Raw genomic sequence first — 115343 nt, 5'->3', positions numbered from 1 at the left:
GGTATCGGTATGGGGATTACTGGTACAGAGGTTTCTAAGGGAGCTTCTGATATGGTCCTTGCCGATGATAACTTTGCAACTATTATCGTAGCGGTTGAAGAAGGACGTAAGGTCTTCTCAAATATCCAAAAATCCATCCAATACCTCTTGTCTGCTAATATGGCTGAAGTCTTCACGATTTTCTTCGCAACCCTATTTGGTTGGGATGTGTTGCAACCAGTACATCTCCTCTGGATTAACTTGGTAACAGATACGCTTCCAGCCATCGCTCTTGGTGTAGAACCAGCTGAGCCAGGAGTTATGACCCACAAACCTCGTGGACGTAAGTCAAACTTCTTTGATGGTGGGGTCTTCGGTGCTATCATGTATCAAGGTATCTTCCAAACCATGCTGGTTCTGGGTGTCTATGGTTGGGCGATTCTCTTCCCAGAGCATCAAGTTCAATCTGAAATTCACGCAGATGCCCTTACTATGGCCTTTGCAACTCTTGGTTTGATCCAGTTGCTCCATGCCTTTAACGTCAAGTCTGTTTACCAATCAATCTTTACGGTTGGACTTTTCAAGAATAAGACCTTTAACTGGTCAATCCCAGTTGCCTTCATCCTCTTGATGGCTACGATTGTGGTTCCAGGATTTAACAGCCTCTTCCACGTTTCACATTTGAGTTTGACTCAGTGGATGGCAGTTATTGTAGGTTCGCTCTTAATCGTTGTTCTTGTTGAGATTGTCAAAGCAGTTCAACGTGCACTTGGAAAAGATAAAAATGCTATTTAAGCATTGAAAAGTCATCTTCGGATGGCTTTTTGTTTATGTATAAAGATAAACTACCAAAGATTTTGTGCTATAATCAAGAAGAGATAAAGATGGAGGAAAGAAGATTTGGAAAAGAAAATCGTAAGAGATATGATATTTTTATCGCAGGTATCCCAGCCTGCTAGTCAGGAGGATTTACCTCTAGCAAAGGACTTGCAGGATACCCTACAGGCTAATCGAGAAATTTGTGTTGGACTAGCCGCCAATATGATTGGAGTGCAAAAGCGCGTCATTATTTTTAATATCGGCATGATTCCCATGGTTATGTTTAATCCAGTTCTTCAATCCTTTGAAGGGCCATATGAAACGGAGGAAGGATGTTTGTCTTTGACAGGTGTAAGACCGACAACTAGGTATGAGAAGATTACAGTAAGCTACAGAGATATCCATTGGCAAGAGCAAACCATTAGCCTGACAGGTTTTCCAGCTCAGATTTGTCAGCATGAATTGGATCATTTAGAAGGTCGTATTATTTAGGCTCAAATCCTTGGTGCTCCTAGAAAAATATGCTACACTAAGACTATGAAAATTCTAATCCCAACTGCAAAAGAAATGAATACAAATGTTCCTAGTTTTGAAGCAAATCCCTTGCGTCCTGAAAGTCAGGCTGTAGTGGATGCATTAGCGACATATTCTGTCCAAGAGCTGGAAAGTTTTTACAAAATTTCTGCTGAAAAAGCACAAGAGGAGTATGACTATATCCAGGCCTTGAAAAATGAAACTGCGACAAACTATCCAGCCTTGCACCTCTTTGATGGACTCATGTATCGCAACATCAAACGGAACAATCTAACCAAGGCTGAACAAGCCTATCTGGAGAAACACCTCATGATAACGTCAGCTCTTTACGGTGTGATTCCAGCCTTTGCACCGATTGCACCTCACAGACTAGACTTTTTGATGAAGCTTAAAATTGCTGGGAAAAGCCTGAAAAGTCACTGGCAGTCAGCTTATGAAGAGTCGGTGAAGGGTGAAGAACTAATCTTTTCACTCTTGTCTTCGGAGTTTGAAAATGTCTTTCCAAAATATATCCGTGAAAAAATGGTGACCTTTAAGTTTATGGAAGACAGAGATGGAAAACTTAAAGTTCACTCAACCATTTCAAAAAAAGCCCGAGGAGCCTTTTTAACAGCCCTGATGGAAGGTCAGGTAACTTCGGTAGAAGAGATTAAAAAGCTCAGCTTTGCAGGTTTCCACTATCAAGAAGACTTGTCTAGTGACAAGGAAATGGTCTTTGTAAAATAGATTGAAAATAGCGTCTGCTCTTGATTGAATCAGGGCAGGCTTTTTTATGATTTGATGCTTCTATTTTTAGTTCAGAATGGTAGGAATTTTCTCACAATTTTGGTATAATAGGACTATTAGAAAATTTCAAGGAGACAAACATGTCAGTTAAAATTGCTTTACTTGGATTTGGTACAGTAGCCAGTGGTGTACCATTCTTGCTAAAGGAAAATGGAGAAAAAATTGTTCAAGCAGCACATTCAGAAATTGAAGTAGCCAAAGTTTTGGTCAAAGACGATGAAGAGAAAGCACGCTTGCTTGAAGCAGGAAATGATTTTAATTTTGTAACAAATATTGACGAAATTTTGTCAGATAAAGACATCGCGATTGTTGTTGAGTTGATGGGACGTATCGAACCTGCTAAAACATTTATCACTCGTGCCTTAGAAGCAGGGAAACATGTCGTGACAGCCAACAAGGACCTTTTGGCTGTTCATGGTGCAGAATTGCTTGAGATTGCCAAAGCTCATAATGTTGCTCTTTATTATGAAGCAGCTGTTGCGGGAGGAATTCCAATCCTTCGTACCTTGGTTAACTCACTAGCATCAGACAAAATCACTCGTGTTCTTGGTGTTGTCAATGGAACATCTAACTTCATGATGACCAAAATGGTAGAAGAAGGTTGGTCTTATGAAGATGCTTTGGCAGAAGCCCAACGACTTGGTTTTGCTGAAAGCGACCCTACCAATGACGTTGATGGGATTGATGCAGCCTACAAGATGGTCATCCTTAGCCAGTTTGCATTTGGGATGAATGTCAAATTTGAAGATGTTGCCCATCAAGGAATCCGCAATATCACTCCAGAAGATGTGGCAGTTGCCCAAGATCTTGGGTACGTGGTTAAATTAGTAGGTTCTATTGAAGAAACACCTTCTGGAATCGCTGCCGAGGTTACTCCAACCTTCCTTCCTAAAGCTCATCCACTTGCCAGTGTTAACGGTGTTATGAATGCGGTCTTTGTGGAATCTATCGGTATCGGCGAGTCTATGTACTATGGACCAGGTGCAGGTCAAAAACCAACTGCAACAAGTGTTGTGGCTGATATTGCCCGTATCGTTCGTCGTTTGAATGACGGCACCATTGGCAAAGCCTTTAACGAATACCATCGTGACCTTGTTTTGGCTCAGCCAGAAGATGTCAAAGCCAACTACTATTTCTCAATCCTGGCTCCAGATTCAAAAGGTCAAGTCTTGAAATTGGCTGAACTCTTTAATGCGGAAGATATCTCCTTCAAGCAAATCCTTCAAGATGGTAAGCAAGAAGGCAAAGCTCGTATTGTCATCATTACCCATAAGATTAACAAGGCACAGCTTGAAAATATTACAGATGCTTTGAAGGGTGTAGCTGAATTTGAACTTCTCAACACCTTCAAGGTTTTAGGAGACTAAGATGAAGATTATTGTACCTGCTACAAGTGCCAATGTGGGTCCTGGTTTTGACTCTGTTGGTGTAGCTGTAACTAAGTATCTAGAAATTCAGGTTTGTGAGGAACGTGAAGAATGGATGATTGAGCATCAACTAGGCAAATGGATTCCACGTGACGAGCGTAATCTTTTGCTGAAGATTGCTTTACAAATTGTTCCAGACCTACAACCAAGACGTCTGAAAATGATTAGTGATATTCCACTTGCGCGTGGACTTGGTTCATCGAGCTCTGTCATCGTTGCAGGGATTGAACTGGCAAATCAATTAGGAAATCTTAAATTAAGCGATCATGACAAATTGCAATTGGCGACTAAGATTGAAGGGCATCCTGATAATGTTGCCCCAGCCATCTACGGAAATCTGGTCATTGCAAGCTCAGTCGAAGGTCAGGTTTCAGCTGTTGTGGCGCCTTTCCCAGAGTGTGCTTTCCTAGCTTATATTCCAAACTATGAATTGCGAACTCGCGATAGTCGTGGTGTCTTGCCTAAGAAATTATCATACAAGGAAGCTGTTGCAGCAAGTTCAATAGCCAATGTGGCTATCGCAGCTCTATTGACAGGAGATATGGTCAAAGCTGGTCAAGCTATCGAGAGTGACCTTTTCCACGAGCGTTATCGTCAAGATTTGGTTCGAGAATTTGCGACAATTAAAAAAGTTGCCAAGAGAAACGGTGCTTATGCGACCTACTTGTCTGGCGCTGGGCCTACTGTCATGGTTCTAGCTGATCCTGATAAGATGCCGAAGATTAAGGCAGAGCTTGAAAAACAACCGTTCAAAGGCAAGCTTCATGATTTGCAAGTAGACACACAAGGCGTGCGCGTCGAAGAAAAATAAATATTGCGATAGGATGGGGAAACTCTCTATTAGAGGGCTTCCTATCCTTTTTTTGAAAATGAAAGATGGGATATGAAATGTTTCCCACTTTTGCTGACCGATAGAGGGTCAAGGAGGGTATGAGATGGCAGAAATATATCTAGCAGGTGGTTGCTTTTGGGGCTTAGAGAAATACTTTTCCCGTATTTCTGGAGTGTTGCAAACCAGTGTTGGTTATGCTAATGGTCAGGTAGAAACTACCAATTATCAATTAATCAAAGAAACAGATCATGCAGAGACTGTTCAAGTTATTTATGATGAAAAGGCAGTCTCGCTCCGTGAGATTTTGCTTTATTATTTCCGAGTCATTGATCCATTGTCTGTCAATCAACAAGGAAATGACCGTGGCCGTCAATATCGTACAGGGATTTATTACCAAGACGAAGAGGATTTGCCGACTATCTATGCTCTTGTCCAAGAGCAGGAGCGCATGCTTGGGCGTAAGATAGCAGTGGAAGTAGAGAAACTTCGTCACTATATTCTGGCTGAGGACTATCACCAAGACTACCTCAAGAAAAATCCTGGTGGTTATTGCCATATCGATGTGAGAGATGCAGAGAACCCCTTGATAGATGCCGCCAACTATGAAAAACCTAGTCAGGCAGTTTTAAGAGAAAATTTGTCAGAAGAGTCTTATAGAGTTACCCAAGAAGCTGCGACGGAAGCTCCCTTTAGCAATGCTTATGACCAAACTTTTGAGGAAGGAATTTATGTCGATATCACGACAGGAGAGCCTCTCTTCTTTGCCAAGGATAAGTTTGCCTCAGGCTGTGGTTGGCCAAGTTTTAGTAGACCGATTTCTAAAGAGTTGATCCATTACTATCGTGACTTGAGTCACGGTATGGAGCGTATTGAAGTGCGGTCACGTTCGGGTAATGCTCACTTGGGACATGTCTTTACAGACGGACCTCAGGAACTAGGTGGTTTACGCTATTGTATCAATTCTGCATCCTTACGATTCATTGCTAAGGATGAAATGGAGGAGGCTGGCTATGGCTACCTACTTCCATATTTGAACAAGTAAAAAGATGGTGGGTTTCCACCTTCTTCATTTTGAAAATAGAAGGGACTTATGAAACACTTACTTTCTTACTTTAAACCCTACATCAAGGAGTCTTTCCTAGCACCCTTGTTTAAACTGCTAGAAGCCGTTTTTGAACTCTTAGTTCCCATGGTGATAGCTGGGATTGTCGACCAATCTATCCCTCAAAAAGATCAGGGGCATCTGTGGATGCAAATAGGCCTCCTATTTGTGTTTGCAGTTATTGGTGTTTTGGTAGCTTTGATTGCCCAGTTTTACTCAGCTAAGGCAGCAGTAGGATTTGCCAAGGAGTTAACCAATGATCTCTATCGTCATATTCTTTCCTTGCCCAAGGATAGTAGAGACCGTTTAACGACCTCGAGTTTGGTGACGCGTTTGACTTCAGATACCTATCAGATTCAGACAGGGATCAATCAATTTTTACGTCTATTTTTAAGGGCTCCTATTATTGTTTTTGGTGCCATTTTTATGGCTTATCGTCTCTCGCCTGAATTGACCTTCGGGTTTTTGGTCATGGTTGCCATTTTGTCCTTTGTCATTGTCGTGTTATCACGCTTGATCAATCCTCTCTATAGTATTTTGAGAAAGAAAACAGACCAGCTGGTTCAGGAAACACGCCAACAGATACAAGGTATGCGTGTGATTCGTGCCTTTGGCCAAGAAAAACGAGAAATCGAGAACTTCCAAGTACTCAATCAAGTCTATACTGCTATCCAAATGAAAACAGGACACTGGTCCAGTCTATTGACCCCCTTGACCTATTTGATCGTCAATGGAACTTTGCTGGTGATTATCTGGAATGGTTATATTTCTATCCAGGGAGGCTGGCTCAGTCAAGGTGCCTTGATTGCCTTAATCAACTATCTCCTGCAAATCTTGGTAGAGTTGATAAAACTAGCCATGCTCATTAATTCGCTCAACCAGTCCTATATTTCTGCCAAGCGGATTAAAGAAGTCTTTGCAGAAAAGCCTGAAGATATACTGGCAGAAATTGCTCAAAAAGAAACTTCCTCGAACCAGTCCTTACGAGTTGAACACTTGAGCTTTACCTACCCAGATGCTGCCCAACCATCCTTGCGAAATCTTTCTTTTGCTATGCAACAAGGGGAGATTCTTGGGATTATAGGTGGGACTGGTTCTGGTAAGTCGACCTTGGTACAGGTCCTACTTGGTCTTTATCCGGCAGATAAAGGAAGCATTTCCCTTTATCGAGATGGACGTAGTCCTCGCAATCTTTCTGAATGGCGGTCCTGGATGGCTTATGTTTCTCAAAAAGTTGAACTCTTTAAAGGGACTATTCGTTCCAACTTGACTTTGGGTATCGAAGACCCTATCTCTGACCAAGAACTCTGGCAGGCTTTGGAAATTGCTCAAGCCAAGGACTTTGTCAGTGATAAGGAAGGCCAGCTGGACGCAGAGGTTCAAGCAGGTGGTCGTAATTTCTCAGGTGGGCAAAAGCAACGTTTATCGATTGCCCGGGCAGTCTTGCGTCGAGCACCATTTCTCATCTTGGATGATGCGACTTCGGCTCTTGATACCATTACTGAGTCCAATCTTCTGAAGGCTGTTCAAGATAACCTACCTGACACTAGCTTGATCTTGATTTCCCAACGAACTTCAACCTTGAAGATTGCTGATCAAATTCTCCTTTTAGAGAAAGGGGAGCAATTAGCACTTGGAAATCATGAGGAATTGATGAAGACTAGCCAAGTCTATCGTGAAATCAATGCATCTCAACATGGAAAGGAGGATTAGAATGAAAGGCAAACATACAAGTCAAACCCTTAAACGATTGGCAAAAGACTTAGCTGGCCATCCCGTCCTTCTTTTCCTGGCTTTCTTGGGTACTATTGCTCAGGTAGCCTTATCAATCTATCTACCAATCTTGATAGGACAGGTGATTGACCAAGTCCTAGTCGATGGTTCATCCCAGCTATTTTGGCAGATTTTTCTCCAGATGATTTTGGTGGTCATTGGGAATACGCTGGTACAATGGGCCAATCCTCTCCTCTATAATCGACTGATTTTCTCCTACACCAAAGATTTGCGCGAAAAAATTATTGAAAAGCTCCATCGTCTTCCGATTACCCTTGTAGATAGACAAGGTAGTGGAGAAATGGTCAGCCGTGTAACGACAGATATCGAGCAGTTGGCAGCGGGTCTGAATATGATTTTCAACCAATTTTTCATAGGAGTTTTGATGATTTTGGTCAGCATCCTTGCTATGCTCCAGATCCATCTATTGATGACTCTCTTGGTTCTGCTCTTAACACCTCTATCTATGGTCATTTCACGCTTTATCGCTAAGAAATCCTACCATCTCTTTCAAAAACAGACAGAGACTAGGGGGATTCAAACCCAGTTGATAGAAGAATCGCTCACCCAACAGAACATTATCCAGTCCTTCAATGCTCAGGAAGAATTTATCGAGAGACTTCATGAGGCAAATGACAACTACGCAGGTTATTCTCAGTCGGCTATCTTTTATTCATCAACAGTCAATCCTTCGACACGATTTGTCAATTCCCTTATTTATGCCCTACTAGCTGGTGTTGGAGCCTTGCGCATCATGGCGGGTTCAACTTTGACGGTTGGGCGTTTGGTGACCTTTTTGAACTATGTGCAGCAGTACACCAAGCCTTTTAACGATATTTCATCAGTCTTAGCCGAGTTGCAAAGCGCCTTAGCTTGTGCAGAACGTGTTTATGCTGTTCTAAAAAGTCCAGAGGTTACAGAAACTGGTCTTAAAGAATTGAACAGCGACCAAGTCAAGGGAGCTATTTCCTTTAAACATGTTTCTTTTGGTTACAATCCTGAAAAGATCTTGATTAAGGATTTGTCTATTGACATTCCAGCTGGTAGTAAGGTTGCTATCGTTGGTCCAACGGGTGCTGGAAAGTCTACCCTTATCAATCTCCTCATGCGTTTTTACCCGATTAACTCAGGAGATATTTTGCTAGACGGTCATTCTATTTACGACTATACCCGAGCTTCTCTTCGACAGCAGTTTGGGATGGTGCTCCAAGAAACTTGGCTCAAGCAGGGAACCATTCATGACAATATTGCTTTTGGCAATCCTGATGCTAGCCGAGAGCAGGTCATTGCAGCAGCCAAGGCAGCTAACGCAGACTTCTTTATCCAACAATTGCCACAGGGATATGATACCAAGCTTGAAAATGCAGGGGAATCCTTGTCTGTTGGTCAGGCTCAGCTTTTAACCATTGCCCGTGTCTTTCTAGCCATTCCTAAGATTCTTATCTTAGATGAGGCGACTTCATCCATCGATACCCGTACCGAGGTGCTGGTTCAGGATGCCTTTTCCAAACTCATGAAGGGGCGAACAAGCTTCATCATTGCCCACCGTTTATCGACCATTCAGGATGCTGATTTGATTCTTGTCTTGGTGGATGGAGATATTGTCGAGTATGGCAATCATGAGGAACTCATGACGAGAAAAGGCAAATACTATCAAATGCAGCAAGCAGCAACTTTTATCCCAGAATAAATGGGAAAGCCATTATAATGCCAATGAACAAACAAGAAAAGTTGCCTTCGGGTGACTTTTTTGTTACAATAGCTAGAAAAATTATCTGGTATGAAAGCTAATACTCAATGAAAATCAAAGAGCAAACTAGGAAACTAGCCGCAGGTTGCTCAAAACACTGTTTTGAGGTTGTAGATGGAACTGACGTAGTTAGTATCCTACACATACGGCAAGGCAACGTTGACGCGGTTTGAAGAGATTTTCGAAGAGTATAATTTAGAAAAGGAGCCTAGTATGAAAGTCTTTCAGCATGTAAATATCGTGACTTGTGACCAAGATTTCCATGTCTACCTGGATGGTATCTTGGCTCTTGAAAATTCTCAAATTGTCTATGTTGGTCAGGAAAATCAAGAAATTCTCAAACAAGCAGATCAAATCATAGACTATCAGGGTGCCTGGATTATGCCTGGCTTGGTTAACTGCCATACTCACTCTGCCATGACAGGCTTGAGAGGGATTCGTGACGATAGCAATCTCCACGAATGGCTAGAGGACTATATCTGGCCAGCAGAAGCAGAATTCACACCAGAGATGACTACAAAGGCCGTCAAAGAGGCGCTAACAGAGATGCTCCAGTCAGGAACGACAGCTTTCAATGATATGTACAATCCTAATGGAGTGGATATAGCTGAGATTTATGAGGCAGTCAAGGCATCCAAGATGCGTTGCTATTTCTCTCCGACCCTCTTTTCTTCAGACATGGAGACGACTGATGAGACTATAGCAAGAACACGAGCTGTTATCGAGACAATCAAAGGATATCGGGATCACAATTTCAAGGTGATGGTGGCCCCTCATTCGCCCTACAGTTGTAGTCGAGAATTATTAGAGGCTAGCTTGAACCTAGCAAAAGAAGAAGATATTCCACTTCATATCCACGTTGCAGAAACAAAAGAAGAGTCAGGGATTATCCTGAAACGTTATGGTAAACGTCCAATAGCCTTTCTAGATGAACTTGGGTATTTAGATCATCAGGCTGTATTTGCTCACGGTGTGGAGATAAATGAAGCAGAGATTGCCCGCTTGGCAGATTCGCAAGTCGCTATCGCCCACAATCCTATCAGCAATCTCAAACTAGCCTCAGGGATTGCACCAGTCGTCCAACTTCAAAAGGCGGGAGTGCCAGTCGGGATTGCGACTGACTCAGTTGCTTCTAACAATAACCTCGATATGTTTGAGGAAGGACGCACGGCAGCCCTTTTACAGAAAATGAAGAGTGGTGATGCCAGCCAATTTCCAATTGAAACTGCCCTCAAGGCCCTGACCATTGAAGGAGCTAAGGTGTTGGGAATGGAAGATGAGATTGGTAGTCTAGAAGTTGGCAAGCAAGCAGACTTTCTCGTCATTCAGCCCCAAGGAAAAATCCATCTCCAACCTCAAGAAAACATGCTCTCTCATTTAGTTTATGCTGTTAAATCCAGTGACGTTGATGACGTATACATTGCAGGTGAGCAAGTCGTGAGAGCTGGGAAGGTACTGACAGTAGATTTATAAGTGATACTCTTTCTAATTTTTTTAAAGCTAGGTCGGTGTCGTCTTGACCTCGTTTGCTCTAACAAGTTCATTGAGTGAGTATTTATTGTGTAGGCTGTATAGAAAAAGAGGACTCTGTAAGGTCTTCTTTTTGTTGCATAATATTTAATCTGAACACTTTTGAGAGGGATACAGACCTTTATCCTCTTTTAATCCTTGCACGAACTAGGTCAAGTGCATAATGAAGTGTTTTATCTTTGATAATAAAGAGTGTGATAGCGTAATAGATGCCGCAAGCAACAATTGTGCATAGAACCATGCTAATCATCTTCATCGTAACTTCATAGCTATAAACTTGGAAGAGGATTTTAAAAACATAATAAATTGGGATGAAACCGAGTGACACGATTGTGTAGCGAGCCAAGGTTGTAAAAATCTCTCTCAAATCCAATAGTTTATGCTTCTGAATAAAGCGAATTTCTAGCAGAACTACAATTGATTCAGCTATAATGGTTGTCCCAATGTAGTATGCTGGAGTATAGATATTGTTAAAAAGGAGTAGAGAGTTTAGAATGACATTGACACCGCCACCGATAAAGTAGAAGGCGGTCAAACGATTTTCATGGTCATTAATAAAGATAATCTGTTTTCCAAGGATTAATTCGATAGCCCATATAATGGTACGAAAGGCAAAGACACTCGTTACGATTCCTGCTTCTAGATATTTCTCAGAAGAGTAGATAACTGTAGCATAGGTTCCTAAAACCATAATACCAATACTGGTAGGGACCATGAGGAAGTAAAAGAGTGATGCGCCCTGATTGACCAAATTTTTATAAGAAGTAAAATCTTTTTTTCCTAGATAATAACCAAGTCGTGGGATACTGACGTTGATAGCGCCACTAAGAACACTAGCAATCAGCATAACGATACTGGAGGCGATGGTGTAGTAAGAGATGAAATTCTCATCAGGTCCTTTAGTGATGAACATACGATCCAGCAAGGTATAGAGCATATTAGCATTTGCCAGAAGGAGCATGGTTAAGAGTGGTTTAGATGACTTGAGAAGTTCGATGAACTCAATCTTAACAAAGGAGACCTCTCGTTTAATCCAGAGGAAGCTGAGTAGATAGTTGATGATAGTTGTCGCACTCATGATGCTAGCATAAGGAACGATGTCATCAGGTGTCTTGACGAAGGCAAAGATAGCCACCAACATTCCAATCCGAATAATCAGTGTTTTATAAAGGATAAAGGAATAATTCTCGTAGGCTTCATTCATCCACTCGATATTCAGAAATTGGAAGAGAGCTTGGATGCCAAGGATGTAGTAAAGGATTTTTAGATTGACAATACTGGTATCAAAGTGAATAAAGAGGAAATAGATAGCTGTTGTCAGAATTGAAGTAATCAGGGAAATATAGAATAACTTAGAAAAGACATAATTGATCTTATTCTTATCATCCTTAACCTTACTGATAGCTCGAATCCCATAATTGTAAATCCCAAAGGCAGCAAGTGGAATGACAAAGCTTGCCCAGGTGTTGGCAGTGTTGAAGTAACCGTAATTCGATTTGCTAAGAATCCGTGTTAGATAGGGATTAGTAATCAAAGGAAAAACGATATTCAAGATATTGACCAGCAGGCTAGCCAAAGCGTTAACTTTTATATTTTTCATGAAAACTTTCTTTCTTATATTCTAAAATAGATACTAGTATTATATCACATTCCAACGCCATTTTTTTTGATAAAATTTTTGAAATCTTGTATAATAGATAGAACTGAAAGTATGAGGTTACGAACTATGAAAATGAAACAAATCAGTGATACGACTTTAAAAATCACCATGTCTTTGGAAGATTTGATGGATCGTGGAATGGAAATCGCAGACTTTCTCGTTCCACAAGAGAAAACAGAAGAATTTTTCTACGCAATCTTGGATGAGCTAGAGATGCCAGATAGCTTCTTGGATACGGGTATGCTCAGCTTCCGAGTAACACCTAAGCCAGACAAGGTTGATGTTTTTGTGACAAAATCTAAGATCGACCAGAATTTAGATTTTGACGATTTGGCAGATCTTCCTGATATGGATGAGTTGGCTAAAATGTCTCCAGATGAGTTTTTAAAAACCTTGGAGAAAACTATGGCAGAAAAAACTAAAGATGATATTGAAGCCATTCAATCTTTAGAGCAGGTTGAAAAGGAAGAAGAAGCAGCGCTTGACGAAGCCCTCGAAGTAGAAGAAGGAAAAAGAGAGCCTTATATCTACTATATCTTACGTTTTGACGATTTATCTAGTTTGGTTTCTTTTGCCAAAACGGTTGACTACCAAATGGAAACTTCAGAACTCTACAAGATGAAAGACCAGTACTATCTGACAGTCTTAGTTGATGTAGAAGATCAACCTAGCCTTTATCCAGCTTGGTTGTTGGCACGTATGCGAGAATTTGCGGATGATAGTGATATCAGTCGTTCTGTCCTACAAGAATATGGGCAACTACTCATCAATCATGATGCTGTCCAAGGACTCCAAAAAGTTTAATCTATAAAAAACAGAGAAGCTACCCTTCTCTGTTTTTGTAAAATCTAGTTTTTAAAATTTTGGATTCAGTTTGTATCCAAAAAACTTTCATATTATAATTTGAGGATAAAATTAAAGTTTTAGCATAATTTCATGAAAATTTTCTGAATCATCATCTGAAGCTACAAGTATGAAAAAGTGCCTAAAAAATAAGCAAAGTAGTAGCTTTAATAGAAGAAATGGGGTAGAATGGTAGAAGTTGCTTTTCGGTAGCTTATAATCGAATTGACTGACAAATCTTTTAGGTGTAAATGTTGTTACATCAACGATTTTACTAAACTATTATATTTTTTTTGTTTTCAAAGTATAATTTTATCTTATATTTGAAACTAGATGAATTTGAATCAGTTTTTGAAAAGAGCCCTCATATAGTTTTTGAATCCTAGCAAATGGTATTCCTATGTCTTCCAATCTTGCTAAAATTGATGAAAAACGATATGATAGAATGAAAAAAAGCGAGGTGAAAAATGGACCAAAGACGGATTCAAACAGAAACACAGCAGATACTTGAAGATGTATTAGACAAGGCTTCTTTACAGGAGGGAGCAATATTTGTCTTGGGTTTGTCTTCGAGTGAAGTGCTGGGAGGACACATCGGAAAAGATTCGAGTCAGGAAATCGGTGAACTTATTGTCAAGACTATGTTGGAACTGTTGACGGCTAAGGGAATTCACCTAGCTGTTCAAGGTTGTGAACATGTCAATCGGGCTTTAGTTGTTGAACGAGAAGTAGCTATAAAACATCAGTTGGAGATTGTGAGTGTACTCCCGACCTTACATGCAGGAGGTTCTGGTCAGTTGGCCGCCTTCCGCTATATGAAGGATCCTGTGGAGGTCGAATTTATCAGGGCAGATGCTGGTCTAGACATTGGTGATACAGCTATCGGTATGCATATCAAACATGTTCAGGTACCCATTCGACCAGTCTTAAGAGAGATTGGTCAGGCTCATGTAACGGCACTTGCTAGTCGACCAAAACTCATTGGAGGGGCGCGTGCTCAATATCCAATAGATCATATTAGGAAGATATAAAATGAATACAAGAAAAATGCAGTTTGAGAGAGTCATTAAATACTCTATTCGGAAGTTCTCGGTTGGTGTCGGTTCTGCGGTTATCGGGACATTTCTTTTGGGGGCAAATAACTTTTTAGTTGAAACTGTTTCAGCTAATGAAGTGGCAACACCCAACCAAGTTCATTACCGTTATTTGGCTGAGCAAGAATTGACAGAAGCAGAAAAAGCTTTGATCCATCACGAACTCCCTTCGGATTTAAAGCAAGATGATGTTGTCTATCTTGTTTACAGAAAGAAGGAAGTGAATTCTCAACAATTACCGAACACTGGAAGCAAGGAGTTAGCACTGGCAACTCTTGGATTTGCAACAGCGTCTATGGTTGTTGTGGTGATGTCTAAAAAACACCGCAATAAAATGCTTGGCCTTCTCTTTATTGGAGCTCTAGGTGGTAGTTACTTTATCCCTCAGTCAGCTCAAGCCTTTGAGAATAAAATCTTGGTGTCCTACAATCAAACGATTGCAGCAAGTAGTCAAGAGGACTTGGCAAAAGGTGTTATTCAAATCGAAGGATACGAATACGTCGGTTACTTTAAAGCATCAGACTTCCAAGACCAACCAGAGCAAATGACGACTGCTAAGGGAACTCAAGAAGCAGGCCACGAAGGCGAATCTTTGGTTCAACCAGAATTGCCAGCCTACACCGGCAAGATTACAGCCAAAGGAACCCAAGAAGAGGGTCACGAAGGCGAATCTTTGGTTCAACCAGAGTTGCCAGCCTACACCGGCGAGCTTACAGCTAAAGGCACGCAAGAAGCAGGCCACGAAGGTGAATCTTTGGTTCAACCAGAGTTGCCAGCCTACACCGGCGAGATTAGTGCTAAAGGAACTCAAGAAGAGGGTCATGAAGGCGAATCTTTGGTTCAACCAGAATTGCCAGCCTACACCGGCAAGATTACAGCCAAAGGAACTCAAGAAGAGGGTCATGAAGGCGAATCTTTGGTTCAACCAGAATTGCCAGCCTACACTGGCGAGATTACAGCCAAAGGCACCCAAGAAGCAGGCCATGAAGGCGAATCCCTGGTTCAACCAGAATCCCCAGCCTACACCGGCGAGCTTAGTACCAAAGGCACCCAAGAAGAGGGTCATGAAGGCGAATCTTTGGTTCAACCAGAGTTGCCAGCCTACACCGGCGAGATTACAGCCAAAGGCACGCAAGAAGCAGGTCACCAAGGTGAGTCTTTGGTTCAGCCAGAGTTACCAGCCTACACCGGCGAGCTTAGTACCAAAGGCACCCAAGAAGAGGGTCATGAAGGCGAATCCTTAGTTCAACCAGAAGCTCCAGCTTATACAGGTGAGATTACAGCCAAAGGCACGCAAGAAGAAGGTCATGAAGGCGAATCTTTGGTTCAACCAGAATCCCCAGCTTATACCGGAGAGATTAGTGCCAAAGGCACGCAAGAAGCAGGTCACGAAGGTGAATCCCTAGTTCAGCCAGAATTACCAGAGTATACAGTAGCTGAAGCAACTATCACGGAAACTGAAACTGTAGAAGTTCCATATACAAAGGAGTATGTAGCTGATGATACTCGTTACACTGATGAAGAAACAGTGATTCAAAACGGTCAAGCAGGAAGTCAGCTAATTCACCGCGTTTATAAAACTGTTAATGGTCAAAAAGTTGGGGACCCAATCAGCACAAGTACAGAAACTGTTAAGGCTCCAGTAAACGAAAAAATTAGTCGTGGTACCAAGGCTATTGAAGGTCAAGTTGAAGAAGTTTCGTTTGAAGAAATTCCTTTCGAGACAAGAACAGAAGTAGACAGCACTCTTCCGAAGGGAACAGAAGTTGTTGCTCAAGCTGGTCAGAACGGTAAGAAAAAGATTACCAAAGTCTATAAGACTCTTAAAGGCGTGAAAACTGCAGATGCTCCAACGATTTCAGAGGAAGTTGTTGAAGCAGTTCAAGATCGTATCATCAAGAAAGGTGATCAAATCCTGACTGCGCCAACGTTGACACTTACTCAAATTGATAAAGAAGAGTTAGAGCGTAGTGCCAAGGCTCGTTACCAATTGGTCAAACCAACAGGTGTAACCATTAAATCTCTTGAAGTTGTTTTGAAAGATGGAGACACTAGCCTTCAAACAGTCAATATGTCTGAGGGAGATTTGACCGCTAATCTTACAAACTTGAAGTATTACAAGGACTACAATATTGCGACCAAGATGGTTTACGATCGTGGAAATGGGAACGAAGAAGTAGTTCTTGCGGAAGAACCACTGAGACTTGATTTAAAGAAAATCGAGATTAAAGATATTCTAAGAACGGATTTGATCAAATATGAAAATCAAATCGAAATGGATGAAACTCGACTGACTTCAGTGCCAACCGACTTGTCAAACTATTATCTGAAAGTTACCTCTAATGACCATAAGACCAATCTACTAGCGGTTCAAAAAATCGAAGAGTCAACAATTGATGGAAAACAAGTCTACAAGGTAACAGCAGTAGCGGAGAACTTGGTTCAACGTAATGTCGATAATCGCTTTAATGAAACTTATACCTACTATATTGAAAAACCAAAAGCTAGTCAGGATGGTGTTTTCTACGACTTTGGAGAATTGATCCAAGCCATTCAGGCAAATCCTGCTGGTGAATTTAAACTGGGTCAAAGTATGAGTGCTCGTAACGTTGTTCCTCAAGGTAAATCTTACATTACTTCGGAGTTTACTGGTAAACTATTGAGTGATGGTGACAAACGTTTTGCTATCCATAATTTGGAACATCCCCTCTTCAATGTCATTAATGGTGGGACTATTAAGAACATTAACTTTGAAAATGTAGATATTAATCGTTCTGGTCAAAATCAAATTGCGACGGTTGGATTTAACCTTAAAAATAAAGGTCTGATTGAAGATGTTAAGGTGACTGGTTCGGTTACTGGTAACAATGATGTTGCAGGTATTGTCAATAAGATTGATGAAGATGGTAAGGTTGAAAATGTCGCCTTTATTGGTAAAATCAACTCTGTAGGAAATAACTCGACAGTTGGTGGTATTGCTGGTTCAAACTATATGGGCTTTGTCAATAGAGCCTATGTAGATGCGACTATTACGGCGCAAAATGCAAATGCAAGTATGCTAGTGCCATTTGTCACTTACATGCTAAATAGTTGGAAATCAGGTACAAAAGCAAGATTAACAAATTCTGTTGCCAAGGGTATCCTTGATGTTAAAAATACTAGAAACGTTGGTGGTATTGCCTCTAAAACATGGCCATATGGAGCTGTACAAGATAACGTAACATATGCTAAAGTAATCAAAGGTCATGAAATATTTGGTTCTAACGATGTTAACGATGAAGATGGTGGCCCACATATTAAAGACCTTTTTGGCGTAGTTGGCTATAGCTCAGCTGAGGATGGTACTGGTAAAGATACCAAGAGTCCTAAAAAACTCAAACATTTGACTAAGGAAGAAGCTGATAAGCGTGTTGCTGGTTACAATATTACAGCCGATAAATTCATAAGTGAACCTTATGGATTGAACAAGTTGAACAATGTAAGCACCCGTGAAGCAGCTTATGAGTATATTCAAGACTACAATCCAGACTATAAACTTGCTTATAAGAATATTGAAAAAATACAACCATTCTATAACAAAGATTTTATCGTTAATCAAGCTAATAAACTAGATAAGAACCACAAGTTAAATACTAAAGAAGTTATTTCTGTTACTCCAATGAATGATAATAACTTTGTAACAGATTTAAGTGTTGCAAACAGAATTATTGTTCACTATGCTGATGGAACAAAAGATTACTTCAACCTATCTTCTAGTGATGAGGGCCTAAGTAATGTTAGAGAATACACCGTAACAGACTTAGGTATTAAATATACACCTAATATCGTTCAAAAAGATCATAGTGCTTTAATTAACGGTATCGTAAATATCTTAAACCCTATCGAGCTTCAATCTGATCCAATTTACCAAAAACTTGGCAGAACAGGACCTAATAAAGTAAATGCGATTAAAAATCTATTCTTAGAAGAAAGTTTCGACTATGTAAAAGCTAATCTTAATACATTAGTAACTAAACTAGTTGAAAATGAAGATCACCAACTTAATAATTCTCCCGCAGCTCAACAAATGATTCTTGATAAAGTTGAGAAAAATAAAGCTGCCCTATTATTAGGTTTAACATACTTAAACCGTTACTACGGCGTTAAATTTGGTGATGTTAATATTAAAGAATTAATGTTATTCAAACCTGATTTCTATGGTAAAAACGTTGATGTTCTTGATAGATTAATTGAAATTGGATCTAAAGAGAATAATATCAGTGGTTCAAGAACATACGATGCTTTCGGTGAGGTTCTAGCGAAATACACTAAATCTGGAGATTTAAATGGTTTCTTAGACTACAACAGAGGATTATTCACTAATATCGATAATATGAATGATTGGTTCATTGATGCGACTAAGGATAAGGTCTATGTAGTAGAAAAAGCTTCTCAAAATCCAGGCGTTGGCGAACATAAGTATCGTGCTTATGACAATTTGACTCGTGGTCTTCATAGAAAAATGATTCTACCTTTGTTGAATCTAGATAAGACAGAAATGTTCCTCATTTCTACTTACGATACGATGTCTTATGGTACAGCTAATAAGTACAATACTACTTTGGAAAAACTTAAACCGGAGATTGATTTAGCCGCACAACGTCAGATTAATTATCTTGATTTCTGGCATCGATTGGCCTTGGATAATGTGAAGAATAGATTGTTCAAAGATATCGTCTATCCAGTTTGGGAAGGATTCTATGTTTGGGGTCACGGTTGGCCAGGCTGGCCTGAACGCTATGGCCAATTCAAAAATAGTACGGAAGTATATGCCCCAATCCGTGAAATCTATGGACCTGTAGGAGAATACTACGGTGATAATGGAGCTGTTGCTGGAGCTTATGCAAGTATTTACGATAATCCAAATGATAATCGTGCTAAAGTAACTTTCGTTATGTCTAATATGATTAGCGAATACGGAGCTTCTGCGTTCACACACGAGACTACACACTTAAATGACCGTCTTGTTTACTTCGGTAATTTTGGTCGCCGTGAAGGTACAGATGTTGAAGCCTTTGCCCAAGGTATGCTTCAATCACCTGCTACACAAGGCCACCAAGGTGAATATGGAGCTCTAGGATTAAACATGGCATTTGAAAGACCTAACGATGGTAACCAATGGTATAATACGAATCCAAATGATCTTAAATCACGTGAAGCTATCGATAACTACATGAAAGGTTATAACGATACTTTGATGATGTTAGACAATCTTGAGGCTGATGCAGTTCTTGGACAAAATAGTCAAGAATTGAATAATGCTTGGTTCAAGAAAGTTGATAAGCAAATGAGAGGAAACTCTAAGAACCAATACGACAATGTTCGTGCTCTAAATGATACTGAAAAAGCTATTCAACTTCATTCCGTGAACGACCTAGTAGATAACAACTTTATGACTAACCGTGGACCAGGAAATGGTATCTATAAACCAGATGACTTTAGTTCTGCATATGTCAACGTTCCTATGATGACAGGTATCTATGGTGGTAACACAAGTGAAGGTGCTCCTGGAGGAATGTCATTTAAACATAATACATTCAGATTATGGGGTTACTACGGATATGAAAAAGGCTTCCTAGGCTATGCTACTAATAAGTATAAACAAGAGGCTAAGGCTGCAGGTAAGAACACCCTAGGTGATGACTTTATTATCAACAAGATTTCTGAAGGAAAATTCAACAATCTTGAAGATTGGAAGAAAGCTTACTATAAAGAAGTGAAAGACAAGGCTACAAATGGTTTGACAACCTTTGAAGTAAATGGAACTAGCATTTCATCTTACAATGATCTTCTTCGCTTGTTCAAGGAAGCTGCTGCTAAGGATGCTGCAACCTTAAAAACAGAGAAGAATGGTAATAAGTCTGTGTCAACAAATAATGTAACCAAACTTAAGGAAGCTGTTTATAAGAAACTTCTTCAACAAACAGATAGCTTTAAAACTTCAATCTTTAAATAATCCAAAGCTCTCATCTGCTTAGCAGGTGGGAGTTTTTGTAATCAAGAAGGTTATTGATTTTCCAAACAGATTCTAAGTATTTTTAGCAAGGTAGGTATATAATAGAACTACAAAGCCAATATCTATATTCATATAACAAAAGAGGAAGGTGATGAAGATGAAAAAATGGCAAGCAACTGTATTGGTCTGCACTAGTTTGTTTTGTCTATCAGCTTGTAAAAATCAGACGATGAGCGAGGCTGATAAACAAAATGGAGACAAACAAGCGCAAGTTAGCTCTCAAACTGCAAAAAAAGGAGAAGCAGTTACAGACTTTGAGCTTACGGGAGTTGATGGTAAAACTTATCGCCTATCAGATTATAAAGGCAAAAAGGTCTATCTCAAATTTTGGGCATCTTGGTGCTCTATTTGTCTAGCCAGCCTCCCTGATACCGATGAGCTGGCTAAAGAAGAAAGCGATGACTATGTCATCTTGACAGTGGTTTCTCCTGGTCAAAAAGGTGAGCAAGCAGAAGAAGCCTTCCAAAAATGGTATCAGGGCTTGGACTATAAAAATCTACCTGTCCTTCTAGATTCTTCAGGTAAACTTTTGGAAAGTTACGGAGTTCGTTCTTATCCGACTCAGGCCTTTATTGATAAGGAAGGTAGACTCGTTAAGACCCAGCCAGGCTTTATGGACAAGGAAACTATTTTACAGACGCTAAAAAGCATAGATTAGAGGCTCATCATGAATGATAAATTAAAAATAATTGTATTCATTGGAATCATCATTTGCATTATTATTGGATTTTTATTTCTTTTGGAAAAAAGGAGCGCAAGCTACACAGATACCACTCAAATCGAGAAGGCAGCAGTTAGTCAAGGGCAAAAAGTCACGAAAAAAACTGAGCCAAGTAAAGATGCTGACTTACATGATATCTACCTAGCTGGAGGTTGTTTCTGGGGAGTCGAAGAATATTTTTCTCGAGTGGCAGGTGTGACAGATGCTGTTTCTGGCTATGCGAATGGCAGAGGAGAAACAACCCAGTATGAATTGATCGGCCAAACCGGGCATGCTGAGACTGTTCATGTGACCTACGATGCCAATCAAATTTCTCTAAAAGAAATCTTGCTCCATTATTTCCGCATTATCAATCCAACTAGTAAAAATAAGCAGGGAAATGATGTGGGGACTCAGTACAGAACAGGAGTCTACTATACAGATGAGAAAGATTTAGAAGTCATCAATCAAGTTTTTGAACAAGTTGCTCAGAAGTACGACCAGCCTCTAGCGGTTGAAAAAGAAGCCTTAAGAAATTTTATCGTGGCTGAAGATTACCACCAAGACTATCTCCAGAAAAATCCTAACGGCTATTGCCATATCAATGTCAATCAAGCATCCTATCCGGTCATTGATGCTAGTCAATATCCAAAACCGAGCGACGATGAATTGAAAAAACTCCTGTCACCAGAGGAGTATGCAGTGACTCAAAACAGTCAAACAGAACGGGCCTTTTCAAATCGTTACTGGGATAAATTTGAAGCAGGTCTTTATGTAGATGTAGCGACTGGAGAACCCCTCTTTTCTTCGAAAGATAAATTTGAATCGGGCTGTGGTTGGCCTAGCTTTACCCAGCCTATCAGTCCAGATGTTGCGACCTATAAGGAAGACAAGTCATACAATATGGTCAGAACTGAAGTCAGAAGTCGAACCGGGAATTCTCACCTAGGACATGTCTTTACAGACGGACCTCAGGACAAGGGAGGACTACGCTATTGTATCAATAGTCTATCCATCCGTTTTATTCCTAAGGATCAAATGGAAGAAAAGGGGTATGGTTATTTGTTAGATTATGTTGAGTAATCTTGAGATTATTAAAAAGTGTTTACTAGAAATACATTTTAATTTATAAGAAGTGTAGAATTTGGATTTTAGAAGCGGTATGGCAATTTAATCGAACGTGTAGGTATTACTCCCGCAAATCTTTCAATACTGAAAACAGGTAAGGCCAAAGCTATACGTTTTTCAACGCTAGATGCCATCTACAAAGAACTAGGATGCCAGCCTGGTGATATATTGGAATATGTGCCAGATTAAAAAGTGGTTCAGCCAATGCTGATCCGCTTTTTTATTTAAAAAATATCAATTTATTTCGAAAATATTTTGTAAAAAAATCAACAAAATATTATAATAAGATTATGAAAACGGAATAAAGGAGATGTCTTTAAGGACAAGAACAAAGCTGACATGGAAGATAGAAAAAAGCTACAAAAATTTGCCATTCGTAAACTGAGCATGGGAGTGGGCTCGGTATTGATTGGACTTGCCTTCATTGGAGGAACACTTGAACCGAAACTGGTTCAGGCTGATGAAACCAAGCAAGTTTCCTTTCATTACTTAGCAGAATCGGAGTTGACAGCTGCTGAACGTGAACTCATTCATCATGAATTGCCACAAGATTTGAGCCAAGATAACTATTATTTAGTTTATCGCAAGCAGGGACAAGCCGTCTTACCTCAAACTGGATCTATCAGCTTCCCCTTGGCTGGTGTTGGTCTTTTGACTGCTAGTTTGGTGGTTTTCCTATTTTCAAAGAAAAAACCTTCTAAGATAGTTGGAGTGTTATTGATTGCTTCTGTAGGTAAGAGTTTATTACTACCTTATCAAGTATTTGCTTTTGAACACAAGGACTTGCTAGCTTATGATCAGACTAAAACCCTTGTGTCTGCAGATGGTTTCTCTCAAGGGATTATTGACATTAAAGGCTATGACTATATTGGCTATTTATTAGAGTCGGATTTAAGAGGAACAGGGCAAGATCTAACATCTAGTGAAAATTCAGAAATTCCTGCAAAACCAGTAAATCAAGCAGCTATTCATGAAATTCCTGAATTCATAGGTGGCGTATCCGGCGATTCCTTGGTTGAGCCAACAAAACCAACATTTGAAGGTGGAGTCAATGGCCCAGGTACAGTAGCCGAATCCTTACCAGAGTATACCCCAGAGTTTAGCAGTCAAAGTGGCGTCCCAGAAGTCCATAACAAATCAGACTTTACAGGTGGCGTATCAGGCGACTCCTTGGTTGAGCCAACAAAACCAGCATTTAAAGGTGGAGTCAATGGCCCAGGTGCAGTAGCTGAAGCCTTACCAGAGTATACCCCAGAATTTAGCAGTCAAAGTGGCGTGCCAGAAGTCCACGCCAAACCAGACTTCACAGGCGGTGTATCCGGCGACTCCTTGGTTGAGCCAACAAAACCAACATTTGAAGGTGGAGTTAATGGCCCAGGTACAGTATCCGAAGCCTTACCAGAGTATACCCCAGAGTTTAGCAGTCAAAGTGGCATCCCAGAAGTCCATGACAAAGCAGACTTTACAGGTGGTGTATCCGGCGAATCCTTGGTTGAACCATCTAAACCAACATTTGAAGGAAGCGTCAATGGTCAAGGAGCAGTAGCTGAAAGCTTACCAGATTATGAAGGTGGTGCAGTTCCAGTTGATACTCTGAAACAGGAGATTCCAGAGTTTACAGGTGGCGTATCCGGCGAATCCTTAGTTGAGCCAACAAAACCATCGTTTGAAGGTGGAGTCAATGGCCCAGGTACAGTAGCTGAAGCCTTGCCAGAGTATGAAGGAGGCGCAGTCCCAGTTGATACTCTGAAACAGGAGCACCCAGAGTTCACAGGCAGAGTATCAGGCGAATCCTTAGTTGAGCCAACAAAACCAACATTTGAAGGTGGAGTCAATGGCCCAGGTACAGTAGCCGAAGCCTTACCAGAGTATGAAGGTGGTGCAGTTCCAGTTGATACTCTGAAACAGGAACATACTGAGTTCACAGGCAGTGTATCCGGCGAATCCTTAGTTGAGCCAACAAAACCAACATTTGAAGGTGGAGTCAATGGCCCAGGTACAGTAGCTGAAGCTTTGCCTGAGTATACCCCAGAATTGAGTAGTCAAAGTGGCGTCCCAGAAGTCCATGACAAACCAGAGTTTACAGGTGGGGTATCCGGCGAATCCTTAGTCGAGCCGTCAAAACCAACATTTGAAGGTGGAGTCAATGGCCCAGGTACAGTATCCGAAAGCTTACCAGAGTATGAAGGAGGCGCAGTTCCAGTTGATACTCTGAAACAGGAAATCCCTGAGTATACAGGTGGGGTATCCGGCGACTCCTTGGTTGAGCCGTCAAAACCAACATTTGAAGGTGGAGCCAATGGTCCAGGTACAGTAGTTGAAGTCTTACCAGATTATGAAGGTGGTGCAGTTCCCGTTGATACTTTGAAACAGGAAATCCCTAGCTATAGTGGTGGTGTGAATGCTACTGAAGCGCTGATTCAGGATACAAACCCGACTTTACATATTGAAGTCCGAAAAGAGTTGATTCCTAAACAAACTAGCGAAAAGATTGATCCAGACATGCTTGTCGGTGAAATAAGAATCGAGCAAGTCGGTCAAGATGGTGAGAAAGAGATTGTTACCAGCTATGAGGAAAAAGATGGGAAACGTATTTCAGAGCTCAAAGAAACAACACGGATTTTAAGAGAAGCTAAAGATCAGGTTATCATCCGTGGCAGTAAGGAAAAGGAAGAAATTAAACCTGAACCTGTCCTAACTCTTTCAACTATTACTGGAAATTCGATGGGCCGTTCAGCTCGCTTAAGTTATAACTTGGAGAAGGCAGATGGTGTTACCGTTTCAAAAATTAGTGCCACTATCAAAGCCAAGGGGTTAGAGGATAAGACTCTTGATTTAACGAGTGATCAACTGGAAGCAACAGTTGATAATCTAAAACTCTATACGGATTACACTATATCTACAAAGATGGTCTTTAATCGTGGTAAGGGTGAGGAGAGCACTCTGCTTGAGGACAAGAAGCTCCGTCTAGAGCTTAAAAAGCTAGAAATAAAAGATATCAAGGAAACAAGTCTTGTCAAGGTTGACAATGGCAGAGAGACTGAGATTCAACAATTGGCGGAAGCACCAAGTGATTTGGAAAGCTACTACCTCAAGGTCAGCTCTAAAGATCATAAGACTAGCCGTTTAGCCATCAAGTCTATTCAAACTGAGAGAATAAACGGAAAAGAGTATTACAAGGTGACTGCTGAGGCAACTGATTTGATTCAACGTAATGCTCAGAAAACCTTTGAAGAAGGCTATAGCTACTATCTGGCTAAGTCAAACACTGAATCTCCTACGATTGCTGGTGTAAAAGAATACGCTTATAAGGATATTCAAGATTATGATAGTCGCCATGATCAAGCCTATCGCAACCTTGAAAAATTACAGCCTTTCTACAATAAAGAATGGATCGTTAATCAAGGAAACAAACTGGATCTTGATCACAATCTAGCCAAGAAAGAGGTAGTCTCTGTTATTGCTATGAAGGGACAAGACTTTGTGACGGACCTTTCAGTGGCAGACCATATAATGGTTCATTATGCAGACCAGACCAAGGATGTATTTGCAATCACCTCACAAAATTCTGGCTTGACTGCCATCAAGGAATACAAGATTGCTGACTTGGATGTGCTGTATACTCCAGATATGCTGGTTAAGGACCGTTCAGCCCTAGCCAAGGACCTGACCTCAATCTTGAAAACAGTGGACTTACAGTCTGAAGGAGTTTATCAAGTTCTAGATGATCAAACCACCAGCCTTGATAAGAAGGTTGAGGCCGTGAAAAATTGGTATCTAGAAGAAAGCTTTGCAGAGGTCAAAGCGCAGCTGGGAACTCTGGTTGATAAGTTACTTACAAATCTAGACTACCAGTGGAATGATTCACCTGCTAGTACCGCTGCTCTGAAGCAAAAAGTTCAGGATCATCAGTCTGCTATCATGCTGGGACTTGCTTATCTTAATCGCTATTACGGTATCCGATTTGCCGATTACAATCTGAAAGAACTCATGCTCTTTAAACCAGATTTTTATGGCCAAAATGTGGATGTTTTGGATCGGTTGATTGAACTTGGTTCAAGAGAAAGCAACCTAAAAGGCGACCAGACTCATGAAACTTTTGCCAGAGTCTTAGCCAAGGATACAAAATCTGAAGATTTACATGCCTTCTTAGACTACAACAGACAGTTATTGACGACTGACAAGGATATGAATGACTGGTTTGTGAATGCCACTAAGGGCCATGTGTACATAGCAGAGCGAGCTTCGAAGAATCAAGAAATTGCAAATCGGAAGCATCGGGCTTATGACAATCTGAATAACTGGTTGCATCGCAATATGATTCTGCCTTTGTTGAATGTGAAGAAGGCACAGATGTTCCTGATTTCCAACTACAATACCATTACCTTCGGGTCAGCTGATAAATCTGGCAAAACCATAGACCAGATGAAAGCTGACATTGATCTAGTAGCGGACCGTCAGTTGACTTACTTGGACTTTTGGTATCGTCTTGCCGCTGATGATGTCAAAGACCGTATGGTTAAGAGTGACTTTAATGTAGCTACACCAGTTTGGGAAGGCTATCGCGTTGATGGACGTGGCTGGATAGAGCGTTATGGACATACTAGTGGTATGGCAGACTATGCGCCAATTCGTGAAGTATTTGGGCCAGCAGGTCGCTATTATAAGGACAATAAACTAGGAGCCTATGCCTCTATCTATCCTAAGATCAATGCCAGAGATGCTGTTCACTTTGTGGAAATTGATATGATGAGTGAGTATGGCTTGTCTGTCTACACCCATGAGACAACGCACGTCAACGATCGTATTGTCTATCTGGGTGGCTACAAACATCGTGAAGGAACCTATGTAGAAGCCTATGCTCAGGGCATGCTCCAGTCACCGGCTGAGGAAGGCCATCAGGGTGAATATGGCGCTCTCGGGCTCAACATGGCATACATGCGACCAAATGATGGGGATCAATGGTACAATCCTGATCCGACCAAGTTGCAAACACGCCAGCAGATTGACCACTACATGAAAGGTTATAACGAAGCCTTGATGCTTCTAGATTATCTGGAAGGAGAACGCGTTCTCGCTAAGAATGATCTCGCTTTGAAGAAGGCTTGGTTTAGCAAGATGACCAAGCAAATGCGCTATCAGGACCAGGATAATAAACTCCTTGCTCCTAACCAGTGGGACTATGTCCGTCCATTGACGAATGAGGAAGCCAAGACTCAGCTAAATTCTGTGGACGGCTTAATCAAACATAACATCATCACCAATAGGCATTATCAGGGAACTTACCGACCAGAAGAACTCAAGACAGCTTATGTCAATGTCAAGATGGTGGATGCTATTTATGGTGGGAATACCAGTCAGGGAGCTCCTGGAGCCATCTCCTTCAAGCATAATGCCTTCCGTATGTGGGGTTATTATGGCTACGAAAATGGTTTCCTAGGATACGCTTCTAATAAGTACAAGGATGAGGCGTTAAGCGAGGGACGTGACACCCTTGGGGACGATTTCATTATCCAGAAGGTTTCGAAAGGCAAGTACCAGAACTTAGAAGAATGGAAGAAGGCCTGGTTTGACGCTATTATTGCCAAGGCAAAACGAGGAATCCATAGTTTTGAAATTGATGGTCAGCAAATTGATTCATACGAGAAATTGCAAGATTTGTTTGACCAAGCAGTAGAAACGGATTACCGAAACTTCAAGTATGGAGGCTCAGTTGCCAATTATACAGTAGCTCTGAAGAAAAAAGTCTTCCAAAAACTATTGCAGGTCACAGATGCCTTTTCATCCGAACTCTTTCCCAAAGGATAGATAAAAGTCGATGTGATAAAAGAGAATGCTATGTTCAGATTTTCTTAGGAAGTGACATCTACTTTATTATTCTCAAAGAATAAAATTGCCAGATCTCCTGTTGGGGTCTGGCTTTTATGGTATACTTAGGATATGCATAGAAAAACAGTGATTGATTTTAGGGCTTTGGGTGAGCGATACACCTTTACCCAGCCTATCAAAGAGTTAAAAACCAGAGATTTAGCAGAAGTAACAGACTTGTTAGCTCAAGTGGAAAGCTACCAAGAGCAAGGCTATTATGTAGTTGGTTATGTTAGTTATGAAGCAGCACCTGCTTTTGAGGAGAAGTTGGCGGTTCACGAGGGTCCCTTGTTAGGAGAGTATCTCCTCTATTTCACTATTCATGACAGCGTTGAAAAATCTAGCATTCCTCTGACTTATGAGGAGGTGGCTTTGCCATCAAACTGGCAGGAAGTAACATCTGCAGAGGACTATGAAAAGGCGATTGCGCAAATTCACCATCATTTACGACAAGGGGATACTTATCAGGTCAACTATACTGTTCAACTCAAGCAGGAGTTGTCTGCCAATCCTTTTGCTATCTACAATCGTATGGTTGTAGAGCAGGAAGCGGGATATAATGCTTACGTAGAGCACGACGACATGGCAGTAATTTCCATGAGTCCAGAACTCTTTTTTGAGCAAAATGGGCGTGAGTTGACCACTCGTCCTATGAAGGGGACGACTAAACGTGGTCTGACTGATGCAGAAGACTTGAAAGAGGCAGTTTGGTTAGAACAGGATCCCAAAAATCGCTCAGAGAATATGATGATTGTGGACCTCTTGCGCAATGACATGAATCGTCTGTCTGAGGTGGGAAGTGAGCATGTGGAACGTTTATGTCAGGTGGAACAGTATTCAACGGTTTGGCAGATGACTTCGACCATCAAGAGTCAGTTACAACCGGATGTTGACCTAGTAGAAATCTTCCGTTCTCTCTTTCCATGTGGCTCTATCACAGGGGCTCCCAAGATCGCGACCATGGAAATTATCAAGAACTTGGAACCACAAGCTAGAGGAGTCTACTGTGGAACTGTTGGTCTCTTACTTCCCAATGGACGACGAATTTTCAATGTCGCCATTCGAACCATTCAACTGCATGGAGGGCAAGCCATCTATGGAGTCGGTGGAGGCATTACATGGGATAGCACTTGGGAGTCAGAATACCGCGAAGTCCATCAAAAGGCTACTGTTCTTTACCGAAAACAGCCTCGTTTTCAATTGATTACGACAGGGAAAATTAGCCAGAAAAAAATCCTCTTTGAAAATCAACATCTAGAAAGATTGCAAAAGGCTAGTCGTTACTTTACCTTTCCTTTTGATGCAGAAGACTTGAGACAAAAGATAGAGGAAGAGTGTCAAGCTTGTGACCTCCATCAAGACTATCGTTTGCGAATCAGTCTCAATAAGTCTGGAGAAATAGACATTGATCGACAAGTATTAACACCACTTAGTTATAGCTTCTGTCAGGCTAAACTTTGTCTGCAAGAAGCTGATTTGCAGCAGGCCTTTACCTACTTTAAGACGACACACCGACCACATTTGACAATGGGAGAGCAGGAAATCATCTATTACACTGTTGATGGAAAATTGCTTGAAACCTCTATTGGCAATCTGGTTTTGAAAATGAATGGGAAACTCTATACACCGCCAAGTCAACTAAGTCTTTTACCAGGGATTTATCGTCAACACTTGCTTGAAAGCGGGCAGGTAGAAGAGAGAATCTTGATCATAGAAGATTTGGCACAAGCAGAAGCCATTTATGGCTGTAATGCAGTCAGGGGCTTGTATGAGTTGTCAGTAAAGGAGAACTAAATGAAACTTATATTTTTACATGGCCTAGGTCAGTCAGCAGATAGTTGGAAAGAAGTTCAGGATTTGCTGGCAGATTATCCCTCTGAAGCCATAGAGTTATTTCCTACTGGAGTTGGGACTTATCAAGAAGCCAAAGAGCGCATTTATCAGCACTTATCAGAGGAGACTGAACCTTTTGTCCCAATCGGTTTGTCCTTAGGGGCTGCCCTTGCATTGGAGCTTTCAAGTTATGAGATACCAAATCTTCAGGCCTTGGTTTTGTCAGGATGTCCACTGAAATTAGCAGGTAACATTCCTTTTTACATTCAGTTGCTGATATTCAAATTGCTTCCTAAGAGGATATATGAGAAGCAGGGGGCAGATAAGGCTCTTATGGTTGGAGTTTCTGAGGAATTAAAAACACTTGATTTAAGAGAGATTGCACGGAATTGTCCCTATCCAAGCTTGTTAATTTGTGGTAGTCAGGATAAGCCTAATCTCAGTTCAATGAAAAGTATTCATGAACTGATGCCAGATTCTCAGTTTGAGATCATCTCTGACGGCCCTCATGTCTTGAATAAGGCAAAACCAAAAGAGTTTGCAGAATTAACCAGAAGTTTTCTTGAATTGCAGAAATAAGTTTGATAAAATAATATTGAGATTGATATTATAATTTTAGGAGAAAATCATGAACAAACGTCATTTATTAAAACTAGGCCTAGCTTCTTTACCTGCTCTAGCTTTGTTTTTACATCCAGTTGTGGCAGATGAAAGTATCCATTTTTCAAGCTGTAAGGAAGCTTGGGAGAATGGTTATGCAGATATTCATAAGGGAGAACCAGGGTATTCTGCTACTCTAGATAAGGATCATGATGGGATTGCCTGTGAATCGAAGAATGCGCCTAAGGGTGTTTTAAAAGAGAAAAAGTCGAGTACATCACAAGCTAACACCAATGTAGCACCTACCCCAAGTGTAGCAGCTGAAAGTGGCTGGGTTCGTCAGAATGGGTCTTGGTACTATTTTTCTGAAAATGGGAAACCAGTAACAAATACTTGGCAGGGTGCTTACTACCTCAAGTCAGATGGAAGAATGGCTGAGAATGAGTGGGTATACGATAACTATTACCAAGCCTGGTATTACCTCAAATCAGATGGTTCTTATGCACGCAATACTTGGCAAGGAAGTTACTATCTCAAATCAGATGGTAAGATGGCTCAGGGTGAATGGCTTTATGATTCTTACTACAAAGCTTGGTATTACCTCAAATCAGATGGATCTTATGCGCACAATACTTGGCAAGGTGCATATTACCTCAAGTCAAATGGGAAAATGGCTCAGAGTGAGTGGGTCTATGATTCTTCTTACCAAGCCTGGTATTACTTGAAATCAGATGGATCTTATGCTCGCAATGCATGGCAAGGAAATTACTATCTCAAATCAGATGGTAAAATGGCTAAGAATGAGCAAGTGGATGGCGGACGCTATTATGTAGATGCTTCTGGTTTGTGGAAACCATAGAATAGAAAAAATCTGGAAAGTTAATGCAAACCTTTGCACTGATGGGCAGATTTTGTTATACTAGTACTGTAAGCATTTTCAATTAAGGATAAGGAGAAGACGATGAGTCAAAAGATTATTGGGATTGACCTTGGTGGAACTTCTATCAAGTTCGCTATTTTAACGCAAGAAGGAGAAATCCAAGAAAAATGGTCTATTAAGACAAACATTTTGGATGAAGGAAGCCATATCGTAGACGATATGATTGAAACTATTCAACACCGATTGGGCTTGCTTGGATTGTCTGCTGAAGATTTCCGTGGAATTGGTATGGGGTCACCTGGTGTGGTTGACCGTGAAAAAGGGACTGTTATCGGTGCCTACAACTTGAACTGGAAAACTCTTCAACCAATCAAAGAAAAAATGGAAAAAGCCTTGGGTATTCCATTCTTCATTGACAACGACGCCAACGTGGCAGCTCTTGGTGAGCGTTGGATGGGTGCTGGTGAAAACCAACCAGACGTTGTCTTTATGACACTTGGTACAGGTGTTGGTGGCGGTATCGTGGCAGAAGGAAAATTACTCCACGGTGTTGCTGGTGCTGCTGGTGAACTTGGACACATCACAGTTGACTTTGATCAACCAATCGCATGTACTTGTGGTAAAAAAGGCTGTCTTGAGACAGTAGCTTCAGCAACAGGTATTGTTAACTTGACTCGTCGTTATGCAGATGAGTACGAAGGCGATGCAGAGTTGAAACGCTTGATTGATGACGGAGAAGAAGTAACAGCTAAAACTGTCTTTGATTTGGCAAAAGAAGGGGACGACCTTGCTTTGATCGTTTACCGTAACTTCTCACGTTACTTGGGTATTGCATGTGCTAACATCGGTTCAATCCTAAACCCATCAACAATTGTTATCGGTGGTGGTGTATCAGCTGCGGGAGAATTCCTTCTCCAAGGCGTGCAAAAGATTTATGATGAAAATACCTTCCCACAAGTTCGCACAACAACTAAGTTGGCTCTTGCTACTCTAGGAAATGACGCTGGAGTTATCGGAGCAGCATCACTTGTATTGCAATAAATAAACATAAAAAGGAGAAAATTGCTTTCCGTAAGCGAGTGATTTTCCTCCTTTCTTTTTTTATGCTATACTAGTTAGGACAATGAATGAGGTGAAACGAAATGACAAAAGCAGACACGATTTTTAAAGAAAATATCGAGCGAATCTTGAATGAGGGTGTGTTTTCCGAGCAAGCTCGTCCTAAGTATAAGGATGGAACAGTGGCTAACTCCAAGTACATCACAGGTGCTTTTGCGGAGTATGACTTGTCTAAGGGGGAATTTCCCATCACGACCTTGCGCCCCATCGCAATCAAATCAGCTATCAAGGAAGTACTTTGGATCTACCAAGACCAGACCAATAGTTTGGAAGTACTCAATGACAAGTACAATGTTCACTACTGGAATGATTGGGAAGTGGGAGATACAGGGACAATCGGCGAACGTTATGGGGCTGTTGTTAAGAAACATGATATCATTAACAAGATTCTCAAACAGTTAGAAGCCAATCCTTGGAACCGTCGCAATATCATTTCACTTTGGGATTATCAGGCTTTTGAGGAGACAGATGGACTTCTTCCATGCGCATTTCAGACTATGTTTGATGTCCGTCGAGTAGATGGGGAAATTTATCTGGATGCAACCTTGATCCAGCGTTCTAATGATATGCTAGTAGCTCACCACATCAATGCCATGCAGTATGTGGCGCTTCAGATGATGATTGCTAAACATTTTGGATGGAAGGTTGGGAAATTCTTCTACTTTATCAATAACCTTCACATTTATGACAATCAATTTGAACAAGCTCAGGAATTGCTTCGTCGTGAGCCTTCAAATTGCCAACCACGTTTGGTCTTGAATGTACCAGACAAGACCAACTTCTTTGATATTAAAGCAGAGGATTTTGAGCTGGTTGATTATGATCCAGTCAAGCCACAGTTGAAGTTTGACTTGGCAATTTAATACTCTCTAAAAATCAGGCTAGATTCCTAGTTTCCTATTTGGTTATTATTGAGTATAAATATAGAAAAAAAGAAGTTGAGAAAAAATCTCAACTTCTTTTGTTGCTTAGTGTGATACGCGACGACGCGCTGCTTTCTTACGGTTTTCTTCGATGAAAGCTGCTTTTTGTTCTTCTGGTTCGATCACTTTCTTTTTAACTGCGTATACTGCACCTGCAACTGCAGCGACAGTTCCTGCAATACCTGTTACAAGACCTTTAGCGAATCCTTTAGCCATGAGTATTCCTCCTTTAACTTATAAATCAGCCAGCTACCTCAAGAGGTCGCATTTTTCTGACTGACCTTTTTGTGATATAATAATAGTAACGAAAAAATGGGAATTTTTCAAGGAAAAAAGATGAAAACAAAAATAATTGTGATTGTTGGACCGACTGCAGTTGGAAAAACAGCTCTAGCCATTGAAGTTGCTAAGCATTTTAATGGCGAAGTAGTTAGTGGAGATAGCCAACAAGTCTATCGAGGACTAGATATTGGGACAGCCAAGGCTAGTCCAGAGGAGCAGGCAACTGTCCCTCATCATTTGATTGATGTGAGAGAAGTAACCGAGTCTTACTCGGCTTTTGATTTTGTTTCAGAAGCTAAGGCGGCCATTGAGGATATTCAAAGTCGAGGTAAGCTCGCTATTATTGCAGGTGGGACAGGACTTTATATCCAGAGTCTGCTAGAAGGATATCATTTAGGTGGGGAGACACCTCATGAGGAGATTTTAGCTTATCGTGCTAGTCTAGATCCTTTTTCAGATGAGGAGTTAGCCCATCTTGTAGAGCAAATAGGCCTTGAAATTCCCCAGTTTAATCGTCGTCGTGCCATGCGTGCCTTGGAAATTGCCCATTTTGCTCAAGACTTGGAAAATCAAGAGACCTTGTATGAACCTCTGATTATTTGCTTGGATGATGAGCGTTGTCAATTGTATGAACGGATTAACCACCGTGTGGATTTAATGTTTGAAGCTGGACTATTGGATGAAGCTAAGTGGTTGTTTGACCATTATCCAGATGTGCAGGCTGCTAAAGGGATTGGCTACAAGGAACTCTTTCCTTATTTTCGTGGGGAGCAGAGCCTGGAGGAGGCTAGTGACAGTCTCAAACAGGCGACCCGTCGTTTTGCCAAGCGTCAGCTAACCTGGTTTCGTAATCGTATGCAGGTGACCTTTTATCAAATAGGAGAATCTGGTGTGACAGACCGTATTTTAAACCAGATTGAGGAGTTTTTAAATGATTGAAACGGAGAAAAAAGAGGAGCGGGTCCTGCTGGTTGGTGTTGAACTCCAGGGCATGGATAATTTTGACCTCTCCATGGAAGAGCTGGCTAGTCTGGCTAAGACGGCTGGTGCAGTCGTAGTCGATAGTTACAGACAAAAACGAGAAAAATACGACTCCAAGACCTTTGTCGGAACTGGTAAGTTGGAAGAAATTGCTCAAATGGTGGACGCAGAAGAAATCACGACAGTCATCGTCAATAACCGTCTGACTCCTCGTCAAAATGTCAATTTAGAGGAAGTCTTAGGTGTCAAGGTCATTGACCGTATGCAGTTGATTTTGGATATCTTTGCCATGAGAGCTCGAAGTCATGAAGGCAAACTCCAAGTGCATCTAGCTCAACTCAAATACCTTTTGCCTCGTTTGGTTGGTCAGGGGATTATGCTCAGCCGTCAGGCAGGGGGGATTGGTTCCCGTGGTCCAGGTGAAAGTCAACTGGAGCTGAATCGTCGTAGTGTTCGCAACCAGATTACAGATATCGAATGTCAACTCAAGGTAGTTGAGAAAAATCGAGCGACAGTTCGAGAAAAACGTTTGGAGTCAAGTACCTTTAAGATTGGCTTGATTGGCTATACCAATGCTGGTAAGTCAACTATCATGAACACCTTGACTAGCAAGACCCAATATGAAGCAGATGAGCTCTTTGCGACTCTGGATGCGACGACTAAGAGCATCCATCTTGGTGGCAATCTACAGGTAACCTTGACAGATACCGTTGGATTTATTCAAGACCTACCGACAGAGTTGGTGTCGAGTTTTAAATCAACCCTAGAAGAAAGCAAGCATGTAGATCTCCTGGTCCATGTGATCGATGCCAGCAATCCCTACCATGAGGAACATGAAAAAACGGTCCTCTCCATCATGAAAGACTTGGACATGGAGGATATTCCTCGCTTAATCCTTTATAATAAAGCGGATTTGGTGGAGGATTTCACACCTACTCAAACACCGTATGCACTGATTTCTGCTAAATCTAAGGATAGTCGAGAACAGTTGCAGGCTTTACTGCTGGATAAGATCAAGGAAATTTTTGAAGTATTTACCCTGCGCGTGCCTTTTGCTAAATCTTACAAGATTCATGATTTAGAAAGTGTTGCGATTCTTGAAGAACGTGACTACCAAGATGATGGAGAAGTCATCAGAGGCTACATTGCAGAGAGAAACAAATGGAGATTAGAGGAATTTTATGACTGATATCAAAACTTTGGCACTTAAGTATGGTGGCTATACAAGTCTAGACAAGGTCTATCTGGACCAGCTTTTAGCTGGTAGGTCTGAAGAGGAACAGCTAGCCCTTATCACTCCTCCACCCAGCGTAGTGAATGCCTACTTTGCCGAGCTCTATCAGAAAAAGAGCCCCGAGGCTGCGACCGATTATTTTGCGGAAGTCAGTAAAGAATTAAACCTCTATAATGCTGAGCCAAGTTTCGCTTTGGAAAGCAAGCCCTTTATTCGCCTCAATCTATCTGGTAAATCCTTTGGATTTTGCTACGAGAAAGAAGGTCTTGGTCGCATTTTCTCAGAGAACGAGGAAGCAATTACGGATGAATTACTCTTTGAGATTGCGCAAATTTTTCCTCATCAGTTGGTCTTTGAAGAGTCTGAAAAGATTTACTTGAAGTCTGTCGGGGACGAGGAAGTTGTTAGCGTGGAAAATCTCACAGCCTTGACAGATTTGGAAACCTTGGCAGATGGAAGAAAGCGACTTAAGGGATATAGCCAAGAGGATTTACTGCAAGAAGCTAGAGCTTTTTCTGGCAAGTTTTATTACCGCTCGGAAAACCGTACCGCTATGTTATATATTGATTAATTAGAAAGTATCGAATGGATATTCAATTTTTAGGAACAGGGGCTGGTCAGCCCTCTAAAGCCCGCAACGTTTCAAGTCTCGCTCTGAAACTCTTGGACGAGATTAACGAAGTCTGGCTCTTTGACTGTGGCGAAGGAACGCAAAATCGCATTCTGGAAACCACGATTCGACCACGTAAGGTCAGCAAAATCTTTATTACACACTTACATGGAGATCATATTTTTGGTTTGCCTGGTTTTCTCTCTAGTCGTGCCTTTCAAGCCAATGAAGAGCAGACAGATTTGGAAATCTATGGTCCCCAAGGTATCAAATCTTTTGTCTTGACCAGTCTACGTGTGTCAGGTTCACGCCTGCCTTATAAGATTCATTTCCATGAATTTGACCAAGATTCTCTAGGGAAAATTCTTGAAACAGATAAATTCACGGTGTATGCGGAAGAGTTGGATCACACTATTTTCTGTGTGGGTTATCGTGTCATGCAAAAGGATCTAGAAGGGACCTTGGACGCTGAAAAACTAAAGGCTGCTGGTGTACCATTTGGACCGCTTTTTGGAAAAATCAAAAACGGTCAGGATGTTGTATTAGAGGACGGCACCGAGATCAAGGCAGCAGACTACATCTCAGCTCCACGTCCAGGTAAGATTATCACTATCTTGGGTGATACTCGAAAAACGGATGCCAGTGTGCGTCTGGCTGTCAATGCGGATGTCCTTGTCCATGAATCAACTTATGGCAAGGGTGATGAGAAGATTGCTCGTAATCATGGTCACTCAACCAATATGCAGGCAGCGCAGGTCGCAGTAGAAGCAGGTGCCAAACGGCTTTTGCTCAACCACATCAGTGCCCGTTTCCTCTCAAAAGATATCAGCCAGCTCAAGAAAGACGCTGCTAGTGTCTTTGAAAATGTCCATGTGGTTAAAGATCTAGAAGAAGTGGAAATCTAGAATCTCGAGAAAGGAAAAGTATGTCTACTATTCTCATTACAGGAGCAAGTGGTGGTCTAGCCCAAGAAATGGTCAAACTCTTGCCTCAAGACCAACTCATTTTGCTAGGTAGAAATAAGGAAAAATTAGCTCAACTATACGGAAATCATCCACAGGCAGAATTGGTCGAGATTGATATTACCGATGAGCAAGCCTTAGAAGGATTGGTAGCTGACCTCTATCTCCGTTATGGTAAGATTGATGTTTTGATTAACAACGCTGGTTATGGGATTTTTGAGGATTTTGACAAGATTTCTAATCAAGATATTCATCAAATGTTTGAGGTTAACACCTTTGCTCTCATGAATCTATCTCGTTTGGTTGCTTCTCGCATGAAGGAAATGCGAAAAGGTCATATCATCAATATCGTCAGTATGGCAGGATTGATAGCGACTAGCAAGTCCAGTCTATACTCTGCGACCAAGTTTGCGGCCATCGGTTTTTCAAATGCTCTTCGCCTTGAGCTCATGCCCTATGGTGTCTATGTGACAACGGTCAATCCAGGACCCATCCGTACAGGATTTTTTGACCAGGCAGACCCAGATGGGACCTATCTCAAGTCGGTTGACCGTTTTCTATTGGAACCAGATGCTGTCGCGCAAAAGATCGTTAAGACCATAGGTAAAAACAAACGCGAGCTCAATCTCCCAATCTTGCTCAATCTAGCACACAAGTTTTACACCCTCTTTCCTAAGCTAGCAGATAAGTTGGCTGGAGAAACCTTTAATTATAAGTGATAAAGCTGTTCCCTTGAGGAATGGCTTTTTACTTTAATTAGGAGGAGTTGTACATCAAAAATAATCCTTGAACATACTGGTAGTTTATCTCTATTTGATAGTTTTGGAGTATAATTGAGATAAGAAAGCAGATTAAAGACAGAATAAACTCCGAGTCTAACATAACTAAAAGTATATCTATAGTAGAAGATTATGAAGTCAAGATAGAAGGAGCAGGTCATGGAATTTATTGTAGCTGAGGAAGGGATTCCTCAAAATATCGGAAGTCAGGGAGCCTTGATTGCCTATTATGGCAGTGAGATAGAATTTCATTATGAAACCGTTCCACCACACGGTGATGAGATTTTTTCTGCCAAGTTGCCTTTGTTGGGGCTTGATCTGCCCTTTTGGATCTATGGGAGAAATCTCATATTTTTAGATGCTTACTACCTCTTAGCAGAAACAGTTAAGAAAGGGACTTGGGATCACATAACGAGTATGCTCATCAACATTCATACGGGGGAATACGCCAGCCTAGACCACTGGTACAATCATATATCTATTGAGCAAAACGGTCTTGAGTTGAAAAATGATTATGATGGACAAGTCCTGACTTTGAAAACTGTTGACAATCTTCATTGGCTTGCCCTAGATGCTGAATCAGAAGAAAGGAACTAAAAATGGCAAAGAAAAGAGTTACATTACCAAAAGAGTTTAAGGATTTAATGGATGAAGGAAATATTGAAGCCCTTAAAGCAGTCTATGACCGTTGTGAATTAACCGCTCATGATGGAAGATTTAGCTTATGTACACCTCTGCATATGGGAGGAATCCCGGATGAATTGGTTATCTGGCTTGTCGAACAGGGCTTGGATATCAATATCCCTGATTATTATGGAGCGACTCCTTTGTACCGTCAAGCAACCATGGGGAGAGATACTGTAAAACTCTTGCTTGAATTGGGGGCAGATATTGGAAAAACTAATACCTATGGTGAGACCCCACTACATGTAGCAGCTGAGTTTTTCCATCCTAAGACTGTCAAACTTTTGATTGATAAGGGAGCAGATGTCAATGCTAAAAATGATATGGGAAGAACCCCACTAGCTTCAGTCTTGATGGTCTGTCGGGGAATCTATATTGCCCAAACAGCTGAAATTGCCTCTATGCTGCTGGATGCTGGCGCTAAGAAAACTTCTGCTATGAAAGAAAAAGTTGAAAATATTGGCAAGGATTTTGAATTTCATCGAGAAAGTATCCATCCTGACTACATAGAGGCTGCAGATAAAGGATTAGCAAAACTCTATGAGCTCTTTGATGTCAAGCCAGTAGCTAAACGAATAACCCATGATGGAGTTTCTCCGATTAAGCTAGTAGAAGGATCCTGGGAGGAGCAATATGAGGAACTATGGTCCTTTTTGATTCCTTCTATAGGAGCTGCAAAAACTGTTCAGGGCGAAGTCATCCGCATACCAGGGCGCGTTCGAGATGAACTGGATCGTAATGGAGGGGCCAACTGGGACAGAGACTACCGCAAGATTCTACAGGCTTTGCCTCACTATCTTTCTCTAGGAACTCCACTTTCAGACACTGAATTAGAAGAAATCAAGCAAGCCATTGCGCAAATCCATAGCAAAGAGAATGATGATGAAGCCAGTCTAGACCGTCTCTGCCAATTGGCTCTTGCTTGGATAAAGCAAAATCCTAAACCAATTGACTTAAAAGAACCAAGTTACAAGCGTTAAAAAGAATAAGAGTTTGACAATGATTACATTAAAAAATATTGGAGAATTTAAATCGGTTCCACAACTTGTTAAGGACATCATAGAGGGAGACACCTTGGCCTTAGACCAATATCTTGCAAGTGGTTGGGATATTGACCAAGAAATAGAAATCAGCAAGTATACCTCTCTAAGCCCAATTGATTTATCCTTGATTACAGGAAATTTTGACTCCCTAAAATGGCTAGTGGAAAAGGGGGCTCATTTAAATGTAAAAAATAACCCTTCATTTTTGTTGGCTGTCAGGTATTGTGATGGTACGTTCATCAAGTATCTTATGGAACATGGAGCAAAGATTCATAGTGTAAATGCTGTAAAGTCGGAAGCCTTTCAAGAAGCCTTATTTGGCAATAAATTTGATAATCTAGCTATTATCCATGCATTAGGACATAGTGTCGAAAAATATGGCGGAAAAGCATTTAGGAGAGCCGTTGCAGATAGAAATTATCAGGTGCTAGATTTTTTTATTAAAAATGGAGTTGATATAAACTATAATGCCTCCGACTCGGTTTATCCCTTTAAGCCAACGCCTCTCTGTGTAGCTGCAAGATATGTTGACCTAGATATGTGTAAATACCTTGTAGAGCACGGGGCGGACGTGACTCTCACTGAAAAAGATGGTATGAGACCTTATAGTATCGCTATCGAAAAGGGGGATCAAGAGATGGCAGAATACTTTCAAAAACTAGAGCCAGTAGAATTTCATAATTTACGCAATAAATTGGATGAACTTAAACCATTTAAACTGCCTCGGGAACTTACCGATTTTCTCATGAGTCAAGACTTATATTTTGAACTTACTAACTGTGATTTTAAGTGGATAGAATTTTTCCCTCTCATGCAAACAATTCCCTTAAAAAAAGGTCGTAAAAAATTTCTCCGTATTTCACGGTCAACCGGAGATTATACTCATATCTATCTCATTTGGCATCCAAAGACAAATAAAGTAGCTTTTTACGATGAGGAACACGAAACTATAAGTGATATTTGTAGCTTTAAAGAATTTATCTGCAATATGTCTAGATACTTACAAGAAATTCTTGAAGGTTAAGAGAAATCAAAAAGGGGGCTCTTATGCAACTAATTGACCAAGTTAAAAAAATAGAAACTTATATTTGTGAGTGTTTTGAAGACTGGGATTTGGATGATCCTGTAGAGGAAGGATATCTGGAAGATTATCAGGGCATTTCTGGTGCTTCTGAGGAAGAACTTCAAGCCTTTGAGGAAATATTTGGCATTCGTCTACCTAGTGACTTCAAAGAGCTTTATAGCTACAAAAATGGGAGTAAATACCTCTCTATTTTACCTTGTGTAATTGACCAGAGAGAGCTGACTTTTTCTCTCATGAGTCTACAGGAAATTGAGACTTGTAAAAAGTACTTTCAAAATAGAGATGCTCTGTTAACAGAATTTCCCGACTATTTTTCTAGTCAAGACCTAGAAAACATGCATGATAGTAGAATTAAGCCCTATTTTTTTAATAAAAAATGGCTTCCTTTTGCTCAGTATTGTGACTCTTGTTATCTTATGCTTGATTTTGATCCAGACCGAGAGGGTCAGGAAGGGCAGATTATTTGCTACATCCATGATCCTGATCAGGTAATCTATGCAGCAGAGAGCCTTACAAATTTGATTGAAGGGATAATGGATGAAATCATATGAATGGACAAATGTATCAGATAGCCTGTATCGTGGCAGCAGCTAGGAAGGCTTTAAAAAGTGGTAAAGAAATATGCTATAAGCCTGAAAAATATACAAATAAGTTGAGCTTTCAAATTTTGCCGTTAGAAAATGGGGAAACTACAGAACTTTCTGTAGCTGATTGGTTTGAAAATCTTAAGGAAAAAGGTTTGAAGGACTTAAAATTATTTTGCCCTATCTCAGTAAATGACAGAGGTATTTTAGGTTTCTCCAATACGACACAGAGTTCAATTCTCTGTTTTTATGAAGATGGGAAGGCAAGTTATTTCCTACCAAATTGGGACGTTGCTTCCCCAGGAAGGGGCTGGGATGTTACCTACACTGAGTATGAATGGGAAAGGTCTTCTCAAGACCTTCCCCACTATGAAAATAATATCGAAGAATTTAAGGACATATTGGCTCGTATAGAAGATTTAGCAATTAAAATTGAATGTGAGAACTTTGCAAAAGTCTTTCACTCTGCTAGAAACTTTTTGCTAGACCCAGAATCTGGTAAAGGACTGGCAGAACCTCAAATTCCACCGCAACATCTAAGCATATTTAGAGCTGCAAGTGCAGCGGATGTTTTTGGAGGAATGGGCTCCTGGAATGATGAACCTGGATGGCGGGCACAAGATAAGGGACTGGGTCAAGTATACGATGAACTTTCAGATCAATTGCTAAGAAATATTAGATCAGCCATTCTATTTGCCATCAACGAGTGGTGATGGATTAGGAGAGAGAAAATGGGGAAGTTAAAGTTAAGTCTATTGAATAAATGGGAACTAGACAAGGACTACAATAGTGTTCTCAATTCTGTCATGTTACATGATGGTAGAGCTTTTGTCTTGACCAGTGAGAAGGAAGCTTTTAATCGCTACTGTCTACTTGAAGTATCACCTTTGGGAGTGAAGGAGATAGATGCTTGGGATTGTGACCATGTTTGGCAGGAAGAGCCTTTACTCTTTACAGATGGACAAAATATTGGCATCATCAAGGCTGGCAGGGAAATGGTCTATTGTACTGGTGATTTTTCTCATCCAGAAATTATTGCCATAAAGGATCCGCAAAGTATACTTCCTAAAAAGGCACAAGAGAGATATTTTCAAATCGTATCAGATAGCGACCAGATACCCGTGTGTTTTGAAGATCAAGTTTATACAAACCAAGCAAGAAACTTTGCCCTTTTAGAGTTTGATAGGGAGAAAAAGCAGGCTAAGTGGACCACTTATTCGCATATTGATAAAAAAGAGTTAAATCACCACGACAGGAGCTCTGATGTTTGTCCTAAAATTGATAGTATGAAATCTTGGAAGCAAGAGCTCTATGTCTTTAGCTCTGGAGAAAGTCAAACCTCTGTCAATAAATGGGGCATGGACTATTATGCTCTTGTTAAAATCTCTAGTGATGGTCGTATTATCGAAAAGTTATTAGAATCTGAACATTTAAAGGCTTCAGGTAAAAAAGCTGGTGTCAATGGACTCTTTACGGATTCGCCTTATCTGATCCTGAGCCCTCTATTTAAGAATGATGACTGGAAGGGCAAGCAAAAGCTATTTTCTCTGACAACAAGAGAATGGTGCGATATAGCCTTGCCTAGAGGAATGAGTAAACACAAGCTTCAAAATATAACAGACAACTTTTGTTTAACCTTCCTGTACGACAGAGGATTAAAAGAACTTGCCCTTTGTCGGATTGACTAGGCTGTGAGGCTGAGTTTGAGAGCTTTTTATAGATAGGTGCTGAAATTTCTTGGTTAGTCTGCAGTATTCATTTTGAGGTGTTTTCTTGTCAAATTTGACCAAGTATTGCAAATCGAATCTTTAAATAGTATACTAGTTCTGTTAGTTATGAAAACGTTTGTGTTTTTGTTGATGATAGATTATTTAGGAGATAAGACATGGAATTGACAGCCATTTATCATAGACCAGAATCAGAGTATGCATATCTTTACAAAGAAGGTCAGCTACATATCCGAATCAGAACCAAGAAAGATGATGTCCAGCAGGTCATTTTACATTATGGAGATCCCTTTATCTTCATCGAGGATAAGTATGAAGCCAAGAAAGAAATGACTAAAGTAACCTCGGATGCTTTATTTGATTATTGGCAGGTTACGGTCTCTGTTGATTTTGCACGGATTCAGTATCTCTTTGAGCTCCTTGATAAAGAAGGTCAAGGTGTCTTTTATGGAGATAAGGGTTGTGTAGAACATACTCAAGAAAACTTGGATGCTGAAGGAAATGGTTTCAAGCTTCCTTATATTCACGAAATTGACGGTTGCCAGGTTCCTGACTGGGTTTCAAATACCGTTTGGTATCAGATTTTTCCAGAACGCTTTGCTAATGGAAATCCTAATCTAACTCCAGATGGAGCTCGAGAGTGGGATGCTGTCATTGCACCTAACATGGATGATTTTTTTGGTGGAGATTTACAAGGGATTATCGACCATTTAGACTATCTTAAAGACCTGGGAATCACTGGACTTTATCTATGTCCGATTTTTGAAGCTACAACCAATCACAAGTACGATACGACGGATTATTTTGAAATTGACCGTCACTTTGGAGACAAGGAAGTCTTTCGTAATCTAGTCGAGGAAGCCCACAAACGGGGTATCAAGATTATGCTAGATGCGGTATTTAATCATATTGGCAACCAGTCAGCCCAATGGCAGGATGTTCTGAAGAACGGAGAAAATTCACCTTATAAAGATTGGTTCCATATCCAAGAATTTCCAGTTACTGAGGATAAACTTCAGAATCCAAGACAACTCCCTTATCATACTTTTGCCTTTGCTAGCTATATGCCTAAGTTAAATACAGCCAATCCTGAAGTCAAAGACTATCTTCTCAGTGTTGCAACTTACTGGATTGAGAATTTTGATATCGATGCTTGGCGTTTGGACGTTGCCAATGAAATTGACCATCAGTTCTGGAAAGATTTTAGAAAGGCAGTTCTCGCTAAAAAGCCTGATTTGTATATATTAGGTGAAATCTGGCATACGTCTCAGCCTTGGCTAAAAGGGGATGAATTCCATGCTGTCATGAACTATCCGCTCTCTGAAAGTATCAAGGATTATTTCTTGCGCCAGCATAAAAAGACAGAGCAGTTCATTTCAGAAATCAATAGCCAGTCAATGTACTACAAGCAACAAATCTCAGAAGTGATGTTTAACCTTCTGGATTCTCACGATACAGAGCGTATCCTCACAACTGCCAAAGGCAATGTGCAACATGTCAAGGCTGCTCTAGCTTTCCTCTACCTTCAAAAAGGGACTCCTTGTATCTATTACGGAACAGAGCTTGCATTAATAGGTGGACCAGATCCCGACTGCCGTCGTGTCATGCCTTGGGACCGTGTGTCTGAGGACAATGATATGCTGAATTTCATGAAGAAATTAATCAAAGTCCGTAAGGAAGTGGCAAGTATGATTCAGCATGGAAATTATCGCTTGGAAGAATTGAAACCAGATGTCCTATCCTTGAAGTGGAACTACCAAGGGAAAGAAGTTCAAGCAATCTTTAATCAGTCTTCTGAGAAATATACTTTAGACAGAGATTCAGTTGATTTAGCGAGTCATTGCCAGTTTGAAGATGGTCAGCAAGTCATATTGCCAGATGGATTTGTGGTTTATTTAGATTCGATTTAAATCGATTTTAACTCCAGTACAGCTTTGTTTTAAACGAGAAAGGAAAGACCGATGGAAAAACTTCAAGTTTCGAAAGAATGGTTGGAAAAATACCAAGAAATCAAGCATATTTTGACCTCGTCTGTCAATTATGCAGCATGTTTTGAGATGAAAGAAATAGACGACAAGGAAGTTTTTGTCTTAGATATGGGGGAAGTGACCTTCCCAAGTGGAGAAATTTTAGTTAGGGATCCCTTGGTCTGGCTCTGTAGGAATGAAAAACCCTATTTAGAGACCGTTCCAAAAGGAACATTTCCCCTCAAAACCTTAGTAGTCAAAATCGAAGAAGATCATTATCGGTATGTTGCAACAAGAGTTCAATTTACAGATAAGCTCCCAGTTGTCTACTATGAAGCCTTAACTGGTATTGAAAACTTGGATTCGGTTGAAGAAGATTCTTATTTTGGGTTTTCAGTCGATGCAGGCTTGGCAACAATTGTGGATGTTGAGACTAAAAATGCCTACTGTGATTTTGAAGAAAAATGGTATCAAGAAAATCCTGAAAAGAACATCTATGATGATTTCTTCGCGGAAATTTTTGCTCAAAATGCCATAGAACATCCCCTATATCAGCGAGAAGGCGGTGATTGGATAAACTTTAAAATCCCAGATACAGACCTGACTATTCCAATGATTCAGTCTGGTTTTGGAGATGGAAATTATCCTGTTTACTTTGGCTATGATAAGGATCACCAACTATGTGATGTGGTTATCGAGTATATCTACGTAGGATAAGGAGTTGGATGATGGCACTCAATGAAGTTTATGATTATTTTCGTCACTATGATAAGGAAACTTATCAGGTTGTCGCCTGCATGGGCAATGAACCATCGGAAGAAGAAATCCAGGATTTTGAAAATCAATATGGCATTCGTCTTCCAGAAGATTTCAGGGAATTCACCATGTCATCTCTTGGAGGCCTCTTTATGGAAGTCAGGGAAGAGCTATGGCCAAGAGCCAAGGCTTACGATGTAGCACCATTTTGGACCTTCTGCCGAGGTATTAAGGTCTTGGGAATTGCAAATGGCATCCCAGACTTCTTAGACATTCGTCTTCAAACAAAGGAATTACACACTCTGGGCTTTGTGGATTATATCCCCTTTCTGTCTATCGTAGGTGACGGAGATGTGATTTTCTGCTTTGATAAGGACAATCATATAGTAGCTCTAGATTGGTATAATAGTGGCGAAACTGAAGAGCTTGAATGTGATTTTTCAGGACTTTTACTCCAGCAAATTGCCGAGCTAGAAGAGCGTAAAAATGAGATGGTCAAGCTTTTGGAAAAGGGTAAATCTAGTCAATAATCTATAAGGAAATATCAGTTTGATAGTCCGTAAAAGAGGTTGGGACAAAAGATTCCGACCTCACTTTTTATTAGCAATCAAACTTTGACGCGGTAGTTGATTGAACTTTTTGTTCGTCTTTTATACTCTTCGAAAATCTCTTCAAACCACGTCAGCGTTGCCTTGCCGTATATATGTTACTGACTTCGTCAATTCTATCTACAACCTCAAAGCAGTGCTTTGAGCAACCTGCGGCTAGCTTCCTAGTTTGCTCTTTGATTTTCATTGAGTATTAGACTCCAAAAAGCTCCTAATCATCCTCGCGGGGCTGGGACTACGAAATCGAGACTTTGTCTATCGATTTCTGTCCCACCGCCTTTTTTAGTAAAATCATTCATTAAATGTACATTCAGATTTTTAAACTTTTCTACAAATTATAGAAAAAAGAATCAAAAGTATGATTTTTATGCTGCCAGTATTGAAGTTTCTTATATTATTTTATAAAATAGAAGCAAAATACTACTGAAAAAGTAGAGCGCTTACACAAAAATGGAAGCGGTTACGAATATAAGGAGGATCTTATGGGAAAAGATCAATGGAATCGAAAAAGAGTGTATAGTATCAGAAAATTTACCGTTGGAACTTGCTCTGTAGTCATCGGTACTTGCTCAGTCTTATTTGGAGCAAGTGTAGCTGGTGCAAACCCAGTTTCAGCTGATGAAACTCCAATTGCAGTTGCTACAGAAAAAGTAGAGGATGATTCTCATAAAGAGGAACTTGGTGAAACAAGAAGTCCAGAACAGCCAGCATCAACCGAATCAGCTGCAAGTGAAGTTGCTACACCAGCTCATGAAGTTGAAAAAACACAGGGCGACCAAACTCTACAATCAGATTCTGATAAAAAAGTGGATTCCATGTTAGATAAGAAACCTCAAGCAATTACTCAAGATCAATCTGCTCAAACGGAAAAACCGGACCTAAAACCGGCTACCAGCGAGGAGGTAAATCAATTGGTTGAGGACCGTAAAGTAGAATTTAACCAAAACTGGCATTTTAAACTCAATGCTAATGCCAAAGACGCCATCAAACCAGATGCAGATGTATCAAGCTGGAAGAAATTAGACCTTCCTCATGACTGGAGTATCTACAATGACTTCGATCATGATTCTCCTGCCCAAAATGAGGGGGGACAACTCAATGGTGGTGATGCTTGGTACCGCAAGACCTTTAAACTAGATGAAAAAGACCTTAACAAGAATGTTCGTTTGGTCTTTGACGGAGTTTATATGGATTCGCAAGTCTATGTAAATGGTCAGCTAGTTGGTCACTATCCAAATGGTTACAACCAATTCTCTTATGACATCACTGATTATCTCAATAAAGACGGTCGTGAAAATGTCGTAGCTGTACATGCGGTTAATAAACAACCAAGTAGCCGTTGGTACTCAGGAAGTGGTATTTACCGCGATGTTACCCTTCAAGTCACAGATAAGGTTCATGCTGAGAAAAATGGAACAACTATCTTAACACCAGACCTTGAAAAACAACAAATTGGTAAGGTTGATACTCATGTAACAAGTAAGATTGTCAATACAGATGACAAAGATCATGAAATTGTTGCTGAATACCAAATTATTGAACGAAATGGTCAGGCTGTAACGGACGTGGTTCGTACAGATAGCCAAGTCTTGAAAGCTCATCAATCAACTAGTCTAAATGCTATTTTGCAAGTTGAGAAACCAAAACTTTGGACAGTTCTTAACGACAAGCCTGCCCTTTATGAGTTGGTGACTCGTGTTTATCGTGATGGTCAATTGGTCGATGCTAAGAAGGACTTGTTTGGTTACCGTTACTATAACTGGACACCAAATGAAGGCTTCTCTTTGAATGGTGAACGCATTAAATTCCATGGAGTTTCTCTTCACCATGACCACGGAGCTCTAGGAGCTGAAGAAAACTATAAGGCAGAATACCGTCGTCTGAAACAGATGAAGGATATGGGTGTGAACTCTATCCGTACAACCCACAACCCAGCTAGTGAGCAAACTTTGCAGATTGCTGCAGAACTAGGTTTGTTGGTCCAAGAAGAATCCTTTGATACTTGGTACGGTGGTAAGAAACAGTATGACTACGGCCGTTTCTTTGACAAAGACGCCACTCACCCAGATGCTAAAAAAGGTGAAAAATGGTCTGACTTTGACCTACGTACAATGGTCGAGAGAGGTAAGAACAACCCTGCTATCTTCATGTGGTCTATCGGTAATGAAATTGGTGAAGCAGACGGTAAGGCTCGTTCTCTAGCGACTGTTAAACGCTTGGTGCAAGTGATCAAGGCAGTTGATAAGACACGCTATGTCACTATGGGAGCAGACAAGTTCCGCTTTGGTGATGGTAGTGGTGATCATGAAAAGATTGCGAACGAACTTGATGCGGTTGGATTTAACTATTCAGAAGACAACTACAGGAAGCTTCGTGCGAAACATCCAAATTGGTTGATTTACGGTTCAGAAACTTCTTCAGCAACTCGTACTCGTGGTAGCTATTTCCGTCCAGAAAGTGAGCTAGTTCACAGTAACCAAGCTTACCGTCATTATGAGCAGTCAGACTACGGTAATGACCGTGTTGGTTGGGGTAAAACAGCAACTGCATCTTGGACTTTTGATCGTGACAATGCTGGTTATGCTGGTCAGTTTATCTGGACGGGTACCGACTATATCGGTGAGCCTACTCCATGGCACAACCAAAACAACACACCAGTTAAGAGTTCTTACTTTGGTATCGTAGATACAGCCGGCATTCCAAAGAATGACTACTACTTGTATCAAAGCCAATGGGTTTCTGCTCAGAAGAAACCAATGGTTCACCTCCTTCCTCACTGGAATTGGGAAGATTCTAGTCTAAAAGAGAATGTAGCGGATGCAGATGGTAAGATTCCTGTTCGTGCATTTTCAAATGCTGCCAATGTGGAACTATTCTTGAATGGTGAGTCCTTAGGTAAGAAAACATTTAACAAGAAACAAACTAGTGATGGACGTACTTACCAAGAAGGTGCCAATGCAAATGAACTTTACCTTGAGTGGAAGGTTGCTTATCAACCTGGAACCCTGGAAGCAGTAGCTCGTGATGAGGCTGGTAATGAAATTGCTCGTGATAAGGTTACGACTGCTGGTGAGCCTGCAGGTGTTCGCTTAGTCAAAGAAGAAAATGCTATCGCAGCAGACGGGAAAGACCTCACTTATATCTACTACGAAATCGTTGATAGCGCTGGCAATGTAGTTCCTACTGCTAATAACCTTGTACGCTTCCAGTTGCATGGACAAGGTCAGATTGTCGGTGTGGACAACGGTGAACAAGCAAGCCGCGAGCGTTACAAAGAGCAAGCTGACGGTTCATGGATTCGCAAGGCCTTCAATGGTAAGGGTGTTGTCATTGTCAAATCAACTGAGCAAGCAGGTAAATTCACTTTGACTGCCCACTCTGATCTCTTGAAATCTGATCAAACAACCATTTTCACAGGTAAGAAAGAGCAAGCTGAAAAAACAGTTTTGGGTACAGAAGTTGCTAAAGTTCGTACTGTTATCGGTCAAGCACCGAAAATGCCTAAGAAAGTAGCCTTTATCTACAGTGATGGTAGCCGTACAAAACTTCCAGTAGAATGGTCAGCAGTTGATGTCAATGAACCAGGAATTGTGACTGTTAAGGGTGTAGCAGATGGACGTGATGTAGAAGCGCGTGTTGAAGTCTTGGCTCTCGAAGCAGAATTGCCTGTAGTCAAGAGAATCGCTCCAAATACAGACCTAAATTCAGTTGACAAATCTGTTTCCTACGTATTATCAGATGGTACTGTAGCAAGCTATGATGTTGATAAGTGGGAAATTGCAGCTGAAGATCAAGCTAAACTAGCAATCCCAGGCTCTCGCATCCAAGCAAAAGGTATTTTAGAAGATGAAGAAATCGCTGCGACCTTGGTAGTGGCAGAAGGTGAAGCTGCTAATCCAGTAGTTCCAAGTGTAACTGTGGCAGATCAAGCGGTTGAAGGTCTTTCAACTGACCAACCTGTAAAATACCACAAGCTTGCTTATGGCGTAGCTTTGCCAGAGGTTAAAGCTACGGCTGAAAATGCTCAAGTGACAGTTATTCAAGCTAATGAAGCAAATGGTATGCGTGCAAGCATCCATGTTCAACCCAACGATGGTGGCCCACTACAAACCTATGCTATCCAATTCCTACAAGAAGCTCCACAAATTGAACGTTTGAGCCTAGAAGTTGAAAATGCAGCTACTTTGAAAGAAGACCAAACTGTCGGTATCAAGGTCTTGGCTCACTATCAAGACGGTACACAAGCAGTCTTGAAAGCTGATAAGGTTACCTTCTCAACTACAGGTGAAGGAGATGTAGCCGTTCGTAAAGGTATGCTTGAATTGCACAAACCTGGTCAAGTAACTCTGAAAGCTCAATTTGAAGGAGCAGAAGGTCAGATTGACTTGAACATTCAAGCAAATACTGAAAGCAAAGTTGTCCAAGCCATCCGTCCAGTCAGTGTCGTGACAGGTTTGAACCAAGAACCAAGTCTACCTGCTACAGTAACTGTAGAGTATGACAAAGGATTTCCAAAGGTTCACAAGGTGACTTGGCAAGCAGTTGCTAAGGAAAACCTTGCTAAATACCATAGCTTTGATGTCTTAGGTAAAGTTGAAGGAATCGAGAAAGAAGCACATGCTAAGGTATCTGTCGAAGGTATCATTGCTGTCGAAGAAGTGAGCGTAACTACTCCAGTTGCAGAAGCTCCTCAACTACCAGAGAGCGTTCGTACTTACCACTCAAATGGCCAAGTCTCTTCAGCTAAAGTAACTTGGGACGCAATTGAACCAAGCCAATACGCACAAGAAGGCAAGTTTACTGTGACAGGACATGTCGAAGGTACTCAACTACCAACTAAACTTCATGTTCGTGTATCTGCTCAGACAGAAACGGGTGCTAATATTTCTGACCAGTGGACTGGTTCCGAATTGCCACTTGCCTTTGCATCAGACTCAAACCCAAGTGATTCAGTAGCCAATGTCAATGACAAACTAATCTCATTTAATGATCAACCAGCAAACCGCTGGACAAACTGGAAACGTACAAGTGAAGCATCAGTGGGAATTCTCTTTGGTGACTCTGGTATCATGTCTAAACGATCAGTTGATAACCTCAATGTAGCCTTCCACGAAGACCACGGTGTTGGTGCACCTAAATCCTATGTCATCGAATACTATGTCGGTTCAGCAACTCCAACAGTTCCTAAGAATCCAAGCTTCGTAGCACGCGAAGACCATGTCTTTAATGACGATAAAAACTGGAAAGAAGTAACAAATCTCAAGGCTCCAGATCAAGTCAGAGCTGGAGAAATGACCCACTTTAGCTTTGATAAAGTCAACACTTATGCTGTTCGTATCCGCATGGTTAGACCAGATGGTAAATGGGGTACTTCTATTACAGAAATGCAAATCTTCTCTAAACAAGTAGCTGCAGCTAAGAATGCTCAAGCAAAAATCCAAGTAGATGGAAAAGATTTGCCAAACTTTAACCCAGGCTTGACTGACTACTATCTAGAAGCAAGCCAAGGAAAAGCTCCAGCTGTTACAGCAAGTGTCACTGAAAATGGTATTGCAACAGTTGTACCAAGCGTAGGTGAAGGAGATCCAGTTCGTGTTGTTGTCAAGGCTGAAAACGGAGATATCCTAGGTGAATACCGCCTACACTTCACAAATGATAAAGATTTGCTCGCAAGTAAACCTGTTGCTGTTGCCAAATCATCTCGCTTGGTTGCTAAAGGACAAACCCTTGAGCTACCAGCAAAAGTTCCTGTCTACTTCACAGGAAAATCTAACTATGAAGTCAAAGACTTGGCTGTTGACTGGGAAGCAGTTCCAGCAGAAAATCTAACAAAAGCAGGTGAATTTACAGTTCATGGTCGCGTTTTGGGTACTGATTTAACTGCTGAAGTAGCTGTTCGTGTAACAGACAAACTCGGAGAAAATCTTTCAGACAACCCAGACTTCGATGACGATAGCAACCGTTCATTTGCCTCAGCAACTAACGATATTGATCCAAACTCTCATGACCGTGTAGATTATGTTAACGATGGTTCAGATGATGAAACCCGTCGTTGGACCAACTGGTCTCCAACTCCATCTGATAATCCAGAAGTCTCAGTAGGGGTTATCTTCAGAGAAAATGGTAAGATTGTTGAACGTACAGTAGCTGAAGGAAGCATTCGGTTCTTTGCAGATGGTGGAACAGATGCACCTTCTAAACTTGTTCTAGAACGCTATGTGGGACCAGAATTTGATTCACCAGAATATTACTCTAACTACCAACCATACGATCCAGAACATCCATTCAACACTCCTTCTAACTGGGAGAAAGTTGAATACCGTGCGGATCAAGAAGTTCAAGCAGGAACTGACATCCATGTAACCTTTGCACCGGTCAAAGCTAAAGCCATGAGATGGCGCATGGACAGAAAAGCAGACAAGAAGGGTGTGGCGATCACTGAAATGGCCTTTATCGCACCAAGTGAAGCACCTAAAGACAATACAGCTTCTAAACTTCTAGTAGATGGTAGAGAGCTTGCAGACTTCTCTGAAGCTCGTGTGGATTACCAAGTAACCTATAGTGGAAACCGTCCTAAAGTGACCGTTGAAGCTGGTGAAAACGTAGCGGCAACAGTTGTTGATAGTGGTGACGATAAACTTCCAGTCTTGGTACGTCTCGTTTCAGAAAGTGGTAAACAGGTCAAGGAATACCGTATCCAATTGACCAAAGAAAAGGTTGAAACTGGAAAAGTTGCCCCAGCTGTTCAGGAAGAGCTTCCTATTCTAGAAGTGGTAGAAGAAGCTCTCAGCTTCAAGAGAGTGAAGAAAGAAGATCCAACTCTAGCAGAAGGTGAAACTCGTGTAACTCAAGCAGGTCGTGAAGGTAAAGAACGTATCCTGACTGAAGTAGCACTAGATGGAAGCCGTACTGAAAAACTTCGCGAAACTATTGAAGCACCGCAAGATGAGATTGTCTTAGTCGGAACTAAGAAAGAAGTATCTGGTAAAACAGATCCAGCTATCCATGAAGTTCCAGAATTTACAGGTGGTGTCAATGGAGCAGAAGCAGCTGTTCATGAAGTCCCAGAGTACCCAGGAGTCATTGGCACAGCAGGTGATGAGCCAGCACCAGTAGTAGAAGTACCAGAATTCACAGGTGGTGTGAATGGCGCAGAAGCAGCTGTTCATGAAGTACCTGAGTTCACTGGTCATGTAAATGGTTCAGAAGGAACTACCCATCAAGTTCCACACTTTGAAGGTGGCGTTCCTGGTGGAGAAGGGACTAGTCACCAAGTTCCAGAATTTACTGGACGTGTGAATGGTTCAGCCCCAACTACAGGTGAAACACCAGCATACAGAGATGAGCAGTCACAAGTAGCTCTTGCTATGTCACAAGACAAGACCTACCAAGCGCCTGCAAGTCATCAAAATATCCTCCCTGAAACAGGTACAAAAGAAAATGCAACCCTTGCAACAGCAGGTGTTGTAGGAGCACTACTTGGTCTCTTTGCAATGGGAAAGAAAAAAGAAGACGAATAAGATGATGTTATAGCATCTAAGTCATAGAGATTGGACTAAGAGACTAATCTCGATCATAAAAAGCGGACAAAACTAGTTTTCTGATAAACAGAATCTGGTCTTGTTCGCTTTTTTGGCTCTTTGTCAACTGTAGTGAACAACAAGAAAGTATAATACTCTTCGAAAATCTCTTCAAACCGGGTCAACGTCGCCTTGCCGTACTCAAGTACAGCCTGCGGCTAGTTTGTTCTTTGATTTTCATTGAGTATAAGACAGAGCTGGTTTCTTATTCCTAAATTGTCTTTCAATTGACAACAGGTTCCCTTGAAAATATTTAGTCAGCTAAACCAAGGCTAGTCTTAGCCTAAACCATTTTGTCAAATGAAATTACGTCCCATATTTCCTCTAAGTTAGTCAAACAATCTTAGTTTTAGAAAGTAAGACTAGCTAACTTCAATTTAGAACTTTCATATAATTTATAAGTGTTATATATTATTAAAACCAATGGGGAACTGTTGCATAAAAATGAGAAAAACGATATAATGAAAGCGTTTTCAACACTAATGATATAAATGCAATGAAAAATATGAAAAGTCAGTCAAAGTCGTGTTATTAGCTAGTTTGTTATGAATTGGTCTCTTCAATCCAGTGTGTCTGTTGTGACAGTCACTAAAAGTTATCGGTATGATTGGAATACCTACTATAAGTCTAGTATGAATTACCACAGACATAGCTATATTAACATCTCGTCGTGGTCTCGTTATGAAATATAAAGTTGATTCTGGCTGGAATTTCTATCGTTATGAGGTCATAAACTATTACAGCGGAGACTTTTAATCGTTAAAGAGTGAGAAAAAGGAGGGTTTGATATGTTAAGGCTTACTCATGTTACCTTAAAAACGCGACAAGTCATCTTACAAGATGTAGATTTCACCTTTAAAAAAGGCAGGATTTATGGAGTTCTTGCTATCAATGGCTCTGGAAAGACGACACTGTTCCGCGCCATTAGCAACTTAATTCCCATAAGTAGTGGAAATATTACAGTCCCTCCTTCTTTATTTTATTATGAAAGTGTTGAATGGCTGGATGGAAACTTAAGTGGGATGGACTACCTTCACCTTATAAAAAATATTTGGAAGTCAGACCTGAACTTGAGGGATGAAATCGCCTACTGGGAAATGTCTGATTATATCAGCCTTCCCATTCGCAAGTATTCCTTAGGCATGAAGCAACGCTTGGTGATTGCCATGTATTTTCTCAGTCAGGCGAAATGCTGGCTCATGGATGAGATTACAAATGGCTTAGATGAGTATTATCGACAGAAATTTTTTGATAGGCTGACAGAAATCGATAGACAAGAGCAGCTAGTTCTTTTAAGTTCCCACTACAAAGAGGAGTTAGTGGAGATTTGCGATAGCATCGTAACCATTCATCAGGGTCAGATAGAAGAGGTTTAGTTTATGAAAGATGTTAGTCTATTTTTATTGAAAAAAGTTTTCAGAAGCCGCTTAAACTGGATTGTCTTAGCTTTATTTGTATCTATAATCGGTGTTACCTTTTATTTCAATAGTCAGACTGCAAACTCCGTCAGCTTGGAGAGCGAGTTGGAAACCCGTCTTGTAAAAAATGAGAGAGTCATCAATGAATATGAAGAGAAACTCTCCCAAATATCTGACACCAGCTCGGAGGAATACCAGTTTGCTAAAGAAAATTTAGACTCGCAAAAAAATCATTTGACTCAAAAGACAGAAATTCTGACTTTATTAAAAGAAGGGCGCTGGAAAGAAGCCTACTATTTGCAGTGGCAAGATGTAGAGAAGAGTTATGAAATTTTATCAAAGGAACCGACTGCTAGTTCTGACTTAAAAATGGCGGTTGACCGCGAACGAAAGACTTACCAAGCCCTATATCCCTTGAACACAAAAGCCCACAATTTAGAATATCCGACTCACGGAATTGATCAGATTGTCTGGATTTTAGAGGTTATCATCCCAACCTTATTTGTGATTGCTATTATTTTTATGCTAACACAACTTTTTGCAGAAAGATATCAAAATCATCTTGACACAGCTCAGTTATATCCTTTTTCAAAAGTTTCATTTGCAATGTCCTCTCTTGGAGTTGGGGTGAGCTATGTAACCGTGCTGTGTATCGGAATCTGTGGATTTTCTTTTCTAGTGGGAAGTCTGATAAGCGGTTTTGGACAGTTAGATTACCCCTACCCGATTTATAACTTAACCAATCAAGAAGTAACTATTGGGAAGATACAAGATGTGTTATTTCCTAGCTTGCTCTTAGCTTTCTTAGCTTTTATCGTTATTGTGGAAGTTGTCTACTTGATTGCTTACTTTTTCAAGCAAAAAATGCCTATCCTCTTTCTTTCACTTATTGGGATTGTCGGCTTATTGTTTGGTATCCAAACCATTCAGCCTCTTCAGAGGATTGCACATCTGATTCCCTTTACTTACTTGCGTTCAGTGGAGATTTTGTCTGGAAGATTACCTAAGCAGATTGATAATGTCAATCTAAATTGGGGTACGGGTCTAGTCTTACTGCCTTGCACGATAATTCTTTTGCTATTGGGAATTCTATTTATCGAAAGCTGGGGAAGTTCACGAAAAAAGAGTATGTTAAATAGGTGTTAGTTTTCCTATTTCCACTTGATAACTACTTCATGCAAACAACAATAATAAAGAACATCCGAATTATTGTTAGCTATGAAAAACGAGGGAAAACGAATATCAGGAGACTCTCAAAATATGAGCCGTAAAAAAAGTCATCATTAGATGGCTTTTTTGCTATTAAAAGAGTTATAATAAAGATGAAAATAGGAGAAGAGGAGGAGTTAGGATGGCTTATATTGAAATGAAAAATAGCTATAAGAGGTATCATACTGGAGAAACAGAAATCGTAGCCAATCGTGATGTCAACTTCGAGATTGAAAAGGGAGAACTGGTCATTATCCTTGGTTCATCTGGAGCAGGAAAGTCAACGGTCTTAAATATTCTAGGTGGTATGGATACAAATGATGAAGGGCAAGTCTGGATTGATGGAACCAATATCTCGAATTTCACTTCTCATCAGAGAACTAACTATCGTAGAGATGACGTTGGCTTTGTCTTTCAATTTTACAACTTGGTTTCTAACTTGACTGCCAAGGAAAATGTTGAGCTAGCTTCAGAAATTGTTGCTGATGCCTTGGATCCTGAGCAGGTTCTCAAGGACGTAGGTTTAGGTCATCGTCTTAATAATTTTCCAGCTCAGCTATCAGGCGGTGAGCAACAACGGGTATCCATTGCTCGAGCGGTGGCAAAAAATCCTAAAATTCTCCTTTGTGATGAACCAACGGGAGCTTTGGACTACCAGACTGGTAAGCAGGTTCTAAAGATTCTTCAAGATATGTCACGTAAAAAAGGGGCCACCGTTATCATCGTGACCCATAATGCCTCCCTAGCTCCAATAGCTGATCGGGTGATTCAGATGCATGATGCCAGTGTCAAGAGTGTTGTCCTCAATCCTCAACCACAGGATATTGATGATTTGGAGTACTAAGATGAAAAGAAAGACATATTGGAAAGACCTGCTCCAGTCTTTCACAGGTTCAAAGGGACGGTTTTTATCCATCCTAACTCTGATGATGTTAGGTTCTTTAGCCGTGGTTGGTCTCAAGGTTGCTAGTCCTAATATGGAGCGAACAGCTTGGGCTTATCTAAAAGATACCAATGCGGCAGATATGACCGTCATAGCAGATTATGGTCTAGATCAGGCAGACCAGGAAGAATTGCAAACTCTATCAGGAGCAGATGTCGAATTTGGTTATATGACAGATTTGACTCTGGCAAACAGTCAAGATGCCATACGGATCTTTTCAAATACTGAAAAGATTTCAAAATTTCAAGTAACGGAAGGGCGTTTGCCTGAAAAAGAAGATGAATTGGCTCTAGCTGATTTTTGGAAAGATCACTATCAAATTGGGCAAGTCATTCATTTGAGTCAAAAGAAGGGCAGTAATTCTCAGTTGAAGCGGGATAGTTATACCATTACAGGCTTCGTCCACTCTCCAGATATTTTCTCAAAAACGGATATGGGGAGTTCAGCCAGTGGTAATGGGAACTTAGCAGCCTATGGTGTCGTAACTGAAGCAAATTTTAAGAGCTCTGTTTACACGATTGCCCGCCTGCGTTTTGCTAGTTTAACAGATGTTAATCCTTTTTCCAGCGATTATGAAAAGAAGCAAGAGGAAGAAGAGGCAACTCTCAAAGACCTAGTTGCTGATAATGGTCAAGCGCGACTAGTGAAAATGAAAAAGGAGGCTCAAGAGTCCCTTGATGAGGGCAAGAAACAATTAGACGAGGCAGAGACCAACTTGACAGCTGGCAAGAAACGCCTACAGGATATCGAGAGTCGGCTTCAGGGTCAAGAGGCTCAGTTAAGCCAACTACCAGAACCACAAAAAAGTCAAGCATCTAGTCAGTTAGGAGAAGCAAAAGAACAACTAAAGCAAGAAAAGGAAAAGCTGAGCCAAGCTGAAACGAATCTGGCGAGCGAAAAGGATAAATGGCAGGCTAGTCAGAATGAGGTCAAGGCTCTAACAGAGCCAACCTATCATGTCTACAATCGCAAGAGTTCTCCTACTGGTCAAGGTTACCTCATGTATAGTAACTCGGCTATGAGTATTCGTGCCGTAGGGAATATCTTTCCAGTTGTTCTCTATGCCGTTGCAGCCATGGTTACCTTTACCACCATGACACGATTTGTAGACGAGGAAAGGACCAATGCAGGAATCTTTAAGGCTTTGGGCTACCACAGCAAAGACATCATCGCTAAGTTTGTGATTTATGGTCTGGTTGCTGGAACTCTTGGAACCATTCTAGGAATCTTGCTTGGACATTACGTCTTGGCACCTACAATCTCGCATATCATTACTGAGCGAATGATTGTTGGAGAGAGTCAGCAGAATTTCTATTGGACCTATAGTTTCTTGGCTCTGGGACTAAGCTTAATAGCTAGCGTTTTACCTGCCTACCTTGTATCTCGCAAAGAGTTGCATGAAGAAGCAGCGCAATTATTACTACCTAAGCCACCAGTCAAGGGTTCTAAAATTCTCTTGGAGCGCATAACATTTATCTGGTCACGTTTGAGTTTTACTCAGAAGGTAACAGCCCGCAACATTTTCCGTTACAAACAACGCATGCTGATGACCATTTTTGGAGTTGCTGGTTCAGTAGCCCTCCTATTTGCAGGGCTTGGGATTCAATCCTCTGTTGTAGGAGTGGCCGACAGACAGTTTAAGGACCTGCAACAATACCAGATGATTCTCTCTGTCAATTCTCGAGCTTCTGATTCTGATAAGGCAAAGCTAGAAGAAAAATTGCAGAGTGATGAAGTTGAAAACTATCGTTTGATTTTTTCCAAACAGATTGAGGAAAAGTATGCTGGCAAGGCAGGTGTTCAAACCGTGACCATGATGGTAACGGATCAAGATGACCTAGAACCCTTTGTCCATTTAGAAAAAAATGGGGAAAAACTGAACTTATCAAACGGAGTCATTTTGACAGAAAAATTAGCCCAGTTGGCTGGAGTTTCTGTTGGTGACAACTTTATAATCGATGGGAAAACCTTTAAAGTAGGTGCTATTACCGAGCACTATGTGGGCCATTTTGTCTATATGAATCAGGCAACCTATGAGGAGATATACGGTCAAGCACCCAAGATGAATACATATTTGGTCCAACTCAAGGATAAAAGTGAAGTCAATACCGAAAGAGTCGCAGGAGAATTTATGGACCAGGCGGCTGTCAGTGGCCTCGTTCAAAATGCCTCCACCATTCAGCTCTTTGAAAGTTTTGCCAATTCTCTGAATCATACCATGGCGATTTTGGTGCTGGTATCGGTGCTACTAGCTATTGTGATTCTCTATAATTTGACCAATATCAATGTTGCTGAACGGATTCGAGAACTCTCAACCATCAAGGTTCTTGGTTTTCATAACAAAGAAGTGACCCTTTATATCTATCGGGAGACCATCATATTGTCACTAATTGGAATGATTGTAGGTCTAGTCTCAGGTTTTTATCTCCATCAATTTCTCATTCAGATGATTGCACCTGGTACCTTCCGTTTTCAACCAAAGGTCGGCTGGGAAGTGTATCTCATCCCAATTCTAGCTATTAGTGTCATCTTGACTATCCTAGGCTTTTTTGTCAATCATTATCTCCGAAAGGTAGATATGCTTGAAGCCCTCAAGTCTGTAGAATAATTGGTCGAGGACAAAAACAAATAAGAAAGCCCTTTGTGGCTTTTTTATTTTCATAAAAATGGTAAAATAGTAAGAGTAGAAATGGAGTTCTAGATATGAAACGAATTGATCAATTTGAAAATAAGAAAGTATTAGTCCTAGGTTTGGCCAAATCTGGTGAATCTGCAGCTCGTCTTTTGGATAAGCTAGGTGCCATTGTGACAGTGAATGATGGCAAGCCTTTTGAGGAAAATCCAGCTGCGCAAAGTCTCTTGGAAGAGGGCATCAAGGTTGTCACTGGTGGCCATCCTTTGGAATTGTTGGATGAAGATTTTGCACTTATGGTGAAAAATCCAGGAATTCCTTATAGCAATCCTATGATTGAAAAAGCTCTAGAAAAAGGCATTCCAGTCTTGACAGAGGTTGAGTTGGCCTACTTGATTTCAGAAGCACCAATCGTAGGTATTACAGGTTCAAATGGTAAGACAACGACCACAACCATGATTGGAGAAGTTCTGACTGCTGCAGGGCAAAATGGACTTTTATCAGGGAACATCGGATATCCTGCTAGTCAAGTGGCTCAAACTGCGACAGATAAGGATACTCTTGTCATGGAGCTATCCTCTTTCCAACTAATGGGAATCCAGGAATTCCATCCTGAAATTGCTGTTATCACCAACCTGATGCCAACCCATATCGACTATCACGGTTCTTTTGAAGCTTATGTCGCAGCTAAGTGGAATATCCAAAGCAATATGACAGCGGCTGATTACCTAGTTTTGAACTTCAACCAGGAATTAGCCAAAGAACTGGCGACAAAGACAAATGCGACTGTAGTACCATTTTCAACACTTGAAAAGGTCGACGGAGCTTATCTTAAAGATGGTTATCTATACTTCCGTGGCGAAAAGGTCATGGCGGCTGATGAAATCGGTGTTCCAGGTAGCCACAATGTGGAAAATGCTCTTGCAACCATTGCTGTTGCTAAACTTCGTGGTGTTGACAATGAAACCATTAAGGAAACCTTGTCAGCCTTTGGTGGAGTTAAGCACCGTCTCCAATTTGTAGACCAAATCAATGGGGTGAAATTCTACAACGATAGTAAGTCAACCAATATCTTGGCAACTCAAAAAGCCTTGTCTGGATTTGACAATAGCAAGGTTATCTTGATTGCTGGTGGTTTGGACCGTGGGAATGAGTTTGACGAATTGGTGCCAGATATTACTGGACTTAAGAAAATGGTTATTCTCGGTCAATCTGCAGAACGTGTCAAGCGTGCAGCGGATAAAGCTGGTGTGACTTATGTCGATGCGACAGATATTGCAGATGCAACCCGCAAGGCCTATGAACTCGCAGAAGAAGGAGATGTGGTTCTCCTCAGTCCTGCTAATGCGAGCTGGGATATGTATGCTAACTTTGAAGTACGTGGAGATCTTTTTATCGACACTGTAGCGGAGTTAAAGGGATAATATGAAAAAAATAGTATTTACAGGTGGGGGAACGGTTGGACACGTTACCCTCAACCTTTTGTTAATGCCTAAGTTCATCGAAGATGGCTGGGAAGTCCACTATATTGGTGATAAAAATGGGATTGAGCATCATGAAATTCTCAAGTCAGGTTTAGATGTTACCTTCCATTCTATTGCAACAGGGAAATTACGTCGATATTTCTCATGGCAAAATATGGTTGACGTCTTTAAGGTTGCTTTTGGAATCCTTCAATCGCTCTTTATCATGCTTCGAGTTCGTCCACAAGCCCTCTTTTCTAAGGGTGGATTTGTATCTGTTCCGCCTGTTATTGCAGCGCGAGTATGTAGAGTACCAGTCTTTATCCACGAGTCTGACCTCTCTATGGGCTTGGCCAATAAAATCGCCTATAAGTTTGCGACTAAGATGTACTCTACTTTTGAACAAGCGTCTAGTCTCACTAAGGTAGAGCATGTAGGAGCTGTGACCAAGGTTTCTGGCCCAATCATGGAAGAACCTGAAGAAATGGTGGACATCCGAACTTATTTTGATAGCAAACTACCAACTCTTCTCTTTGTTGGAGGTTCTGCTGGTGCGCGTGTCTTTAACCAATTAGTTACAGACCACAAGGAAGAGTTGACTAGTCGCTACAATATCATCAACCTGACAGGTGATGCTAGTTTAAATGAACTAAGCCAACACCTCTATCGTGTTGACTATGTGACTGACCTCTATCAACCGCTCATGAATCTGGCTGATGTGGTCATTACTCGTGGTGGTGCCAATACCATCTTTGAACTCCTTGCTATGGCTAAATTGCATGTCATTGTGCCACTCGGGCGTGAAGCTAGCCGTGGAGACCAGATTGAAAATGCGGCTTACTTTGTGAAAAAAGGCTATGCTGAGGAGTTGCAAGAGAGTGACTTGACCTTGTCTACTTTAGAAGAAAAAGTAAGCAAGCTTTTGACCCACAAAGAAGACTACCAGAACACGATGAAGAATTCTCATGAATTAAAATCTGTGGCGGATTTTTATGCGCTACTAAAAAAAGATCTATCATAAGGAAAATCGATGTCAAAGGATAAGAAACAAGAGCCAACTCAAGGCAAGGAATTGTCAGAGTGGCAAAAACGAAATCAAGAATATCTTCAAAAAAAGGCTGAAGAAGAGGCCCAACTAGCCAAAGAAAAGGCCCAAGCAGATGCCAATAAAAAAGAAGTTTCAAAAGCTCTAGAAGAAGAAGCCACCTTATCAGAGTGGCAGAAGCAGAACCGTGAATATCTGCTTAAAAAAGCTGAAGAAGAGATCAAGGAAGAACAAGAGTCAGACTTATCTGAAGATACTGAGGCAGAAGAGGATTCAGATTCTAATCCTGAAGAGCAGAAGGAGAGTGCAGAAGACCAGTCCTCTCCTGAGAATGAGGAGGAAACTACTGAACCAGAACAAGTAGCAGAAGAGGACGAAAAATCTGAAGAAACAAAAGTAGAAGAAAAGAGATCTAAGTCTAAGAAAAAGATTGCTAAGCCTTCTATTCCAAGTGTTCATATCTGGCGTGCTGTTACGATTCTAATCCCAAGTTTGCTTGTCTTGTTCTTTTCCATCTATCTTTTGACGCCATACTCAACTTTGAAAAACATACAGGTTACTGGTACGGTAGAGACCAATGCAGACCAAATCAAAGAGGCTTCAGGGATTCGTGATAGTGACTATACCTTTGGTCTGCTCCTCAATAAAGACAAACATGCTGAGATGATTAAGTCCAATCACTGGATTGAATCTGCTAGCATTCACTATCAATTTCCGACCAATTTTACCATCCAGGTCAAGGAATACGGGATTGTAGCCTATTATGTTTCTGGAGAGGATCATTATCCGATTCTTTCTAGTGGGACGGTGGAAACCAGTCCAGTTAGTCTAGTCAGTCTTCCTGAAACCTATATGTCCGTACTCTTTAACGATGAGCAGCAAGTCAAAACCTTGATTGAACAACTGGCTGAAGTCAGCCCAGAGATTAAGCAGGCGATCAAAACGATTGAATTGGCTCCAAGCAGTGTAACCAGTGATCTGCTCAAGATTACCATGTATGATACGGATGAGATTTTGGTTCCTTTATCAGAACTAGGTAAAAAATTGCCTTACTATAGTAAGATTAAACCTCAATTAACAGTGCCAAGCGGTATTGATATGGAAGTTGGGATCTATAGTTATAGCTTGACGGATAAGGCTTTAGAAGAAGCGAGAATCAAAGCTAAAGAAGAGGAAAAGAAGAAGCAGGAAGAAGAAAAGAAAAAACAAGAAGAGCAAGGGAATCAAACTCAGAATCAAACACAAACTCAAAATCAAACAACCCAACAATCACAGAGTCGATAAACTTGAGAACATTCTATCTGCTTGATTGTGAGTCTTGTACCAGTTTTTACTTGACAAGTCCCGCTTTAAATAATAGAATAGTAAAAAACCTTTAAAGCAGTCCAGAGAGGCAGCTAAGGTTAGGCGGTGAAAGGGTGGATTCTACCCATTTTTCGTGGAACCTTGCTGTTGGCAGGTTCCTTTTTTGTAGTCTTTTTGACGGAAGCTGGGCTGATAAGAAAGATAAGAGGAGAAACGCATGCGTGAAAGTCGCCCAGTCATTGCTCTGGATTTTCCAAGTTTTGAAGAAGCCAAGGAGTTCTTAGCCCTATTTCCAGCAGAGGAAAAGCTCTATGTCAAAGTAGGAATGGAAATCTACTATGCTGTAGGACCTGAAGTTGTCCGATATTTGAAGTCATTAGGACATAGTGTCTTTTTGGATCTCAAACTGCATGATATTCCCAATACAGTCAAATCAACCATGAAAATTTTATCGAACCTGGGAGTTGATATGACCAATGTGCAGGCAGCAGGTGGGGTTGAGATGATGCAAGCAGCGCGTGAAGGATTGGGAGACAAGGGGATTCTCATAGCTGTTACCCAATTAACCTCAACCTCGGAGGAACAAATGCAAGAATGTCAAAATATCCAAACCAGCCTCCAAGAGTCGGTTATCCACTATGCCCAGAAAACAGCTGAAGCTGGTCTAGATGGAGTCGTTTGCTCGGCCCAAGAAGCCAAGCTGATCAAACAAGCAACTCATGAAGACTTTATCTGTCTGACACCAGGGATTCGCCCAAGAGGGACAGAAGCAGGGGATCAGAAACGGGTAGTAACCCCAGGAGAAGCTTACCAGATTGGCAGTGACTACATCGTAGTTGGCCGTCCGATTACGCAAGCAGCTGATCCAGTCGCAGCCTACCATGCCATCAAAGAAGAATGGACACAAGATTGGGTTTAAAAAGAAGATTCATTTAACACTATAAAAAGGAGCACACCATGACACTTGCTAAAGATATTGCTAGCCATCTATTGAAAATTCAAGCCGTTTACCTCAAACCAGAAGAACCTTTTACTTGGGCATCAGGCATTAAGTCACCGATTTATACGGACAACCGTGTGACGCTTGCTTACCCAGAAACGCGTAGCTTGATTGAAAATGGTTTTGTGGAGGCCATCAAGGAAGAATTCCCAGAAGTCGAAGTGATTGCAGGAACAGCGACTGCAGGTATTCCTCATGGTGCCATCATCGCTGACAAGATGAACTTGCCATTTGCCTATATCCGTAGCAAACCAAAAGATCATGGTGCTGGAAATCAAATTGAGGGTCGTGTAGCCCAAGGTCAAAAGATGGTCGTTGTTGAAGATTTGATTTCAACTGGTGGTTCAGTTCTCGAAGCCGTTGCAGCTGCTAAACGTGAAGGAGCTGATGTTCTTGGAGTTGTGGCTATCTTCAGCTATCAATTGCCAAAAGCAGATAAGAACTTTGCGGATGCTGGTGTCAAACTAGTAACCCTCTCAAACTACAGCGAGCTCATTCACATAGCTCAAGAAGAAGGCTATATCACACCAGAAGGACTCGACCTCCTAAAACGCTTTAAAGAAGACCAAGAAAATTGGCAAAATGCTTAAGGTATATAAAAATCAGGTAGTCACTAGGATTACCTGATTTCTTTTTGTGATTTCATTGAGTATTAGTCGACTTTTCCACCTTCAACAACAAGGTCATCTGCTTTAGCAGCGTCACCGTAGGTTGGATGAAGTGTTTTTTCATAAGCCTTGTGGAAGAAGTTTTCCTTACCTAATTTTTCGATTTCTTGGTTGATGTAGTCAAGTAGTTCTTGGTTACCTTTTTGAACTGCTGGTGCAATAGTATCTGGATCACCTAGAGAAGAAATTCCTACCTCATATCCTTTATTTTCAAGCGCCCAAGCTAGAACTTCAGTATTGTCAGTAGAGAAGGCATCTCCACGTCCATCAAGAAGGGCTTGGTAGGCATCGCTATATTGGTCGTATTTTTGAAGTTTTACTTCTGGGTGATTTTTCTCAAAGTAAGTTTCAGCAGTCGTTCCTTTTGTAACGATCAAGGTTTTGCCTTCAAGTTCTTTAACGTCCTTGATGACTTTATCTTTTGGTGACACAACACCGAGAGAAACTTTCATGTAAGGAAGGGCAAAGTCAACTTGTTTTTTACGTTCGTCAGTAACTGTGAAGTTGGCAAGGGTGATATCAACTTTGTTTGAAATCAAGTATTCAGCACGGTTGGCAGCATCAACAGAAACGTATTTAACCTTCACACCCAGGTCTTGTGCTAATTGGTTACCTAGTTCGATATCGTAACCTTGGTAAGAACCATCGTTGTCAACATAACCAAATGGTTTTTTATCTCCAAATACCGCGATTCGAAGTTCGCCACTTTTCTTAATTTCATCAATAGTACGAGCTTTGGCAGTTGCCTTAGTAGATGAAGCATCAGAGCTTCCGCCTGAACTACAAGCTGTGACAAAGATAAGCGCAAATGCTAGAGCAAAAACAGTTAGAATTGGTTTTAGTAGTTTCATAATAATCTCCTTTAGTTATTATAAGTATGAGCCAAACTGGCTAAAGTCAAAGACGTTTAAAAATTCTTGTGCTCGTTTGGTTTGTGGATTTGTGAAGAATTCCTGAGCAGTTCCTTCTTCAGCAATTTTCCCTTGGTCAAGGAAGATAATGCGGTCCGCAATGGCTTGGGCAAACTGCATTTCATGGGTTACCAGAATCATGGTACGCCCTTCTTGAGCCAAGTCATTGATAAGTTCCAGAACCTCACGCACCATTTCTGGATCCAGTGAAGCCGTCACCTCGTCAAAAAGAATGATTTCTGGATGCATGAGAAGGGCACGAACGATGGCTACCCGTTGCTTTTGTCCACCAGATAATTGACGAGCGAAGCTATGTTGTTTATCTAGAAGTCCAACACGCTCTAGTAGTTGCAGAGCTTCTTCAGTGACTTCTTTTTTGTCTCTTCCTTGAGCCTTGATAGGGCCTAAGATAAGGTTTTGAAGGACATCTAAGTGAGGAAAGAGTTCATAACTTTGAAAGACCATGCCGATTTTTTGGCGAACCAAGTGAAAATCTTTTTTATTTTCAACGATGGACTGGCCATCCAGCAGGATATCTCCTCCTTGAATACTTTCTAAACCATTGAGGCAACGAAGTAGGGTACTTTTCCCACAACCAGACGGCCCTAGGATGACGACCACTTCCCCCTTTTTAACATCTAGGGAAAGTCCTTGGAGGATAGGATTGTCTCCGAAGGATTTTTTTAGTTCCTTGATTTCTAAAATAGTTTCAGACATTTAGTTCCTCCAATGTTTTTCTAAGTGAGTAGATAGTTTGGAAATAGGGAAGCAAACCGCGAAATACAAGACTAGGATGGTTCCATAAATCCAAAAGGAAGCGGTTGGGATAGTCAAACGATTGCTATCTATAATTTGTTGTCCAACTTTGGTAACTTCAACAACCCCAATCAAAACAACCAAGGAAGTCGTTTTAATCATCCGAGTGACAAGGTTGATGGCTTGTGGGAGCAATCTTCTTAAGACCTGAGGGATGATGATGTAGTAGTAGAGTTGAAATTTAGTTAAGCCAAGTGCTTGTCCACTCTCAAATTGATGTTTAGGCAGGGAAGTGATAGCTCCACGAACTAAGTCACCCATCTCAGCTGTTCCCCAGAGGGTGAAAACGATAATAGCAGAAGTCTCACCAGAAATATTGATATTAAAGTTTCGAGCTAAACCAAAGTAAACGATGAAAAGGAGCACCAGCTGGGGCATGATCCGGATAAATTCTAGATAAAAACGAGTCAAGAAACGAATCACTCTAGAATGAGAAGTCATGATAATTCCCATCACCGTTCCGAAAATCATGGATAAGAGGACAGACAGGATAGAAATCCCAATTGTGACTCCCAATCCCTGTAAAATTCTCAGGAGATTATTTCCCTGAAAGAGTACTTGCATTCCCGAATCCTGCATGACGGAGTCTCCTTTCTATCCAGCTAAAGACTAGTGAAATTGGTAGAAGCATGATGAGGTAAGCAACCACCAACATAGCCAGCGCAATATCTGTCTCATAATAGAGTCCAATCAAATCCTTAGCAACGTACATAAGGTCAGCAAGGGCAACTGCTGAAAAGACAGAAGTTTCCTTGATCAGGAAAATAACATTGGCACTAAAGGATGGTAGAGCCACCGCAGTCGCTTGTGGAAGAACCACGTAGCGAAAGACCTGAAATGGTGTGAGGCCAATGGCTAAACCTATTTCATGCTGGGTTTGACTGACGGCTTCTAGCCCGCTTCGGAAGGATTCTGCCATGTAGGAACCACCTAAGAAGATGAGCCCGACTGTTGCACAGACTTCTGAAGAAAGAACAATCCCTATTCGAGGTAGACCAAAGTAGAGAAAGAAAAGTTGTATCAAAAGGGGTGTATTTCGTGACAATTCTATATAGGCTGTTGCCAACTGTGAGAAAACAGGAAGGCGGTAATGCCGGATGACGCTGACGATGAGCCCTAGCAAAAAAGAACCTAGAATTCCCCAAACTGCAATATGCAAGGTCAGAAAGAATGCCTTTTGATAGAGTGGTAGATATTGTTCAACAATGGACCAATCCAAAAGTAGAACCTCCCATCTAGGAAAATGATACAGTTATTGTAGCATTAAAAGAGAGCTTTGGATAATATGTATTTTTTATTGTGGCGATAAAAAATATTTATAGCGGCGATAAATTTTAAAAATGTGATTTCTTTGGTTGACAAATGTAGATTTTGAGAGTATACTGATAATTGTAATTGACAAATGTAGATTTTGGAGGTGTACTGATGCAGATTTCGGATGCAGAATGGCAGGTCATGAAGATTATCTGGATGCAGGGAGAACAGACTAGTACTGATCTGATAAAAGTATTAGAGAAAAGGTTCAGTTGGTCCAAATCCACGATCCAGACACTCTTGGCCCGTTTGGTGGAGAAAGAATGTTTGACTCGGGAAAAACAGGGCAAGTCCTTTGTCTATTCGGCCCTTTTAACGCTAGATGATAGTAGGGGCTTAATGGTTCAGGATATCAAAGACAAGCTTTGTTCTCGAAGAATAAAGCTCTTGCTAGCTGATTTGATTGAAGAATGTGACTTTACCCTAGCTGACTTGGAAGGTTTGGAAGAAGTGATTTCAAAGAAAAAAGCAAGTGCTGTAACAGAAGTAAGATGTAATTGTATGTAAAGGAGACGCTATGTTAAATCTATTTGTATCTATTGTTGTTTTAGGAATGATTGCTTTTATCCTCTTTTGGTTTTTCAAAAAACCGCAAGAAGATGCTAAGAGAGCCCAACAAAAGAATGGCTATCAAGAAATTCGAGTGGAGGTCATGGGAGGATATACTCCAGAAACCATTATCCTCAAAAAATCGCAACCTGCTCGCATTATTTTTGATCGAAAAGATCCTTCACCTTGCTTGGACCAAATCGTATTTCCAGACTTTGGTGTGCATGCAGACCTACCTATGGGAGACCAATATGTGGTGGAAATCACTCCTGAAGAAGCCGGAGAATATGGTTTCTCTTGTGGCATGAACATGATGCACGGTAAGATGATTGTAGAATAGGAGAAGGATATGACTGAAATTGTAAAAGCAAGTCTTGAAAATGGTGTTCAAAAAATCCGTATCACGGCAGACAAAGGCTACCATCCAGCCCATATTCAACTACAAAAAGGAATTCCTGCTGAGATTACCTTTCACCGTGTGACACCGTCAAACTGTTATAAAGAAATTCTCTTCGAAGAAGAAGGAATTCTAGAACCAATCGCTCAAGATGAGGAAAAGATCATTCGTTTTACTCCTCAAGACTTGGGTGAACATGAATTTTCATGTGGCATGAAGATGCAAAAGGGGACCTACACCGTTGTTGAAAAAACTAAAAAGTCTCTCAGTCTTTTACAGCGTTTTTGGATTACTAGTATCTTTACTGTGCCTCTTGTGATTCTCATGATTGGGATGTCTACAGGAGGAATTAGTCACCAAGTCATGCGTTGGGGCACCTTTTTAGCCACAACACCCATTATGCTGGTAGCTGGAGTTCCATATATCAGAAGCGCCTGGGCTAGTTTTAAAAAGCACAATTCCAACATGGATACCTTGGTTGCTCTAGGAACCCTAGTGGCCTATTTCTATAGCTTAGTTGCCCTCTTCACTGGTCTGCCCGTTTACTTTGAAAGTGCTGCATTTATCCTCTTCTTCATTCTTTTGGGAGCAGTTTTTGAGGAAAAAATGCGAAAAAATACTTCGCAGGCAGTCGAAAAATTATTAGACCTACAAGCAAAAACAGCAGAGGTTTTGCGTGATGATGTTTATGTTCAAATACCTCTAGAACAAGTCAAAGTTGGGGATCTCATTCGCGTTCGACCAGGTGAAAAAATAGCTGTTGATGGGATTGTCTTAGAAGGTGAAACGAGTATTGATGAATCAATGGTGACTGGGGAAAGTATTCCAGTCGATAAATCAGTTGGAGATGCTGTCATTGGTTCAACCATCAATAATAGTGGTACGATCATCTTTAGAGCTGAAAAAGTTGGTTCTGAGACTATGTTGGCTCAGATTGTGGACTTTGTGAAAAAAGCGCAAACCAGTCGTGCTCCGATTCAAGATTTGACAGACAAGATTTCTGGTATTTTCGTACCAGCAGTTGTCATTTTAGGCCTCCTTACTTTTTGGATCTGGTTTGTCTTGCTTGGTGAAAGCTTTGTGACTTCCCTTCTTTACGGAATTGCTGTCTTGATTATTGCTTGCCCTTGTGCTCTTGGACTTGCGACACCGACAGCACTTATGGTAGGAACAGGACGAAGTGCTAAGATGGGGGTTCTCCTCAAAAATGGTACAGTTTTACAGGAAATTCAAAAAGTTCAAACAGTTGTTTTTGATAAGACTGGAACCTTGACCGAAGGGAAGCCAGTAGTGACAGATGTTATTGGTGATGAAAGAGAAGTGATCAGCTTGGCTGCTTCACTGGAAGATGTATCTCAACACCCGCTAGCTCAAGCTATTGTTAATCGTGCATCTGAACTAGGAATTAGCCTTTACCCAGTGGAAAACTTCCAAGCCTTGCATGGAAAAGGTGTGACTGGGATTATTAATGGTAAACAAGTCTTGCTTGGGAATGCCAAACTTTTAGCTGATCTTGACATTCCGAGTGACTATCAAGAACGATTTGATTTACTTGAGAAAGAAGCAAAAACAGTTGTCTTCCTATCCGTGGATGGTCAGTTAAAAGGCTTAATTGCCTTGCAGGATGTCCCTAAGGAAAATGCTCGAGAAGCTATTGCCAAATTGAAAAAACGTGGTCTTAAAACGGTCATGCTTACCGGAGATAATGCTGGAGTAGCCCATGCGATTGCAGAGCAAATTGGAATCGAAGAAGTGATCGCAAATGTCTTGCCAGAGGAAAAGGCACATGAAATTCACAAGCTTCAAAAGAATGGCAAATTGGCCTTTGTTGGAGATGGTATCAATGATGCGCCAGCCCTCAGTGTAGCGGATGTCGGAATTGCTATGGGCTCTGGGACAGATATTGCCATTGAATCAGCAGATCTTGTCCTCACAACCAACAATTTACTAGGATTGGCACGTGCTTTTGATATGAGTAAGAAGACCTTTAATCGTATTCTACTCAATCTTTTCTGGGCTTCTATCTATAACCTCATTGGTATTCCGATTGCAGCAGGAGTCTTTTCAAGTCTTGGTTTGGTGCTCAATCCAGAACTTGCAGGATTGGCCATGGCCTTTAGTTCAGTCTCTGTTTTAATCAGCTCTCTTATGCTTAATTTTACTAAAGTCGATTAATACTCTTCGAAAATCAAATTCAAACCACGTCAGCTTCACCTTGCCGTACTCAAGTACAGCCTGCGGCTAGCTTCCTAGTTTGCTCTTTGATTTTCATTGAGTATAAAAAGGCGGTTTTAACCGCTTTTTTGCTATTCTAAAACAGATTTTCAAAACGTTTTAAATCTGTACTGTAATAGAGAATGAAGTTTTCTGAGCACATTCTTATGAAACTATAAGTAAATGTGATAAATTAGGAGTGTAAATTTACTGAATCGTTTTCAAAAAACATATAAAAGCGCTTTTATTATTCATCAAATTAACTTTTAAGGAGAGTTATCATTATGACTCAAGGGAAAATTACTGCATCTGCAGCAATGCTTAACGTATTGAAAACATGGGGCGTAGACACTATCTACGGTATCCCATCAGGAACACTTAGCTCACTTATGGACGCTTTGGCTGAAGACAAAGATATCCGTTTCTTGCAAGTTCGCCACGAAGAAACAGGTGCTCTTGCAGCGGTTATGCAGGCTAAATTTGGCGGATCTATCGGTGTTGCAGTTGGTTCAGGTGGTCCAGGTGCGACTCACTTGATCAACGGTGTTTACGATGCAGCTATGGATAACACTCCATTCCTTGCTATCCTTGGATCACGTCCAGTTAACGAATTAAACATGGATGCTTTCCAAGAATTAAACCAAAACCCAATGTACAACGGTATCGCTGTTTACAACAAACGTGTAGCTTACGCAGAGCAATTACCAAAAGTTATCGACGAAGCTTGCCGTGCTGCCGTTTCTAAAAAAGGTCCAGCCGTTGTTGAAATTCCAGTAAACTTTGGTTTCCAAGAAATCGACGAAAACTCATACTACGGTTCAGGTTCATACGAACGTTCATTCATCGCTCCTGCTTTGAACGAAGTTGAAATTGACAAAGCAGTTGAAATCTTGAACAATGCTGAACGTCCAGTTATCTATGCTGGTTACGGTGGTGTTAAAGCTGGTGAAGTGATTACTGAATTGTCACGTAAAATCAAAGCTCCAATCATCACAACTGGTAAAAACTTTGAAGCTTTTGAATGGAACTACGAAGGTTTGACAGGTTCTGCATACCGTGTTGGTTGGAAACCAGCCAATGAAGTAGTTTTTGAAGCAGACACTGTTCTCTTCCTTGGTTCAAACTTCCCATTTGCTGAAGTTTACGAAGCCTTCAAGAACACTGAAAAATTCATCCAAGTAGATATCGATCCTTACAAACTTGGTAAACGTCATGCCCTAGACGCTTCAATCCTTGGTGATGCAGGTCAAGCAGCGAAAGCAATCCTTGACAAAGTGAATCCAGTTGAATCTACTCCATGGTGGCGTGCAAATGTGAAGAACAACCAAAACTGGCGTGACTACATGAACAAACTCGAAGGTAAAACTGAGGGTGAATTGCAATTGTACCAAGTTTACAATGCTATCAACAAACATGCTGATCAAGACGCTATCTATTCAATCGACGTAGGTGACACTACTCAAACATCTACTCGTCACCTTCACATGACACCTAAGAACATGTGGCGTACATCTCCACTCTTTGCGACAATGGGTATTGCCCTTCCTGGTGGTATCGCTGCTAAGAAAGACAATCCAGATCGCCAAGTATGGAACATCATGGGTGACGGAGCCTTCAACATGTGCTACCCAGACGTTATCACAAACGTTCAATACGACCTTCCAGTTATCAACGTTGTCTTCTCAAATGGTAAATATGCCTTCATCAAGGACAAATACGAAGACACAAACAAACACTTGTTTGGTTGTGACTTCCCTAATGCTGACTATGCGAAAATCGCTGAAGCTCAAGGAGCTATTGGATTTACAGTTGACCGTATCGAAGACATCGACGCAGTTGTAGCAGAAGCTGTTAAATTGAACAAAGAAGGTAAAACTGTTGTCATCGATGCTCACATCACTCCACATCGTCCACTTCCAGTAGAAGTACTTGAGTTGGATCCAAAACAACACTCAGAAGAAGCGATCAAAGCCTTCAAGGAAAAATACGAAGCTGAAGAGCTCGTACCATTCCGCCTCTTCTTGGAAGAAGAAGGGTTGCAATCACGCGCAATCAAATAATTTCTCTTGTGGAAAATCAAAAGTAAACATTGTAAATTTTATGCTTTGATTTTCTTAGAGAGAAACTTAAAAGATCGGAGAAATCCGGTCTTTTTATGGAGGATAGTAAATGAATTTAAATCAATTAGATATTATCGTTTCAAATGTTCCCCAGATCTGTTCTGACTTGGAGCGTATCTTGGATAAGAAGGCGGACTATGTTGATGATGGTTTTGCTCAGTTCACGATTGGTAACCACTGCCTCATGTTATCACAAAACCATTTGATACCTTTGGAAAATTTTCAGTCAGGAATCATTCTACACATTGAGGTTGAAGATTTGGAACAGAATCAAAAGCGTTTGAAAGAATTAGGGATTGAGATTTTACATGGGCCAGTTGTAACTGATTGGGGAACCGAATCCCTGCTAGTAAGTGGCCCTGCTGGTCTAGTGATTGATTTTTATCGTATGAAATAGGACGCTTAGTCATTTGAAGTTAACCTTAGCTATTTTTAAAACAGAAGTTGAGAACATAAACTATTAAAAGATCGGAGCAATCCGGTCTTTTTCTTTCATTTCTGTTAAAATAAATTCATTAGGATATTTTAAGGAGAAAAATGATGCCAACTACTTTCTTTCTATTATTTGGCTTGATGATGTTAGGCTTTGCTGCTTTTACCTATTTTATGTTTGATTTTTTTATCTTGAGTAATTATAGAAATGCCAAGAGATGTACCGAAAGAACGGAAGGAGTTATTATCCGATATTCCTATGCTCTTTATAATGGGATTAGTCTCCCAGTTGTTGAATACACTGTTGATGGGAACCAATACAAGGTTGTAGGTCCAAAATTTATTATGGCTATATCAAATACAATCAGTACTCCCTTAGGTTCAATCGTATCTGATGTAAAAACGGATAATTTTGAAAATGGTGAAATTCCACAAGTTTTAAGATACAAAGTTAAGGGGAATAGTTTTTTGTCTTTTACAAAATCTCCTCTTAAGGAACGCTTTCCAATTGGTGGAAAAGTTGCTGTTTATTATGATCCTAAAAAACCAAAACATTCCTATGTAGAAAGACCACTAAGACCTGGGCGATATGCATGGCTGACAAAATGTGCTGTCTATCTCCTTGTTTTTATGATGGTTGCCATGGCATTCTTTACGGTGTTTATTCTTCCAAATCTTGTGAACTAATAGTTTCTTGTAGATTTTCTTAAAATTATCAAATCCATATCGTTACTATTTTTATAAAATCTTCTCCCTACTTTATAAGATATGAAAAAGAGTTCAACTAGAACTCTTTTTTTGCTATAATGAAGGGAGAAAAATCAGACAGGAGATCAACATGTCAGAACCGTTATTTTTAAATTCTGTAATGCAAGAAAAAATCTGGGGTGGGACTAAACTACGTGATGAGTTTGGCTACGACATTCCAAATGAAAAGATTGGTGAGTATTGGGCCATCTCAGCTCATCCAAATGGAGTGTCTAAGGTAGCTAATGGCCGCTATCAAGGAACAGACCTCGCTACTTTGTATGCGGAACACCGTGAGTTATTTGGCAACCGTCCAGAGCCAGTATTTCCGCTTTTAACAAAAATCCTTGATGCCAATGACTGGCTCAGTGTTCAAGTTCACCCAGATGATGCTTATGGCCTAGAGCATGAGGGCGAACTCGGAAAAACAGAATGTTGGTACATTATTGCTGCAGATGAGGGTTCAGAAATTATTTACGGCCATAATGCTAAGTCAAAAGAAGAACTCCGCCAGCAAATCGAAGATAAAAACTGGGATGCCTTGTTAACAAAAGTTCCTGTAAAAGCTGGAGATTTCTTCTATGTTCCAAGTGGAACCATGCATGCTATTGGAGCAGGTATCTTGATCCTTGAAACGCAACAGTCTAGTGATACAACCTACCGTGTCTATGACTTTGACCGTAAGGATGATAATGGTAACTTGCGCGAGCTTCACCTTGAAAAATCCATCGATGTTCTAAATATCGGTGAGCCTGCAAATAGCCGTCCTGTGACTGTCAAAGCAGATGATTTGCGTTCGACTTTACTTGTTTCGAATGATTTCTTTGCGGTTTACAAGTGGGAAATCACTGGAAAAGTTGACTTTGAAAAATCAGCTGACTATAGCTTGTTGAGTGTCTTAGCTGGTCAAGGGAAACTAACTGTAGACGGTAAGGAATATCCAATTCAAAAAGGTAGCCACTTTATCTTACCAAGCGATGTTGAAACTTGGACACTTGAAGGACAAGATTTGGAATTGATTGTTAGCCATCCGTAAAAAGAAAGGACCTGAGTTCATTACTCAAGTCCTTTTTTATAGTTACATAAACTGGGCGATAAAGACCACGATGATTATGATTGGGATGATAAAACGAAGAAGGAAGAGCCAGACTTGGAAAAGTCCTTGTTTCCACGGTGTTTCATCAAGATGGAGTTCCTCCATAGCCAATGCTTTTTTGAAGACATAGCCTGTAAAGAGAGACAAGCAGAGGGCACCAAAGGGCATGAGGAGATTAGAAACCAAAAAGTCCATAGCATCAAAGAAGGTCTTCCCAAAGATTTGAACGTCTGCCATGACACCATAGGATAGGGCTGAGGGGATACCAAATACAAAAGTCAAAACCCCTAAAATCATACTCCACTTGGCACGCTTACGATTGTCTTGGTTGGTGATGTTTCCTACATTGATTTCCAGCATCACGACAGAAGAAGTGACTGTCGCAAAGAGGAAGAGCAAGAGGAAGAGGATGTAGAAAATACTTCCAAAAGGCATCTTGTCAAAGAGTTGTGGCAAGACAATAAAGAGGAGACTTGGACCACCTTCAGACTGGATGTTAAAGGCTGACATAGCTGGGAAAATGGCTAATCCTGCCATGATGGATACAGAGATGTTCATGGCAACGATGGACATACCTGATTGGACCAGATTGGTTTTCTTATCCAAGTAAGAAGCATAGGTCAACATGGCTGTAACCCCGAGGGATAATGCAAAGAAAGATTGTCCCAGAGCATAGAGGAGTCCAGCACTTGTCAGTTTTAAAAAGTCAGGTTTGAGGAAGTAAACTACACCTTCCATGGCATTTGGCAAGCTGAGAGAGCGCCCAATGATATTGACAAAGATGATAAAGAGCAGGGGCATCATAACTTTCGATGCTCTTTCAATCCCTTTTTGAACTCCCTTAGATACGATAAAGATGTTGAGGAAGATGAAGAGGGATTGGGAACCAAGAGCAATCCATGGATTTGAAATAATGTCTGTGAAGAGCTGGGCATAATCACTGCTAATCCCAACTTGGAAGGCTTTAGCAATAGCGATACCTAGATAGACTAAAACCCATCCTCCAATAACACTGTAAAAGGATAAGAGGATGAAAAGGGCAAAGGCACCGATCCAACCGATAAAATTGTAGTTCTTGTTATCGCCCAATTTTCCAAAGGTTTTGATTGCTGACACGCCAGCGCTCCGACCGAGGGCAAATTCAGCGAGCAAAAGTGGGAAACCAATTAAAATCGTTGAGATGAGAAAGACCAGTAAAAATCCTCCTCCACCATTGGCTGCAGTCATGTATGGAAACTTCCAAACAGCTCCAAGACCAATAGCAGAACCAGCAGACGCAAGGATGAAGCCCAGTTTCGAGCCCCATTGCGATTTTTCAGACATAGTAAAACTCCGATCTATTTTTTAAAATAAGAAAAGGCTACTTGAGTTGTCAAATAGCCTTCTCTCAATGACTCTTTATGAGCTTTTTATTTGATTGATAGACTTGATTATCCTATCATGATTTTTGAAGTCTGTCAAGAAAATCAATTTTACGTTTTCATAAATCTTAATAAAATACTTGACTCTCCCCAAAGGGGAGGGTATATACTATTTATGTGAGGAGGAAATCATGTACCATATCAAAGAAGCTGCGCAGCTTTCAGGCGTTTCTATCAAAACACTTTACCATTATGATAAGATAGGACTCTTGGTCCCATTAAAGTCAGAAAATGGCTATCGAACCTACAGTCAAGAAGATTTAGAACGACTTCAGGTTATCCTTTATTACAAGTATCTAGGTTTTTCTTTAGAAAAAATAGCAGAGCTATTGAAGGAAGAAAAGATGAACTTGTTACCACATTTGACGAGACAGTTGGATTACCTGACTCGAGAAAGACAACATCTGGATACCTTAATTTCAACCTTACAAAAAACCATTCAAGAACAAAAAGGAGAAATAAAAATGACCATTCAAGAAAAATTCACTGGATTTAGCTATCAAGACAATCAAAAATACCACCAAGAGGCAGTAGAGAAATATGGCCAGGAAGTCATGGACCAGGCTCTCGAGCGTCAAAAAGGACGAGAGGATGAAGCTACAACAGCCTTTAATCAAGTCTTTCAAAGCTTAGCTCAAAATCTCAAAGATGGTCTACCGATAACAGCATCTGAAAACCAAGAAGAAGCAGGTAAACTCTTGCAAGCCATCCGTACTTATGGATTTGACTGCTCTATCGAGGTCTTTGGTCATATCGGAAAAGGCTATGTCTATAATCCAGAGTTTAAGGAAAATATTGACAAATTTGGAACTGGAACAGCCCAGTACACATCAGACGTCATTGCCTACTATGTAAGCACACAAACTCGATAAAGCTCAAAGACTAAGCTAAGGCTGACAAAGTCAGTAACAGAAATTTATACTCTTCGAAAATCTCTTCAAACCACGTCAGCTTCACCTTGCCATACTCAAGTAAAGCCTGCGGCTAGCTTTCTAGTTTGCTCTTTGATTTTCATTGAGTATTAGTAGGAGGACACAGACCTAGCTTGAAGATTAGACAAGCTAAAAATCGGCGGAGATACCTCTGCCGATTTACTGTTATTTGAGTTGGTAAGACCAGTCTTCCCCATCCTTAGAGTAAAAGAACTCACTGAGGTCTTCTTCCAAAAAAACACGAAGCATATCAGACATATCCTCAGTAGCCAGTTTAAGATGAGATAGATTTTCAAAATCCTCCCACCAGACTTTTCCTTCGTCTGAAGATTGGAGCTCCCCAGTAAAGTGTTCAGTTTTGTAAAAGAGGACAACATAGCGATAATCTTCGTCGTCATACCAGTCTTTGATCCCACAGAGTTTGGGGTTAGAAATGGTCAAACCAGTTTCTTCCTCCACTTCACGAATAACGGCATCGACAAAGGATTCGCCACGTTCAACATGGCCGCCAGGAAAAGTAATGCCAGGCCAGTCAGGACTAACTCGGTCTTGGACCAGAACCTTGTCTCCATTTTTAATCATGCACATATTGACAAATTCGACTGATTCTCTTCTGTTCATCTTATTTTTCCTATTTTGTTAGTAATTTTTCTACCACGTTTAACTTTCGCATGGTCAGATCAACGCCGAACAGCTTTTCAAGATAGTTGGTATTAAGCTTTTTTCGTTTTGCAGTTCTAGGGAGATAGAGGTAAAGACAATGGTTGCCGATACAAATTTCTTCTTCACCATAGTCACTATCCAATTTTTCAAATGGTAGACTTTGGATAGCATTCTGGAAAAGAATTATATGTATACGGTCATAAAGATAGTGTTCTCCAAACGGATTTTCTTGGACAATTTTTGTAAAATCACTCTTATTTTTAATGACCATTTTCAAGTCGGCTCCGATTTTTTCTTTTATTAGAGTGTGAACCTGTTCTCGTATTTCTTCCAGAGATAAGTCACTTTCAAGAATGATATTCCCACTTTGAATATAGGTTCGAACGTGTTGAAAATCAGCTTCTATCAAGATATCTACTAGATAAGACATTTTAGGGATAGCATTTTTTCCATTAGGAGTAACTCCCCTTAGTAAGATAATATGTTCCAAAGTAGTTCCTTTCTTATCTAACATCCTTAGATACTAAATCATTTATAGATTAAGTTTGAACCTGCCACCCAGCCAGTACAGAGGGCAGAAGTGATGTTAAAGCCACCCGTGTGGGCGTTGATATCTAGGACTTCTCCTGCAAAGTGAAGTCCAGGAACCAGTTTGCTTTCCAGCGTTTTAGGATTGATTTCCTTGAGACTAACACCTCCTTTGGTAACAAAGGATTTAGCCAAGGACATTTTTCCTGTCACAGGGATTTTGAGTGCCTTGATAGACTGGAGAAGTTGGTCGCGTTCTCTTTCAGTTAGTTGTTTGACTTTTTCAGGATATCCTTGGACAAAAAATTCTGCCAAGCGTTCAGGGAGTAAAGCTTTTAAGGCATTTTTCAAGGATTTTTCACGGTTCTCTTCTAAAAAGTCAACTAAGTCACCTTCTGAAAGTTGTGGCAAGACATCTAGAGAGAGAATTTCCCCACCCTTGACAAAGCTAGACATGCGTAGCGCAGCAGGACCTGACAAACCAAAGTGGGTAAAGAGCAGGTCATGAGTGATGACATGCTTGCCATAGCTTAGGGTCACATCGTCTAGGGAAATTCCCTGCAAGGCCTTATGCGGGAAATCAGTCAACAATGGACTTTCAGCAGCCTCAAGCTCGGTAATGGTGTGTTTGAAATGGCGAGCAATCTCATGACCAAAACCAGTAGAGCCAGTAGAAGGATAGGATTTTCCACCAGTTGTGACGATGAGTTTATCACAAGTAAAGCTCTGGTCTGTAGACTTAAGGACAAACTGGTCGTCAATCTTTTTAACTGAAACAATCTCTGTTTGAGTGGCAACTTGCCCACCTAGCTCCATGATTTTCTTTTCCAGTGCTTCGATAATGGTCCGAGATTTGTCACTGGCTGGAAAGACGCGGCCATGGTCTTCGACCTTGAGTTTTACGCCATTTTCAGTAAAAAAGTTGATGATATCATGGTTGTCAAACTGGGAAAAGACACTGTATAGAAAGCGGCCATTTCCAGGTATTCCAGCCAGTAGGTCATCCAGAGTTCCATTGTTGGTCACGTTGCAACGACCACCACCAGTACCAGCTAATTTTTTTCCAAGTTTTCGATTTTTTTCAATGAGAAGGGTTTTCTGCCCATAAAAGCTACTTGAAATCGTAGCCATCATACCAGCCGGGCCTCCCCCGATTACAATAGTGTCAAAATATTTCATAAAAGTATTGTACCATAAAAAAGACGGAGGGACAGAAATCGATAGATCAAGTTTTGCATGATAGTATCTAGTCCCGTGAATCTTTATCAAACCGGCGTCTTCTTCAAACTTATGTATTGATAGGATGAAATTGTCAGTACAAAAGTCTACTCAGCTACAGTAGAAAAGATAATTGCTGATAAAAATTGAGGTCGGGACATTGAATCCCGACCTCTGTCTTATATAAATTAGTCAATTTCATATCCCATGAGGAGTCCACCCTCTTCTGCATAAAAACTGCAGAGTCCAGAGGTTGGGATAATCTTGATTTCAGCTTGTGGGAATTTTTCACATAAGAGCTCTGAGAGCTGTTGGCAGAATTTATCATTACTGCGGTGAGCCATGACGATACGTCCACCAGCATAGCCAGCTTTGATTAACTCTTCATAGGCAGCTTGAAGAGATTTTTTAGCACCACGAGCCTTTTGGAGGAGTTCCAAGGTTCCAGTTTCACTTGCTTCCCCAACCATACGAATATTGAGGAGCCCAACAACTGTACCGATCAGTTTACTCAAGCGACCATTCTTAACCAGATTATCAACCTTAGCGAGAACGAACAATAACTTAGTTTTTTCTTGGTAAGCAGTAATAGCATTAACCACTTCTTCAAAAGAAAGTCCTTGGTCAATCAAATCATTGATTTTCTCAACGATTAGATCAACTTCTCCACCAGCAGACAAGCTGTCAATAACATGAATCTGAGTATCAGGATGTTCTTCGAGATAGAGATTCTTAGCTAATTGAGCGCTGTTTTGACTACCAGAAAGAGTTCCGGTAATGGTCACTACAAAAATATGTTTTGCCCCTTCAAATGCTCGCAAGTAATCATCAGGGCTAGGACAAGCTGATTTTGAAGCTTCAGAAGTTGCATACATGGTTTTCATCATTTTGTCAATATCAAGACTAGTATCGTCAATAAAGACTTGATCAGCCACTTGAATGGTTAAGGGAACACTGATGAATTCAGTATCAATTGCTGGATTTGCCAGTTGACGATAATCACAACCAGAGTCAGCTACAATCTTCCAAGTCATAGAAATTCTCCATCTTTATCACTTATACATTGACAAAGGTTCTGTCTTTTTTTACAATTATATCATGAAAAATCTTAAAACAAAAGTCTCGTCACTCTGTTGTCACAAGTAGAAAGGAAGTGTTATGGCCGAACGAAGAATTTCTGAAAATTCACTTGAAAATCTCAGAAAATCCAATCAAGAATCCAATTTACTGACCAGAGAAGCTATCGAAACAGCTCTCTTGCAACTTTTGGAGAAAAAGGAATTGACAAAGATTAGCATTTCTGAGTTGGTCAAACGTGCTGGTGTTTCCCGTGCAGCCTTTTATCGAAACTATGACTCCAAAGAAGAGATTTTAGAAAGTGTCTTTAAACGAAGCGTCCATAACATTATGGAGCAATTGAGCCATTACGATGTTAAAACGGACCTCTATCTGGTTTGGGTTCGCCTCTTTAGAGAAGCCAAGAAAGAGGCTAAGGTTATTCAGCTTGCCTTGGACTACCACTTGGAAAAAATCTTTGTGCAAGCCATGCAAGAATTTTTAGAAAAATACTATGGAAAATCAAAAGGAGTCAGCTCTTACCTGCATTCTTTTTGGAGTTCTGCCATCGTATCAGTTTTGCTTAAGTGGATCAAGGATGGAATGAAGGTTCCTGCTGAAAAAATTGCAGATTTACGCCTACCATTTTTCAAAAAATAAACCAAGAGGAGAGAAGATATGACAGAAAAAAGACTGGCTTGGGATGAGTATTTTGCTGCTCAAGCTCTATTGATTGCCAATCGTTCAACCTGTAAACGCGCTAAGGTAGGAGCTGTTTTAGTCAAGGATAATAAGGTGATTTCAACAGGATACAATGGTTCTGTATCAGGAACGGAGCATTGTATTGACCATGACTGTTTGGTGATTGAGGGCCACTGTGTCCGCACTCTTCATGCTGAGGTTAATGCTATTTTACAAGGAGCAGAACGTGGCGTTCCAAAAGGATTTACAGCTTACGTTACTCATTTTCCTTGTCTCAACTGCACCAAGCAATTGCTTCAGGTAGGATGTGAGCGTGTCGTTTATATTAACCAGTACCGTATGGACGACTACGCCCAGTATCTCTATCGTGAAAAAGGGACCGAGTTGACCCATTTACCACTTGAGACAGTACAAGCAGCTCTTCAAGAAGCTAACTTGATTTAAAAATTAAAAAAAAAGATGGTTTAGAAGGATTTTTAAACCATTTTTTGATATAATAAGAAGAATAAATTGAAAGAAGGAATTCAGAAAATGGGAAAACTTGAAGTCATTAATCATCCACTCATTCAACACAAATTGTCAATCTTGCGTCGTACAGACACTTCTACAAAAGCTTTTCGTGAGTTAGTAGATGAAATTGCTATGTTGATGGGATATGAAGTACTTCGTGATCTTCCGCTTGAAGACGTTGAAATCGAAACACCTATCACAAAAACAGTTCAAAAACAATTGGCTGGTAAAAAATTGGCAATTGTTCCAATCTTGCGTGCAGGTATCGGGATGGTCGATGGGCTATTGAGCTTGGTTCCAGCAGCCAAAGTTGGACATATTGGTATGTACCGTGACGAAGAAACTCTTCAACCAGTAGAATACTTGGTTAAATTACCTGAAGATATCGACCAACGTCAAATTTTTGTGGTTGACCCTATGCTTGCAACAGGTGGTTCTGCAATCTTGGCTGTTGATTCCCTCAAAAAACGTGGAGCATCAAACATCAAATTTGTCTGCCTTGTATCTGCTCCAGAAGGTGTAAAAGCTCTTCAAGAAGCTCACCCAGATGTAGAAATCTTTACAGCAGCTTTGGATGAACGTTTGAACGAACATGGCTATATCGTTCCAGGCCTTGGTGACGCTGGAGACCGTTTGTTCGGAACTAAGTAAAATTCTAAGCATAAACTAAAACTGTTCATTGGTTTTAGTCTAGAAAGGAGGTTGAATTTTTGTGTCTGTTTTTAGGATAGAGCAAAAATTTGACCTTTTTTGACCAAAAAGATATAATAGTCCTGTATCAAGTCGTTTGACTAAGAAAAATTGAAATCAGAAGGAGAAATGAATGATTCCTGTAGTTATTGAACAAACAAGTCGTGGAGAACGTTCATATGACATTTACTCACGTCTTCTAAAAGATCGTATCATCATGTTGACTGGACCAGTCGAAGACAATATGGCAAACTCAGTTATCGCCCAATTGCTATTCTTGGATGCCCAAGATAGTACAAAAGATATTTACCTTTATGTAAATACTCCTGGTGGTTCTGTATCAGCTGGTTTGGCAATCGTTGATACTATGAACTTTATTAAGGCAGATGTCCAAACCATCGTTATGGGGATGGCTGCTTCAATGGGAACAATTATTGCCTCAAGTGGAGCAAAGGGCAAACGTTTCATGCTTCCGAATGCAGAATACATGATTCACCAACCGATGGGTGGTACAGGTGGTGGTACACAGCAAACAGATATGGCGATTGCTGCTGAACACTTGCTTAAAACTCGTAAGACTTTGGAGCAAATTCTTGCAGATAATTCTGGTAAATCAGTTGAGCAAATCCATGCAGATGCTGAACGTGATTACTGGATGAGCGCTCAAGAAACACTTGAATATGGTTTCATTGATGAAATCATGGCTAATAATTCTTTGAATTAATCTTTTGAAGCAAACTCGACTGAGTTTGCTTTTTTTGATATAATAGTAAGAAGATTATTAGAAGGAAGTTGTAATATGTTTCAAAAAGAGAATCGGTCTGGTCTGATTATCTACCTATACTATAATCGTGATGCAAAAAAACTCGATCATTATGGTGATATTTGTTACCACTCTAAAAAACACCGTTATCTGCAACTGTATGTCCCAACAGAAGAAGTGGAAGAAGTGGTTAGCCGTTTAGGAAAAGAGAGATTTATCAAAAAAGTGCGACGATGTCATATCCAAGAATTGGAAACTCCCTTTGTTGGTAGTCTCTATAGAAATAGCGAAAACGTTATCATGTAAAAATTAAGATAAATGTGTTGACAATTTTCAGATAATTCGGTATATTCTTAACATGTAATTTAAATTAAGAAATTAAAAGGAGATAAACATGAAGAAAAAATTTGCCTTATCACTTGTAGCTCTTGCAAGTGTAGCTGTTTTAGCAGCTTGTGGAGAAGTGAAGTCAGGAGCTTCAAACTCAACTGGTAACCCAGTAGATGAGAAAGTCGTTAAAATCGGTTTCAACTTTGAAGAAACTGGTGCTGTAGCATCTTACGGTACATCTGAGCAAAAGGGTGCTCAACTTGCAGTTGATGAAATCAACGCAGCAGGTGGTATCGATGGAAAACAGATCGAAGTAGTAGACAAAGATAACAAATCTGAAACTGCTGAAGCTGCTTCAGTTTCAACAAACCTTGTTACTCAATCTAAAGTAGCAGCAATCGTAGGACCTGCAACTTCAGGTGCAACTGCAGCAGCAGTAGCAAATGCTACACAAGCTGGGGTTCCATTGATTTCTCCAAGTGCTACTCAAGATGGTTTGACAAAAGGTCAAGATTTCCTTTTCATCGGAACATTCCAAGATAGCTTCCAAGGGAAAATCATTTCTAACTATGTTACAACCAAGTTGAACGCTAAGAAAGTTGTCTTGTATACTGATAACTCAAGCGACTACGCTAAAGGAATTGCAAAATCATTCCGTGATTCATTCTCAGGCGAAATCGTAGCAGATGAAACGTTTGTATCAGGTGACACTGATTTCCAAGCAGCTTTGACAAAAATCAAAGATAAAGACTTTGATGCAATCGTATTGCCAGGTTACTACACAGAAGCTGGTAAAATTGTAAACCAAGCTCGTGGTATGGGAATTGATAAACCAATCATTGGTGGTGACGGATTTAACGGTGCAGAGTTTGTTCAACAAGCAACAGCCGAACGCGCATCAAATATCTACTTCATCTCAGGATTCTCAACTACTGTTGATGTATCAGATAAAGCAAAAGCCTTCCTTGAAGCTTACCGTGCAAAATACAACGAAGATCCTTCAACATTTGCAGCTCTTGCTTATGACTCAGTTTACCTTGTAGCTAACGCAGCAAAAGGGGCTAAAACTTCAGTTGATATCAAGAACAATCTTGCTAAAACACAAAACTTCGAAGGTGTTACAGGTCAAACAAGCTTTGATGCAGATCACAATACTGTGAAAACAGCCTTCATGATGACCATGAATAATGGTAAAGTAGAAGCGGCAGAAGTCGTAAAACCATAATTATAGATACAGGAAATGGGGAATGAGCTTTTACTCACTCCCTGTTTCGGTGTTTATGAAAGGATTATTTTTTTATAAAAATCCTAAAAAATAAAACTTAGAAAGAGTGAACCATATGCTTCAACAACTTGTCAATGGTCTAATCTTGGGGAGTGTCTATGCACTGCTAGCCCTAGGTTATACTATGGTTTATGGAATTATCAAGCTCATTAACTTTGCCCACGGTGATATTTACATGATGGGTGCTTTCATGGGTTATTTTTTGATTAATTCCTTGCAATTAAATTTCTTTGTTGCCTTGATCTTATCGATGATCGGAACGGCAATTCTCGGTGTTATCATTGAGTTTCTTGCTTATCGTCCATTACGTCATTCAACTCGTATCTCTGTACTGATTACAGCTATCGGGGTATCCTTCTTACTGGAGTATGGGATGGTCTATCTGGTAGGTGCTAACACACGTGCCTTCCCTCAAGCAATCCAAACAGTTCGTTATGACTTGGGACCAATTAGTCTAACAAATATTCAATTGTTGATTTTGACTGTCTCACTTGTTTTGATGGTTCTTCTACAACTTATCGTACAAAAAACCAAGATGGGGAAAGCTATGCGTGCCGTTTCTGTAGATAGCGACGCAGCTCAGTTGATGGGGATTAACGTGAACCGTACAATCAGCTTTACCTTTGCTTTGGGTTCAGCTTTGGCTGGAGCAGCAGGTGTCTTGATTGCCCTTTATTACAACTCTCTCGAACCATTGATGGGAATGACTCCAGGTATTAAATCTTTCGTTGCTGCCGTTCTTGGTGGTATCGGAATCATCCCTGGTGCAGCTCTGGGTGGCTTTGTTATTGGTCTTTTGGAGACATTTGCTACCGCCTTCGGAATGTCAGATTTCCGTGATGCCATCGTGTATGGAATCTTGCTCTTAATCTTGATTGTTCGTCCAGCTGGTATCCTCGGTAAGAATGTGAAAGAGAAGGTGTAAACAATGAAAGAAAATTTAAAAGTTAATATTCTATGGTTATTCCTTTTGTTGCTTGGATATGGTTTGATTAGCCTATTGGTTTCAGTAGGAGTCTTGAACCTTTTCCATATTCAGATTATTGAACAAATCGGTATCAACATTATTCTAGCAGTAGGTCTTAACCTTATCGTTGGGTTCTCTGGTCAGTTTTCACTTGGACATGCTGGATTTATGGCTATTGGTGCCTATGCAGCAGCCATTATCGGATCAAAATCTCCAACATATGGTGCTTTCTTTGGAGCTATGTTGCTCGGTGCCATTATTGCTGGTTTGGTTGCCTTGGTCGTTGGAATTCCTACCCTACGTTTGAAAGGGGATTATCTTGCGGTTGCGACACTTGGTGTTGCTGAAATTATTCGTATCTTCATTATTAATGGTGGAAGCCTTACAAACGGTGCTGCTGGTATTTTGGGGATTCCTAACTTTACAACTTGGCAAATGGTATATTTCTTTGCTGTGATTACAACGATTGCTACTCTCAATTTCCTTCGCAGTCCTATCGGACGTTTAACCTTATCAGTTCGTGAAGATGAGATTGCTGCTGAGTCAGTAGGGGTAAATACAACAAAAATTAAAATCATTGCTTTTGTTTTTGGTGCTGTTACTGCAAGTATCGCGGGTACTCTTCAGTCAGGATTTATAGGATCAGTCGTACCAAAAGATTATACGTTTATCAACTCTATCAATGTCTTGATTATCGTTGTATTTGGTGGTTTAGGATCCATTACAGGGGCAATTGTTGCTGCCATCGTGCTTGGAATCTTGAACATGCTCCTTCAAGACGTGGCTAGCGTTCGTATGATTATCTATGCTTTGGCCTTAGTACTCGTTATGATCTTCAGACCAGGTGGTCTTCTTGGGACATGGGAATTGAGCCTATCAAGTCTCTTTAAAAAAGGTAAGAAGGAGGGACAAAACTAATGGCATTACTTGAAGTAAAAAATTTAACCAAACATTTTGGTGGTCTGACAGCCGTTGGGGACGTCACTCTCGAATTGAACGAAGGTGAACTTGTTGGTTTGATTGGACCTAATGGTGCTGGGAAAACAACCCTCTTCAACTTATTGACAGGTGTTTATGAACCAAGCGAAGGGACAGTAACCTTGGATGGTCACTTGTTAAATGGCAAGCAACCCTATAAAATCGCATCTCTTGGTTTAGGGCGTACCTTCCAAAATATCCGCCTTTTTAAGGACTTGACAGTTTTGGATAACGTTCTGATTGCATTTAGCAACCATCATAAACAACATGTTTTTGCGAGTTTCTTGCGCTTGCCAGCTTTTTATAAGAATGAAAAAGAATTGAAAGCTAAAGCCTTAGAATTACTAAAAATCTTTGATTTGGATGGAGATGCTGAAACTCTCGCTAAAAATTTAGCCTATGGTCAACAACGTCGTTTGGAAATTGTTCGTGCTCTTGCTACAGAACCTAAAATCCTTTTCTTGGATGAGCCTGCAGCGGGTATGAATCCACAAGAAACTGCAGAATTGACTGAGTTGATTCGTCGCATCAAGGATGAATTCAATATTACTATTATGCTGATTGAACATGATATGAACTTGGTTATGGAAGTTACTGAGCGTATCTATGTTCTTGAGTACGGTCGTTTGATTGCTCATGGAACACCAGATGAAATCAAGAGTAATAAACGTGTTATCGAAGCTTATCTAGGAGGTGAAGCCTAATGTCTATGTTAAAAGTTGAAAACCTCTCAGTACACTACGGTATGATTCAAGCTGTACGTGATGTGAGCTTTGAAGTAAACGAAGGAGAAGTTGTTTCCCTTATCGGTGCCAACGGGGCTGGTAAAACAACCATCCTTCGTACCTTGTCAGGACTTGTTCGCCCAAGTTCTGGTAAAATTGAATTTTTGGGACAAGAAATCCAAAAGATGCCTGCACAAAAAATTGTGGCATCAGGACTTTCTCAAGTACCAGAAGGACGTCACGTCTTCCCTGGTTTGACAGTTTTGGAAAACTTGGAGATGGGAGCCTTTCTTAAGAAAAATCGTGAAGAGAATCAAGCAAATTTAAAGAAAGTCTTTTCACGTTTCCCTCGTCTGGAAGAACGTAAAAACCAAGATGCAGCTACCCTTTCTGGTGGTGAGCAACAGATGCTTGCTATGGGACGTGCGCTTATGTCAACGCCTAAACTTCTTCTCTTAGATGAACCATCAATGGGGCTTGCACCAATTTTCATCCAAGAAATTTTTGATATCATCCAAGATATTCAAAAACAAGGGACAACTGTTCTTTTGATCGAGCAAAATGCCAATAAAGCACTAGCCATCGCAGATCGAGGCTATGTTCTTGAAACAGGTAAAATCGTTCTTTCAGGAACAGGTAAAGAACTCGCAGCATCAGACGAAGTCAGAAAAGCATATCTAGGTGGCTAAAAAGGTCCGGGGGACCTTTTTAGTCGGCAGATAGAGATTGCTTGGCAATCATCAGAACCAGTGGATTGTTTTAGTCGGCAGATAAAGATTGCGCCAGCAATCTACATTAGTCCGGGGGACCTTTTTAGTCGGCGGATAGAGATTGCTTGGCAATCATCAGAACCAGTGGATTGTTTTAGTTCGCGGGAAAGATTACCAAATAAATTACATAATCATAAGATTGAGGGCTCTAATCTAGGGCTCTTTTTATAGTATTTCAGAGTTTTCAGAATCTTGAAAAAGAGATGAAAGCGTTTGATTGATTTTCGTAAAAAGTGTATAATAAAGCTATAAACATAAAGGAGAATTCCTATGGCAGTTAAAGATTTTATGACACGAAAGGTCGTATATATTAGCCCAGATACGACTGTAGCACATGCAGCAGACTTGATGCGCGAACAAGGTTTGCATCGTCTTCCTGTTATTGAAAATGATAAATTAGTTGGTCTAGTAACAGAAGGAACAATTGCTGAAGCCAGTCCATCAAAAGCAACGAGTCTTTCAATCTTCGAGATGAATTACTTGCTCAATAAAACAAAAGTAAAGGACGTCATGATTCGTGATGTTGTAACTGTCTCAGGTTATGCAAGTTTGGAAGATGCAACCTACCTTATGCTGAAAAATAAGATTGGAATCTTGCCAGTTATTGATAATGGACAAGTCTATGGTGTCATTACTGACCGTGATGTATTCAGAGCATTTCTTGAAATTTCTGGTTATGGCGAAGAGGGAATCCGTGTTCGTTTTATCACAGAAAATGAAGTTGGGGTACTTGGTAAGATTGTTTCTTTGATCGTTGAGGAAAATCTTAATATCTCTCATACTGTTAATATTCCACGTAAAGATGGTAAGATTGTTATCGAAGTTCAAATTGAGGGAACGGTTGATCTAGCTACCTTTAAACAGAAATTTGAATCTGAGAATATTCAGGTTGAAGAAATTACACAAACTTCTGCAAAAAAACTGTAAAAAATAAAATAGAAGCAGTTTTTACTTGCGAAAAAAATTTTTTTCTAGTATAATAATTTATTGTGAGCAAACCTCACTTACCCCTTGCAATGTCTTGGGGTCATTAGACCAAAAGGAGGAACATATCAATGGCTAAATACGAAATTCTTTATATCATTCGTCCAAACATTGAAGAAGAAGCGAAAAACGCTTTGGTAGCACGTTTTGACTCTATCTTGACTGACAACGGTGCAACTGTTGTTGAATCAAAAACATGGGAAAAACGTCGTCTTGCATACGAAATCCAAGATTTCCGCGAAGGACTTTACCACATCGTTAACGTTGAAGCAAATGATGATGCAGCTCTTAAAGAGTTTGACCGTCTTTCAAAAATCAACGCTGACATTCTTCGTCACATGATCGTCAAAACTGACGCGTAAGAAGGTAGATTATGATTAACAATGTTGTACTTGTAGGGCGTATGACTCGTGACGCTGAGTTGCGTTATACCCCATCAAATGTAGCAGTTGCGACTTTTACTCTTGCAGTAAACCGTACATTTAAGAGTCAAAATGGCGAACGTGAGGCTGATTTTATCAATGTCGTTATGTGGCGCCAACAGGCTGAGAATCTTGCTAATTGGGCTAAAAAAGGCTCACTTATCGGGGTGACAGGTCGTATTCAGACTCGTAGTTACGATAACCAGCAAGGACAACGTGTCTACGTGACGGAAGTCGTGGCTGAGAATTTCCAAATGTTGGAAAGCCGTAGTGTGCGTGAAGGACATACTGGTGGATCTTATTCTGCACCAAGTTCAAACTATTCAGCACCTACTCAATCAGTACCTGACTTTTCACGTGATGAAAATCCATTCGGAACAACGAATCCTTTGGATATTTCAGATGATGATTTACCATTCTAATGGACAATTAATACTATAAAGGAGAAAAAAACATGGCTCAACAACGTCGTGGCGGATTCAAACGCCGTAAAAAAGTTGATTACATCGCAGCAAACAAAATTGAATATGTTGATTACAAAGATACTGAGCTTCTTAGCCGTTTCGTTTCAGAACGTGGGAAAATCCTTCCTCGTCGTGTAACAGGAACTTCAGCTAAAAACCAACGTAAAGTAACAACAGCTATCAAACGCGCTCGCGTAATGGCTTTGATGCCTTTCGTAAACGAAGATTAAAAAAGAGGTCCAGTGGACCTCTTTTTCATGAGCTTGAAAACAAGAAAGCGAATTAAGACCCCGACGGGTCTTTTTTTCACGAGCTTTGAAATGAGAGAGCGAGTTTGGGTCCGGTGGATCTCTTTTTCACGAGCTTTGAAATGAGAGAGCGAGTTTGGGTCCGGTGGATCTCTTTTTCACGAGCTTTGAAATGAAAGAGCGAGTTGAGTTCCGAGTGGCCTCCTTTTTCCAGACCCGGTTGGGTCTTTTTTCACGAGATAGTTTTTTTCTGACCTTGGCGTGCTATAATGGTAATAGAAAGAGTAAAGGTGGGTAAGTCAAAGATGAATTGTACGATTAGAAATATGATTAAGTCTGATATTGAATCCTTATCTCATGGATTTATGAATCAAGGTTGGCCTGGTAGAGAGGAAATTTTGGCTAGATATTTTCTGGAACAGGAAAGTGGGGAGAGAGAAGTCTTAGTTGCAGAGATTGATGGTGTTGTAGCGGGCTACGTTACCATTTTGCCCTCTGCTAAACATGGTCCTTTTGCAGAAGTCTATCCAGAATTATCAGATTTTAATGTGTTTGAGCCTTTTCGAAATCAAGGGATTGGGAATCAACTGCTAGAAGAAGCAGAAAAACGAGTCAAGTTTGTTTCGAGTAAGGTCACTCTTGGTGTAGGCTTGCACTTAGGCTATGGCCCTGCCCAGAGATTGTATATCAGACGGGGCTACATTCCAGATGGGACAGGTGTCTGGTATCGAAATCAACCCTTGGAAATGAATGCAACTAGCCAAAATAATGATGATTTGGTTTTGTATCTAGTAAAGGAATTCGGATAAGAGACAAGGATTTTATTGGGGATGTGGGATTCCTCTACTTTATGGTATAATGGAAAGAGTGAATTGAAGGAGGTAATGAGATGGATGCGAAATTAAGATATAAGGCAAAAAAGATAAAGATTGTTTTTTTTGATATTGATGATACTTTGCGAAACTCAAAGACTGGTTTTATCCCAACCTCAATTCCAACTGTTTTTAAACAATTGCGTGAAAAAGGTATTTTAACTGGGATTGCGACTGGTCGTGGGATTTTCGGTGTCGTGCCAGAGATTCGCGAACTTAAACCTGACTTTTTTGTTACTCTGAATGGTGCCTATATTGAGGATAAAAAAGGCAATGTGATTGATAGTAACAAAATCTCTAAAGATAAGGTTGAAAGCTATATTGCTTGGACTAAGGAAGTGGGGATTGACTATGGTTTAGTTGGTAGTCATACTGCTAAACTCTCCACTAGAACTGAGTTGATTAGTGAGGCCATTGATCCAATTTATCCTGACTTGGATGTTGATCCTGATTTTTATGAAAAAGAAGACATCTATCAGATGTGGACTTTTGAGGATCAGGGAGATGACCTGACTTTGCCTGAAAGTTTAGCATCGACTTTGCGTATGGTACGCTGGCATGAACATTCGTCAGATGTGGTACCAATTTCAGGTTCAAAAGCAGCTGGTGTAGCAAAAGTTGTAGAACATTTAGGTCTTAAACCTGAGAACGTGATGGTTTTTGGGGACGGACTTAACGATTTAGAGCTCTTTGATTATGCAGGCATTAGTGTCGCTATGGGTGTTTCTCATGACAAAATCAAAGAAAAAGCAGATTATATTACAAAAACATTAGAAGAAGATGGCATCTTCGATGCCTTAGAAGGATTTGGTATGGTAGAAAAAGAATTACAGTTTCCACAAGTAGACATTGAAGCAGTAGAAGGTCCGATTGCGACTATTAAGACCAATCACGGAGACTTGCGTATTAAGCTCTTCCCTGAACATGCACCAAAAACAGTTGCCAACTTTATTGCTCTGTCTAAAGACGGTTACTATGACGGGGTAATTTTTCACCGTATTATTAAAGACTTTATGATTCAAGGTGGAGATCCAACTGGTACTGGTATGGGTGGCGAATCAATCTATGGTGAGTCATTTGAGGACGAGTTTTCAGAAGAACTTTACAATATCCGCGGAGCCCTTTCTATGGCTAATGCTGGGCCAAATACAAATGGTAGCCAGTTCTTTATCGTGCAAAATCAACACTTGCCATATTCTAAGAAAGAAATTGCTCGTGGTGGTTGGCCAGAACCAATTGCGGAGATTTATGCAGAACAAGGTGGAACTCCTCATCTAGACCGTCGTCATACTGTATTCGGTCAACTTGCAGATGAAGCTTCTTATGAAGTTCTGGATGCAATTGCAGGTGTAGAAACAGGTGCAATGGACAAGCCAGTTGAAGATGTCGTTATCGAAACGATTGAAATCGAGGACTAAGATGAAAATAGGTGATAAGCTAACAGGGCGAATTACAGGGATTCAGTCTTATGGAGCCTTTGTGGAGCTAGAGACTGGTATCACAGGTTTGATTCATATTTCTGAAATTCGCACAGGATTTATTGAGAATATCTATGATGTACTGAAAATCGGTGAAGAAGTTCAAGTTCAGGTTGTCGATTTGGACGAATATACAGGGAAAGCAAGTCTTTCTATTCGGACTTTGGAAGAAGAGAAACATCAGTTACCGAGACGGAGACGTTTTTCAAGTGACCGTGTCAAATACGGCTTTGCTCCTTTGGCTCGCATGATGCCTATCTGGACCAAGGAAGCTATCTCTAATTTAAATAAGAAAAATTCCTAATTGATCCTTCTTTTTTGAAATGTTAATATAGTTTGATATAATAGAATTATGGTAGAAGAATTATTAAAATCAGGAGAGAGAATCAATCAGCTCTTTTCTACAGATATCAAGATTATTCAAAATAGAGAGGTTTTCAGCTATTCGGTGGATAGTGTACTTTTGTCACGCTTTCCTCGTTTTCCTAAAAATGGCTTGATAGTGGATTTTTGTGCGGGTAATGGAGCTGTTGGACTTTTTGCCAGTAGTCGTACTAAGGCGAAAATTCTGTCTGTTGAAATCCAAGAACGCCTGGCAGATATGGCTGAACGATCAGTCCGTTTAAATAGCTTGGAAGAGCAGATGCAGGTTATCTGTGATGATTTGAAAAATATGCCTACTTATATTCAGGGGAGTAAGGTTGATTTGATTTTGTGCAATCCTCCCTATTTTAAGGTGGACCCAAATTCTAATCTGAACGAGAGTGAGCACTACTTGTTGGCTCGGCATGAAATTACGACCAATCTTAAGGAAATTTGCCGTAGTGCCCAAAGTATACTCAAATCTAACGGGCGTCTAGCCATGGTTCACCGTCCTGATCGTTTGTTAGATATTTTAGAAACGCTTCAACAACACAATTTAGCTCCAAAGCGTCTGCAATTTGTCTACCCTAAACGGGAGAAGGAAGCCAATATGCTTTTGATCGAGGCTATTAAGGATGGCTCCACTAGTGGTTTTAAGGTTCTGCCACCACTCATTGTTCATAATGATGATGGTTCCTATACTCCAGAAATTCAAGAAATCTATTATGGATCATAAAGCTTATATGTATGTAGTTGAGTGTCGGGATGGTTCCTACTATACTGGTTATACAACGGATGTCAAAAAAAGAATCGCCGTTCACAATAGCGGTAAGGGAGCCAAGTACACACGAGCTCGGTTGCCAGTAAAACTCATCTATGCTCAAGGTTTCGATAGTAAAGAAGAAGCCATGTCTGCTGAGGCCCTTCTCAAACGTAAGAAGAGAGCGCAAAAGGAAAGATTTTTATCTGAAAACCAAGAAAAAAATTTACTCAGTCATTTAGAAGAGTAGTGGGGAGTTCTTTGACTCCTCTTACTTTTGTCAAAAATTAAAAAAAATGCTACAATAAAGAGAATAAAGAAACGAGGTATTATCATGTCTAAGATTCTAGTATTTGGTCACCAAAATCCAGATTCAGATGCTATCGGTTCATCAATAGCCTTTGCTTATCTTGCAAAAGAAGCTTATGGTTTGGATACAGAAGCGGTGGCTCTTGGAACTCCAAATGAAGAAACAGCTTTCGTATTGAACTATTTTGGTGTTGAAGCACCGCGCGTCATCACATCTGCTAAAGCAGAAGGTGCAGAACAAGTTATCTTGACTGACCACAATGAATTCCAACAATCAGTTTCAGATATCGCTGAAGTAGAAGTTTACGGTGTTGTGGATCACCACCGTGTAGCTAACTTTGAAACTGCAAGCCCACTTTACATGCGTTTGGAGCCAGTTGGATCAGCATCTTCTATCGTATACCGTATGTTCAAAGAACACGGTGTAACTGTTCCAAAAGAAATTGCAGGTTTGATGCTTTCAGGTTTGATTTCAGATACCCTTCTTTTGAAATCTCCAACGACACACCCATCTGATAAGGTGATTGCGCCTGAATTGGCTGAATTAGCTGGTGTGAACTTGGAAGAATACGGTCTTGCAATGCTCAAAGCTGGTACAAATTTGGCAAGCAAGTCAGCAGAAGAATTGATCGACATCGATGCAAAGACTTTTGAATTGAACGGTAACAACGTACGTGTTGCCCAAGTGAATACAGTTGATATTGCTGAAGTCTTGGAACGCCAAGCTGAAATCGAAGCAGCCATCCAAGCCGCAAATACAGCAAATGGCTACTCTGACTTTGTCTTGATGATCACAGATATCGTTAACTCAAACTCAGAAATCCTTGCTCTTGGATCAAACATGGACAAGGTGGAAGCAGCCTTTAACTTCAAACTTGAAAACAACCATGCTTTCCTTCCAGGTGCTGTTTCACGTAAGAAACAAGTGGTACCACAATTGACAGAAAGCTTTAATGCTTAATTGTAATATAAAAATGGGGATACCCATTGTTAAAAAGGAGTCTCGACTCCTTTTTTGCTAGGAGAGAAGTATGTTAGAAAATGGCGATTTGATTTTTGTGAAAGATGATTCGGATATAGGACAGGCCATCCAGGAATCTACTGGTCACTATAGCCATGTGGCCATCTTTTTGGACGGACAGGTTTATCATGCAACGGATGAAGTTGGTGTCATTGTACAATTACCTGAAGATTTCTTTGAAGACGGGAAAGTATATGATCTCTATAGCTATCCAAAGATAGATATTCAAAAGGTAAAGAAAAGAGCAGACCAACACCTAGGAGCTCCTTATAATTTTTCTTTTTATCCAGATAGTGATGCATTCTATTGTTCCCAGTATATAGCAGATATTCTCCCTATTTTTGAGACCATTCCCATGAAGTTTGGGGATGGGACGAAGGAAATCAGTGATTTCTGGAGAGAATATTATCGAGATTTGGGGTTTCCTGTACCTCTGAATCAGCCTGGCACTAACCCGAGTCAATTAGCAGCATCACCACTTTTAGTTTGTAAAGAAAGGAATCTTCATGATTCAGATTTTTAATCCATCTCGTTTGACGCGACAGCCATTCTTTAAGGATTTGGTTGACTATCTTGATCAGCATGATGATGTTATTTTGCGAGAGATTAAGGCTCAGTTTCCAGATGTTCCAGTTGATAAGTATTTGGAGGAATATATTAAAGCGGGATTGATTTTAAGAGAAAATAAACGCTATTATCTCAATCTCCCTTTTCTAAAGTCTACAGAATCTCTTGCACTAGATCAAGAAATCTTTGTGAGAGATGATAGTCAAATCTATCAAGAAATTCTGGAGAAAGATTTTCAGACAGAATTGCGCAATCAAACCAATGCAGCTATCCTAGAAGAACATACGGATTTTGCAAGGGGAAAGATGACACTGTCTAACTATTTTTATAAGGTCAAGCATCAGTATCCTTTGACGGAAGAACAGCAGGCGCTCTACGGAATTTTAGGGGATGTCAATCCTGAGTATGCCCTCAAGTACATGACTACCTTTTTACTCAAGTTCCTCAAAAAAGATCAACTCATGCAGAAACGACGTGATATCTTTGTTGATAGCCTAGTCTTATTAGGATACATCGTTCAAAATGAAGATGGGAAATATGAGTTGGCTGTAGAATTTGATAAAGAAAGATTTATCTTTAGAAAAAAATAGAAGAAGGCTAGGACTTTTGTCCCAGCCTCTTCTTTAAATATACTATAGATAACGTTCTGCAACAGCAGCATCACCTGGATAGTCTTCTTTCTTACCTTGGATGATTTGGTAGCAGTCAGCTCCTTTACCAGCGATAATGACAGCATCCAGTTCTTGACTTGTAACAGACATAGCAGCCTTGATGGCTTGTTCCCGGTCGGCAATCTTTTCAACAGGATGATGGATATAGCTACTGATTTCATCTGCAATGGCCATCGGATCTTCATAGTTTGGATCGTCGGCCGTAAGGAATACTTGAATTTCAGGGTGTTGATTGAGGAGAAGTCCAAAGTCCTTACGACGGCTTTCTCCCTTGTTTCCAGTTGAACCAAGTACTAAAGCAATCTTTCCAGTTTGATGTGTTTCAACAACTGAGATTAGTTTTTTAAGACTGTCACCGTTGTGGGCGTAGTCGATGAAAACTTTTGCTCCATTTTTTTGAGTGAGGACTTCCATACGTCCAGGGACGCGAGTAGACGCAACCCCTTTTTTGATATCATCTAGACTAGCACCTAAACGAAGACAGGCAAGTCCTGCTGCAACAGCATTCTCTTGGTTGAAGTGCCCAATCAACTGAATATCATAGTCTCCAGCTAATTTACCAGTAGCTGAGAAGCTAAAGGCTTTGGAGTTCTCGATTTGGTTACTTGACTGGCTACCATAGAAGTCATGCTCTTGGTTCTCAACTTGTTCTTTTAGAACAGAGAAGTGGTCCATATCGCTATTAATGACAACTGCTCGGCTATTTTTCATCAAGAGACGCTTGTGGTAGAAGTAGTCTTCAAAGGTCGGATGCTCAATAGGACCAATATGGTCAGGACTAATGTTGAGGAAGACACCGACATCAAAGGTCAGGCCGTAAACCCGTTTCACCAAATAAGCTTGGCTGGATACTTCCATGATAAGGTGGGTTCTTCCATTATCAACTGCTTGAGCCATCATATCAAAGAGATCAATGCTTTCAGGAGTTGTTAGAGCAGATTTAAAGAAAGTCTTACCGTCCAAGGTCGTATTCATGGTTGATAACATAGCTGGACGATGTTCTTGATTTAAGATGTTGTAGGCGAAATAAGCTGCGGTTGTTTTTCCTTTAGTACCAGTGAAAGCAAGTAATTTTAATTTCTCCTGAGGGTTGCCATAAAACTCCATGGCAAGCAAACTCATGGCTTTCTTAATATCGCTAACGACAATAACGGGAATATTGACTTCATAGTCCTGCTCAGCTACATACCAACCAAGTCCTTGTTCAATTGCAGAAAGGAGAAATTCTTTTTTGAAGGCTGCTCCTTTGACAAAAAAGAGACTATTTTCTTGAGCTTTTCGGCTATCGTAGCAGATGCTATCAAAAACGACATCACTGTGATAATAATGGTAATGTCCTTGGTCGATAATCTCACGGAAGAGATCATCTTTCTTTAAAATATCTAATACGGTTTCAATCTTTATCATACTTTCTATTGTAAACCGAAAGTCTGAATTTTACAAGTAACAAGGAAAAGTTTATAATGGAAGATAAGGAACATTTCCGTTATTAAAATTAAATGAGGAAGTTATGTCTAACGAAAATAATCATCAGCAGGCCCAGATGTTACGAGGGACTGCCTGGCTAACGGCTAGTAACTTTATCAGTCGCCTGCTCGGGGCCATCTACATCATCCCTTGGTATATTTGGATGGGGACTTATGCCGCTAAGGCAAATGGACTTTTCACCATGGGCTACAATATCTACGCCTGGTTCTTGTTGATTTCGACAGCGGGTATCCCGGTGGCAGTCGCAAAGCAAGTTGCCAAGTATAACACCATGCAAGAAGAAGAGCATAGTTTTGCTCTGATTCGGAGTTTCCTGGGCTTTATGACTGGACTCGGTCTTGTCTTTGCTTTGGTTTTATATCTCTTTGCGCCTTGGTTGGCTGATCTATCTGGTGTCGGTAAGGACTTGATTCCAATTATGCAGAGTCTGGCTTGGGCGGTCTTGATTTTCCCGTCTATGAGTGTTATCCGTGGATTTTTCCAAGGAATGAATAATCTTAAACCTTATGCCATGAGCCAAATCGCCGAGCAGGTTATCCGTGTTATTTGGATGCTCTTAGCAACCTTTATCATCATGAAACTTGGTTCAGGAGATTATCTGTCAGCAGTCACCCAGTCTACCTTTGCGGCCTTTGTGGGAATGGTAGCCAGCTTTGCTGTCTTACTTTATTTCCTTTTTAAAGAAGGGATGCTTCAAAAAGTTTTTGAAACGCGAGATAAGATTGATAGCAAACACCTGTTAATTGATACGATTAAGGAAGCTATTCCTTTTATCATAACAGGGTCAGCTATTCAGCTCTTCCAAATCTTGGACCAAATGACCTTTATCAATAGCATGAAGTGGTTTACCAACTACAGTAATGAAGACTTGGTTGTCATGTTTTCTTACTTCTCTGCCAACCCTAATAAAATCACCATGATTTTGATTTCGGTAGGAGTTTCGATTGGTAGCGTTGGGCTACCTCTCTTGACAGAGAACTATGTCAAAGGAGATTTACCAGCAGCTTCTCGTCTCGTTCAAGATAGTATCACCATGCTTTTCCTATTCCTCTTACCTGCAACGGTTGGAGTAGTCATGGTAGGAGAACCCCTCTATACAGTCTTTTACGGTAAGCCAGATAGTTTGGCTATGGGCTTGTTTGTCTTTGCAGTCTTGCAGTCAACAATCCTAGGTTTGTACATGGTCTTATCACCAATGCTTCAAGCTATGTTCCGTAACCGCAAGGCAATCCTTTACTTTTTCTATGGTTCCATTGCCAAGCTCGTCTTACAAATACCATCAATAGCGATTTTCCATAGCTATGGTCCTCTCATTTCAACGACCATCGGTCTTATCATTCCAATTGTTTTAATGTATCGCGAGATCTGTCAGATTACAGGAGTTCATCGAAAAATTATCCTTAAACGAACCATCCTAGTGACTATTTTAACTCTTGTCATGTTTATCCTGGTAGGCTTCTTACAATGGATTCTTGGATTTGTTTTCCATCCAACTGGACGTTTCTGGAGCTTCATCTATGTCTCCCTAATCGGAACAATCGGTGGTGGACTGTACGGATTCATGAGTCTCTATACTCGTCTCTTAGATAAGGTTATTGGACAGGTAAAAGCTGACCAGTTACGAGCACGATTAAAATTATCATAATACTTTATAAATAAAATGAATAATTTGAACTTTTCTATCCGAAAAAGTTTAAATTGTTCATTTTTTTATTTAAAAAATAGGATAAAATATAAAATTAGTAGAAAAAAATCTATAATTTGGTAAAAATTAGATAAAATAACTTGACTAAAAAAAACAATAGCTGTATAATGATACAAATATTTAAATTTGGAGGTTCTGTTTATGAAAAAGTCTAAGGCAAAATATATGGCGCTGGCAGGCGTCGCTCTAAGTGCTGGTCTGCTATTGGCGGCTTGTAGCAACTCAGCTGGTTCAACTAAAACATACAACTATGTCTATTCTAGCGATCCGTCTAGTTTGAACTATCTTGCAGAAAACCGTGCAACAACCAATGACATCGTTACCAATTTGGTAGATGGGTTGATGGAAAATGACCAATACGGTAACTACGTTCCATCCTTGGCAGAAGATTGGACTGTTTCTCAGGACGGTTTGACATACACTTATAAACTTCGTAAAGATGCTAAGTGGTATACCTCTGAAGGTGAAGAATATGCTCCAGTAACTGCCCAAGATTTTGTAACTGGTTTGAAATATGCTGCTGATAAAAAATCCGAAGCTTTGTACCTGGTTCAAGATTCTGTAGCAGGTTTGGATGACTATATCAACGGGAAAACAACTGACTTTTCAACTGTCGGTGTTAAGGCGATTGACGACCAAACAGTTCAGTACACTTTGACACGACCAGAATCTTATTGGAATTCTAAAACAACATCAACCATTCTCTTCCCTGTCAATGCAGACTTCCTGAAATCAAAAGGGGATGATTTTGGTAAGGTAGACCCTTCTAGTATTTTGTACAATGGACCTTTCTTGATGAAATCCTTTGTTTCAAAATCTGTCATCGAGTTCAAGAAAAATCCCAACTACTGGGATGAAAAAAATGTCTTTGTAGATGATGTGAAATTGGCCTATTATGATGGTAGTGACCAAGATGCACTAGCTCGTAACTTTGTAGAAGGAGTCTACAGCTACGCACGTCTCTATCCAAATAGCTCAAGCTTTGAAGGAATTAAAGAGAAGAACAAGGATAACATCATCTATAGTATGCAAAATGCAACTTCTTATTACTTGAACTTCAACTTGGACAGAAAGTCTTATAACTTCACTTCTAAGTCCTCAGATATCGAAAAGAAATCAACTCAAGAAGCAGTTCTGAATAAAAACTTCCGTCAAGCCTTTAACTATGCTTATAACCGTACAGCCTATGGAGCTCAATCTCAAGGGGAAGACGGAGCAACGAAGATTATTCGTAACCTAGTTGTACCTCCTACATTTGTAAGCATCAACGGAAAAGACTTTGGTGATGTTGTTTCAGAAAAGATGGTCAACTATGGCCAAGAATGGCAAGGAATCAACTTTGCAGATGCGCAAGACCCATACTACAATCCTGACAAGGCTAAGGCTAAATTTGCGGAAGCCAAGAAAGAATTGGAAGCTAAGGGTGTGCAATTCCCAATCCACTTGGATGTAACAGTTGACCAATCAGCTAAAAAAGGTGTACTTGAAGCAAGCTCTTTGAAACAATCCATCGAATCTGTTCTAGGAGCTGAGAATGTGGTTATCGATATCCAACAATTATCAACAGATGATTACGATAATTCTGGCTACCTCGCTCAAACTGCAGCTCAAAAAGACTTTGATATCTATAATGGCGGTTGGAGTGCGGACTACTTGGATCCATCAAGTTATCTTGATATCTTAAATGTCAATAACGGTGGTATGTTGCAAAACATTGGTCTAGAACCAGGTGAGGTAAATGACAAGGCTAAGGCAGTTGGTCTGGATACTTACACTCAAATGCTAGAAGAAGCGAACAAGGAGCAAGAACCAGCAAAACGTTATGAAAAATATGCTGAAGTTCAAGCTTGGCTCGTTGATAGCGCCCTTGCTATTCCAAACGTTTCTCAGGGTGGAACACCGACCTTGAGAAAGACAGTTCCATTCTCATCGCCATTCTCACAAGCTGGAAATAAGGGTGTCGAATCATACAAGTACCTCAAGTTGCAAGATAAGACTGTAACGGCTGATGAGTATGAAAAAGCTAGACAAAAATGGCTGAAAGAAAAAGAAGAATCTAATAAAAAAGCCCAAGAAGAATTAGCTAAACACATTAAATAATCAGTCTATTCAACAGGAAAAACGATAGTTTCTTAAGAAGCTATCGTTTTTATATAGTTTGAAACTATAACTAGCTCTTGAAAACAAGAAAACGAAGGATACAAAATAAGTGGTACAATAGTTACTATAGATTTGGAGGTATTGTATGAGTAAATCATTTCACATCAACACAATTTTAGCACAAGCAGGGATCAAGTCTGATGAGGCAACAGGTGCTTTGGTTACACCAATTCACTTTTCAACGACTTATCAGCACCCAGAATTTGGTCAATCAACTGGATTTGACTATACCCGCACTAAAAACCCAACTCGTAGCAAGGCAGAGGAAGTCTTAGCAGCTATTGAATCAGCCCACTATGCTCTAGCAACTAGTTCAGGTATGTCTGCAATCGTACTTGCTTTTAGTGTCTTCCCTGTTGGAAGTAAGGTTTTGGCAGTCCGTGACCTTTACGGTGGTTCTTTCCGCTGGTTCAATCAAGTGGAACAAGAAGGACGTTTCCACTTTACCTATGCCAACACAGAAGAAGAGTTGATTGCTGAGCTAGAAAAGGATGTGGATGTACTCTATATTGAAACACCAACCAACCCTTTGATGCTGGAATTTGATATTGAAAAATTGTCAACATTAGCTCATGCTAAGGGTGCTAAAGTTGTCATGGACAATACCTTCTACAGTCCTATCTATCAACGTCCAATTGAAGGCGGAGCAGATATCGTCCTTCATTCAGCAACAAAATATCTTGCAGGACATAATGATGTTCTAGCTGGTGTGGTTGTGACAGATAGTGCGGATTTATACGAAAAACTCTTTTACAATCTCAACACAACAGGGGCTGTTTTGTCACCATTTGATAGTTATCAATTGATTCGTGGTCTTAAAACCTTGTCACTTCGTATGGAGCGCTCAACAGCCAATGCTCAAGAAATCGTAGCCTTTTTGGAACAATCACCTGCAGTCAAAGAAGTTTTGTATACAGGTCGTGGGGGAATGATTTCCTTTAAAGTAGCAGATGAGAAGCGTATCCCTCATATCTTAAATACTTTGAAAGTATTCTCTTTTGCTGAAAGTTTGGGTGGTGTTGAAAGTCTGATTACCTACCCAACTACTCAAACCCATGCAGACATTCCTGCAGAAGTTCGCCATTCTTATGGATTGACAGATGACCTCTTGCGCTTGTCTATTGGTATTGAGGATGCGAGAGATTTGATTGAAGACTTGCGTCAAGCCTTGGAAGGATAAAACTATGGGAAAATATGATTTTACGACCTTGCCCAATCGTTTTGGACATCATACCTATAAGTGGAAAGAAGCAGAGACTGACCGAGAAGTATTGCCAGCTTGGATTGCTGATATGGACTTTGAGGTGTTACCTGAGATTCGTCAGACAGTCCATGACTATGCAGAGCAATTAGTCTATGGCTATACCTATGCTAGTGATGGGTTGATTGAAGCTGTTCAAAATTGGGAGGAAAAACAGCACGGCTATCGCTTTGAAAAGGATGCCCTAGTCTTTATCGAAGGAGTAGTACCAGCTATTTCAACAGCTATTCAAGCCTTTACCAAGGAAGGTCAAGCAGTACTCATTAACACACCGGTTTATCCTCCTTTTGCTCGGAGCATTAAGCTCAATAATCGTAGACTAATCACCAACTCTCTAGTAGAAAAAGACGGACTTTTTGAGATTGACTTTGATCAATTAGAGAAAGACTTTGTTGAAGAGGATGTGAAACTTTACGTTCTTTGCAATCCTCATAATCCTGGTGGACGTGTTTGGGAAAAAGAAGTCTTAGAGAAGATTGGACAACTTTGTCAAAAACATGGAGTTTTGTTGGTGTCTGATGAGATTCACCAAGACTTAGCCTTGTTTGGAAACAAGCACCAGTCATTCAATACGGTAAATGAAGATTTTAAAGAATTTTCACTGATTTTAAGCAGCGCTACCAAGACCTTCAATATTGCAGGAACAAAGAATTCCTACGCTATTATCGAGAATCCTAAGTTAAGAGTGGCTTTCCAAAAGCGCCAGCTAGCTAATAATCAACATGAAATCTCAGGGTTGGGATATTTGGCAACAGAAGCAGCCTATCGCTCTGGTGAAGAATGGTTGTCAGAACTCAAAGAACTGATTGAGAAACACATCAATTATGTCGTCGATGTGTTTGGAAAAGAAACGAAAATCAAGGTCATGAAACCTCAAGGGACCTATCTCATTTGGCTTGATTTTTCAGCCTACGATATTAGTGATGAAGAATTAAGAATCCTTTTAAGAGACGAAGCCAAGGTTATCCTGAACAGAGGCTTGGACTTTGGCGAAGAAGGAGCCCTCCATGCTCGCTTAAATGTAGCCATGCCGACATCTGTCTTGGAAGAAGTTTGCCAGCGAATCATTGCTACTTTCGCTAAATTTTAAGAAGCTAGCCTTTTAGGAGAAAAGTACTCCTAGAAGGCTATTTTCGTAAGAAGAAATGTGGTATAATTAAGAGATAAAGTAAAGGGGAAAATATGGCTAAATTGATTCCAGGGAAGCTTCGAATGGAGGGAGCTCAACTCTACGAAACTAGTCAGATTGAAATTATCAAAGAGAAAGACCATCGCCTCTATGCGCGTGTAGCAGATGAAGAAATTCGCTATAGCCTGGATGATGATTTGGTTTTTTGTGCTTGTGATTTTTTCCAAAAAAGAGGGTTTTGTGTGCATTTGGCAGCACTAGAACATTACCTTAAAAATGATCCGATTGGCCAGGAACTCTTAGGAAATCTGGAAAATGTGCACGAAAAGAAAGAAGAAGTTGAAACTCAGATTACTTTTGGAGGAAAGTTTTTAGAATCCATTCAAATTCCGAAACTTTCTGAAATCTATCAGTTGTCTGCTCAAGGGCAGGTTGAAGCAGGGACTAATCGTATTATTTGGACTTTGAGAGTCGGTCTTATTCAGACACAGAAATTCTATGTAATCCGAGATATACCCCTTTTTCTGAAGGTTTTAGAAACTAGCAAACCCTATATGATTGGGAAGTTATATGAAACTTCCTTGAAGCTTAGTCAGTTTGATGAAAGTAGCCAATTTGTTCTGAATTTCCTTCAAGGAATTGTAGAAGATGAGTCTGAAAATGCCCTCTTTTTCCAAAATCAAGGTCGTCATCTCTATTTCCCGCTGTCTTTTTTTGAGCAGGGTGTTAGTCTGCTGATGGGCTTAGATGCATTTCAATTTGACCATCAGATTTCGAATTATCACCACCTTGTATTTCAAGATTTTGATGGTCAAGCAGGTTTGTTTACCTTTCAAATTGAAGAAAAGTCCAACTATTTTGAGATGGAAATTGTTCAACAGGTAGGGCTTAATTCGTTTTATAAGGGGCAAGTCTTGTTTACTAAAGGTACATTTTATCTTCTGTCTAAAGAACAAGCTAGACTTATAGAAAAATTAAAAAAAGTAACTATCGATAAAAGTGGTAGAAAGATTTTACAATTTGATACCAGTGATCGAGATCTTCTAGCTTCGACCTTATCCCAGTTCAAAAACGTAGGAAATGTAGAGGCTCCTGATGGGCTTCGAATTCAGTCTTTCCGTCCTTCTTTCTACATGGAAGGAGAAGAGGACGGTTCTATTCGTTTGGATATGCAGTTTCAGTATGAAACTTGCCTAGTAAGGAATCGTAATGAACTAGAGAATCTTCCTTTTGCTAGTGATATTCAACTAGAGAAAGAGATTTTTCAACTAGCCCTATCAGCTGGATTTGAAGCAGATTTTCGTTCATGGCGTCAAAGTTTGAAAGCTGATGCAGTCCATACCTTCTTTCAGGAAGTTTTGCCATCCTTTGCAGCACTTGGAGAATTAAAGATTTCTGAGAGCTTGCAAGACCTTTATCAGGTTCAGAAGCCTCAAGTACACATCTCATCCAAGGGAAGCCTATTAGAAATTCAATTTGATTTTCAAGGGATTGGTCAAGATGAAATCGATAGAGCGATGAAAGCGCTAGTTGAGAAGCAGGATTATTACATCAGCTCTTCGAATCAGGTTTACTATTTCGATGATCAGACCAAGCGTATCCGTAAGGATTTAGAAGAATTAGGGATAGAGGACCTACAAGATGGAGCTTTTCGAGCTCGTAAATCCCTAGCTTATACTCTATCTCATTTATTTAAGGACCAGGATCAAATTTCTTTCACCGAAGAATTTCGTAATCTGGCCCATGATTTGACGCATCCAGAAGATTTTCCGATGAAAGAGCTGAATATCCAAGCAGCACTTAGAGACTATCAGAAAAAGGGAATTCAGTGGCTTCAGATGCTTCACCATTATGGCTTTGGTGGGATTTTAGCAGATGATATGGGACTTGGGAAGACCTTGCAAACTATCGCCTTTTTAAGTAGTCAGGTTCAAGCAGATACTAGTGTCCTAATCCTTGCTCCGTCTGGCTTAATCTATAACTGGGCTGATGAATTTCAAAAGTTTGCTCCAGATTTGGATGTCGTGGTCGTGCATGGCTTAAAATCTCATCGAGAGTCAATTTTGGCAGAAAATCATCAGATTTATGTGACAAGCTATGCTACTTTCCGTCAAGATAGTGAAATTTATCGAGACCTATCTTTTGATTTTCTTTTTCTAGATGAAGCTCAAGTGATGAAAAATGCACAAACGAAAATTGCTCAAAGTTTACGACGATTTGTGGTTCCATCTGTCTTTGCACTATCAGGAACACCGATTGAAAACCATCTGGGAGAACTCTGGTCGATTTTTCAGATTGTCTTACCAGGCCTCTTACCTGCTAAGAAGGAATTTATGAAACTATCAACCGAGAGAGTGGCTCAATTTATCAAACCCTTTGTCATGAGACGTAAGAAAGAAGAGGTTTTGACAGAGTTGCCTGACTTGATTGAAGTTGTCTATAAGAATGAACTGGAGGATCAACAAAAAGCTATCTATCTTGCTCAACTGCAACAGATGCAGGAACGTTTGGGACAGGTAAGCGATTCGGAATTTCAACGAAATCGCGTCGAAATTTTGACTGGACTCATGCGTCTGCGTCAGATTTGTGATACGCCTGCGCTCTTTATGGAGGACTACCAAGGAGAGAGCGGAAAGCTGGATAGTTTACGAGATTTGCTGGTTCAGATTGCTGAAGGTGGGCATCGTGTACTTATTTTCTCACAATTTAGAGGTATGCTGGATCGGATTGAGCAAGAGCTGCCTGACTTAGGCTTGACTTCCTTTAAAATTACGGGTTCAACACCTTCGCAAGAACGTCAGGAAATGACCAAGGCCTTTAACCAAGGAGAGCGCGATGTATTTTTAATTTCCCTAAAGGCTGGCGGGGTCGGTCTCAATCTCACTGGTGCCGATACAGTCATTTTAGTAGACTTATGGTGGAATCCTGCAGTTGAATCGCAGGCTATCGGTCGCGCCCATCGTATGGGGCAAGAGCAAGCTGTTGAAGTTTATCGCCTTGTGACTCGAGGTACAATTGAAGAAAAGATTCAAGAATTACAAGAGAAAAAGAAAAATCTTGTTTCTGAAATCTTGGATGGAACAGAGTCTCGTGGCAGTCTGAGTCTAGCTGAAATACGAGAAATTTTAGGGATTTCATGAGCCTATACTTGAAAAATCAAGACATTACGCTATAATGGAGTATTGAAAGGAAATAAATATGACACAAAAACGATTTCCAATAGTGGCAGATGATGAAGTCATGTTGACAGAAATGCCAGTTATGAATCTCTACGATGAGTCTGATTTCATCAGTAATATAAAAGGTGATTACCAAGACAAAAACTATTTAGAATGGTCTCCAATCACTGAAGAAAAAAAGCAAGAGGAAGCCAAGCCTCTTGTAAAACCGATTGAGAAAAAAGAAAAATCCTATGCTGAATTAGCGCGTGAAGAGGCGCGCGCGGATTTGAAAAAGAAACGCTCGGCTCGATATTTGACTCAGGATGTAAGTCATACGAGACGTCAACCGAAGACAAGCCATGTGCGTCCAGCAAATCAACCGACAGCACCTTTTCAAAAGGAAAATCCAGGAGAATTTGCGAAATATAGTCAGAAGTTAGGTCAGTCTCACTATATTTTGGCAGAAACAGTTTCTCAAGTGGAACATCCAATTTCAGATGGTGAAACAAGTCGTTCCAAGAAAAACAATTATGACTTTTTAAAGAAAAGTCAAATTTATAACAAAAAAAGTAAACAAAAAGAACAAGAACGTCAAGTGGCCCAAGAGCTCAACTTGACTAGAATGAGCGAATAGAGGGGAAGAAAATGGCAAAAACCTATCATTTTATCGGAATCAAAGGATCAGGTATGAGTGCTTTGGCTTTGATGTTGCATCAAATGGGGCACAAGGTGCAAGGTTCTGACGTTGAAAAGTACTACTTTACACAACGTGGACTAGAGCAAGCAGGAATTACAATTTTACCTTTTGATGAAAAAAATCTTCAAGGAGATTTAGAAATCATCGCTGGTAATGCCTTCCGTCCAGATAACAATGTTGAAATTGCTTACGCGGACCAAAATGGTATCAGCTACAAACGTTATCATGAGTTTCTTGGTAGTTTTATGCGTGACTTTATCAGTATGGGAGTTGCTGGTGCACACGGTAAGACTTCAACAACTGGGATGCTTTCTCACGTCTTGTCACATATTACTGACACTAGCTACTTGATCGGAGATGGTACAGGTCGTGGTTCTGAAAATGCCAAGTATTTTGTCTTTGAATCAGACGAGTATGAGCGCCATTTCATGCCATATCATCCAGAGTACTCTATCATCACTAACATTGATTTTGACCACCCTGACTATTTCACAAGCTTGGAAGATGTCTTCAACGCCTTCAATGATTATGCCAAACAAATTACTAAAGGCTTGTTCGTTTACGGTGAAGATGCTGAGTTGCGTAAGATTACGGCTAATGCTCCGATTTACTACTATGGTTTTGAAACAGAAGGTAATGACTTTGTAGCAAGTGACTTGCTTCGTTCTACAACAGGTTCAACCTTTACCGTTCACTTCCGTGATCAAGAGTTGGGTCAATTCCACATTCCAACTTTCGGTCGCCACAATATCATGAATGCCACAGCAGTGATTGGTTTGCTTTATACTGCTGGCTTTGACTTGAATTTAGTACGTGAACACTTGAAGACTTTTGGTGGAGTGAAACGTCGCTTTACAGAAAAGGTTGTTAATAATACGGTTATCATCGATGACTTTGCTCACCATCCAACTGAGATCATTGCGACGCTAGATGCTGCACGTCAAAAATACCCAAGCAAGGAAATCGTGGCAATTTTCCAACCACATACCTTTACTCGTACAATTGCCTTGTTGGATGATTTTGCTCAGGCCTTGAATCAGGCTGATGCAGTTTACCTCGCACAAATCTATGGATCTGCTCGTGAGGTGGACCATGGTGATGTCAAGGTAGAAGACCTTGCAAATAAAATCAACAAGAAACATCAAGTTATCACAGTTGAAAATGTTTCTCCACTCCTAGACCATGATAATGCTGTCTATGTCTTTATGGGAGCTGGCGATATCCAAACTTATGAATATTCATTCGAACGTCTCTTGTCTAATTTGACAAGCAATGTTCAGTAAGGAAGATCATGGAATTTCCAATTAAAATAAGGGAAGCACAGCAATCAGATATAAATCAGATTTGCTTGATCCAAGAAAGTATTTCAAACTCCCTAGAAGTATTGAATAGAGAAATAATAGAAGAACGTATCCGCAACCATGCGGGTACGTTTCTCTTAGCTAGCCTGGATGATCAAGGGATTGCTTATATCACTGCGACGACACCTCCTATTCCCTCTTTAAGAAAATGGATGCTTGAGATCGGAGATGAGGAATTCATTCGCGAGAACTCAATCATCCTTGAAGATTTAGCTGTCGATCCCGATTTTCAGGGGCAAGGCTTTGGAACCTTGTTGCTAGCAGCTTTGAAGGAAGTTACCCGTCAGCAAAATAGACCAGGTATTTATCTGCTTTGTGAGGATGAGTTGCTGGCCTACTTTGAAATGAATGGATTTGTAGAACAGGGGATCGTAGATGGAGAAAGGGGCAGTGAAGTTGCCTTTCTCATGCGTTGGCAGAATCCCTATTTTCAGGAGGAAATATGATTATTAGACCAGCGAGATTGACAGATTTAGATCGCATCTTTGAAATTGAACTAGAGAATTTTTCAATTGAAGAAGCCATTCCTCGCCCTGTTTTTGAAGCTCATCTGAAGGAAATTACGACTAGTTTTTTAGTGGCTGAAAAAGAGGGGGAAATACTAGGCTATATTGAGGGACCAGTAATCCCTCATCGATATTTACAAGACCAGTCCTTTACAGAAGACATTAAAGATTATAGCCATCAAAAAGGTGGCTATATCTCTGTTACTTGTCTATCCATTGCTAAGAAAGCTCAAGCTTTAGGTGTCGGACGAAAATTATTGACCGCCTTAAAAGAGATCGCTCTTGAGCATGAGCGTGAGGGAATCAATCTGACCTGTCATGACTATCTTATTGGTTATTATGAGAAACATGGTTTTGTGAATGAAGGAAAATCCAAGTCGACTTTTGCTGGTGAAGAATGGTATGATATGGTCTGGGAAAACACGAATTAGGCATCAGAAAGGCATCTATGGTTGCTTTTCTTTAGTTTTTAAGATATAATATTATGGATTATCAACAAGGAGGTAACACCTTTGAGCGAAAATTCTCGAGAAGAAGAAAAGTTAAGTTTTAAAGAACAAATTTTAAGAGATTTAGAAAGATTAAAAAGAGAAGATGGCATCGCGAATACTAAAAGTAGCAACGATGATTTGTTTTCAAATTTAAGTAATAGTTCAGAAGCGGAAAAACCAGTGGAAGAACCTTCTGTAGAAGACTTGATGGCCAATTCTGTTTCACTAGTGGATGAATTGCTTGCTAATGCTCCAGCAGTTCCACCACGTCCAGTTTTACAAGATGATTCAGTTGAAACTTCTGTAGCTTCAGAACCAGCTGTAGCTCCAGATCCTCTACCATCAACAGAACCTTTATCATCAACGGAACCTGCTGAACCCGTTAAGCCTCTTGAACCTACTCAACCAGTAGAAGAAGAGAAAGATTTCAATGCTGTTTCGACAAGGATTCCAGTTTCTTATCGTACGAATCAGGCCAAACCAAGTCCTGCTAGAAAGAATATTAAACCTCAACAGAAACCAACAGTTCTTGCAAAAGAAACTCCAAGTCAAGAACCAGTTGCTCCAGTTGAAACTGGAACTGAACTTCCTAGAAGAAGTCGTAAAGAGTTAGTGAAACCAATCAAGAAAAAGAAAAAATCACGCTTGAAAGGATTTTTCGTAACAGTATTTGTTTTATTGGTTTTACTAGGTGTGGGTGGTTTCTTTGGTTACCGTTATGTCGAATCTGCACTCCAACCAGTTGATGCAAATTCAAAACAGTATGTCACAGTTCAGATTCCAGAAGGAGCTAATCTTCAGCAAATTGGTGATACATTAGAGAACTCTGGATTGGTAAAACACGGGTTTATCTTTAGCCTTTATGCTAAATATAAAGACTATTCTGATTTAAAATCTGGTTACTACAATTTGCAAAAGAGCATGAGTACAGATGATATCATCAAAGAATTGCAAAAGGGTGGAACTCCTCAACCTCAAGAGGTTGCACTTGCAAATCTTACAATCCCTGAAGGTTATACCCTTGATCAAATCGCACAAACGGTTGGTCAGCTTCAAGGAGAGTTTAAAGAACCCTTGACTGCGGATGCCTTCCTGGCAAAAGTTCAAGATGAAACCTTCATCTCTCAATTAGTTGCTAAGTACCCAACCCTTCTCGAAAGTCTACCAACTAAAGAAAGTGGTGTTCGTTACCGTTTAGAAGGTTATCTTTTCCCAGCAACATATAGCATCAAAGAAAGCACAACTGTTGAAAGCTTGATTGATGAAATGGTGGCAGCTATGGACCAAAACTTGTCAGGGCATTATACTGCAATCAAAGAAAAGAATTTGACAGTGAATGAACTCCTCACCATTGCATCACTTGTGGAAAAAGAAGGGTTGAAAACTGATGATCGTAAGCTAATTGCTGGAGTTTTCTATAATCGTTTGAACCTTGGTATGCCACTCCAAAGTAATATTGCTATTCTCTATGCAGAAGGTAAGCTAGGACAAAATATTAGCTTGGCAGATGATGCAGCAATTGATACAACAATCAATTCACCATATAATGTTTATACAAACCTTGGCTTAATGCCTGGCCCAGTAGACAGTCCAAGTCTGGATGCAATTGAAGCAAGTATCAATCAAACTAAGAGTGACAATCTCTACTTTGTAGCCAACGTACAAGATGGCAAGGTTTACTTTGCAACGACACGAGAAGAACATGATCGAAACGTTGCAGAGCATGTCAACAGTAAACTGACACAATCAAGTAGTTCAAACTAACTCTTAGAACAAGATTTGCTAATAAATCCGTAAAAAGAAGAAAATCTCTTCTTTTTACAGGAATAGCAAGTCACACCAGTCTTTTCGCTATGATCAGAAACGCCTAAAATCCATAAGTTTTAGGCGTTCGGAAATTGCGAAAGTAAAAGCTTACCTCTTATTTGAACCTGAGTCTAGAAGTGATAGAATCATTCGGTTTAGGCACAGATTTTAAAAGGTCGATACTGACCAAAATCATTTAAGGAAAGCTTTTAAAAGACTTTGTCTTCATTGTAAAATTATGTGGTTTACCACATAATTTTGCTTTACTACCTAAAGAAATTAAAATTTAATCAAAAGAAAGTTGAGAAAAATGGCAGAAAAAACATATCCAATGACCCTTGAAGAAAAGGAAAAACTCGAAAAAGAATTAGAAGAGTTGAAACTAGTTCGTCGTCCAGAAGTTGTAGAACGCATCAAGATTGCGCGTTCATACGGTGACTTGTCAGAAAATAGTGAGTATGAAGCAGCTAAGGACGAGCAAGCCTTCGTTGAAGGACAAATCTCTAGCTTGGAAACAAAAATCCGTTATGCTGAGATTGTCAATAGCGATGCGGTTGCTCAAGATGAAGTTGCTATCGGAAAAACAGTAACTATCCAAGAAATTGGTGAAGACGACGAAGAAGTATATATCATCGTGGGATCAGCGGGTGCAGATGCCTTTGCAGGTAAAGTATCAAATGAAAGCCCAATTGGGCAAGCCTTGATTGGTAAGAAAACAGGTGATACTGCTACGATTGAAACACCTGTAGGAAGCTATGATGTTAAAATCTTAAAAGTAGAAAAAACAGTTTAATAGGAATGAAAAGAAGGAGTAGATATAGGGAAAGCGCTTCCCATCGCTCCTTTTCTTAATTCTAAAAACTAGAGGAGACTATATGAATTCAGAAAATAAGCACAAAAAGAAAAATAAAATGGAACGTGGGTTAACAAATCGCCATGTTCAGGTTATGGCGATTGCAGGAACAATTGGAACAGGACTTTTTCTAGGAGCTGGACGTTCCATTAGTTTGACAGGTCCGTCAATCGTCTTAGTCTATATGATTACGGGTGGCTTTATGTATCTTATGATGCGTGCTATCGGGGAAATGTTGTACCAAGATCCGGAGCAACATACCTTTATCAACTTTATTACCCGTTATCTAGGTCAGGGTTGGGGTTACTTCTCAGTCTGGTCTTACTGGCTCTCAGTAGTCTTTATCGGAATGGCCGAGATCACGGCTATTGCTCACTATGTTCAGTTTTGGTTTCCATCTTGGCCATCTTGGTTGATTCAGGTTGTATTCCTAACAATTTTGGGATTGGTCAATCTGATTGCTGTTAAAATCTTTGGTGAAGTAGAATTTTGGTTTGCTATGATCAAAATCGTGGCCATTCTTGCCATGATTGCGACAGGTGTCTTTCTAGTTTTGACTGGCTTTGAAACGCCTTATGGTTCAGCAAGTCTTGCCAATATCAGTGAACACTTCTCACTTTTCCCAAATGGTGG

General features: G+C 40.4%; 100 protein-coding genes and 3 pseudogenes (2 of these 103 cut by a window edge). 91 read left to right on the top strand and 12 right to left on the bottom strand.

What is annotated here, in order from left to right; genetic code table 11:
* From AAFQ93_RS09185 to AAFQ93_RS09140, 10 genes are all read left to right on the top strand, one after another.
* Positions 1–774 carry the 3' end of a cation-translocating P-type ATPase gene (locus tag AAFQ93_RS09185; RefSeq protein ID WP_375555253.1) on the top strand. Its footprint begins 1911 nt before the window's first position, so the window shows 774 of its 2685 coding nt (coding positions 1912–2685); its start codon lies off the left edge, out of view; it ends in the stop codon at positions 772–774.
* A 105-nt stretch (positions 775–879) separates the two neighbouring features.
* The gene (locus AAFQ93_RS09180; RefSeq protein ID WP_375555252.1) at positions 880–1290 is read left to right on the top strand and encodes a peptide deformylase; all 411 of its coding nucleotides are present in this window, start codon (positions 880–882) and stop codon (positions 1288–1290) included.
* A gap of 45 nt (positions 1291–1335) precedes the next feature.
* Positions 1336–2058, top strand: a complete 723-nt coding sequence (yaaA, locus tag AAFQ93_RS09175; RefSeq protein WP_375555251.1) for a peroxide stress protein YaaA — start codon at positions 1336–1338, stop codon at positions 2056–2058.
* Between the two features lie 140 nt (positions 2059–2198).
* Positions 2199–3485, top strand: coding sequence for a homoserine dehydrogenase (locus tag AAFQ93_RS09170; protein ID WP_375555250.1), 1287 nt, complete (start codon positions 2199–2201; stop codon positions 3483–3485).
* A 1-nt stretch (position 3486) separates the two neighbouring features.
* Entirely contained in the window at positions 3487–4356 is an 870-nt protein-coding gene (thrB, locus tag AAFQ93_RS09165) for a homoserine kinase (protein ID WP_049509590.1), read from the top strand.
* A gap of 124 nt (positions 4357–4480) precedes the next feature.
* Complete coding sequence (msrB, locus tag AAFQ93_RS09160; protein WP_375555249.1) at positions 4481–5419, top strand: peptide-methionine (R)-S-oxide reductase MsrB; 939 nt, start codon at positions 4481–4483, stop codon at positions 5417–5419.
* 48 nt (positions 5420–5467) lie between these two features.
* Positions 5468–7192 (top strand): ABC transporter ATP-binding protein, encoded by a 1725-nt coding sequence (locus AAFQ93_RS09155; RefSeq protein ID WP_375555248.1) that lies wholly within the window; start codon positions 5468–5470, stop codon positions 7190–7192.
* 1 nt (position 7193) lies between these two features.
* Positions 7194–8942, top strand: coding sequence for an ABC transporter ATP-binding protein (locus AAFQ93_RS09150; protein WP_375555247.1), 1749 nt, complete (start codon positions 7194–7196; stop codon positions 8940–8942).
* A 107-nt stretch (positions 8943–9049) separates the two neighbouring features.
* Positions 9050–9175, top strand: coding sequence for a hypothetical protein (locus AAFQ93_RS09145; RefSeq protein WP_265340260.1), 126 nt, complete (start codon positions 9050–9052; stop codon positions 9173–9175).
* A gap of 40 nt (positions 9176–9215) precedes the next feature.
* Positions 9216–10475, top strand: coding sequence for a TRZ/ATZ family protein (locus AAFQ93_RS09140; protein ID WP_375555246.1), 1260 nt, complete (start codon positions 9216–9218; stop codon positions 10473–10475).
* A gap of 178 nt (positions 10476–10653) precedes the next feature.
* Here the strand turns inward: AAFQ93_RS09140 and AAFQ93_RS09135 are convergent, their stop codons facing one another.
* Entirely contained in the window at positions 10654–12132 is a 1479-nt protein-coding gene (locus tag AAFQ93_RS09135) for an oligosaccharide flippase family protein (RefSeq protein WP_049526250.1), read from the bottom strand.
* Between the two features lie 126 nt (positions 12133–12258).
* Between AAFQ93_RS09135 and mecA the strand changes: the two genes are divergently transcribed.
* From mecA to AAFQ93_RS09075, 12 genes are all read left to right on the top strand, one after another.
* Complete coding sequence (gene mecA / locus AAFQ93_RS09130; RefSeq protein ID WP_375555245.1) at positions 12259–12996, top strand: adaptor protein MecA; 738 nt, start codon at positions 12259–12261, stop codon at positions 12994–12996.
* Between the two features lie 506 nt (positions 12997–13502).
* Positions 13503–14066 (top strand): TIGR01440 family protein, encoded by a 564-nt coding sequence (locus AAFQ93_RS09125; protein WP_375555244.1) that lies wholly within the window; start codon positions 13503–13505, stop codon positions 14064–14066.
* Position 14067: 1 nt separating this feature from the next.
* Positions 14068–20124 (top strand): ZmpA/ZmpB/ZmpC family metallo-endopeptidase, encoded by a 6057-nt coding sequence (locus AAFQ93_RS09120; RefSeq protein WP_375555243.1) that lies wholly within the window; start codon positions 14068–14070, stop codon positions 20122–20124.
* 157 nt (positions 20125–20281) lie between these two features.
* The gene (locus AAFQ93_RS09115; protein WP_375555242.1) at positions 20282–20842 is read left to right on the top strand and encodes a redoxin family protein; all 561 of its coding nucleotides are present in this window, start codon (positions 20282–20284) and stop codon (positions 20840–20842) included.
* A gap of 9 nt (positions 20843–20851) precedes the next feature.
* Positions 20852–21967, top strand: a complete 1116-nt coding sequence (gene msrB, locus AAFQ93_RS09110) for a peptide-methionine (R)-S-oxide reductase MsrB (RefSeq protein WP_375555241.1) — start codon at positions 20852–20854, stop codon at positions 21965–21967.
* Between the two features lie 90 nt (positions 21968–22057).
* Positions 22058–22201 carry a helix-turn-helix domain-containing protein gene (locus AAFQ93_RS09105; protein WP_375555790.1) on the top strand — a complete coding sequence of 48 codons (144 nt, stop codon included), beginning with the start codon at positions 22058–22060 and terminating at the stop codon, positions 22199–22201.
* A 150-nt stretch (positions 22202–22351) separates the two neighbouring features.
* Complete coding sequence (locus AAFQ93_RS09100) at positions 22352–27820, top strand: SIALI-17 repeat-containing surface protein (protein WP_375555240.1); 5469 nt, start codon at positions 22352–22354, stop codon at positions 27818–27820.
* A gap of 132 nt (positions 27821–27952) precedes the next feature.
* The gene (gene pabB, locus AAFQ93_RS09095) at positions 27953–29674 is read left to right on the top strand and encodes an aminodeoxychorismate synthase component I (RefSeq protein ID WP_375555239.1); all 1722 of its coding nucleotides are present in this window, start codon (positions 27953–27955) and stop codon (positions 29672–29674) included.
* Positions 29675–30292 carry an alpha/beta fold hydrolase gene (locus AAFQ93_RS09090; protein WP_375555238.1) on the top strand — a complete coding sequence of 206 codons (618 nt, stop codon included), beginning with the start codon at positions 29675–29677 and terminating at the stop codon, positions 30290–30292.
* 49 nt (positions 30293–30341) lie between these two features.
* Entirely contained in the window at positions 30342–31172 is an 831-nt protein-coding gene (locus tag AAFQ93_RS09085) for an excalibur calcium-binding domain-containing protein (RefSeq protein WP_375555237.1), read from the top strand.
* A 102-nt stretch (positions 31173–31274) separates the two neighbouring features.
* The gene (locus tag AAFQ93_RS09080; protein WP_375555236.1) at positions 31275–32234 is read left to right on the top strand and encodes an ROK family glucokinase; all 960 of its coding nucleotides are present in this window, start codon (positions 31275–31277) and stop codon (positions 32232–32234) included.
* Between the two features lie 101 nt (positions 32235–32335).
* Positions 32336–33175 (top strand): thymidylate synthase, encoded by an 840-nt coding sequence (locus AAFQ93_RS09075; RefSeq protein WP_375555235.1) that lies wholly within the window; start codon positions 32336–32338, stop codon positions 33173–33175.
* Positions 33176–33280: 105 nt separating this feature from the next.
* On the opposite strand, the gene AAFQ93_RS09070 is transcribed toward AAFQ93_RS09075, so the two are convergent.
* Complete coding sequence (locus tag AAFQ93_RS09070; RefSeq protein ID WP_001051776.1) at positions 33281–33451, bottom strand: DUF3042 family protein; 171 nt, start codon at positions 33449–33451, stop codon at positions 33281–33283.
* A 120-nt stretch (positions 33452–33571) separates the two neighbouring features.
* Between AAFQ93_RS09070 and miaA the strand changes: the two genes are divergently transcribed.
* From miaA to pyrE, 27 genes and pseudogenes are all read left to right on the top strand, one after another.
* Positions 33572–34456 carry a tRNA (adenosine(37)-N6)-dimethylallyltransferase MiaA gene (gene miaA, locus AAFQ93_RS09065; RefSeq protein WP_375555234.1) on the top strand — a complete coding sequence of 295 codons (885 nt, stop codon included), beginning with the start codon at positions 33572–33574 and terminating at the stop codon, positions 34454–34456.
* Positions 34449–35687, top strand: coding sequence for a GTPase HflX (gene hflX / locus AAFQ93_RS09060; RefSeq protein ID WP_375555233.1), 1239 nt, complete (start codon positions 34449–34451; stop codon positions 35685–35687). Before miaA ends, hflX begins: the two co-directional genes overlap by 8 nt.
* Positions 35680–36303, top strand: coding sequence for a cystathionine beta-lyase (locus tag AAFQ93_RS09055; RefSeq protein ID WP_375555232.1), 624 nt, complete (start codon positions 35680–35682; stop codon positions 36301–36303). The genes hflX and AAFQ93_RS09055 overlap by 8 nt, the downstream gene beginning before the upstream one ends.
* 14 nt (positions 36304–36317) lie before the next feature.
* On the top strand, positions 36318–37247 hold the full coding sequence (rnz, locus tag AAFQ93_RS09050) for a ribonuclease Z (RefSeq protein ID WP_375555231.1): 930 nt from the start codon (positions 36318–36320) through the stop codon (positions 37245–37247).
* Positions 37248–37267: 20 nt separating this feature from the next.
* Complete coding sequence (locus AAFQ93_RS09045; protein WP_375555230.1) at positions 37268–38023, top strand: SDR family NAD(P)-dependent oxidoreductase; 756 nt, start codon at positions 37268–37270, stop codon at positions 38021–38023.
* A gap of 219 nt (positions 38024–38242) precedes the next feature.
* Positions 38243–38680, top strand: a complete 438-nt coding sequence (locus tag AAFQ93_RS09040) for a hypothetical protein (protein ID WP_375555229.1) — start codon at positions 38243–38245, stop codon at positions 38678–38680.
* Between the two features lie 2 nt (positions 38681–38682).
* Entirely contained in the window at positions 38683–39747 is a 1065-nt protein-coding gene (locus AAFQ93_RS09035) for an ankyrin repeat domain-containing protein (RefSeq protein WP_375555228.1), read from the top strand.
* Positions 39748–39766: 19 nt separating this feature from the next.
* Positions 39767–40834, top strand: a complete 1068-nt coding sequence (locus AAFQ93_RS09030; protein WP_375555227.1) for an ankyrin repeat domain-containing protein — start codon at positions 39767–39769, stop codon at positions 40832–40834.
* A 23-nt stretch (positions 40835–40857) separates the two neighbouring features.
* Positions 40858–41445 carry an SMI1/KNR4 family protein gene (locus tag AAFQ93_RS09025; protein ID WP_375555226.1) on the top strand — a complete coding sequence of 196 codons (588 nt, stop codon included), beginning with the start codon at positions 40858–40860 and terminating at the stop codon, positions 41443–41445.
* Positions 41442–42191, top strand: a complete 750-nt coding sequence (locus AAFQ93_RS09020; protein ID WP_375555225.1) for a hypothetical protein — start codon at positions 41442–41444, stop codon at positions 42189–42191. The genes AAFQ93_RS09025 and AAFQ93_RS09020 overlap by 4 nt, the downstream gene beginning before the upstream one ends.
* A gap of 18 nt (positions 42192–42209) precedes the next feature.
* Positions 42210–43166, top strand: a complete 957-nt coding sequence (locus AAFQ93_RS09015; RefSeq protein ID WP_375555224.1) for a hypothetical protein — start codon at positions 42210–42212, stop codon at positions 43164–43166.
* A gap of 197 nt (positions 43167–43363) precedes the next feature.
* The gene (locus AAFQ93_RS09010) at positions 43364–45115 is read left to right on the top strand and encodes a glycoside hydrolase family 13 protein (protein WP_375555223.1); all 1752 of its coding nucleotides are present in this window, start codon (positions 43364–43366) and stop codon (positions 45113–45115) included.
* A 51-nt stretch (positions 45116–45166) separates the two neighbouring features.
* On the top strand, positions 45167–45889 hold the full coding sequence (locus tag AAFQ93_RS09005; protein ID WP_375555222.1) for a DUF4241 domain-containing protein: 723 nt from the start codon (positions 45167–45169) through the stop codon (positions 45887–45889).
* Positions 45890–45900: 11 nt separating this feature from the next.
* A complete protein-coding gene (locus tag AAFQ93_RS09000) occupies positions 45901–46458 on the top strand; it encodes an SMI1/KNR4 family protein (protein WP_375555221.1) in 558 nt (185 codons plus the stop codon).
* Positions 46459–47018: 560 nt separating this feature from the next.
* Positions 47019–47169 (top strand): annotated as a pseudogene (locus AAFQ93_RS08995) (YSIRK-type signal peptide-containing protein); the annotation flags it as partial.
* A gap of 227 nt (positions 47170–47396) precedes the next feature.
* A pseudogene (bgaA, locus tag AAFQ93_RS08990) lies at positions 47397–53511 on the top strand (LPXTG-anchored adhesin/beta-galactosidase BgaA); the annotation flags it as partial.
* Positions 53487–54056 (top strand): SIALI-17 repeat-containing surface protein, encoded by a 570-nt coding sequence (locus AAFQ93_RS08985; RefSeq protein ID WP_375555788.1) that lies wholly within the window; start codon positions 53487–53489, stop codon positions 54054–54056. The pseudogene bgaA and the gene AAFQ93_RS08985, both read left to right, overlap by 25 nt.
* Positions 54057–54661: 605 nt before the next feature.
* Positions 54662–54872, top strand: a pseudogene (locus AAFQ93_RS08980) (hypothetical protein).
* A 32-nt stretch (positions 54873–54904) separates the two neighbouring features.
* The gene (locus AAFQ93_RS08975; protein WP_223140013.1) at positions 54905–55492 is read left to right on the top strand and encodes an ABC transporter ATP-binding protein; all 588 of its coding nucleotides are present in this window, start codon (positions 54905–54907) and stop codon (positions 55490–55492) included.
* A gap of 3 nt (positions 55493–55495) precedes the next feature.
* Positions 55496–56680 (top strand): hypothetical protein, encoded by a 1185-nt coding sequence (locus AAFQ93_RS08970; protein ID WP_223140012.1) that lies wholly within the window; start codon positions 55496–55498, stop codon positions 56678–56680.
* Between the two features lie 205 nt (positions 56681–56885).
* Positions 56886–57587 carry an ABC transporter ATP-binding protein gene (locus AAFQ93_RS08965; RefSeq protein WP_223140011.1) on the top strand — a complete coding sequence of 234 codons (702 nt, stop codon included), beginning with the start codon at positions 56886–56888 and terminating at the stop codon, positions 57585–57587.
* Position 57588: 1 nt separating this feature from the next.
* Positions 57589–60294, top strand: a complete 2706-nt coding sequence (locus AAFQ93_RS08960; protein WP_375555220.1) for an FtsX-like permease family protein — start codon at positions 57589–57591, stop codon at positions 60292–60294.
* A gap of 95 nt (positions 60295–60389) precedes the next feature.
* A complete protein-coding gene (murD, locus tag AAFQ93_RS08955) occupies positions 60390–61742 on the top strand; it encodes a UDP-N-acetylmuramoyl-L-alanine--D-glutamate ligase (protein ID WP_375555219.1) in 1353 nt (450 codons plus the stop codon).
* Between the two features lies 1 nt (position 61743).
* Positions 61744–62802 carry a UDP-N-acetylglucosamine--N-acetylmuramyl-(pentapeptide) pyrophosphoryl-undecaprenol N-acetylglucosamine transferase gene (locus AAFQ93_RS08950; RefSeq protein WP_075227116.1) on the top strand — a complete coding sequence of 353 codons (1059 nt, stop codon included), beginning with the start codon at positions 61744–61746 and terminating at the stop codon, positions 62800–62802.
* A gap of 9 nt (positions 62803–62811) precedes the next feature.
* Positions 62812–64110 carry an FtsQ-type POTRA domain-containing protein gene (locus AAFQ93_RS08945; RefSeq protein WP_375555218.1) on the top strand — a complete coding sequence of 433 codons (1299 nt, stop codon included), beginning with the start codon at positions 62812–62814 and terminating at the stop codon, positions 64108–64110.
* 238 nt (positions 64111–64348) lie between these two features.
* Positions 64349–65050, top strand: coding sequence for an orotidine-5'-phosphate decarboxylase (gene pyrF / locus AAFQ93_RS08940; RefSeq protein ID WP_315639691.1), 702 nt, complete (start codon positions 64349–64351; stop codon positions 65048–65050).
* Between the two features lie 38 nt (positions 65051–65088).
* Positions 65089–65721 carry an orotate phosphoribosyltransferase gene (gene pyrE, locus AAFQ93_RS08935; protein ID WP_375555217.1) on the top strand — a complete coding sequence of 211 codons (633 nt, stop codon included), beginning with the start codon at positions 65089–65091 and terminating at the stop codon, positions 65719–65721.
* Positions 65722–65783: 62 nt separating this feature from the next.
* Here the strand turns inward: pyrE and AAFQ93_RS08930 are convergent, their stop codons facing one another.
* Genes AAFQ93_RS08930 through AAFQ93_RS08915 form a run of 4 tightly spaced genes read right to left on the bottom strand, consistent with a single transcriptional unit; the run spans position 65784 to position 68745 of the window.
* A complete protein-coding gene (locus tag AAFQ93_RS08930; protein WP_074324648.1) occupies positions 65784–66650 on the bottom strand; it encodes a cysteine ABC transporter substrate-binding protein in 867 nt (288 codons plus the stop codon).
* Between the two features lie 18 nt (positions 66651–66668).
* Positions 66669–67427, bottom strand: a complete 759-nt coding sequence (locus tag AAFQ93_RS08925) for an amino acid ABC transporter ATP-binding protein (protein ID WP_060956040.1) — start codon at positions 67425–67427, stop codon at positions 66669–66671.
* Entirely contained in the window at positions 67428–68105 is a 678-nt protein-coding gene (locus AAFQ93_RS08920; RefSeq protein WP_045763229.1) for an amino acid ABC transporter permease, read from the bottom strand. It lies immediately after the preceding gene.
* Complete coding sequence (locus AAFQ93_RS08915; protein WP_000384100.1) at positions 68065–68745, bottom strand: amino acid ABC transporter permease; 681 nt, start codon at positions 68743–68745, stop codon at positions 68065–68067. The genes AAFQ93_RS08920 and AAFQ93_RS08915 overlap by 41 nt, the downstream gene beginning before the upstream one ends.
* Positions 68746–68951: 206 nt before the next feature.
* Between AAFQ93_RS08915 and AAFQ93_RS08910 the strand changes: the two genes are divergently transcribed.
* The 7 genes from AAFQ93_RS08910 (at position 68952) to manA (ending at position 76335) form a co-directional block, all read left to right on the top strand.
* The gene (locus tag AAFQ93_RS08910) at positions 68952–69347 is read left to right on the top strand and encodes a CopY/TcrY family copper transport repressor (RefSeq protein ID WP_045763230.1); all 396 of its coding nucleotides are present in this window, start codon (positions 68952–68954) and stop codon (positions 69345–69347) included.
* Between the two features lie 10 nt (positions 69348–69357).
* A complete protein-coding gene (locus AAFQ93_RS08905; RefSeq protein ID WP_000933322.1) occupies positions 69358–69729 on the top strand; it encodes a cupredoxin domain-containing protein in 372 nt (123 codons plus the stop codon).
* Positions 69730–69738: 9 nt separating this feature from the next.
* Complete coding sequence (locus AAFQ93_RS08900; RefSeq protein ID WP_223140002.1) at positions 69739–71961, top strand: heavy metal translocating P-type ATPase; 2223 nt, start codon at positions 69739–69741, stop codon at positions 71959–71961.
* 323 nt (positions 71962–72284) lie between these two features.
* Positions 72285–74060 carry a pyruvate oxidase gene (gene spxB / locus AAFQ93_RS08895; protein ID WP_048688661.1) on the top strand — a complete coding sequence of 592 codons (1776 nt, stop codon included), beginning with the start codon at positions 72285–72287 and terminating at the stop codon, positions 74058–74060.
* 109 nt (positions 74061–74169) lie between these two features.
* Positions 74170–74517 (top strand): VOC family protein, encoded by a 348-nt coding sequence (locus AAFQ93_RS08890; protein WP_049508149.1) that lies wholly within the window; start codon positions 74170–74172, stop codon positions 74515–74517.
* Between the two features lie 140 nt (positions 74518–74657).
* A complete protein-coding gene (locus AAFQ93_RS08885) occupies positions 74658–75239 on the top strand; it encodes a DUF3592 domain-containing protein (protein ID WP_375555216.1) in 582 nt (193 codons plus the stop codon).
* A 151-nt stretch (positions 75240–75390) separates the two neighbouring features.
* Complete coding sequence (manA, locus tag AAFQ93_RS08880) at positions 75391–76335, top strand: mannose-6-phosphate isomerase, class I (protein ID WP_223140001.1); 945 nt, start codon at positions 75391–75393, stop codon at positions 76333–76335.
* 42 nt (positions 76336–76377) lie between these two features.
* Here manA and AAFQ93_RS08875 read toward each other — a convergent pair whose 3' ends face one another.
* Positions 76378–77718: a sodium-dependent transporter gene (locus tag AAFQ93_RS08875; RefSeq protein ID WP_223140000.1), complete on the bottom strand. Its 1341-nt coding sequence runs from the start codon at positions 77716–77718 to the stop codon at positions 76378–76380.
* A 229-nt stretch (positions 77719–77947) separates the two neighbouring features.
* On the opposite strand from AAFQ93_RS08875, the gene AAFQ93_RS08870 reads away from it, so the two are divergent.
* Complete coding sequence (locus AAFQ93_RS08870) at positions 77948–78688, top strand: MerR family transcriptional regulator (RefSeq protein WP_375555215.1); 741 nt, start codon at positions 77948–77950, stop codon at positions 78686–78688.
* 225 nt (positions 78689–78913) lie between these two features.
* On the opposite strand, the gene AAFQ93_RS08865 is transcribed toward AAFQ93_RS08870, so the two are convergent.
* From AAFQ93_RS08865 to AAFQ93_RS08850, 4 genes are all read right to left on the bottom strand, one after another.
* On the bottom strand, positions 78914–79369 hold the full coding sequence (locus tag AAFQ93_RS08865) for an 8-oxo-dGTP diphosphatase (protein WP_375555214.1): 456 nt from the start codon (positions 79367–79369) through the stop codon (positions 78914–78916).
* Positions 79370–79379: 10 nt separating this feature from the next.
* A complete protein-coding gene (locus tag AAFQ93_RS08860) occupies positions 79380–79901 on the bottom strand; it encodes a DUF1697 domain-containing protein (RefSeq protein WP_375555786.1) in 522 nt (173 codons plus the stop codon).
* A 38-nt stretch (positions 79902–79939) separates the two neighbouring features.
* Positions 79940–81118, bottom strand: a complete 1179-nt coding sequence (locus AAFQ93_RS08855) for an NAD(P)/FAD-dependent oxidoreductase (RefSeq protein ID WP_375555213.1) — start codon at positions 81116–81118, stop codon at positions 79940–79942.
* Between the two features lie 227 nt (positions 81119–81345).
* Positions 81346–82191, bottom strand: coding sequence for a DegV family protein (locus AAFQ93_RS08850; RefSeq protein ID WP_375555212.1), 846 nt, complete (start codon positions 82189–82191; stop codon positions 81346–81348).
* A 124-nt stretch (positions 82192–82315) separates the two neighbouring features.
* Here AAFQ93_RS08850 and AAFQ93_RS08845 point away from each other — a divergent pair, with 124 nt between their 5' ends.
* The 22 genes from AAFQ93_RS08845 to AAFQ93_RS08740 all read left to right on the top strand — a co-directional run bounded on the left by AAFQ93_RS08845 (position 82316) and on the right by AAFQ93_RS08740 (position 98011).
* Entirely contained in the window at positions 82316–82873 is a 558-nt protein-coding gene (locus AAFQ93_RS08845) for a TetR/AcrR family transcriptional regulator (protein WP_000840875.1), read from the top strand.
* 18 nt (positions 82874–82891) lie between these two features.
* On the top strand, positions 82892–83359 hold the full coding sequence (locus tag AAFQ93_RS08840) for a deaminase (protein ID WP_000136981.1): 468 nt from the start codon (positions 82892–82894) through the stop codon (positions 83357–83359).
* A gap of 87 nt (positions 83360–83446) precedes the next feature.
* The gene (gene upp / locus AAFQ93_RS08835; RefSeq protein ID WP_000517029.1) at positions 83447–84076 is read left to right on the top strand and encodes a uracil phosphoribosyltransferase; all 630 of its coding nucleotides are present in this window, start codon (positions 83447–83449) and stop codon (positions 84074–84076) included.
* A gap of 172 nt (positions 84077–84248) precedes the next feature.
* On the top strand, positions 84249–84839 hold the full coding sequence (gene clpP, locus AAFQ93_RS08830; RefSeq protein ID WP_000613459.1) for an ATP-dependent Clp protease proteolytic subunit ClpP: 591 nt from the start codon (positions 84249–84251) through the stop codon (positions 84837–84839).
* 75 nt (positions 84840–84914) lie between these two features.
* On the top strand, positions 84915–85184 hold the full coding sequence (locus AAFQ93_RS08825; RefSeq protein ID WP_045763243.1) for a DUF2129 domain-containing protein: 270 nt from the start codon (positions 84915–84917) through the stop codon (positions 85182–85184).
* 88 nt (positions 85185–85272) lie between these two features.
* Positions 85273–86433, top strand: coding sequence for an ABC transporter substrate-binding protein (locus AAFQ93_RS08820; protein ID WP_223139994.1), 1161 nt, complete (start codon positions 85273–85275; stop codon positions 86431–86433).
* Positions 86434–86548: 115 nt separating this feature from the next.
* Positions 86549–87418, top strand: coding sequence for a branched-chain amino acid ABC transporter permease (locus AAFQ93_RS08815; protein ID WP_000941435.1), 870 nt, complete (start codon positions 86549–86551; stop codon positions 87416–87418).
* A gap of 3 nt (positions 87419–87421) precedes the next feature.
* Positions 87422–88378 carry a branched-chain amino acid ABC transporter permease gene (locus tag AAFQ93_RS08810; protein WP_223139993.1) on the top strand — a complete coding sequence of 319 codons (957 nt, stop codon included), beginning with the start codon at positions 87422–87424 and terminating at the stop codon, positions 88376–88378.
* A complete protein-coding gene (locus AAFQ93_RS08805; protein WP_049503117.1) occupies positions 88378–89142 on the top strand; it encodes an ABC transporter ATP-binding protein in 765 nt (254 codons plus the stop codon). Before AAFQ93_RS08810 ends, AAFQ93_RS08805 begins: the two co-directional genes overlap by 1 nt.
* Complete coding sequence (locus AAFQ93_RS08800; RefSeq protein ID WP_000062222.1) at positions 89142–89852, top strand: ABC transporter ATP-binding protein; 711 nt, start codon at positions 89142–89144, stop codon at positions 89850–89852. Before AAFQ93_RS08805 ends, AAFQ93_RS08800 begins: the two co-directional genes overlap by 1 nt.
* 351 nt (positions 89853–90203) lie before the next feature.
* Positions 90204–90860, top strand: coding sequence for a CBS domain-containing protein (locus tag AAFQ93_RS08795; protein ID WP_223139992.1), 657 nt, complete (start codon positions 90204–90206; stop codon positions 90858–90860).
* A 128-nt stretch (positions 90861–90988) separates the two neighbouring features.
* Complete coding sequence (rpsF, locus tag AAFQ93_RS08790; protein WP_001151786.1) at positions 90989–91279, top strand: 30S ribosomal protein S6; 291 nt, start codon at positions 90989–90991, stop codon at positions 91277–91279.
* Positions 91280–91290: 11 nt separating this feature from the next.
* Positions 91291–91761 carry a single-stranded DNA-binding protein SsbA gene (ssbA, locus tag AAFQ93_RS08785; RefSeq protein WP_223139991.1) on the top strand — a complete coding sequence of 157 codons (471 nt, stop codon included), beginning with the start codon at positions 91291–91293 and terminating at the stop codon, positions 91759–91761.
* Between the two features lie 32 nt (positions 91762–91793).
* On the top strand, positions 91794–92033 hold the full coding sequence (gene rpsR, locus AAFQ93_RS08780; protein WP_000068664.1) for a 30S ribosomal protein S18: 240 nt from the start codon (positions 91794–91796) through the stop codon (positions 92031–92033).
* A gap of 323 nt (positions 92034–92356) precedes the next feature.
* Complete coding sequence (locus AAFQ93_RS08775; protein ID WP_006152325.1) at positions 92357–92860, top strand: GNAT family N-acetyltransferase; 504 nt, start codon at positions 92357–92359, stop codon at positions 92858–92860.
* An 80-nt stretch (positions 92861–92940) separates the two neighbouring features.
* Positions 92941–94341, top strand: coding sequence for a bifunctional Cof-type HAD-IIB family hydrolase/peptidylprolyl isomerase (locus AAFQ93_RS08770; protein WP_375555211.1), 1401 nt, complete (start codon positions 92941–92943; stop codon positions 94339–94341).
* Position 94342: 1 nt separating this feature from the next.
* A complete protein-coding gene (locus tag AAFQ93_RS08765; RefSeq protein WP_281334780.1) occupies positions 94343–94705 on the top strand; it encodes a S1 RNA-binding domain-containing protein in 363 nt (120 codons plus the stop codon).
* 45 nt (positions 94706–94750) lie between these two features.
* On the top strand, positions 94751–95500 hold the full coding sequence (locus tag AAFQ93_RS08760) for a tRNA1(Val) (adenine(37)-N6)-methyltransferase (RefSeq protein ID WP_375555784.1): 750 nt from the start codon (positions 94751–94753) through the stop codon (positions 95498–95500).
* Positions 95490–95774: a GIY-YIG nuclease family protein gene (locus AAFQ93_RS08755; protein ID WP_153225543.1), complete on the top strand. Its 285-nt coding sequence runs from the start codon at positions 95490–95492 to the stop codon at positions 95772–95774. Before AAFQ93_RS08760 ends, AAFQ93_RS08755 begins: the two co-directional genes overlap by 11 nt.
* An 84-nt stretch (positions 95775–95858) precedes the next feature.
* Positions 95859–96794, top strand: coding sequence for a manganese-dependent inorganic pyrophosphatase (locus AAFQ93_RS08750; protein WP_375555210.1), 936 nt, complete (start codon positions 95859–95861; stop codon positions 96792–96794).
* A 70-nt stretch (positions 96795–96864) separates the two neighbouring features.
* A complete protein-coding gene (locus AAFQ93_RS08745; RefSeq protein WP_375555209.1) occupies positions 96865–97377 on the top strand; it encodes a YiiX/YebB-like N1pC/P60 family cysteine hydrolase in 513 nt (170 codons plus the stop codon).
* On the top strand, positions 97361–98011 hold the full coding sequence (locus AAFQ93_RS08740; protein WP_375555208.1) for a DUF1803 domain-containing protein: 651 nt from the start codon (positions 97361–97363) through the stop codon (positions 98009–98011). Before AAFQ93_RS08745 ends, AAFQ93_RS08740 begins: the two co-directional genes overlap by 17 nt.
* A gap of 42 nt (positions 98012–98053) precedes the next feature.
* Here AAFQ93_RS08740 and AAFQ93_RS08735 read toward each other — a convergent pair whose 3' ends face one another.
* Complete coding sequence (locus AAFQ93_RS08735; RefSeq protein WP_375555207.1) at positions 98054–99499, bottom strand: UDP-N-acetylmuramoyl-L-alanyl-D-glutamate--L-lysine ligase; 1446 nt, start codon at positions 99497–99499, stop codon at positions 98054–98056.
* Between the two features lie 103 nt (positions 99500–99602).
* Between AAFQ93_RS08735 and AAFQ93_RS08730 the strand changes: the two genes are divergently transcribed.
* From AAFQ93_RS08730 to AAFQ93_RS08675, 12 genes are all read left to right on the top strand, one after another.
* Entirely contained in the window at positions 99603–101225 is a 1623-nt protein-coding gene (locus AAFQ93_RS08730; RefSeq protein ID WP_375555206.1) for an oligosaccharide flippase family protein, read from the top strand.
* A 201-nt stretch (positions 101226–101426) separates the two neighbouring features.
* Positions 101427–103385 carry a peptide ABC transporter substrate-binding protein gene (locus tag AAFQ93_RS08725; RefSeq protein ID WP_375555205.1) on the top strand — a complete coding sequence of 653 codons (1959 nt, stop codon included), beginning with the start codon at positions 101427–101429 and terminating at the stop codon, positions 103383–103385.
* 145 nt (positions 103386–103530) lie between these two features.
* Complete coding sequence (locus AAFQ93_RS08720) at positions 103531–104625, top strand: cystathionine gamma-synthase (RefSeq protein WP_223139981.1); 1095 nt, start codon at positions 103531–103533, stop codon at positions 104623–104625.
* A 4-nt stretch (positions 104626–104629) separates the two neighbouring features.
* On the top strand, positions 104630–105796 hold the full coding sequence (locus tag AAFQ93_RS08715; protein ID WP_223139980.1) for a MalY/PatB family protein: 1167 nt from the start codon (positions 104630–104632) through the stop codon (positions 105794–105796).
* Between the two features lie 92 nt (positions 105797–105888).
* Positions 105889–108975 carry a DEAD/DEAH box helicase gene (locus AAFQ93_RS08710; RefSeq protein WP_375555204.1) on the top strand — a complete coding sequence of 1029 codons (3087 nt, stop codon included), beginning with the start codon at positions 105889–105891 and terminating at the stop codon, positions 108973–108975.
* 58 nt (positions 108976–109033) lie between these two features.
* On the top strand, positions 109034–109630 hold the full coding sequence (locus AAFQ93_RS08705) for a cystathionine gamma-synthase (RefSeq protein ID WP_223139978.1): 597 nt from the start codon (positions 109034–109036) through the stop codon (positions 109628–109630).
* 11 nt (positions 109631–109641) lie between these two features.
* Positions 109642–110976 carry a UDP-N-acetylmuramate--L-alanine ligase gene (murC, locus tag AAFQ93_RS08700; protein WP_045763857.1) on the top strand — a complete coding sequence of 445 codons (1335 nt, stop codon included), beginning with the start codon at positions 109642–109644 and terminating at the stop codon, positions 110974–110976.
* Between the two features lie 8 nt (positions 110977–110984).
* Entirely contained in the window at positions 110985–111500 is a 516-nt protein-coding gene (locus AAFQ93_RS08695; protein ID WP_223139976.1) for a GNAT family N-acetyltransferase, read from the top strand.
* A complete protein-coding gene (locus AAFQ93_RS08690) occupies positions 111497–111991 on the top strand; it encodes an N-acetyltransferase (RefSeq protein ID WP_223139975.1) in 495 nt (164 codons plus the stop codon). The genes AAFQ93_RS08695 and AAFQ93_RS08690 overlap by 4 nt, the downstream gene beginning before the upstream one ends.
* Before the next feature lie 81 nt (positions 111992–112072).
* On the top strand, positions 112073–113815 hold the full coding sequence (gene mltG / locus AAFQ93_RS08685; protein ID WP_223139974.1) for an endolytic transglycosylase MltG: 1743 nt from the start codon (positions 112073–112075) through the stop codon (positions 113813–113815).
* Positions 113816–114167: 352 nt separating this feature from the next.
* On the top strand, positions 114168–114650 hold the full coding sequence (greA, locus tag AAFQ93_RS08680) for a transcription elongation factor GreA (protein ID WP_000818756.1): 483 nt from the start codon (positions 114168–114170) through the stop codon (positions 114648–114650).
* Between the two features lie 82 nt (positions 114651–114732).
* Positions 114733–115343, top strand: the start of a protein-coding gene (locus AAFQ93_RS08675) for an amino acid permease (protein WP_223139973.1). 763 nt of this gene lie beyond the right edge of the window; only the first 611 of its 1374 coding nucleotides appear in the window; the start codon lies at positions 114733–114735; the stop codon falls past the right edge of the window.

This window comes from Streptococcus nidrosiense, assembly GCF_042140045.1.
Lineage (GTDB): Bacteria > Bacillota > Bacilli > Lactobacillales > Streptococcaceae > Streptococcus > Streptococcus nidrosiense.
This window is presented reverse-complemented; position numbering and strand designations above follow the sequence as displayed.

Excerpts from the sequence above, each read along its gene's own strand:
- yaaA (WP_375555251.1), top strand. The coding sequence starts at position 1,336 with ATGAAAATTCTAATCCCAACTGCAAAAGAAATGAATACAAATGTTCCT.
- AAFQ93_RS09170 (WP_375555250.1), top strand. The coding sequence starts at position 2,199 with ATGTCAGTTAAAATTGCTTTACTTGGATTTGGTACAGTAGCCAGTGGT.
- thrB (WP_049509590.1), top strand. The coding sequence starts at position 3,487 with ATGAAGATTATTGTACCTGCTACAAGTGCCAATGTGGGTCCTGGTTTT.
- msrB (WP_375555249.1), top strand. The coding sequence starts at position 4,481 with ATGGCAGAAATATATCTAGCAGGTGGTTGCTTTTGGGGCTTAGAGAAA.
- AAFQ93_RS09155 (WP_375555248.1), top strand. The coding sequence starts at position 5,468 with ATGAAACACTTACTTTCTTACTTTAAACCCTACATCAAGGAGTCTTTC.
- AAFQ93_RS09150 (WP_375555247.1), top strand. The coding sequence starts at position 7,194 with ATGAAAGGCAAACATACAAGTCAAACCCTTAAACGATTGGCAAAAGAC.
- AAFQ93_RS09145 (WP_265340260.1), top strand. The coding sequence starts at position 9,050 with ATGAAAATCAAAGAGCAAACTAGGAAACTAGCCGCAGGTTGCTCAAAA.
- AAFQ93_RS09140 (WP_375555246.1), top strand. The coding sequence starts at position 9,216 with ATGAAAGTCTTTCAGCATGTAAATATCGTGACTTGTGACCAAGATTTC.
- AAFQ93_RS09135 (WP_049526250.1), bottom strand. The coding sequence starts at position 12,132 with ATGAAAAATATAAAAGTTAACGCTTTGGCTAGCCTGCTGGTCAATATC.
- mecA (WP_375555245.1), top strand. The coding sequence starts at position 12,259 with ATGAAAATGAAACAAATCAGTGATACGACTTTAAAAATCACCATGTCT.
- AAFQ93_RS09125 (WP_375555244.1), top strand. The coding sequence starts at position 13,503 with ATGGACCAAAGACGGATTCAAACAGAAACACAGCAGATACTTGAAGAT.
- AAFQ93_RS09120 (WP_375555243.1), top strand. The coding sequence starts at position 14,068 with ATGAATACAAGAAAAATGCAGTTTGAGAGAGTCATTAAATACTCTATT.
- AAFQ93_RS09115 (WP_375555242.1), top strand. The coding sequence starts at position 20,282 with ATGAAAAAATGGCAAGCAACTGTATTGGTCTGCACTAGTTTGTTTTGT.
- msrB (WP_375555241.1), top strand. The coding sequence starts at position 20,852 with ATGAATGATAAATTAAAAATAATTGTATTCATTGGAATCATCATTTGC.
- AAFQ93_RS09100 (WP_375555240.1), top strand. The coding sequence starts at position 22,352 with ATGGAAGATAGAAAAAAGCTACAAAAATTTGCCATTCGTAAACTGAGC.
- pabB (WP_375555239.1), top strand. The coding sequence starts at position 27,953 with ATGCATAGAAAAACAGTGATTGATTTTAGGGCTTTGGGTGAGCGATAC.
- AAFQ93_RS09090 (WP_375555238.1), top strand. The coding sequence starts at position 29,675 with ATGAAACTTATATTTTTACATGGCCTAGGTCAGTCAGCAGATAGTTGG.
- AAFQ93_RS09085 (WP_375555237.1), top strand. The coding sequence starts at position 30,342 with ATGAACAAACGTCATTTATTAAAACTAGGCCTAGCTTCTTTACCTGCT.
- AAFQ93_RS09080 (WP_375555236.1), top strand. The coding sequence starts at position 31,275 with ATGAGTCAAAAGATTATTGGGATTGACCTTGGTGGAACTTCTATCAAG.
- AAFQ93_RS09075 (WP_375555235.1), top strand. The coding sequence starts at position 32,336 with ATGACAAAAGCAGACACGATTTTTAAAGAAAATATCGAGCGAATCTTG.
- AAFQ93_RS09070 (WP_001051776.1), bottom strand. The coding sequence starts at position 33,451 with ATGGCTAAAGGATTCGCTAAAGGTCTTGTAACAGGTATTGCAGGAACT.
- miaA (WP_375555234.1), top strand. The coding sequence starts at position 33,572 with ATGAAAACAAAAATAATTGTGATTGTTGGACCGACTGCAGTTGGAAAA.
- hflX (WP_375555233.1), top strand. The coding sequence starts at position 34,449 with ATGATTGAAACGGAGAAAAAAGAGGAGCGGGTCCTGCTGGTTGGTGTT.
- AAFQ93_RS09055 (WP_375555232.1), top strand. The coding sequence starts at position 35,680 with ATGACTGATATCAAAACTTTGGCACTTAAGTATGGTGGCTATACAAGT.
- rnz (WP_375555231.1), top strand. The coding sequence starts at position 36,318 with ATGGATATTCAATTTTTAGGAACAGGGGCTGGTCAGCCCTCTAAAGCC.
- AAFQ93_RS09045 (WP_375555230.1), top strand. The coding sequence starts at position 37,268 with ATGTCTACTATTCTCATTACAGGAGCAAGTGGTGGTCTAGCCCAAGAA.
- AAFQ93_RS09040 (WP_375555229.1), top strand. The coding sequence starts at position 38,243 with ATGGAATTTATTGTAGCTGAGGAAGGGATTCCTCAAAATATCGGAAGT.
- AAFQ93_RS09035 (WP_375555228.1), top strand. The coding sequence starts at position 38,683 with ATGGCAAAGAAAAGAGTTACATTACCAAAAGAGTTTAAGGATTTAATG.
- AAFQ93_RS09030 (WP_375555227.1), top strand. The coding sequence starts at position 39,767 with ATGATTACATTAAAAAATATTGGAGAATTTAAATCGGTTCCACAACTT.
- AAFQ93_RS09025 (WP_375555226.1), top strand. The coding sequence starts at position 40,858 with ATGCAACTAATTGACCAAGTTAAAAAAATAGAAACTTATATTTGTGAG.
- AAFQ93_RS09020 (WP_375555225.1), top strand. The coding sequence starts at position 41,442 with ATGAATGGACAAATGTATCAGATAGCCTGTATCGTGGCAGCAGCTAGG.
- AAFQ93_RS09015 (WP_375555224.1), top strand. The coding sequence starts at position 42,210 with ATGGGGAAGTTAAAGTTAAGTCTATTGAATAAATGGGAACTAGACAAG.
- AAFQ93_RS09010 (WP_375555223.1), top strand. The coding sequence starts at position 43,364 with ATGGAATTGACAGCCATTTATCATAGACCAGAATCAGAGTATGCATAT.
- AAFQ93_RS09005 (WP_375555222.1), top strand. The coding sequence starts at position 45,167 with ATGGAAAAACTTCAAGTTTCGAAAGAATGGTTGGAAAAATACCAAGAA.
- AAFQ93_RS09000 (WP_375555221.1), top strand. The coding sequence starts at position 45,901 with ATGGCACTCAATGAAGTTTATGATTATTTTCGTCACTATGATAAGGAA.
- AAFQ93_RS08975 (WP_223140013.1), top strand. The coding sequence starts at position 54,905 with ATGTTAAGGCTTACTCATGTTACCTTAAAAACGCGACAAGTCATCTTA.
- AAFQ93_RS08970 (WP_223140012.1), top strand. The coding sequence starts at position 55,496 with ATGAAAGATGTTAGTCTATTTTTATTGAAAAAAGTTTTCAGAAGCCGC.
- AAFQ93_RS08965 (WP_223140011.1), top strand. The coding sequence starts at position 56,886 with ATGGCTTATATTGAAATGAAAAATAGCTATAAGAGGTATCATACTGGA.
- AAFQ93_RS08960 (WP_375555220.1), top strand. The coding sequence starts at position 57,589 with ATGAAAAGAAAGACATATTGGAAAGACCTGCTCCAGTCTTTCACAGGT.
- murD (WP_375555219.1), top strand. The coding sequence starts at position 60,390 with ATGAAACGAATTGATCAATTTGAAAATAAGAAAGTATTAGTCCTAGGT.
- AAFQ93_RS08950 (WP_075227116.1), top strand. The coding sequence starts at position 61,744 with ATGAAAAAAATAGTATTTACAGGTGGGGGAACGGTTGGACACGTTACC.
- AAFQ93_RS08945 (WP_375555218.1), top strand. The coding sequence starts at position 62,812 with ATGTCAAAGGATAAGAAACAAGAGCCAACTCAAGGCAAGGAATTGTCA.
- pyrF (WP_315639691.1), top strand. The coding sequence starts at position 64,349 with ATGCGTGAAAGTCGCCCAGTCATTGCTCTGGATTTTCCAAGTTTTGAA.
- pyrE (WP_375555217.1), top strand. The coding sequence starts at position 65,089 with ATGACACTTGCTAAAGATATTGCTAGCCATCTATTGAAAATTCAAGCC.
- AAFQ93_RS08930 (WP_074324648.1), bottom strand. The coding sequence starts at position 66,650 with ATGAAACTACTAAAACCAATTCTAACTGTTTTTGCTCTAGCATTTGCG.
- AAFQ93_RS08925 (WP_060956040.1), bottom strand. The coding sequence starts at position 67,427 with ATGTCTGAAACTATTTTAGAAATCAAGGAACTAAAAAAATCCTTCGGA.
- AAFQ93_RS08920 (WP_045763229.1), bottom strand. The coding sequence starts at position 68,105 with ATGCAGGATTCGGGAATGCAAGTACTCTTTCAGGGAAATAATCTCCTG.
- AAFQ93_RS08910 (WP_045763230.1), top strand. The coding sequence starts at position 68,952 with ATGCAGATTTCGGATGCAGAATGGCAGGTCATGAAGATTATCTGGATG.
- AAFQ93_RS08905 (WP_000933322.1), top strand. The coding sequence starts at position 69,358 with ATGTTAAATCTATTTGTATCTATTGTTGTTTTAGGAATGATTGCTTTT.
- AAFQ93_RS08900 (WP_223140002.1), top strand. The coding sequence starts at position 69,739 with ATGACTGAAATTGTAAAAGCAAGTCTTGAAAATGGTGTTCAAAAAATC.
- spxB (WP_048688661.1), top strand. The coding sequence starts at position 72,285 with ATGACTCAAGGGAAAATTACTGCATCTGCAGCAATGCTTAACGTATTG.
- AAFQ93_RS08890 (WP_049508149.1), top strand. The coding sequence starts at position 74,170 with ATGAATTTAAATCAATTAGATATTATCGTTTCAAATGTTCCCCAGATC.
- AAFQ93_RS08885 (WP_375555216.1), top strand. The coding sequence starts at position 74,658 with ATGATGCCAACTACTTTCTTTCTATTATTTGGCTTGATGATGTTAGGC.
- manA (WP_223140001.1), top strand. The coding sequence starts at position 75,391 with ATGTCAGAACCGTTATTTTTAAATTCTGTAATGCAAGAAAAAATCTGG.
- AAFQ93_RS08875 (WP_223140000.1), bottom strand. The coding sequence starts at position 77,718 with ATGTCTGAAAAATCGCAATGGGGCTCGAAACTGGGCTTCATCCTTGCG.
- AAFQ93_RS08870 (WP_375555215.1), top strand. The coding sequence starts at position 77,948 with ATGTACCATATCAAAGAAGCTGCGCAGCTTTCAGGCGTTTCTATCAAA.
- AAFQ93_RS08865 (WP_375555214.1), bottom strand. The coding sequence starts at position 79,369 with ATGAACAGAAGAGAATCAGTCGAATTTGTCAATATGTGCATGATTAAA.
- AAFQ93_RS08855 (WP_375555213.1), bottom strand. The coding sequence starts at position 81,118 with ATGAAATATTTTGACACTATTGTAATCGGGGGAGGCCCGGCTGGTATG.
- AAFQ93_RS08850 (WP_375555212.1), bottom strand. The coding sequence starts at position 82,191 with ATGACTTGGAAGATTGTAGCTGACTCTGGTTGTGATTATCGTCAACTG.
- AAFQ93_RS08845 (WP_000840875.1), top strand. The coding sequence starts at position 82,316 with ATGGCCGAACGAAGAATTTCTGAAAATTCACTTGAAAATCTCAGAAAA.
- AAFQ93_RS08840 (WP_000136981.1), top strand. The coding sequence starts at position 82,892 with ATGACAGAAAAAAGACTGGCTTGGGATGAGTATTTTGCTGCTCAAGCT.
- upp (WP_000517029.1), top strand. The coding sequence starts at position 83,447 with ATGGGAAAACTTGAAGTCATTAATCATCCACTCATTCAACACAAATTG.
- clpP (WP_000613459.1), top strand. The coding sequence starts at position 84,249 with ATGATTCCTGTAGTTATTGAACAAACAAGTCGTGGAGAACGTTCATAT.
- AAFQ93_RS08825 (WP_045763243.1), top strand. The coding sequence starts at position 84,915 with ATGTTTCAAAAAGAGAATCGGTCTGGTCTGATTATCTACCTATACTAT.
- AAFQ93_RS08820 (WP_223139994.1), top strand. The coding sequence starts at position 85,273 with ATGAAGAAAAAATTTGCCTTATCACTTGTAGCTCTTGCAAGTGTAGCT.
- AAFQ93_RS08815 (WP_000941435.1), top strand. The coding sequence starts at position 86,549 with ATGCTTCAACAACTTGTCAATGGTCTAATCTTGGGGAGTGTCTATGCA.
- AAFQ93_RS08810 (WP_223139993.1), top strand. The coding sequence starts at position 87,422 with ATGAAAGAAAATTTAAAAGTTAATATTCTATGGTTATTCCTTTTGTTG.
- AAFQ93_RS08805 (WP_049503117.1), top strand. The coding sequence starts at position 88,378 with ATGGCATTACTTGAAGTAAAAAATTTAACCAAACATTTTGGTGGTCTG.
- AAFQ93_RS08800 (WP_000062222.1), top strand. The coding sequence starts at position 89,142 with ATGTCTATGTTAAAAGTTGAAAACCTCTCAGTACACTACGGTATGATT.
- AAFQ93_RS08795 (WP_223139992.1), top strand. The coding sequence starts at position 90,204 with ATGGCAGTTAAAGATTTTATGACACGAAAGGTCGTATATATTAGCCCA.
- rpsF (WP_001151786.1), top strand. The coding sequence starts at position 90,989 with ATGGCTAAATACGAAATTCTTTATATCATTCGTCCAAACATTGAAGAA.
- ssbA (WP_223139991.1), top strand. The coding sequence starts at position 91,291 with ATGATTAACAATGTTGTACTTGTAGGGCGTATGACTCGTGACGCTGAG.
- rpsR (WP_000068664.1), top strand. The coding sequence starts at position 91,794 with ATGGCTCAACAACGTCGTGGCGGATTCAAACGCCGTAAAAAAGTTGAT.
- AAFQ93_RS08775 (WP_006152325.1), top strand. The coding sequence starts at position 92,357 with ATGAATTGTACGATTAGAAATATGATTAAGTCTGATATTGAATCCTTA.
- AAFQ93_RS08770 (WP_375555211.1), top strand. The coding sequence starts at position 92,941 with ATGGATGCGAAATTAAGATATAAGGCAAAAAAGATAAAGATTGTTTTT.
- AAFQ93_RS08765 (WP_281334780.1), top strand. The coding sequence starts at position 94,343 with ATGAAAATAGGTGATAAGCTAACAGGGCGAATTACAGGGATTCAGTCT.
- AAFQ93_RS08755 (WP_153225543.1), top strand. The coding sequence starts at position 95,490 with ATGGATCATAAAGCTTATATGTATGTAGTTGAGTGTCGGGATGGTTCC.
- AAFQ93_RS08750 (WP_375555210.1), top strand. The coding sequence starts at position 95,859 with ATGTCTAAGATTCTAGTATTTGGTCACCAAAATCCAGATTCAGATGCT.
- AAFQ93_RS08745 (WP_375555209.1), top strand. The coding sequence starts at position 96,865 with ATGTTAGAAAATGGCGATTTGATTTTTGTGAAAGATGATTCGGATATA.
- AAFQ93_RS08740 (WP_375555208.1), top strand. The coding sequence starts at position 97,361 with ATGATTCAGATTTTTAATCCATCTCGTTTGACGCGACAGCCATTCTTT.
- AAFQ93_RS08735 (WP_375555207.1), bottom strand. The coding sequence starts at position 99,499 with ATGATAAAGATTGAAACCGTATTAGATATTTTAAAGAAAGATGATCTC.
- AAFQ93_RS08730 (WP_375555206.1), top strand. The coding sequence starts at position 99,603 with ATGTCTAACGAAAATAATCATCAGCAGGCCCAGATGTTACGAGGGACT.
- AAFQ93_RS08725 (WP_375555205.1), top strand. The coding sequence starts at position 101,427 with ATGAAAAAGTCTAAGGCAAAATATATGGCGCTGGCAGGCGTCGCTCTA.
- AAFQ93_RS08720 (WP_223139981.1), top strand. The coding sequence starts at position 103,531 with ATGAGTAAATCATTTCACATCAACACAATTTTAGCACAAGCAGGGATC.
- AAFQ93_RS08715 (WP_223139980.1), top strand. The coding sequence starts at position 104,630 with ATGGGAAAATATGATTTTACGACCTTGCCCAATCGTTTTGGACATCAT.
- AAFQ93_RS08710 (WP_375555204.1), top strand. The coding sequence starts at position 105,889 with ATGGCTAAATTGATTCCAGGGAAGCTTCGAATGGAGGGAGCTCAACTC.
- AAFQ93_RS08705 (WP_223139978.1), top strand. The coding sequence starts at position 109,034 with ATGACACAAAAACGATTTCCAATAGTGGCAGATGATGAAGTCATGTTG.
- murC (WP_045763857.1), top strand. The coding sequence starts at position 109,642 with ATGGCAAAAACCTATCATTTTATCGGAATCAAAGGATCAGGTATGAGT.
- AAFQ93_RS08695 (WP_223139976.1), top strand. The coding sequence starts at position 110,985 with ATGGAATTTCCAATTAAAATAAGGGAAGCACAGCAATCAGATATAAAT.
- AAFQ93_RS08690 (WP_223139975.1), top strand. The coding sequence starts at position 111,497 with ATGATTATTAGACCAGCGAGATTGACAGATTTAGATCGCATCTTTGAA.
- greA (WP_000818756.1), top strand. The coding sequence starts at position 114,168 with ATGGCAGAAAAAACATATCCAATGACCCTTGAAGAAAAGGAAAAACTC.